Raw genomic sequence first — 114,850 nt, forward strand, 5'->3', positions numbered from 1 at the left:
GGAACGGCGTGGGCTGGTCTTTGCGGAGCCGGACGAGTTTTTCGTACACGTCAATCGCCTCCCGGTACGCCTCCTCCTCTCCCAGACGCTCGGCCCGAAGCTCATAGATTTGACCCAATCTGTTGCGGGTGGCGTCGTCGTAAGGGTTCAGCTGAATTGCCTCCTCGAAAGCCTCTTGGGCCCCGTTGAGGAGATCCCCCTGCAACTGCCTCAGTCGCGTGCTATCGAGGGCAGAGGCCTTTGTGACCTTCAGGTACTTTCGGAGTGAATCAGCTCCTCGGTTGTACGCCCGAATGGCCGCATTGCGCTTGTCCTGGCTGACGCTGTCGACGTTGGTCGTGTCATTTCCCATCTCCAGGTAGCTCCACAGCGAATCGCTGATCTGCACAAGGGACTGTCCCTCTTGCGCCCGCGCGCTAGCCTGCTGCTGTTTCTTCAGGGAGACAAAAGACCCGCTCGCCAGCGAGTCCGCCCGCTCGGCTGTACTCGAGTCCACCCCTGGGGGGACGTAGACGCTGGAGGCCGCCGAAGCTGAACGATCCGCGGCAGAGGTGGTCGCAGGGGTTGTCGTGGAGCCACTCGACCCACACCCAATCAGCAGAATCCCCAAAAGGCAGAAGTAAACCAGTCGATTCATAGATTCAAAAACCATCATGATTCTCATTGAACGTCTGTTTTGGCCTCTTCCCACCACGAGAGAAACACATCATAGAATCGCTGCGCTTCTTCCCCCCGGGGCTTGCCCTCAGATTGGACCCCGACAATCTTTCCGTTACTTCGTCTCACGGGCCCCGCCCGGAACTTCCGGCTCTGTTTCTGAAAGGAGCGGTCCACGAGGTACTGTGCACGCTCATTCTTGACCAGGACGATGTGAACCTCTTTGAGGCTTTCCTTGCACATCAGGTACAACTCGTACGTCTCCCCCCCTACCTTCACGGGGCGAAGCTTCGAAGACAAATAGTCAGACTGATAACTGACCAGTTGCTCTACACCGGTCGGCAGTCTGGCCGGATTGTTCTTCATCCACTGAATCAGCTTGTTCACCTCCAGGTTGCCATAGTCCTCCTGACTCACATCCTTCAGCGACACCTCTACCGACGACCCGCTTTCTCCCCCGGCCTGCCCTTTGCTCCCGGCAGCAACCTCTCCCCCTCCTCCAAGGTCATCTCCTGACGCGGCTCCTTGTCCCGACCCCGATCCGTCCGCGACCGCGATCCCCGCTCCGTCCGACCCGCTCGTCGCTTCTGCAGCGTCTCCGCTCGGGAGCGCATTCGTACTGGGATCCTCAAAGGTTTGAGCCCCCCCAGCCTCTCCCACCTTTTTCCGCTCTACCTCCACGGAGGAGTTTCCGCCCGAGGACTCGGACTGATCCGGGTTGCGGCTTGTCTCGTTTGGGGTTTGACTTGGGGACGGATCGACATTCAACCCTTCCGAGGACAGGTCCGGGGCTTCAACCCGCTCCGGGGCTTTCTCCGGCTCGGCCTGCTGCTCTGCCTCTTCCGGATTCTCCTGCTCTTCCGACTCGGATTCGCTGTTCGACTCCTGCTCGGGTTCCGGTTGAGAGTCCATCTCCAGGTCCGCAAACCGTTGCGGGTCGAGTTTCCGAAACTGCTCCTGTGGACTCGTGAGATCGGGCACACTGACGACCCCGACAAAAAGTGCAGCGATAGCCACTACACCAACCGTCGAGAGGGCCGCAATCCGGCGCTGCCGAGACGTGTCGTTACGGGGGTCAGGTGAAATCATGGGCTATAGCTGAAGGGGGGCTTTATTGATGTTCTTCGGAATCCCAAGCCGCTGACAAATGTCCAGGACATTGACGGTGTGTTGGACTGCCGATTCTTCGCTAGGCTCGATCAGCACGACAGCTCGTCGTCCCCGCTGTGAACTCTCCTTGTTTGCCCGGCCGAGGCAACGCTCTAACCCCGATTGCTCAACCTCGCTACACTCGACCTCTCCAGTCTTGCGGTTCATGACACTGTAGACCCCACCCTGGCCAACATTTACCCTCAAGATTGCAATCTCCTCCGTCTGCTCAGACTGTTGCTTCTGGTCATCTCCGGACATGTCGATGTGGGAAAACGTGCTTATGTCGCTTACCCATATAAACCCGAACAGTATTATTAACCCTATATCTATAAATCGTACCAAAAATCCTGTGTTTTGCATATCGCACGCACTGTGCCTTTCACTTGGTCTCGACCTCTATCGATTTTTGTAGGCCCAACTCGTCACAGAGAGCAGCAACCTGCATCAGGTACTGCATCGGAGCCCTGTGGCTGCTCCGTACGCGCACCTTCAAGGACGATCTTCCGAACTGGTCGATTTTTCCCTGCAGGAACTCCGTGAGCTCAGGGAGAGACTGGAGTGTTTGATTTCCCTCCCCCACCTGAATGGTCCCCTTCGTCTGAACACCTACGAAGAGGACACGCTTCTGCACAATGGGTTTGTCCGGGGTTTCTGTGCTCTCGGGAGGTTGTATGTCACTGGGTTCAATGCGGGAGACACTGATCATGCCGAAGAGCAAGATCAGAACGATGTCGACAAACCGAAGGATGTACCCTGACTGCCCCATGACAAACTATCTGTTGCCGTGCATATGTCTCTGATGAGAGACTCGTCTCCGAGAATCGAACCGTGGGGATATCCCTTCCCCTGGCAAGGCCAGTCGTCCAATTGCGACGGCATGCCCAAAGCAATCGACTATTGTTCAAGGGCCATGGCCTGAAACCCGACCTCTTCATCTCCGACAACCGCAGAGACTGTGTTTAGCCCTGGTGTCCCGCCGACCCAGAACTCTGCGGATGCTTCGCCAGATTCGTTAGTGGTCACTTCAATGGACTTCTCTCCATTCTCGAATTTGCCTTCCCCGGCGTTGACCTGAAATTGAACCGCATGGGTTGGTACGGGGTTGCCATGCTCGTCGAAGATTCTGACGCTCAGAGGTTTGGGAAGGGCCTCTCCGATTTCGGCGCCCTGGTTATTCCCACCCTGCTTGTATCGTTTTGGGGCGCCCGGGCGTGCACGGACCGAGAACTGGGTGGTCGTACCCGGAGCGTCCGCAGACGGAACGGCGGCCACGGCTTTGCAGGAGCCAGCCGTGTCGGGAAGATGCCAGTCAAAAGCCACACGTCCATTCTCGTTAGTTCGGCGGGTGACCTCCGACTGCCCATTCGCCAAATGACCGCTTCCCTCCGTAGCTTCGATCTGTACGGGCTCGTCAGCAACAGGCTCTCCATCTTCCGCGGTGAGTCTCAGGGTTACATCGGCAAGGGTCGAAACGACGGGGGCGGCCTCGGCTAGGTCTGCCACCTCAAGCTGCTTCGGAGACGGCTCAACGGCGGTGGCTGATGGAGCTGGATCCTCCGCCACCTGCTGCCCACGACTTGGCTCTCGGTCTGAACCGAAGGGTTCTTCAGTCGGGCTGAGGTCGGTGGTCTGCGCAGAAGAACGATTTCCGCCGGCCGGTTGCGGTTCGGGCGCGGATGCCTCGGTCATGCCTTTCGTCGCGGCGTGATCGGCCTCAGACACCTCTTCTCCATTCTGATTCAGCCCCAGCTCCAAGAGTCGAAAGCGAAGTTCATCGGCCTTGTCTTCAATCTGATCAAGACGATTGTCGAAAAAACTGTATACCTCCGTCGAGATCAGATTCAGGGTGATGCTCACGACGAGCCCGAGGAGGGTCGACACGAGCGCAACTCCCATTCCGGCAAGAACCCGCTGCTCGTCGTCGATTCCTCCTCCAGTAAACACCCGGAGGATGCCCCACACCGTCCCAAGCAGTCCCACGGCGCCAGCCGTATCCGCAAGGAAGTCAATGCGCTGTTTGAAGGTGCCAAATCGCTCTCTCTGAAACTGGATGAAGTTGGCAATCTCTTCGTGAAGCGTGGCCGCGTCGTTCGTCGTCTGAAAAACGTTCAGCATTGTCGCCTGCAGGTCGGCGAGCATGCTCTTCTTCTGGTTCGCGACCAGCATGGCGATGCGGTTCATCTCCATGCTTTCCAGAGACGCTTCTTCCAACTCCTGCGCAGCCCGACGGTCGCTGTACAGTTCGTATATTTTGGCGCTGATTAGAAACAGGCCGATCGCGAGTAGCCCGAAGATCGGGTATTGAAAGCCCCCAGCCTCTCCGATCAGGTCCCAGAGCAGGAATCCGTCGCTCGAGCCCAATCCGGTATCAGCGGCGGCCGACGCAGTATCCGCGGCCTGCTGAGCAAAAGTGCGAGTGGCCCCCCAGAAAATACTGCTTGTGAGCGCGAGAAGGATTCCCAATCGAAGTCTCGGGCAACGTGCACGGTGTTGGAGCATCAATGTGCAACCTCACTTGTCAATTCGAAGCTCAAGCGCATCTGCTGGATTTTCTAATCCTTCCGGACTCCCGGTCACCTCAATCGTGATCTTCCGAACGGTCTTCTGCACGGAGAATTCCTGCGGCTCTGATTGGTAGGACCCATCTGGCCCCTCCCATCCGAGCTGATATCTGTACACGCCCTGGTCCAAGGGGTCCCCCTCCTCGTCGTTCCACCCCCACTCAATCTGTCGTGTCGGACGGCCCGACCCATCGAAGCTCCTGATGACCTCGCCTGCCTCATTCTTGATCGTGAGCGTCCAGACGCCGTTCTCATCCGGCAGATAGGGATCAAGGAGGGTCAGCGTCGTGCGTTCAGGATTTAGGACCGACAGTGATTCCTCGCGGGGGAGCTCTTGGCGCTGCGGGGAAAATGCCTGCACGCTGTCGGTCGGACTCGTCACGCGCACCTGTCCACCCTGCAGTCCAGGTTTCGATTGCATACGGTTGTAGAGCCCATATGCTTTTACGCTGTCTTCATCTTTTTTCAGAATGTCGAGGGTCGACGGTGTTCCCTCTCTCACCCGACGACCCACCAGTGAAAGTGTTGAGTCGTACTCGGCCGAGAGAACATCCATCATCCTGATGTTCTCCGGGACGTCCTTCGTGGGTTGTCCCGCCCGTCGCCCCCGATCCGTCGAGATGTTATCGTCCAGGCGACCGAGCGCTTCACGAGAGACATTTTGGAGCGCCGCGTCGGGTACATCGATCTCTCGTTCGATGCGCTTCTCCAAGTGTTGCAGAATCTGGTGGCTCGACGCAACTTGGAGTCTCGGCTTCGGCGAGGAGTCCACCTCAGACCGGTCGGCCTCGAGCAACAAAGAGGGGGACGACGGCATCTCGGGGAGCTCTGGGGACCGCCCAAACTCGTAGAGGACCGTAAACTGGTGGGAGCCCGTCGACGGACCTCGCAAATCCGACGTGGGGACGTTGTACTGGTAGTTCACGCTCAAAGGCCCACCAACATGGAGTTGCCCCTCAATGCGACCGTTGTTGAACCCGGCATCGCTCCCGACTCGGATGTAAGATCCGTCTGTGGAGTAGGCCTCAAGGCCAAGACGTACGTCAAGTCCGTACTGGCCATTTGAGACTTCCGCCCGTGCGCGCACAGCATTGAATGCGTAGGACACCCCCCCAAAGATTTCCGGGTCCGCCCGAAACTCTTCATCCGGGTCAAGGGCCAGGTTCGGGCGGTTCAAGTTTCGTCCTCCGACGGCAAGGTTCAAGTTAGGCAGCGGCTTCGCGAAGAGGCCGACAGACCCTGTCAGTGTGGTTCGTCCGGTTCCCTGCTCGTCAAAGAGGGGATCATTGCGAGCCCCCTCGGTAAACTCAGAGCGATTGTACCCAAGATTGAGCGCCGAGACCCGAACGCCCGCGGATAAAAACCGGAAGAGACGTCCCGAGACGCTTGCGCCGAATGCCCGCTTCTTAAAGATGGGCGTGTCGACATACCGGACAGTTCCCCCAAACCCAATTCGATCGGCCACCAGAAAAGGCGTGGACCCCGCGAGGAACCCCTGACGGAGGGGCACGCCAGATTTATTGCTTATGCCGATGTGATGGGCCTTTACCCCGAGTGCGACTTGGGGACGATGGAACGAGATGGTGGCCGGGTTGCGGAGCGCCGACTTTGCATCATCAAGCCCCGTCGACGGCCCCGAGATAAAGCGCTGGGCGTGAGAGAGATTGACACCCCCGCCAAGAATGAGCAGTAGAGGGCACAGAATGATCCAGCGTTCGAATTCGACCTTCATTCTTTCACGGACGTGATTCTGATAGGTAGTGCTCTGATGTATTCTTTTCTCCCTGCTAGCGGGCGAGGGTCACTTGCCCTGAGGCTACGTCCTGTCCCCCATCTCGGACAACGTAGAGGTACACGCCCGGAGGTTGTTCTTCACCACTTTCGCTGGTGCCGTCCCACTTGACCTTTCCGCTCGTCACTTCACTGAGCGTGCGAATAAGACGCCCTTCGAACGTGTAGATTTCTACAGTCGGCTGGTCAAGTCCGAACTCGTTTACCAGAAACCCAACAGATTCATTCACTTCATCCCCGTTCGGCGTAAACGGATTGGGCTGGACCGGAAGTTGATCGGGCAACTCGACCGTAAGGTCAAGCACAGCCGTGTTGTTGTCTTCGCCTTGCTCGGTAATTTGAGCTTCACTGTCTACCTCACAAGTAATTTCCACAGGCCCTTCGCTGGAAAACTCTACACTGACGGACCGCGTCTCGCGGGTGCCTCCGACCTCGGGGTTGCTATTATCCGTTCTCGACTCCAGGACAGTCCCATCTTGACGAATCTGCCACTCGAACGAATCGTCGACCCGAGTGCCGCCCTGGTTGCTGTACCTGCACCGGACGCTCAAGGTATCGGAGACTCGAATTGGACTCGGGTCGTCCTCCTCCACGAAAACTTCCTCCGCAACAAGATCGGGGCGCGGCGGCCGCGAGGATCCCCTGAGCGTCACCTCCACAGTTTGCTGCTGGTCACAGTTTCTGCTCTCCAAAGTCACCCGGACGGTCTCTTCGTAGGATGCATTGGCTTCTGTTGGCGCAAACCGAACGGTCACCTGCTCCTGCCCACTTCCCAAAACCGTCGATGGAGAATTGACAACCTCGAACGGGGTGCCATCGAGCCCCCGAATCTCCTGAACGTCCGCGTCGTCGTTTCCTTGATTCTGAATGGTGAATGACTCGGTCGAGGAATTCCCTTCGATGACTTCCCCAAATTCACGAACCTCCGGGCTTGCCGATACTTCGATGCCCAGCCCAGTCCCACGGACCTGAATGGGAAGTTCCGTAGGCGGTGTCTCCCGTCCGCAGAACTGAGTTAACTCGTTTGCCCTCAAAACCAGTTGATCATTATAGTCTGTGATGCTTCGGGGCTCGAACGTAACCTCCACCACACGGATCTCACCGGGGCGAAGTGTGTCGGGGAGAGTGCCACTTGTGCTTCTCACGCCGAACCCCTCGGGAACCACCGAACTGTCAATCTCCACCCGATTCGGGCTCATGTTTTCGATCTGTATAGTCTCTGTACTGTCATTTCCAACACAGATTTCTTCAAAGTTGATTGAGCTAGGATCGAGCGTAACGGGTCCCGGACGCCCCCCCTGGTTAGTGAACAGATCGAGCGACGTCCCCCGCGGGTTGATAACTGTGAAATCCTGATCGCCGTCACGATCTACGTCAAAGTCTGTAATCCCAACGGGATCGTTGCTCCTGCCAGAGAAGGAAGAGGGAGTTCCGTATCCGTTGTTCGAACTGTTGGGAAGAAGCTGCAGGCTGTCGCTGGACCGGTACGTACTGAGCAGGTCTAGGTCATACACCCCTTCCTCTTGCGAGCGACCCGCATCCACGTCGGACAGCGCCATTCCGAGAGCAGGCCCGTTCGGGGTCGATGATAGCGTAGTCGGTGCGCGAAACCCGAAGGAGTCCGTAGGATCATTTTCGACAAGAACCATCTCATTCTGTCCCTGCCCACTGACGGTCAAGTCCATAAACCCGTCGCCGGTCTCAGGCCCATTGTTCCCGCTCACGTCGTTGGCAGATATGGACGCTGGGACAAACCCAACGTCGACAGAGTCACGCAGGGGAGCATTCTGAGGGAAATGTCCCTGCTCGTCATTCCCAAGCACGTCGATGCGCTCTTCCCCAGAACTCCCCACCAGCAAATCCAGGGCCCCGTCTCGATCAACATCTCGAGCCGTCAGGCTTGTCGGAGCTGCTCCCACAGGGTAGGACTCCTCGCTCTGAAAGGCTATGTTGTTGTCATTGTCTTGGTTGACATAAACCTCCACTTCATCTTCGCCAAAGGGCGCGACGGCGAGGTCCTGGGCCCCATCGCCGTCAAAGTCTCCAACAGCAACGTCTGTAGGACGAGACCCTGTCGAGATCTGGGGTCCCTTCTGAAACGTTCCTTCCTGATTCACGAGAACCGTCAGGTTATCCGAAAAGCTGCTGACCGCGACAAGGTCAGGCAGGCCATCATTGTTGAGATCACCTCCCGCCAAGGTCGTCGCCCCGGTCACTGAAACGGTTTGCGAATCCGACCCGTCAAGATCCGGCCCGTATAAGACTTGAACCTCCTCCGCTTCCTGGTTGACGAACGCCACGTCTGTCTGGAGATCATCAGGGCGATTTAAGTCGGCGGCGAAGGGCTCGGACGGAATTTCTACGGAGCCGAGCTTGGCAACTTGTTTTTCCTGGCCCTGTTGCCCGAAAGAAACGGAATTCTCGCGAGAAAACGTCCCCCTCCCGTACTCTGACCGAACCGTAAATTGCCAGACGTAGGGGGTACTGAGAGCACTGCTGACCCTCTCGTCGACCGTGACCGTCACGGTCTCTCCTGGTCGAAAGGGACAATCGGAGATGAACCGGATTGAATCCGATGTGACTTCGGTGGTCCCCTCGTGGCGGCCGAACCGGCTTCCAAACACGGTGAGCGTGTCCGAACCTTGAAGATCCCTCCTAACCGAACTGAGGGCAACGGCAACCGTGTCGGTCGCCCGGGCCACGACCGAGTTTTGTTCCGGCTCCACCCCCTGAACCCGCTGCTGAGCATATCCCGGTGTGGGCCAGAGTCCCATTGCTCCCAAGAACACCCCAACTGCAAAAGACAGAATGCAAAATCTGCGCATCACGAACTGACTATCGACTGTCTCCATCCGTTAGAGTTTTGAGCTGGTCGGTGTACTTTTGCGCTTCCTCGGTCCGATTCAGGTTTCGATAGGCAATAATCAAGCTTTGAAGTGCGTCTTCATCCTCCGGGGACCGTTGATGCAGGCGGAGGTACGTGTCCACCGCGTCCTGATGTTGGCTCAGGGAGAGGTAGGTGTCTCCAAGAAGGTGAAGAACCGCAGGATCGGGATTTTCGACGGCGGCAAGCCGCTCCAGCTGAGACCGCGCCTCGTCGTATGCACGGTTCTTGTGCAGGGCAAACGCAAAGTCTCGCCGCAATTCCTCCGACGGAGTCAGCTTCAGAGCTTGCTGGAACCGCTCACGCGCCGACGAGAACTGGTCCAGTTCCAGGTGGGCATACGCCAACCGCTTCACCACTTCCGGCCTGGTCTGCCGCGCCTCGTCGGAGTCGAGCTCCAATGCCCGTTGGGAGTACCGAACAGTTTCGGCGTAGGCTTCGCGCTGGAAGGCGAGAGCTGCTAGGTTATTGAGCGTCTCGGCGGTTGGCTCTAGCTCCAGTGCATCCGAATACGCCCGCTCTGCCTTCTGGGGCTGATCGGTCTGTACAAAGGTGTGCCCCAGCGCCTGGTGTGCAGGTGCACTGGACGGCAAAAGAAGTGTGGCGCTTTGATAATGCTGCGTTGCGGCACGGTGGGATCCAGACTCACTGGCCTCCCTTCCTTTCTGGAACTCTTCCCGCCCGTGCTTTTCTCGAAGAAAGTCGATTCGCTCTTCGAAACGGGGAGAAAGTTCTTTTGAGGTTTTTAGCGCCGCCACAGCGTCCTCGTACGCCCCCTGCCGCAGTTGAACACGGCCGAGCAAGAAATGAGCCTCCGCATTTTCCGGATTATTTCGGGTGGTTCGCTGGAGGAGTTGCGCTGCAGACTCGTAGTCTCGCGTCTGCTCATATTTGCTGATTCGGCGTGAGAGGTCACTTTCGCAGGCCAAGTTGATTCCTCCAAACGCAAGGAATACGCAGAGGAGAAGACACCTCAGAGCGTATGCGTGCATGTCAAAGCATTACATGCTTGTCTTTCGACAGTTGAACCATCCAACAATCGTCACGAAACCACCAGTCTGCAGAAGTAGAAATGTAAAGAAACGCTCAACAGAAGAGTGAACTTGGTGGAGTACAGTTTCTACACCTGTACGATGGCAGGATTTCGACACGACAACCTGCTGATTCGGACCAGATCTCCTTCGTGAAGAGAGTCGTCCCCGTCTGCGCCAGTCTCCCCCTTTGCCTACTCGTCTGGAGATCGGGGAACACGTTCCAAACCGGCAGACACGATAGACTCGACCATGTCTTCGGGCGACGAAGTGGCGTCCCAGCGAATTGACATCAAGTCATCACGGTGCGCATAGACCCAGTGCGAGAGCAGCCGAATCTCGGTCGCGTCCCGCTTGGAGAACGTCTCGGGCGGGTCGGCCTCCGCGTCGAAGACCGACCGGCAGCGCTCCAGAAGATGGGTTCGCTCGTCCGGCGACAGCGGCACCGTACACGCGACCGATTCCTCAAACCGCCCGAAGCGCACCAGCACCACGTCCACGCGACCCGCCCGGTCGGGGGCCTGGTGCACGAGGGCTGCGTTGTGCTGCCGCACCGGTGCCGCCGCCACACGCTGCTTCTCCAGAATGCGCTCCAGTTGCTCCATCGTGTCCCGGAGCTCGGCGGCCTTCTCAAAGTCGAGATCATCGGACGCCCGTTGCATCCGGTTCTGCATCGTGTCGAGCACGCTCTGATCCTGTCCGGTGAGAAAGGCCCGCACGCGCTCCACGACCGTGGCGTACGCCTCCGGATCCTCCATCTCACACGGCACGGTGCACCGGTCCATGTCGGCATAGAGGCACCGCTGGCCCAGGTGCAGGCGTTCGTCGTCGCACTCGCGCAGCTGAAAGAACCGGCCGACCACATCGACCACCATCTCCGCCTGCTCGGTGTTGCGCACCGGGCCGTAGTACTCGGCCCCGTCCGCCTCCAGCCGACGGGTCCACGACACCGTCGGGTACTCGTGGCCCGTATCCAGCCGGATGAAGGGCCGGTTGTAGTAGCGGCGCTGTGCGCGGTTGTACCGGGGCTTCTCCGCCTTGATGCGCCGCGATTCCAGGAGGATCGCCTCCAGTTCGGTCGCGGTCGTTGTCCAGTCTACCGACCGCACCTTTTGAAGCATTTTCCGCTTGCGGGCGCCGCTCGATTCGACCGCCGTAAAGTGGCTGCGGAGGCGGTCGGGCAGGCGCTTGGCCTTGCCGATGTAGAGCGGCGTTCCCGAACGGTTCTTCATCACGTAGACGCCCGGTTCGTCCGGAACGTCTGGAAGGACCTCGTCCCGAATGGACTCAATGTGCCCCGGCACCTCCCGCACCGTCTGGTAGCTCTTGTGCTGAAAGCGCAGCAGGGCCTCGACGGTCTCGACCTCATGCTCGAAGGCCAGCTGACTCACGAACCGGCGCAGCACTACGCTCGTCGCCTCCGCGTCCCCGAGCGCCCGGTGTCGCCCCTCCACATCGATGTCGTAAAACTGCGCGAGCCGGCTGAGGCCCTTCGAGTCGAGCCCCGGGAGCAGCCGCCGCGCCAGACGAACGGTGCAGAGCGTCTCGTTGGAAGGGGCCTCGTCCCCGATCCGCCGCGATTCCGCCTCCAGGAAAGACACGTCGAACGACGCGTTGTGCACCACGAGAATACCATCCCCCAGAAAGGCGTGATAATCCGGAAGCACCTCGTCGGCCGGCGGCGCCTCGAAGACCATGCCCGTCGTGATCCCGGTCATCTTCGTAATGCGCCCCGGGACAGACTGCTGGGGGTTGACGAGCTGCTGGAACCGGTCGACCACCGATCCATCCTGAACCTTCACCGCCCCGATCTCCATGATCCGATCATCGTCCGGCGTGGTGCCGGTCGTCTCCAGATCGGTCACCACGAACGTTGCGTCGGCAATGTCCATGCTATTGGGGTCGCTTCGGGGTCAGGTGTTCGCGCTTCGCCTCAAGACGGGGACGGGGCGACAGGCCATACTCGAAATCGTACAGCGCTGCCTCCCAGGATCCGTATTGCGGATTCGGGAGGACGATCCATCGGGTGCCCCAATATTTTCGAAAGGACCGGGCCTTCACACGGCGGGCCGGTACGCTTGTGTCCGCCTCCGCCACAAAATCCCCGAAGTTGTCGCCCACGAGAAGAAGAATTCGGTATCGATCGGCGACCCACTGGCGACGTGCTTTCTTCGAAGCCCAGCCTTCTTGTTCACCTTGAGTGAGCACGGCATCCAGGGCGTCATCCACCGGGAAATCAAGATTCGTCAAGTTGGTGCGCGTAGCCGGTTCCAGAGCGGCGTCCCGGTTGGTCAGGTAGATCACCTGCACGCCCTGGGCTGCGGCCGCCTGTGTGAAGGGGCGTGCCCCCGGCACCGCGGCGGCCTGTTCCTCCCGAACCCAAGTCGCCCAGGTCTCCGCCTCGTAGGCGGCGTCATCGCGAATGAGACGAGCCTGGTAGGGACTGTTGTTGAGCACAGTCTCGTCGACGTCAAGCACCACGGCAGGGGGCTTCTGACGATAGGCGTCGCGCCCCCGATTTGCCTGTTCAACCGAGGCGGTCCACAGGCTGTCGGCCAGCGCGCGCCGCATCATGATCGCCGCCACCCGGTACGCCTGCCGCGCCGTCCCTTCGTACTCCACCGCGGTCTGTGTCCAGAGCGTGCTGTTCAGGAGCGGGTTGCGGAGGGCTGCCAGCCGGGCCAGGCTGTCGGCCCGGGCCTGCAGCGACTCCACACGGGCCTGTAGGGCGGCGGTGTCCCCGGTCGACCCTCCGGACCGGAGGGTCTGACAACCGGTGAGAACCAGGACGAATGAGAGTATGAGCCATGCGACGCGTCGGGACACGAGACGGCGCAGTAAATTTGGAAGGCGGTGTTGCGATTTAGCCGTGACGGTCGGCAAAATGATCGGATGCAACATATCCGGAGCGCCTTCCAGGAGCAACCCCACCTTGACTTCTTCCGGTGTGGTTACACCATGATGGAGTTGGGCCGCCCGTCAAAGGAACGATGTGCCCGCTAAGAGGTGCATAACAGCGCGAAGTTCTCCCCGACCTTCTCGACGCTTTCTATGCCTGATCCCGACGACTTCCTGCAGTTTAGCAAGAGCATGACGTCGCTGCCCAGTAGCATCTTCCAGGGCGGCCTCGGCGACCAGCCGCAATCTGGGCTCGTCCCCAAGGTTGTGGAACAGACCACTCGCGGCGAGCGGGCCTACGACATCTTCAGCCGCCTACTGAAGGAGCGGATCGTGTTCATCGGCACGCCGATCAACGATCAAATTGCCAACCTGACAGTGGCCCAGCTTCTCTACCTGGAGAGCGAAGGGTCCAGCCAGCCGATCAACATCTACATCAACTCTCCGGGCGGCGTTATCTACAGCGGCCTGGGCGTGTACGACACCATGCAGTACGTGGAGGCGCCCATCTCCACGACGTGTGTCGGCCTGGCCGCGTCGATGGGATCGGTGCTGCTTGCCGGCGGCGAAGACGGTCAGCGGGCCTGTCTTCCCAACTCCCGTGTGATGATGCACCAGCCGATGGGGGGAACCGAAGGGCAGGCCTCCGACATCGAGATTCAGGCGAAGGAGATGGCCTGGCTCAAGAATCGCCTGTACCAGATCTTGTCCTTCCACACCGACAAGGACATCGATCAGATCGAGGAAGACGCGGATCGGAATCACTGGTTAAGTGCCGAGGAGGCACGGGACTATGGGCTCGTCGATAAGGTTATGAATGAGGACAACCTCGACGCCCTGAAGTCCATCCACACCAACGGAGAAGCCAGCGGCGCCGACGAGTCAGACGAGGAGTAGCCCCCTCATACCGTTCGGCCCAATGCCCATCTCCGGCTGTCGCCGGGGATGGGCTTTTTTGTTTAGCCCCCTGGCTCGTCCCGGATGTCCCTCGCTACGGCTTTTCGGTCTCCGTAAAGACCGATACGTTTTCGTCGTTGATGTACCGCTGGTTCGCCTCCAGAAAATTCAGCTGGGAGTGGCGGTGCGACCGCGTAGCAGAGTAAACAGCCCCCACCACTCCCCCGACCACCAGCCCCGCACTGTAGGCGCTCGTCCAGAGCCCCCAGAGGTACTGCACGAGGTACACACCCAGTGCCCCCATCACGAGCCCTATGACCGTGTATTTCAGCACTGGAAGAAAACTCGTCAGGACGTCCCGTCGCCACAGGAGCCAGGCTCGAGGGGCGCGCCTGCCTAAGCACCGGAAGGCCCCCTGGCCCGTGACGAGCCAGGCGACGATTCCGACCCCACAGCCGATGGCAAAAATGCCGGCGCCCTCGAGCTCATTCAACAGCACGGCTCGATCGAAAGGGAGCCACTCCAATACTCCCGTAAGAACGATCGCCACCTCGCTGCTCGAGGCCCCGAGCCACATCGTGAAGGCGACCCCCGCGCCCACCCCAATTACCCCGTATGCGATGCGAGTACTGTATTTCATTCGAGGACGGGGCGGCGGCGTTGAGGCTGCATTTTGAGCGTGTAAGGGACAATGTTATTTCTTTCTGAGCGCAAAAACCAGACCAGGTTTGGATCGATGAGCGCGGCCTCGTCCCAGTGGCCCCCACGCGTGAGAAGTACAATGTCTCCCCAACGGAGTTTGTCCTCCAGACCCTCCACAGCAGCTAATCGGGACCCGTCCTTGAAACTCGCTCAGCACCAATCAGGAGGTAGGCACACACAGACCGACCACCTGAAGTGTCAGGGCCCCTCAACTCATACCGCTCTTATTCGCCGCCGCAGCTCTCGCCTCCCCGGCCCCTTCGTCATCATCACGGACGCCTCATCCTCGGGGGCGTTTCCCAGAGGGGCGCGTCCAGAATGGGAGAGGGTTCGGCCCCGGAATCATCACGGCGAGGCAGCAGTCTCGTCGCCAGCCACATCGCCCTGGACCTGTAACTGATAGGAGGCCCCTGCCCGGTCGAGGGTCGGCGCAGCGCAGAGAAGGGTGTAGGGGGCATCCCTCTCCAGCACCTGTACCCGAAGCACAACGGGCGTGCCGTCCGTCTCCAGGTCGCTGAACCGATTGGACAGGAACTGATCGTTGAAACGGGCTTGCGCCTGGACGCTACCTCCCTCGGCGACGAGATGACCCGTGGTGAACCCGTGGAGGGGACGAAAGGCCCCATCTCGGTCCTGTCGTCGCCACTGGACATTTGTGAGAAGGTATTCGCCGTCGGGGAGCGTGCTCATGGTCGGAGAAGATTGCTGGAAGGACGAGGAAAAACTGTTGCTCTGGGTCCGCGTGCTTCTCACAGGTGTTGAGGAGCACTACTGCTCGGACTACTGTCCGTAAATTCGGACGGTCCTACGTCGGGTGCTTTTGAAAGTTGCGAGGCCCACCACGGATCCAAGCGCCGAGCAGACCATTGCCGGACCGGTCGCGCGGTTTCCACTCTCTCTTCTTTTCCGACGGTCCACCTCCTCGTTTCTTCAAGGCCAGCGTTCTTCTCCCATGTCTGATCTCCTTCCGTGGTTTGAACAACTGTCGCCCGTTCTTCAGTCGCTGCTGGCCGGGGGATTTACCTGGGGGGTCACCGCGGTCGGGGCGTCTCTGGTCTTTTTCACCCGACGCGTGAACCAGCGCCTCCTCGACGCGATGATGGGATTCGCGGCCGGCGTCATGATTGCCGCCAGCTTCTGGTCTCTGCTCGCCCCGTCCATCGACATGGCCGCGGCGCAGGGCATCACGGAGTGGGTGCCCCCGACAATTGGATTCCTGTTGGGCGGCGTGTTTCTTCGCCTGTCCGACGCGCTCCTCCCCCACCTTCACCCTGGGGCGCGGCGGGCCGACGCCGAGGGCCCCTCCACGTCGTGGCGCCGGGCCACCCTCCTGGTCCTCGCCATCACGCTGCACAACATTCCCGAGGGGCTCGCCGTGGGCGTGACGTTCGGGGCCGCCGCCATCGAACTGGAGGTCGCAACCGGAGCAACGCTCGCAGGGGCCCTCGCACTGGCCCTGGGGATCGGGCTGCAGAATTTTCCCGAGGGGATCGCCGTCGCCATGCCCCTGCGGGGAGAGGGCCTCTCACGGGGTCGGAGCTTCTGGTACGGACAGCTGTCCGGCATCGTCGAACCGCTCTCCGCCGTGGCGGGGGCCCTCGCGGTCGTGAGCATCCGACCTCTTCTCCCCTATGCCCTGTCCTTCGCCGCCGGCGCCATGATCTACGTTGTGGTCGAGGAGCTCATTCCCGAGTCGCAGCGCCACGACAACACCGACCTCGCCACCCTCGGGGTCATGGGCGGCTTTGCGGTCATGATGGTACTGGACGTCGCCCTCGGCTAGCAAAATTCTCGGCCCCGTCCGTGGGCCTCGTACTTCGTTGCTTCTCAAAACGCTCGATGTGTCCATGTCCCCACGCCTGCCCTCCGGCGTTCTCGCCGCCGGCCTCACCCCGTTCCACGCGGACCAGTCCCTCGCTCACGACTCGTTTGCCGCCCACACGCAATGGCTTCTCGATCACGGCTGCGACGCGGTGCTGCTGTTCGGCACCACGGGCGAGGGGCTCTCGCTGTCGGTCTCCGAGCGTTTGGCGGGCCTCGACGCCGTATTGGCGTCGGGAATCCCGGCTCGCCGATTGCTGGTCGGGACGGGGGCCTCGGCACTCCCCGACGCCGTCGAGCTGACCCGCAAAGCGACTCAGGAGGGGGCCGGGGGCGTCCTCGTGCTTCCGCCCGTCCACTTTCGCCAGGTCTCGCCCGAGGGGCTTTTCCGCTTCTACGATCGCCTCATTCAGGCCGTCGGCGACCCCGGTCTGCAGCTCTATTTTTACCATTTTCCCGAGCTATCGGGGGTCCCGATCCCGTTCTCCGTCATTGAAGAGCTGCGGGGCGCCTACCCCGACCAGATCGCCGGCGTCAAAGATTCGAGCGGCGAGTGGGACCACACGGAGGCCCTCTGCCGCCACTTTTCGGACCTACAGGTCTTTTCCGGAACCGAGCGCCTGCTGCTGCGCGTCCTGGAGGCCGGGGGCGCCGGATGCATCTCCGCCACGGCCAACGTGACGGCCGCCCTGGCCGCCAAGGTGCTTCGTCGGTGGCGGGAGAACGAGGCCCCTGGGTCCGTGCAGGACACACTGAGCACGTTCCGAACCGCGTTTGCCTCGCTGCCCACCATTCCGGCCCTCAAGTTTCTGCTGTCTCGGCGCCTCGACGCACCCGACTGGGCCACGGTGCGACCGCCACTCGCCCCGCTCGCCGACACGGAGCGGAAGGCCGTGGAGGATATTGCCGACCGGCTCGAAGAAGAGGTGCACCTGCCGGGCTCGGGTGCACAGCCTACATGACCTACGGCGTACGATTCCCGTCGTTGGGCGACACGACCTGTCCGTCCGGCGTGATTCGCTCGTCAGCGGCCGGCTTTTGAGTAGGGAATCGACTGACCGATGCGTCGGGGTTTCGGTCCCTTGGGACGTAGTGCACGTGGTCGCCGTGCGGGATTTTCTCGAAGCGCTGTCCCCGGTACGGGTTCACGACCTCCCGCATTATCACCACGAAAAATACGAGGAAGAGCCCCGCTGCCACCCATCTGCGCCAGGAACGCGAGGACGGTGCGGACTCGGACGAGTCGTCGGCCATGGGGGTTGGACAATCGTTCGTAGATACCGCGGCGGTTCTTTAAGTGCTACTCAAGCCGGGGAAGCGTAATGCCTTGTTGGTTTTGATATTTTCCCTGCTTCTCCTCATACGACACCTCCGGCGTCTCGCCACGCAAGAAGACCACCTGCGCGATGCCTTCCTCCGCGTATACCTTGGCCGGAAGGGGCGTGCCGTTCCCAATTTCGATGGTCACGTGTCCTTCCCAGCCGGGCTCCAGCGGGGTCACGTTGACGATGATGCCGGAGCGCGCGTATGTGGACTTTCCGAGCACGAGCCCCAGCGTGTCCGACGGCATTCGAAAATACTCGATCGAGCGGCCAAGGACGTAGGAGTTGGGCGGGATCAGGATGTGGTCGTCCGCCTCGTGCTCGACCAGGGCCCGCTCGTCGATCCGCTTCGGGTCCACCACGCTGTTGTGGACGTTTGGGGTGAAGACGCGGAATTCACCTGCCACCCGCATGTCGTAGCCGAAGGAGCTAAGCCCGTAGCTCACCACGTCCTCCCGCACTTGCTCGTCGACGAACGGGTCAATCATGTCGTGCTCGGTTGCCAGGGTGCGGATGTGGTGGTCGGGGAGGATCATGGACGTAGCGGGTCGTGAGAAGAGCGTCGGGGGAGAATTAAAGGTACCCGTGAGGAGTAACGAAGGTCAACCGGCCCTCAACCTTGGCCTGCGGTTACGTCGACGGCCGGCCCTCTGGGTGGGACGTGCGGCCCTTGGCGAGAATGCGCCGGGCTTCCGGGCCGTAGTTGAACACGAGGTCCGCCGCGGACATCCCGGGCTCGAAGTCTTCAAAGTTTTGTCGGTAGGTGGGATGGTCGTATTCAATCACGTGTGACGTGGTGTCTTCGGGCAAAGACTCGGGGGCGTGCCTGGACGGCGTGAGCACCGTTTCTGCGTCCAGTGACCGGGCCACGCCGGAAACCCTATCGGGCGTTCCATCCAGGGCTGATGCCCGCGTGATGGGGGTCTGCAGACCGAACAGCTCCGCCAGCAGCTCGACGGACCGGCTGGCACAAGGGCTGAGGCGCTCCCAGGTCCGCTCAAAGAAGGGACGAAACGAGGCCTCGAAGTAATCGAAGTACATTGTCGTGCGGTAGTTGTAGAGGAACGACCGCCAGTGTTTTTCCCGCCACCGGCCGCCGGTCTTAAGCTCGACCTCTCGCACGGGTGCCCCGTCCCGGTTCCCAAACACGGGAACTGTGATCCAGTGCCACCCCTGGGGGCTTCGAAGTTTGCTACGGTTCTGGAACGATTGCCGACGGTATGGGAACGTGTTGCCCAGAACAAAGTGATCCACCCGCTGAATTATCGCCATGTATTCCAGTCGGGGAAAATACTCCGGTGGTTGCACGGCGATCATGACCCGCGGTGTCGCGTTGAGGCTCTGGCTCGCCAATTCTGACGTGCCATCTGGGGGGGATGGTCCCCGGTCCCTACAGACTTCGTCGGCCTTTCTGCTCCCCGGCGCGTGATGTCGCGGGGACTGCCACTGTGTCCGATGCCATCTGCGTGCTCGTCCCTGTCGTCCCACCAATTTGACCAACCGCTTCTTCATGTCGAACTCGGACCCCTCCCCCCCCACCTTGGAGGGCAACTACGACCTCCTCTTCCGATTCGCGTTTTGGTTGTTTGTCGGTGCCATCTCGTTCAGCGTGGCGGGCATGTTGCTGCTTCGCCTTGTACCCTCCTCGATGGCATTCTTCGGGCCCGTCTACACGAAGCTTGTGAAGACGCCCACCTGGACGTTTATGACCCTGCTGGCGTTGCTGCCGCTACTGATGTACGGCCCCTCCCTGGGCTGGAAGAAGATAAGCCTGATCGCCGCCTGGGGGTGCATTATCGGCGGCGCAAGTGAACTGATCGGCACCACCGGGTGGTTGAATGTAGGGGGCGTTGCCCTTCCGTTTGGGGAGTATCAGTACACGCAGTGGCTCGGCCCCAAGATTGCCGGGCACGTGCCGTATTTCATTCCGCCATCCTGGTTTGCGATGTCGATCGTCTCCCTCGACCTTGCCCGCCGCGTTACCCCCCGGCGGGCCGGATCGCTCTTGCTGGGGACGCTTTTTATGGTGCTCTGGGATGTCTCCCTGGACCCGGCGATGAATCAGGCATTCCCCTTCTGGGAATACGGGGTCGACGGAATGTTCTTCGGAATGCCCCTCTCCAACTGGGTCGGGTGGGCCGGGGTCACGTTCGTGATTCTCCTCGGCTACGAGTACATTGGCAAAGGAGCCTCCATTCAGAATGAATGGGCACCGTGGGTGTACGCCCTGAACTGCATTTTTCCGCTCTCAATCTGCCTACTCCGAGACGTGTACCTGCCGGCCCTGATCGGCGGTCTCGCGACCCTGGTGCCCTTCCTCCTGCTGTGGCGCTACAATCCGGATTCGCTGGAGCGGGCCGTGTCGCTCTTCCGGGGGTAGTCGCACCCGCTGTCGTCTCGTCACCCAGGACGCCTCATGTCAACCCTCTCCCTCGACACCCGTACCGACGAAGATGAGTGGATCTGGGAGTCATTCCGGTACCACTCCCGCACCTTCTCCCTGGCGGCGTACCTCCTGCCGCGCTCCGTGCAGATGTCCGTCGCCACCCTCTACCTCTACTGCCGCCGGGTCGACTCGATCGCCGACCAGCGCGTGCTGGAGGTGGGGCGCGAGCGGGCCCTGCAGGAAGTGAAGCAGGTGCGGGACCGGCTGGACGAGACCCTGGCGGGCCGTCCGCCCTCCGAGACGGTGCTGTGGCGTCGCCTCGCGGAGGTCCACGAGCAATCGTCTCTCCCTCGAGGTCCGATGTACGAACTCATCGAAGGGGCCCTCTGGGACCTGGAAGGGCGTCCGGTCGTCTCGAAGTCCGACTTGATCGAGTACTCGAACCTCGTTGGGGGGAGCGTGGGGGCCATGATGCTTCCTTTTCTCGCCGACCCGGAGCGACACGACGAGTTGGAGCCGACGGCCCGGAAGCTCGGCATTGCGATGCAGATCACCAACATCGTGCGAGACGTCGGGGAGGACATCGAGGAGCTGGACCGGGTGTACCTTCCTGAACGCTGGCTCGACGAGCATGACGTGTCGGTGGAGGCCCTCCGCAACGCCCGGGTCCCCGACGGGTACCCCGAACTGTTGGAGGCAGCCATGGAGGCGGCCGAGCAGCGGTACGTGGACAGCTTCGAGGGGGTGGCGGCGCTTCCGTTCCGCAGCCGATACGGCATCCGGGCCGCCGCCCGGATGTACCGGGAAATCATGAACGAGGTGCGCGCGAATGACTATGACAATCTTGGTCGGCGAGCGTACGTATCTTTTCGCCGGAAGCTCTTCCTCCTCCTCTACGACGGCTACGAACGCCGCAAGCATCGCCTGACCCCGGACGCGCTCTGAGTGGCCTCTGAACTGCTCCTTTTCCCGTGGCTCTTGTTCGTCGGCTCGTAGCGACCCTCCTGCGGTGGGACCTTCACCGAGCGTTCCGGCGCGTGCAGTGGGTGGGCCCCGAGCCGTCCGCCCTGCCCGACGGCCCCGTCATCGCGTACGCCAACCACCACCACTTCTACGACGGGCACCTCGCATGGCTGCTGTTCCGCCGGTACCTAGAGCGCCCCCCGACCCTCTGGATGGCCGAGTGGGATCGGTTTCCCTTCTTCGCCGCCGTGGGCGCGCAGCCGTTCCCACCCGACGATCCCGCCCGCCGCGCCGCGACGGTCCGCCGCACCGCCCGCCGGTTTCGGGCCCGCCCCCGCACCGTTCTCGTGTACTATCCGGGGGGCACCCTCCATCGGCCTGAAGACGGAATCCAAGACTTTAGCGCCGACGCGGTAGCCCGCCTGGCCCGGCTCTACCCGACAGCCACATGGTGGCCCTACGCCGTACACGTGACCTGGCGGAACGAAGCCACCCCGACAGCTCTTCTCACCGGCGGTTCTCCCCACGAGGCCGACGGGCAGGAGCACGCCCGGCTTCAGCAGCTCTGGCGCCGCCTCCAGACGCCGCAGGACCGGCCCTCGACAACCCTTCTCCGCGGCTACCGAAGTGCGGAGGAGTGGTGGGACTTCTCCTTTGCGTCTTCCTTCTTCGAGCGCTACTTGTAGCGTCTCCATGGTCGTTCTTCTCGTACTCGCCATGCTCTCGACCCCATTCGCCGAGGCAACCCAGACGGCCTATGCCCAGGAGGACGCTGATCGCCTCCGCACCCTCTTTGAGCAGGCATCCTCTCGGGCCGATAGCTTCCTCGTGCGGTACCGGTTGTATCCCCTCACCGAGGAGGCCTCCATTCTCGACGATCTGCCCTCGTCCCTTTCGGAAGGAACCGCACGGGAGTATGCGTTGCTCTCGGGGCTCTGGGCGTACCGCGCCGGGGAAGCGTCGATCTTCTCCGCGGTGACGTACGGCCGGCGGTCCACGAACCTACTGGAGGAGGCCAAAGCCCAGGCCCCCGACGCGCCCTTTGTGCTGCTGGTAGAGGGCCAGTCCCTCCTCTTCCGTCCCTCCATCGCCGGCAAAGACCCGGACGGCGCGGCGCGGCGGTTTGCCCGGCTGGCCGAAATCGTCGCGACGAAAGAGGGGAGCGCCATCACCGAAACCGAGGCGCACATGTGGCAGTGGCTCGCTCTTCGGGAGGCGGACCGGCCCGACGAGGCCCAGCCCCTCTACGACCGGCTGGCCAGCCAAGACCTCCCTTCGCTCTACCGGCAGTTTCTGGAATCGCCCCCCGACGTGTAGTCGACCCGTCCGCCTGTTGGCACCCCCACCCTTATGACAGCTGAGCTCGTTCCCCTGGTTCTGATTCTGCCCCTGGCGTTCGTTCACGCTGGGCTCTGGGGAATTCTACTGTTGAACCTTGCCTACCTGCGGCGTGCCCCCTCAGGTACGGCCGAGCCGCCCCCGTCGCTCTCGGTCTGCATTCCGGCCCGCAACGAGGCCGACAACCTGCGGCGACTGCTGCCCACCCTCGAGAACCAGGACTACCCCGACCTGGAGATTTTCGTCTGGGATGATGGCTCAGAGGACGACACGTGGGCGGTGCTCTCCGCCGCCGAGAGTGATCGCCTCACGCCGCTTCGGGGGGAGGACCCGCCGCCCGGATGGGTGGGCAAGGTGCACGCACTGCATCAATGCACGCGTCAGGCCTCGGGCAAGTGCTACCTGTTCCTGGACGCCGACGCGGAGTTGCGTCGGCCCGATGCGCTTCGCCAGTTGGTCGCCCGGCACCGGGGCAGCCAGACCCGAGTGTCGTCCGGATTCCCGCGGCTCCGGGGAGCCGCCCTGCTTCTCGTCAGCCTCGTCCCCCACGCGCTTCTCACCAGCCTGCCCTGGCCCCTCGTGCCTCGGACCCAGCTACCAGAGCTCAGCGCCCTCAACGGGCAATGCTGGCTGGTGGACCGGGACGTGTACCAGCGCCACGAGCCCCACGCGCAAGTAAAGGATGCGGTGCTCGAAGATGTCGCCATCGGGCGCTATCTGAAGCGGATGGGCCATCCCCCCACGCTCCTCGACGTGCAGGACCTCGTGGCCGTGCACATGTACGACGGATTTATGGAGTCCTGGCGTGGATTCCGAAAAAATGCGTACCTGTTGCTCGGCGGCACCCCCCTTCGCTTCACACTCATGTACGGAGGGTTTCTTCTGAGCTGGCTGGTCGCCCCGCTCCTTTCAATCTGGTTTCTCGTGTCCCTGTACGGGCTCAAGTTGGTTACCGACCGATCCAGCGGCATGCCCATCCACATCACTGTCCTCGCCCCCCTCTCCTATCTTCTCGGGTTGATTCTGCAGTTCGACTCGGCCGTGCACCACTGGAGCGACGACGTGCGGTGGAAGGGCCGCTCCGTCCCAAGCTCCGCCCGAGAAGAGGCCCCCACAGCCCCGACGGATCGGTAGACAGGCAGTCGATTGAACATTACGTTCGTGGTGTGATCGGCCTCTCTCCTCAATTCCTATTTCCGCTATGCGCCTCGGCCTGGTCTTTTCGCTGATTCTCGCCATCTTTGCCGTTGTCTTCGCGCTGCAGAACCCGCAGACGATGGACGTCAATCTCCTCTTCTTCCAGACCCAGGGATCCACCGCCCTCATCTTAATCCTTACCTTCGGGTTTGGCGTGCTGGTGGGCCTTCTAAGCACCCTCCCCAAGCAGCTGCGCACCCGTCGCAAGTTGAACGAGCTCCGGCAAGAGCAGGAAGGCCCGACGTCCAGCTCGCCAGTGGAACCGCCGACCTCGTCTCCTGAAAGCCCGCGGCCCGGCGGAACGGAGTCGGACGCCGAGTAGCGCCGCGGATGATCCGTCGTTCGTCTTCCAGCCCCCATCGCCCTGTGCTACGACGCCCCCCGCCGCTTTCCCCCGGTGCGCCCATCGCGGTCGTGGCGCCGGCCAGTCCGCCCCGTTCCGCGGACACCTACCAGGCCGGCCTGGACCGTCTCCGGACCACCTACGACGTGCGACAGACCTGGACGCCCGGCTCGGAACGAGGCTATCTTGCCGCTCCGGATGCCGAGCGCGTCGCTGCGCTTCATCGTGCCATCGAAGACCCGGAGATTCGTGCGGTCATTTGCGTCCGGGGCGGGTACGGGTGCCTCCGCCTCCTCCCCAAGATCAACTGGGACCTTGCCCGTCGGCACCCCACCCTAATAGTGGGCTATAGCGACGTGACGGCCCTCCACCTCGCGTTCTACGAAAAGGCAGGCTGGCCCGGCCTCTCCGGCCCCGTGGTCACCGAATGGGCTCAGGCCGACGACGCCACCCTCGCCTCGTTTCGAGGCTGGGCCGCGGGGGAGACGCCCAGCTTCGTGGAAGCCTTCGGCGACCCCTTGGCTCCCCGTACGTCCGGAACGGCGTCCGGGCCACTTCTCGGCGGCAACATGGCGGTCCTGACGCGCCTTCTGGGGACCCCCTTCGCCCCTGACTTCGAGGGGGCCGTGCTCGTGCTCGAAGAGGTTGCCGAGGCCCCGTATCGGGTGGACCGCATGCTCACGCACCTCCAGCAGACCGGCGTTCTGGACGCCGTGGGCGGCGTCGTCCTCGGGACCTTCACGACGGGATCCCTGAATCCCGATACGCCCACACGCCCCCTCGAGGAGGTGTTTCGGGACCACCTGGCCGACCGGCCCTATCCCGTCGCGAAGGGCCTTCCGTACGGCCACCATCTGCCCCGTTGCTCCCTCCCGCTTGGCATTCCCGTGCGCCTCCACGCCACGTCAGCCCACGCTACGCTCACCGCCGAAGCCCCCCTCACAGATCTGTAACCCGATGGGAACGAGGACGGAACACAGGGGCACGGAATCGGAACTTCCGGCGTACCCGCCCGAACAATGGGAACCATATTAGAAAAGTGTCACCTGAAACGCCGCTGCCGCTTCCGGCCGTGGCGTTCCTTTTTTGGCAGGTGTGGCACGTTTGCACTCGCGCATCCCTGTACCAATGGACCCCAGCAGCATGGCTGACGACGAGACCGTTTACATGACCGAGGAGGGCCTTGAGGAACTGAAGGAGGAGCTCCACCAGCTCAAAACGGAGGAGCGTTCCCGCATCGCCGACGAAATTGCCGAGGCCCGTGCGAAGGGCGATCTGTCCGAAAACGCCGAGTACGACGCCGCCAAGGAAGAGCAGGGCAAACTAGAGTCCCGCATCAAGCAAATTGAGGACACCATCGCGCGGGCTCGCATCGTGGACGAGTCTACCGTCGACGACAGCAAGGCCTACATTCTGTCCGACGTGACCGTCGAGAACCTGGATACCGGCGACGAACAGACGTTCACACTCGTCTCCGAAGAGGAGGCCAACATTTCCGAAAACAAGATCTCGGTGGATAGTCCCATTGGGGAGGGCCTGCTGGCCCAGGAAGAGGGCGACGAGGTCTCGATCGACGTGCCGGCCGGCACCGTAAACTTCGAGATCAAAGACATCTCCCGGTAGGTCCGCCTCGCCGGTTCTCCCGAGTGTCGATTCCCTGCTTATGTCCCCCATCGATCTTCGGAGCGACACCATCACGCGCCCCTCAGAGGGCATGCGAACGGCCATGTACGAGGCCGAGGTCGGCGACGACGTCTACGGCGAGGACCCGACCGTAAACCAACTGCAGGAGCGCGTGGCGGATCGGCTGGGGAAAGAGGCGGCCCTGTTTGTCCCGTCCGGCACGATGGCGAATCAGATCTGCCTCCACGTCCTCACCAGCCCGGGCGAAGAAGTGATTCTCGAGCGTGGGAGCCACGTCTTCAACTACGAGACCGGGGCCGCCGGTCTTCTCTCGGGCGTCCAGCTGCACCCTCTCCCGGGCGACCGGGGCCGACTCGCCCCCTCTCAGGTGAAGGCCGCCGTGCGCCCCGAAGCCGACGTGATGCCCCGGACACGGGTCCTATCGATCGAGAATACCGCCAACAAGGCAGGCGGGGTCGTATACTCGCTGGAACGGATTCAGGCCCTCGCGGCAGTCGCCCGCGAGCATGACCTTGCAGTGCACCTGGACGGAGCCCGGCTCTGGAACGCGGCCGCGGCCCTCGACGTGACGGAGGCGCAGCTGGCCGCCCCCGCTGACGTCACCTGGGTTGCCCTGTCGAAGGGGCTGGGCGCACCGGTGGGTTCGGTCGTGGCCGGGTCGGCGCCGCTCATCGACGACGCCCGCCGGACGCGGAAGCAGTTTGGGGGCGGCATGCGGCAGGCCGGCATCCTCGCCGCGGCCGGCCTTTATGCAATCGATCACCACCGCCCCGACCTGGCCCAGGACCACGAAAAGGCCCGGCGGCTCGCGGACGGGATCGCCGAGTGCCCCCCGTTCTCCATTGACCCCGCGACCGTGGACACCAACATCGTGATGTTTGGGGTCCCGGACGACACCGCCGACGCGGTCGTAGAGCACCTCCGCGAACAGGGCGTTCTGGTCAAGGCCTTCGGACCGTCCACCATTCGGGCGACCACACACCGAGACGTCTCCATGGAGGCCATCGAGCGGGCGGTAGACATCCTCCACGCCTACGCCGAGCAAGCGCCAGTGACTGCCCCCTGAGGCTTTCGTCTTAGGGCACGACCCAGGTGGCCTCCGTCTCGTCCGTCGTGTATTCGAATCGGGCGCGGTAGTGACCGTCCGGATGGAGATGCAGCCACTCCACGCGGTCGATCACCGTCCGGATGGCGGCGAAGTACTGGCGGCCACTCGCCACATCCTCTTCGGTGATCGGGTCGGTTTTTGCCTCCGGGCGGAGCTTGTCCTCGGGGGCGTCGATGGACGTGCCGGGCGCCGTGGGGCGAGGGTAGACGGACAGGGACCCAGGGGACTGGGACTCCCAGAGGGCCGTGGCCACCTCGTCATCCGTGTGAACGGTGGCCGTCCCGTGCAGGCGAATCTGCTCCAGGGACTCCGTGTCCCACGCGTGCCACGCGATCTGGTCGTTCTCGCGGAGGGCCTCCACCTTCCGCGACCGGCGATCCGAGTGAAACTGGAGCTCGCGCGTGTCGGCGCCTGCGGCGCGGAGCACCACCGTGCGGAGGTCCGGCGTCTTCTCGTGGACGGTGCCAAACGTGAGCTGGCGGTACGGGTGGCCCGGGTCCTCAGCGGCCATCTCAAGGTCGTCCCAGACGTGGGTGTGAACGGCGTCGAGATCAGTGTACCGGGGAACGGACATCGTGGAAAACTGGGTTGATGCAACGAGTCAGGTGTAGTCGGTGCGTCGGTCAGAAGCTTCATTCGGGCCGCTCGACCGAGACGCTCAGGGGGTCCAGCCCCGTCGCGGAAGCGTGCAGCCGATCGCCCTCCTGCACGGGGCCGACCCCGGATGGGGTGCCGGTGTACAACAGGTCGCCCGGCGACAGGGTAAAAATTTGCGAGCAGTAGTGCACGAGTTCCCGCACCGGAAAGATCTGGTGTCGGGTGCTGGCCTCCTGACGCGTCTCGTCGTTCACCGTCAGTTGTAGGGTCAGGTCCTGGACATCCCCCACGGCCTCCACAGGCTGGATGGGACCGAGCGGCGCGAAGGTATCGAACCCCTTCGCCACCGACCAGGGATGACGCCGCTCTTTGGCCTCCGCCTGCAGGTCACGCGCCGTCATGTCAAGCCCCACGGCGTAGCCGGCAACGTGATCGAGCGCCGCCGATCGGGCTATCCCTTTTCCCTTCCGCCCGACGACCGCCACCAGTTCGACTTCGTGGTGTACGTCCCGGGACTGCGAGGGTAACTGCACCGCCGCCCCCGACCGGATGAGGGCCGACGGCGGCTTCAGAAACACCATCGGCTCGTCGGGGACATCCCGGTCCATTTCGGCGGCGTGGTCGGCGTAGTTGCGACCGATGCAGAGAACCTTGCCGACGGACACCGGCGCGGAATGGGTGGGAAGAGGGATCTTCATGCGAAACGGAAGGGGGCGTGAATGATGATCGGGAACGGATGGGCGGACGCTGCGTGGCTAAGCCTCGGCATTCACTCGAAATCCGGTCACTCTCGCGTCGGTATCCAACCCGGCGCTCCAAAGCAGAGACGCCTTATGTACGCAGTTGTTGACGTCAAGGACAAGCAGTTCAAAGTTCAAGAGGGCGACACCTTGTATGTCCCCTACCATTCGGACGCGACCGCCGGTCAAGAATTGACCCTGGACCGGGTGCTTCTCGTGTCCGACGGCGACGGGGATGTCACCCTCGGGACGCCGGCCGTTGAGGACGTTACCGCCACGGCCCGTGTGCTGGAGCACGTAAAGGGCGACAAGGTCATCGTGTTCAAGAAGAAACGGCGCAAACGGTATCGCGTTAAGAAAGGACACCGGCAGCAGTATACCCAGATTGAGATTGAATCGTTAAACGTAAACGGCACCGCGTCCTCCGACGACGAAGAGGAGTCTGCCGAGACGTCAGAGGCGGAGACCAATGCGGAATCGGACGCCGAGCCGGCCGAGGCGTAACGCTTCTCTCTCCCCTGCACTAGATTTGTTGAACCAACCCCCACGAGGTTGTCATGGCACATAAGAAAGCCATGGGGTCTACGGAAAACACCCGTGACTCCAATCCCAGCTATCTTGGCGTAAAGTCGTACGGTGGCGAGCACGTGCACGCGGGCAGCATCATTGTCCGTCAGCGCGGCACCAAGTTTCACCCCGGCCACAATGTGGGCCGCGGCAGCGACGACACGCTATTTGCGAAGGACCACGGCGTTGTCAAGTTCGCCCGGAGCGGCGGCGACCGCAAGTACGTCCACGTGGTTCCGGAAGAGGCGTAGCCTCTTCTGCCATTCTGCCCCGCAAGAAGCTCCTCTCGCCCTTGTGCGGCAGGAGCTTTTTGCATTTGAGGCTAGTGTTTCTGCCCCGCTATGTCTATTCCGCCCATTCCCTCCGCGTACCGCTTCCCCGACGAGCCCAACGTGGTGGAGCTCCGGTCCTTCACCCACGGCCTTCAGCCCGAGCGGGTACCCCACATGATGGAGCAATTCACGGAGGACTGGCGTCAGCGAGGGGTGGACGCCTGGAACGAGGTCCCCAACCACTGGCGCCCCGACGCGGAGGACACGGTCGGCTGGTGGACCCTGCCGACCTACCTCGGCGATGAATTTGTCGCTCCCCTGCTGGGCGCGCCACCGAAAACCTGCATTCTGCAGCCGAGCGTGCACTGGACGGTTCAGTGCCTCCTCTCCAGCCCCGAAGTGGCCACCCGCGGTCGCGAGGTCCTCGTCCCCGAGACCGCCTTCCCCTCCGTCCTGCACAGCGTGCAGCGGTGGAGTGACCTCCGCGATCTCGACCCGCACGTCGTTTCCTCCACCGACGCGCACCGCGTCGACCAGACGGCCTTGCTCAATGCCATCGGCCCCGACACCGCCCTCGTGGCCCTCAGCCACGTCGGGTTCACGACCGGCGCCTGCCTCCCGGATTCATTTCTGCGATCGGTCGCGGAGCGTGCACGACGGCACGACGCGCTGTTTCTACTGGACGGCTACCACGCCGCCGCCACCCGCCCAATCGACGTGGCCCATCTCGGCTGCGACCTCTACGTCGGGGGCCTTTTGAAGGAAGCGTCTGGCTCGGCGGGGAATACGTTCGTGTATCTGCGGGACGGACTGGAGCTGACCCCGCGGCTCACCGGCTGGTTCGGAAACGCGGCCCCCTTCGAGTTTCGGCCCGAGCCGACCCCACACCCTGACGTGCGCCGGCGGTTTCTGGGCGGGACGACGCCCGTAGCCCCCATGTACCACGCCGTAGAGGGCGTTCGGCTGCTGCTCGACCTGGGCCTGGACGCCGTGCGCGACCACTCGCTCACCCTGACCGACCGCGCCATCGAGCGGGCCGATGCCCTCGACGTGCCCCTGCGCTCTCCCCGTGCCCCCGACGAGCGGAGCGCAATGGTGCTTCTGGAGGTACCGGAGGCCGAGCGCCTTGCGGCCCACCTCAAGCAGCATCACGTCTACACCGACAGTCGTCGCAACGAGGTCCTCCGCATGGCCCCCTTCGTCTGGAACACCAAGGACGAGATCGACCGGGCCTTCGACTTGCTCGGGGACGCTTTGGAGGCGGGCGCCTACCGCTCCCGCTCCGTAGACGCGGCCGGTCCGGTCACGTAGGGCTCGGCGCCGTCCCGGCCTCCACCGCCGCGTCGCCCGTCGCCCCGGTGCGGGGATCAATGCGGAAAAATGAGACCAGGGCGCGGAAGAGCTCCTCATGCCGGCGCGCCATCAGGGCCGGCTGCTCGACGAAGTGCTCAACGGCCACGGCGAAGAACTCCGACGGGGCCTCCGCCCCGTATGGCCGCAGCACCGACCGCCCCTGCCGGATCCGACGCATCTCCTCCCGCACCAGCGCCTGCCAGTCGGGGGCCGACCCCGGATCGACAAGGGAGGGCACGCCGTCCGCCCCTTCGTTGTCGAAATCGAAGAGGTGGGCCAGCTCGTGCAACACCACGTTGTTTCCGTCGCCCGGGTGCGCCCAACTGCGCCGCACCGCGGCGACCGTCAGGATGATGGGCCCCTGCTGATGGGCCATGCCGTCGTAGCTGGCCGTGATGTTATCGTGGTAGGTCTCGTCGAACCGCTCCGGATAGAACAGCACCGACCGACTCCCCGGCAGCTCCCAGGAGGGCCGTCCGTGCAGCAGCGTCGCGATGCCCGCGGCGACGCTGAGTCGCAGCGTATCGGTCACCGCCACCCCCTGGACGCCCTCAAAAGAATATTCGTCTAGGGCAAACTGCACGTCGCGCCCAAATCGGGCACGGCCGGCCGCGTCCAGTTTTCGGTACAGGGGGACTCGCTCTCGAAGCCACTGGCCGTGCTCGGGACCGAGGTCCGTCTGGGCCACTCGCCAGCGCCGCCAGGGACGACGAAGCCCCACTGCTAGCACCATGACCGCCGGGACGAGGCCCAGGGCGGGCCCCATCGGGGTCGCCTCGTGCCCGACCACCGCGCCCCCACCGCCAAGGATCAGGGCCAGAAGCCCCGTCGTGATCATGGAGGAGCGTCGGACGATGCGCATGGGGACGAGAGCGCCGGCGGGCACTGGGCGGCTCTTTAAGACTTACGGTGTGTGCGAAGAATCAATGTAACGCGTCACCAGGGGCGGTGTGCCTCGAGGCCGGCGGTTCGTCTTGCCCTCTGCCCCGCACTGATTCGGTTCCCAACGCGAACAATCTGTTACAGGGCAAGGTACAGTGCAGGAGTCTCTGGTCTTCTGATCAGAACCGGTTTGCGGAACACTTCTTCCTCACCAATACCCTCACGTCTCCATGGGCGCGATGAACAAGCTCCGGCAGAACACCGGGGTGATTCTCTGGATTCTTGTCCTTTCATTCGGCATCATCTGGACCCTTCAGGATTCCGATGTCTTTTCGGCCATGAACCAGACGAACCGGAACGTGGCCACCGTCAACGGCAATCCGATTCAGAATGAGGACTACCAGCGCATTCTCAAACGCCAGCGCCAGCGGTTCCGGCAACAGCTGGGCGGCGACATGAATCCCCAGATGGAGAGCCGCGTGCGGGAGCAGGCCTACAACCAGGTCATCAACCAGGAGCTGCTGCAACAAGAAATGAAGCAGCTGGGCATCTCGGTGACCGATTCGGAGGTGGAGGCAATGGTATTCGGCGAGAACCCGCACCCCATCATCCGCCAGCAGTTCGCGGACTCGACCGGGCAGATCAACCGTCAGTTGCTGCAGAACATGGCGTCCAATCCGGAGGCCCGCTCCCAGTGGATCAAGCTTGAGGAATACCTGGGGCGGCAGCGGCGCCAACAGAAGATGAACTCTCTCGTGCAGTCCACGATTCAGGTGTCGGAGACGGACATCAAAGACTACTACCGCCGCCAGAATTCTTCTGCCTCGGCCCAGTACGTGGCCCTTCGCTACGCCCGCGTCTCAGGCGACTCGATCACGGTCACCGAGTCGGACCTCCGCAACTACTACGACAACAACCGTGAGGAGTACAAGCGCGAGAAGACGGTCACGTTGCAGTACGCAACGACGTCGAAGGAGGCCACGGCGGAGGACTCGTCAGGGATCTCCAGCGACCTGGCCAGTCTGCGGTCGGACTTCGCGACGACCGAGAATGACTCCCTCTTCCTGCTCAACAACGCTTCGGACCAGGACTTCTCGGGCACGTACCGCACCCCGGACCAGATGAATGCCCGCGTTGCCGACTCGGTCTACACGTCCCCCGAGCCCGGACGCATTGTTGGGCCCGTCTTCGGGGGCGGCCAGGCCCACCTCCTCAAGATCCGAGACACGCGCCCGGCCGAGGATGATTTCCTTCATGCCCGACACATTCTCCTGAAAACCGACCAGGCGGACCCTGAGGTGACCGGTCGGTTGCAGGCAATCCGGGACAGCATTGAAACGGGCGCTGCCTCGTTTACGGAGATGGCCCGCCGGTACTCGGACGATGGGTCGGCGTCGGACGGGGGCGACCTCGGTTGGTTTGCCCGCGGCAGCATGGTGGACGCATTTGAGGACGCCGCCTTTGGGGCCGAGCCGGGGACCCTCATCGGCCCCGTCCGGTCCGAGTTCGGCTACCACCTCATTCGGGTCGAGGCCCGTGCCACGCAGGCCATTCAGGTCGCCGACCTGGCCTACAACTTGAGCCCGAGTCGGGCTACCCTCTCCGACAAAGAGAGCATGCTGGGGGATCTCGCCTACTTCGCCGAGGAGGACGGGGCCTTTCGCGAGGAGGCCGAGCGCCTGGGTCTGACCGTGGAGGAGGTGCAGGTGGAGACCGACCAGTCCTCCGTCCCCGGCATCGGCCAGAGCTCCGCCCTGTCCCAATTCCTGGAGTCCGCCTCCGACGGCGCGATCAGCGACGTCATTGAGCTGAGTGACAAGTTTGTGGTCGCCGAGGTGACGAACGTCACCCCTGAGGGCTACCGCTCGTTCAGCGAGGTCAAGTCGCAGATCCGTCCGCAGGTGGAGCTTCAGAAGAAGCGTGAAGTGCAGACGCGGCGCATGGAGCGGGCCCTTGCCCAGAACGCCTTCGATGCCCTGCCGGATGTCCTCGGCACGGAGCTTCGCACGCAGTCCGAGATCACCTATTCCACCAGCACCGTGCCCGGACTCGGCCAGGAGCCGCAGTTCGTCGGTGCGGTCTTTGGGCTCGACGAGGGCGAAACGTCCGACGTAGTGGCGGGCAACAACGCAGCCTTCATTGTGCAGACCACTCAGAAGACCACTCCGCCTCCACTGACGGATCAAAAGCGCCAGCAGTTGCGCCAGCAGTTGCTCAAGCAGCGTCGCCAGCAGGTATTTTCCGACTGGATCGCGGCCCTCAAAGAAGATGCCTCCATCGAGGACAACCGCACCCAGCTGCGGTAGGCCCTGCGGGGAGCCCGGAGGGCAGAGCAGTTACGCCTCATCTTCCGGGCGCTCGATGTGCCCGTCAAATACCGAGACGGCCGGGCCCTGGAGGTACAACGTTCCCTCTTCAGTCCGGCCCACGGAGAGTTTGCCGCCCGGCGTGTTGACCTGCAGGGTAACATCGGGATCAGTCTTTAGGAGACGGCCGGCAGTTTCTGCCGCGGCCAGCACCCCGGTGCCACAGGATGGCGTCTCGGCCTCCACTCCCTTTTCGTAGGTGCGGAGCCCAAGGTCCTCCTCATGCCCCAGCTCCACGAAATTAACATTGGCCCCGGCGGGGGCGAGGCTGGGATCGCGGCGGAGCCGACGCCCCCACCTTGAGACCGGCACGGCCTCGAGGTCGTCCACCACGGCCACCAGATGCTCGGTGCCCGCGTGGGCGAAGCAAAGCGTCTCAACGGCCTGTGGCACCGATCGCTCAAGCACCACCCCGGCCCGGAAGTCCGTAACGTCCGGGACGAAGAGGCGCACACCCGCCGGCTCCTCCCCCGATGCCGCAGTGGCCCGGTACAGTCCCGCGTCGGTATCGAACGCCAGCGGATCATTTTGAAATCCGACGCGTCGGGCGAACCGAAAGAGGCATCGTGCGCCGTTTCCACACATGGTCGCACGCGACCCATCGGCGTTCACGTAGTGCATCCGATAGTCGGCTGTCGAGGTCTCCGGGGCATCGAGGGCCAGAAGCCCGTCCGCCCCCACTCCATAGCGACGCGGGCACCAGGCCGCCGCACAAGCCGACAGTTCGTCCGGACTGAGCTGGGGGGACCGGTTGTCGAAGACGATGAAGTCGTTCCCCGTCCCGTGCATCTTCGTAAACGAAACCATTCAACTACGCGTCTCGGTCATGTGTAGCTCGTGACCTCCAATTTCCCCTCGGCACGATTGCGGTCGCCCCCCGTAAACCCCGTAAATCCACTCGCACTCTGCGCTCATCACCCCCCTGACCCCGTTGCCCGAAAAACAACTGAGCATTGACGGTGCCGATCCACTCCTGCTGTTCGGCTTCAACGACATTCACCTCCGAAAGATCGAGGACGCGTTCCCGGAGACCCAGATCACGGCTCGGGGCTCGGAGATTCACCTTGAGGGCGAGCCGGAGGCGCTGGAAAAGGTCGAGCGGGTCTTCAGCGAGATGATGACGCTCCTCGAGCGCAACGAGCACCTCACCGAAGAGGATGTCGACACGGTCCTGTCTCTGTTCGATACGGACGGCGCGACCGCCTCAGCCCCGACGGCAGACCCCGGCCAGCGCGACCTGATCCTCACCACTCCCGACGGTGAGATCATTAAGCCCCGCTCCGCCAACCAGGAGCGCCTCGTCCAGTCGGCCGCGACCAACGACGTGGTGTTCGCCATCGGGCCCGCCGGTACCGGGAAGACGTACCTGGCCGTGGCACTGGCCGTTGCCGCCCTCAACAACCACGAGGTGGACAAGATCGTCCTCTCCCGCCCCGCCGTGGAGGCCGGGGAAGAGCTCGGGTTTCTGCCGGGCGACTTCTACGAGAAGGTGGCGCCGTACCTCCGCCCTCTCTACGATGCCCTCGGGGAGATGATGCCCCGCGACGAGCTGGCCGAGTCGCTAGAGCAGGACCGTGTGGAGGTGGTCCCCCTGGCCTACATGCGAGGCCGGACGCTGAAGTCCTCGTTCGTCATCCTCGACGAGGCGCAGAACGCCACCACGAGTCAGATGAAGATGTTTCTGACCCGGCTTGGGCCCCACAGCCGGGCCGTCGTAACGGGTGACATCACGCAGACCGACCTTCAAGACCGGAACGCAAGTGGCCTCATCCAGGTGCAGCACATCCTCAAGGGCGTTGACGGGATCGAGTTTGTCTACCTGGAGCGCGAGGACGTGGAGCGGCACCGCCTGGTGCGTGACATCATCGCCGCCTACAAGGAGCACAATGAATAACCCGGGGACGGACGCGAGCAGAGGGAGGCGCAGCGTACGGGCCAGGCCCCTCGTTCGGACCGCCCCCGCATCGTGGCAACGAGCCGTCAGTCGTATTCGAAGAACCCCTCCCCCGTCTTTCGGCCTAGTTGACCGGCCGTCACTTTGCGACGGAGGAGCGGACACGGGCGGTACTTGTCGTCCCCAAGCTCTTCGTGGAGCACCTCCAGGATGTTCAGGCACACGTCCAGCCCAATGAAGTCCGCCAGCGTGAGTGGGCCCATCGGGTGATTCATCCCCAGCTCCATCACCGTGTCGATGTCTTCGGGGTCGGCCACCCCCTCCATGACGCAGAAGACCGCCTCGTTGATCATGGGCATGAGGATGCGGTTCGACACGAAGCCCGGATAGTCTTCCACCTCCACTGGGTTTTTGTCGAGGTCTTCCGCGACGCCGGCCACTGTCTCGAACGTGGCGTCACTCGTGCGCTGTCCCCGCACCACCTCGACGAGTGTCATCACCGGCACAGGGTTGAAGAAATGCATCCCGGTGACCTGGTCGGGCCGGTCGGTCTGATCGGCAATCCAGGTGATCGAGATGGACGACGTGTTGGAGGCAAGGATCGCGTCGGTGGGCGCATGCTCGTCGAGTGTGCCAAAGACGTCCGACTTAATCTCCTGCGCCTCCGGCACGGCCTCGACGACCAGATCGGCGGACGCTACGCCCTTGGACGTGTCGGGCGTAAACGAGAGACGGTCAAGGGCCGCGGCCTTGTCCTCCGGTGTAATCGCGTCGTTCTCGACCTGGCGCGACAGGTTTCCCTCAATCGTCGATCGGGCGTCCTCGAGAAGGGATTCATCGAGGTCAATGAGGGTCGCGTCGTAGCCGTGACGGGCGAAGACATGGGCGATGCCGTTGCCCATGGTGCCGGCCCCCACGACCGCGGTGGTATGCACGGACATGCTGAGGCGAAGAGTTTGTGAGTGTGTCAGTACGCGACGATAACCTAGGCCTGCGGCTCCACTGTGTCGAGCCCGTTGGGACGAATTTCAGGTAGGAATCGGCCCCGGGGCCACCTCACCTTTCGGGGTTCTCCACAAAATGAGCACAAAGCTTCAATTGCAATAACGGATATCACCGCCACCCGTATCCAGATGCAATCTCTGGGGCACTTCCGCCGAGAACTGCGAAGCACTGGAGGTGCGTGATCCCGCCCCACGCAACAGAACCCAGGAATAATCCCCTACGACTGCGGCCCGTCGGCGATGAGGACATCCTCCATGCCGTCCGGCGCGAGGCCTCCGTCCGTCTCTTTCGCGACGTCGAGGGTTCGCGTTTTCGTCACGTCGTTATTCTCATCGACGTGAACCACGCGTGGATGATGCTCGCGGGCCTCGGAGGGGGTGAGCTTGGCGTACGCGATTACAATCACTTCGTCGCCCAGGGCTGCGAGCCGGGCCGCTGGGCCGTTCAGGCACACCGTGCGCTCGCCCGTCTCCCCCGGAATTGTGTAGGTCTCGAGCCGGCTTCCATTGTTTACATTGACCACCTGTACCTTCTCGTAGGGCAGCATGCCGGCGGCGTCCAACAGCTCTTCATCGATGGTAATCGACCCCTCGTAGTACAGGTCGGCCTCGGTGACGTGAAGCCGGTGGAGCTTTGCCCTGAGCATCGAAAGGTCCATGGGGGAAGAGGAATTGCACAAGAAGCACGGCGCCCGGGCCCTACGCCTGGGCCGGCGGCACCTGCACGAAGGTGTTGTCGATAAGGCGCGTCTCGCCAAAGAAAACTGCCACGGCGGCCAGTACCTCCTGCCCGGGCACGAGGTGATCGACGGGCTGGAGGGTGTGGGCGTCCACGACCTCCGCGTACTGCACGTCCGCGTCGGGCGCCGCTGCGAGCTTATTTTCCATCGCTCCAACAACACCTTCCGCCGCCTGTTCCCCCCCTTCGACCGCCTCTTCGGCGGCGGTTACGGCCTCGTACAGCACCGTCGCCTGGTTCCGCTCCTCGGGATTGAGGTACTCGTTCCGGGACGACTGCGCGAGGCCGTCGGGCTCCCGCACGGTCGGCACGCCCACAATCTCGATGTCGAGGAGCAGGTCTTCCACGAGGCGCCGGAGGATGACGTACTGCTGCGCGTCCTTGCGGCCAAAGACCGCCATGTCGGGCTTACAGGCGTGGAAGAGCTTGGTTACGACGGTGGTCACCCCACGAAAATGCCCTTCCCGATACGCCCCGCAAAGGTGCTCGTCGAGCCGATCCACGTCGACCCACGCAAGGGGGCCAGGCAGGGCCTCGTCGTCGGCGTAGGGGTACATCTCTTCGACCGACGGGGCGAACATCGCGTCCACGTCGAGCGCCTCCAGCGTTTCCCGGTCGCCCTCCAGGTCGCGCGGATAGTCGTCGTAGTCTTCACCCGGTCCAAATTGGGTAGGATTGACGAAGACGGAGACGGTCACGTGATCGGCCTCTGTCAGGGCCCGGCGCACGAGGGCCAGGTGTCCCTCGTGCAGGGCCCCCAGGGTCGGCACGAGGGCGAGGGTTTGTCCCTCGACCCGGGCCGCGTCGGCCTGAGCCTGCATGGCGTCAACGCTACGAAGCAGTTCCATTGGCGGGCGCGTCGGGTTGGTGCACGAGACTGCAAACAGATGCCGCACGGAGCTACGGGGCCACGTCCATCTAGTTCGTGCCCTCGGGTCTGACGGCCCCCACCGCCCCCGGTGGCCCGGAGCAGTGTCCCCAACGATCGGTACCCCTTCGCACACCGCATTACACCAGACGATACGTTTCACGTCTCATGGCCCAGTCCATCGACGCCGTTCTCGAGGAGCTTGACCAGATCCTGGCCGAGGCCCGTCGGCAGCGGAGTCGTCTCGGCTACTTTGCGGCCCTCTACCGAGACGTCACGGCCCGCGTGCAGGACGCCATTGAGGCGGGGAATTTTGACGACGGGACCCGGATGGAGCGCCTGGATGTCCGTTTTGCACGCCACTACCTCGATGCCTTAGAGGCGCACAATTCAGGAGGCGACCCGCCCCGAGCATGGACCCACACGTTCGAGGCCGCATCTCGGTGGCGCCCCCTCGTGCTTCATCACCTCCTGCTCGGCATGAACGCACACATTAATCTTGATCTCGGCATCGCCGCCGTGGAAGTGACCACCGAAGAGACCCTCCCCGACTTGAAGGGCGACTTCGACCGGATTAACCGAATCCTGGGGGACATGATCGAAACGACCCAGACCCGAATCGCAGACGTCTCGCCGTGGATCGGCGTTCTCGATCGGCTTGGGGGGCGAGCCGACGAGGTGATTAGCAACTTTTGCCTCGTTCAGGCACGGAACGACGCGTGGGACTTCGCTGCGAGCCTAGCGGCGCTTGACGCCGAGGCGCAGGCCCGTGCGATCGAGACCAAGGATGAGGAGACGGCCCGGCGTACGGCAGACATTCTCCGACCGGGCGGCCCATGGATTGTCCCGGCCCTCCTATGGGTTCGACTGTGGGAGACGGCTTCCGTCCCAACGATCCTGTCAACCCTCTCGCGCACGAGCCCGGCGGTGTGATGCTGAGAACCCCACACGAGAGTCAAACATGGAGGCCAGGCGAAAGCCGTCCGCGGCGATGCGGAGCCAGGAGCGCGCTTCCTAGAAAGCAAAAGCCGGTACCGGGGGTGGGACTCGAACCCACACGGGCCACAAGGCCCAACGGATTTTCGTACCACTCCAATTTTCATTGGTGGGTGCGTGGTCTGGACTTTCTCTTCACCGTGTCCGGCCGGACGTAGGTGCTGCCCGTCAAGTCTCTGCACCTTCCCGCGGTCGGGCTTGGCTCAGGATTACCAGTCGAAAGGCTTCCCTGACTTTGAGCAGGTCTACATGGGGCGTTTCCACCCCAGCACTCATTCAATAAGTCCGTTGCGTCTACCAATTCCGCCACCCCGGCGATTTGGAGCTTCTAGTATAAGCACTCGCCGGGATGTGGTTCGCCGACACCGGCACCTCCCACCTGCGGCTTCCGCCCAATGCATTCAGCCCCCCGGTTGTGAACCCGTCGGCCTCGATACGGCAGACGCTTCAGGATCCGCGTCCGGAGAAAACTCGAGTTCGGGGGTGGGCGTACTAACTTATTGAATCCAGTACTCAGGAATTCTGCAACGCGCATTGGACAGGCGCTCTGCTGAACCCCGCTCCTTACGATACCGTCACGTTCCGTCGATCACAACGTTGCTCCAGATCAATTTGGCGCGTCGCCAATAGTGTGACTGTTATACTGACCAGTTTCTCTTAGCGGGTCTTCTGCCCCACCCTCACAGCCCGAGCCGATGCCGAAACGCGGTGATGGAGCCCTCAGTGACCAATCGACGACAGCCTCTCAGACCGGGGCGTCCTCTCCAGACCGATCGTTAGACGAGCAGGCTGTCGAGGCGTTTGAGATCGTCCAGCGGCGTGTTGACCGGGACGTGAGCCCCGAGCGCCTTCGCGGATTCTTGCAGGTGAAGACGGTTACCCCGGATACCATCCTCGGTCTCCTGGCCGACTATGGGCGCGCCCGTGGCCTGGTCATGAAGCCCCGGGCCCTTTCCCCCTCCGATGTGCTCAAGGCGGCGGCCCCCGGCGATTTGGTGCTCATGCCGGATCGGAATCTCGGGGTGGTGGAGGAGACCCGCACCAGCGTCCTCTCCGTACGCAGCTTTGGGCGGGATGAGGTGCAACGTGTAGGCCCGGACGCTTTGACAGGACCCGACGGGGCGGTGTCTCTTCTCCACATCGAGGGGGAGACGCCTCATTTTCTCAACAGCGAACGGCGGTCCTCGTCGGGTTCGGACGTCCGCTCCGCAGAATACATCCACGACCCGCACGACCACCGTGAGAACATCCAGGAGACCTTCGCCAGTCTCCTCAGCCTGCTGGGCGACGAGGACAAGGACCTCGTCACGGTAGCGGTCTACGCCGCCATGGTGGCGATCTTCTCGCTCACGGTTCCTCTTGCGTCGCAGGGCATCATCGACTCGGTGTCGCTGGGCACGTTCACCAATCAGATCGTGGTGCTTTGCTTCGCGATCACCGTGGGGCTGTTGCTCTACGGGGGCTTCGACATTCTGAAGTACTACACGGTGGACATGCTTCAGCGTCGCCTCTTTGCCTCCACGTCCATGGAGATGGCCTACCGACTGCCCCTCATGAAACGGTCGGAGCTAGAGGGGGAGTACGGACCGGCCCTGGTCAACCGGTTCTTCGACGTGGTCTCGATGCAGAAGAGCCTGTCGAAGATTCTTCTGGACGGGATGGTGTACGCACTCATCGCGCTGGTGAGCCTCATCCTGCTCACGGTGTACAGCTCCTTTTTCCTGATTGTGGGCCTGATGGCCGTCTTATTTACCCCGGTACTCATTTGGGGGCTGGGCCGAAGGGGCCTGCGAACAAGCATCGAACAGTCGAGCTTCAAGTACGCCACGGCCCACTGGTTGGAAGACCTCGCCCGGTGCCAGCAAAGCTTCAAGCTGAACGGGTCCCCGTCATATGTGCACGCCCGCACCGACCGGCTCGCCTCCGACTACGTCCGGGCCCGCGGCAACCACTTCCGAATTTTTGGGCGTCAGCTTGCGGCCGCGGCGGCCTTCCGGGCCATCATCGTGGGTCTCGCCCTCGGGATTGGCGGGTACCTGGTCACGCAGGGCGACATCACGCTTGGCCAGTTCGTTGCGGCGGAGCTTCTGATCGTCTACCTCACCAACAACGGCTTCAGCCTGGTTCAGCTTTTCGCGTCCGGGTATGACCTGCTGACGGCGATCAGCAAGATCCTGCACGTCACCGAAAAGCCCCTGGAGGAGGTCGGCGGCGAGGAGGTACCCCCCGAATCCGGCCCCGCCTCGCTTCGCTTGCGCAACGTCACCGTCGGGTACGAGGACGCCTCGCCGGCACTCAGCGAGGTCTCGTTCGACGTAGCGCCGGGCGAACACCTGTGCATCGTTGGGAACAGTGGGGCCGGAAAGACAACTCTCACGCAGGCCCTCGTGCGAATGCATGATCTCGATCAGGGTCAGATCATGTTCGACGGGCACGACATCGCCCGCCTCGATCCGCAGGCGTACCGGAGCGTCGTGGGCCTGGCCCTGTCCAATGATGAATTGTTCAAGGGCACGGTGGAGGAAAACATCACCATGGGCCGCTCGCTGAGCTACGCGGACGTGGAGCAGGCCCTCCATCTGTCGTGCCTTGAGGATGCCATTCTGGAGCTTCCCGACGGACTGCAGACCCCCATCACGTCTGCGGGCCTCGCACTTCCGCAGGGAATGGTCCGGCGCATTATGATCGCGCGGGCGGTGATCGGGGAGCCTCGGCTGCTGATTCTGGACGAGCCGTTGAACGGCATCGAGGACCCGGTGAAGAAGACCCTGGCCGACCGGCTGTACGATCACGACGCGTGGACCATCGTCTCCGCGGCCGACGACAACCCGACGGCCGTGCGCCGGGCCGATCAGGTTCTTGTGCTGGAGCAGGGAGAGATCGTGTGGCGGGGCGCAGCGGATCAGCTGAGCAACGAGTCCGATGACTTCCTCCGGCGGCACTTTTCCCGCTTCGTTTCGACAATACAGGACGACGGGGTCCCGTCCTGAGCGGCCCGTTTTGCCCCCCCTTCCCATTCCCTGCCCAAACTGGGGCGGAACAACATAATTCATCTCTTCCTTCCGGCCCAAACGCTTGCCCAATATGAGCGCTGACCGTCCCGACTCGGACTCCTCTCCGGATGCACTGCCTCCTGCATGGGAACGGCAATGGCTGCAGCCAACGGCTAAGATGGACGCGCCCACGAACCTGGGGCGCACGAGTGCCCTCGAGGCGGCCCAGTCCCCCGCAATCACGCGCTCGATTCTCGTCGTCTCGGCGTTTTTTCTCGTCGCCCTGGGGGTGGCGCTGACATTCATTCCGTGGCGCCAGACGGTCTCCGGCAGCGGTGAGGTGACGGCGTACGCCCCGGAGGCCCGTCCCCGAACCGTTGAGTCCCGGATCTCGGGCCGCGTCACCGACTGGCACGTCGTCGAGGGGGACGAGGTGGCGGAAGGGGACACCATTGCGGTGTTGGGGGATCTGGGCTCCTCCTACCTAGACGACCAGTTTGCGGACCGGGTGGCCGAACAGCGGACCAACAAACTCAATGGACTGCGCCTGGAGGTGGAGCAGGCCCGCCAGAAACTTGCCCAGGCCCGCCAGAAACGACGGTCCGCCGAGGCAAAGGTTGAAAACGCCGCCCTGGGCATATCGACGGCCCGCACCCGGCTCGCCCGCATCGAGGACCTGCAGAGCGACGGCATCTCGTCCGTCCGGGACCTGGAGACCGCCCGGCTCAAATTTCGGAAGGCACGGACCGACTCGGTCGCCGCCGCGGCGGACCTGGCCGCGGCACGCCGGGCCGTTGAGTCGGCTCGCCTCAACGTGGACCGGAAGGAGCAGAAGCTGGGGGCTCAGCAGGCTGCGCTCAGCCGCAAGGTTGACAATGCCCGGGAGCGCGCGTCCAACGCCGTGGTCCGTGCGCCCATCGGCGGAACAGTGTCCAGCATCAACCGCGTGGGGCCGGGCCAGACGGTCAAGAAAGGGACCTCCCTCGCAACGGTCGCCCCCGAGACGGACGACCGGGCCGCGGAGCTCTTTGTGAGCAGCATCGGCGCCTCCCTCGTCGAGCCGGGCCGGCAGGTCCAACTGCAATTCTCCGGGTTCCCTGCCCTCCAGTTTTCGGGGCTGCCCGACGTCTCCACCGGTACCTTCAGGGGAACCGTCCGCTTCATCGATCCCATCGGAGATGGGTCCGGCCGCTTCCGGATGCTGGTCGTCCCGGACACGACCACAGACGACTCCAGCTGGCCCAGTCCTGAATACCTCCGTCAGGGCGCGCCGGCAAAGGGGGCCGTACTGCTGTCCAACGTGTCGCTCGGGTACGAAATCTGGCGCCGCATGAACGGCCTCCCCCCGCAGCTCTCCACGCAACAAGGGGCGGCCTCGGCGAAGTAGACCGCCGGAAGCACCCCGACTGCCTCGCACATCCCAACTCCCCCCAACCCGGATGACCGTTCGCGCTCTGGTCCTCATTCTCGCGTTCGCCCCGATTGGGGCGGTGGCTCAGGACCCCGGCATGCCGGCACGAGGCAACGACACGAACGCCGCCCTCCCCTGCGCGTCGGCGGACGACTGCCCGGTGCTCACCCTGGATGACGTGCGTCGCCGAGTGCTGGCGACCAGTCCGGCCGCCCGGGCCAATCGGTTGGCAGACGACCGGGCGGCGGCGCGAATCTTGGACGCCCGGGGCGGTTTCGAACCGTCGCTCGTGTCCGGCTACGAGTACAAGACGCAGGACGGGAAGGACAAACTGAACGTGCTACGAAGCGGGGTCAACTGGCCCCTGAACCTGCCAGCGAGCCCAACCCTCAAGTTCGACTATCGCCGGGGGCTCGGCTCCAGCATCGATCCGTCGGTGAAAACCTCCCGGGTGGGCGAGACGCGCTTTGGCCTCTCGTTCGCTCCGCTCGGGGGATTTCGGACCGACAAGTCTCGGGCCGCACTCGACAAGGCCCGGCTGGCCCCCCGACGGGCCGACGCCCTGCAGGCCAGAAAGCGAAACCTGTTGCTGTTGAAGGCCTCTCGGGCCTTCTGGGACTGGGTGAAGGCCCGCCAGACCCTGGAGGTGAGCCGCGGGCTGCTTCAGCTGGCCGAGCGGCGCCAGACCCTGGTCACAAAAGAAGCACGGGCCGGCGAAATTCCGGCGGTTGACAGCATCGACGCGGCCCGGACGACCGCCAGCCGCCAGGCAACGCTGGAGAAGGCGCGACGGACTGCGCGCGAGAAGCGCATCAAGCTCGCCACGTTTCTGTGGGACGAAGACGGCTCCCCGGCGTCGTTCCGGTACGCGCCCCCGGACTTGGACATGCCCGCCCCCGTCGACACCACCCAGCAGTCGGATGCCGTGGAGAGGGCCCTTACGCGCCGCCCCATGTTGCGGGTGATGGACCTCAAGCGCCAAAAGACCGAAATCGAGCAGCGACTGGCCCAGGAGCAGCTCCGTCCCAAGGTCAAACTTGAGGCCCAGGCCGTATCGTACACGGACAGCCCGTTGAACATTTCGGATGTCAAGGTAGGCTTCGAGGTGGACCAGCCGTTCTTTTTCCGGGGCCGACGCAGCGACGTGCAGGAAACCGAAATTGCGCTGCGCGACCTTGAACTGAAGCGGGATGCCGCCAGGCGGACAGTGCGGGCGGATGTGGAGTCGGCCCTCGCCGCTCTGACGCAGTCTCACCGCCGGGCTCGGTCGGCGCAGCGCAACGAGCAGCTCGCCGAGCAGCTCCGACGAGCAGAGCAGCGCCGCTTCGAGCAAGGACAGGGCACCCTATTTGTGCTCAACAAGCGGGAGCAGTCCCTGGCGAAGGCACGGAAGCAGTTCATCGCCGCCAAGATTAGCACCCTGAAGGCCCGCGCGACCTACCAGTGGGCCACCGGCACCATCGGAGACCCGTACGTTGACAGTGGCCTGCAAAATGAGCAGAAGGACTCCGTGCGAGAATAGCCTCTTCCTGCTCTCCCCCGAAAGGCACATCCCCCGAACGAAGGCTGCTCCACGCAGCCGATACGAAAATCCTCTTCTCATACAGCCAATGTTATGACGCTCGCCTTCATTAGTCTTATAGCCATCACACTTGGAATCGTACTCGTCTTTGGCCTCGGCTTTGGCGCCATGTACGTCCTGTGGACACTGCTTCAGCCCCCCGAGACTCCAGATGACTCCGAGGAGAATTGAGAATACAGGCGGGCCTCTTCTGCCCACGTAGACCCTACTGGAAGACCGCCTTCCGTCCAAAAACCGAAACCACGGGAGCGGCGCAGTTCGGATCCCCGGCCGTATACTATGTAAATACGAGGTCTTCCTGAGCGCTTTTTTAGGTTTCACCGCCGCCATCGTTATCGGTGTCGTCACAGAGGACGGCGGGGTCACGCTGGGTCTCCTCGTAGGTGATGGTCCGACCCTTCGGAAACGTAATGTCCATCGTCTGCTCGTCCACCCGCTCCACCATCCACTCGGTTCCTTGCCGAAATTGGATCTTGTCGTTCTCGTACTGAACGGAGGAGGGATACATCATGCAATTCCCTTCCTCCCCCACACGCCACGTTTCGATCCACTGGTCTTCAATGCGGAGATAGACTGTGTACTTCTCTCCCTCCCGCTGAAAGTCGTGCTTCAGCGTCTGGGCCTCGGCAGTCGGCACCGTAGCAAATGCGAACAGGGCAGCGTAGAGGAGGCACTGGAGAAACCGGGTCACGATACGAAGCTGTGTGTCGGGAGGTGAGGATCGGCGGGGTTCCGTGTCGCGGTTCCGATGCACCAAGACGTGTTCTTGACGAATGCCGTCTCGGAAGATTCTGACAAACTGGATTGGAAGAACGGTTTGTGCCTCTGAAGAACCGCGACTGTAGGCTTTGTGTAGTAGTTAGGAGCACGTCGCGCCAGCAAAATTGCTCCGTCGTATCAACGGCCGAACGTAATAGAATTGGAAGCCCTGGTCTAAATCGGAAATCGCGAAGATCTGAGACATCTCTAGACCCCGATTTGTACCCGAGGATCTGAGTTCACGTACTGTATGGGAATCCCGTAGGGCTCCGTGGCGGAAAACAATCGCGCCTCACTCTCCCTGTTTTCCTCGCCCTTCCTTCTTCTAAGGGGTAGTAAGCTGTCTCGAAGTCAATCGCGTCGACCCATAAGAGAAGAAGCCCCCACGAAGGAGACGATCTGGGGGGCTTTAAGCCTTGCGGAAACGACGCACGACAGGGGACTTGGAATGAAGCTCTGCGGTTTCAGTGATCGGGGCCACAATGCCGTTTCGGACGATTCGCCTCCTTTCATCGTGCTCCCCTCCTCCGATGCGTCAGACGATCTAACCCGTCGCCACGGCCGTGACCATTGTGATGTGCCTTCCCTTAGGCCATCCGCATGGACTTCGGCAAGAGCGCCTCAGACAACACAGACGAAGATCACCAGGTATTGCTACTTTGCCGCGGAGCCCAGATGGAAGAACTCCTGCTTACTGTATACAAAAGGGATCAAGAAGAGAGGACTTCTACGTCCGCGGAAGAAGTAGACCCGAAAAGCAGTCAGTCTTCTTCGGACTGGACGTGAAGCTCGTGCCGCTCCGTATCTACCTCAATGCCGGGGTCGTCGACCGACGCGAGGGCCGATTCCAGGTCCAGATCGGGACGGGGAAGCCCCGCCACCACGAGCGTCCAGAAGTCGGCGTCGTAGCTTCGAGGATCAATGGCCGCGGCGCCGGTCGTGATGTCAACCTGTAGTGCCAACCGGAGGGCCCCGGTCTCGGCGTCTCGGTAGGTCGTCGTAAAAAGATGCTCCTCGCTACGGGTCGTCTCTACCCGGAGGTCGTCTCCCTCCTCGGAGGTCACGAGGCTCTCTCCCACGGCGATCTCAGTCGGTTCGTCGGGCATGCGGCAGCGGGTATTTTGGGGGAGTGTATTGGTTTAAAACGTAAGCACCAGCCGGTTCGACCGAAAGGTCGCCCCGCGCTCGTCTCTGGTCCAAAACGGAACCTCCCCCCGTTTTCATCGATTCCCACCGGTCCAATTTGTCAATTCCGCCCCCCGGCCTATGCCCCTACCTGACTCCGCCCTCGATCCGCTTCGCCGCCGGGCGCGTGAGCTTCTCCCCCGCGCCCACGTGCCATTTTCCGATGCCTCTGCGGCGGCTGTACTCCTTCTGGACGACGGCAACTGGATTCCAGGGGTCCGCCTGGAGAGCGCCTCCTACTCCCTTACCATTCCGGCACTGCTCAATGCCTACACCACGGCCGTCGCCCTCGGTCGCGAAACGTCGATCGCGGCCTTTGTGCTCTCACGCCCCTTTCGCCGAGAAGAAGCCCTCTACGTTGAGGACTTGCCCCAGGGCCCCTTCAAGCCGGCCGCCGATGACGCCTGGATTCGAGGCGCGGGACAAAACAGCACGCTGCCCACTGTGCAGTCTCCAGTCCCCCCAGGCCTCGACGTCTCCATCGACGAGACAGAGGACGGCGTTCAGGCGGTCCGCCACGTGTCGCAGCGGGCCCATGTGCCGTCCTCCGGCTACCCCGTGGGGGCCATTCTTGATACCCAAGAAGGCCCCTTCGTGCCGGGCGTCAACGTAGAGCACCCGGACTGGGCCCGGATCCTCTGTGCCGAGCGGAATGCCCTGGGGACCCTGCAGTCGTACGCGCTTCCGTCGCCGCGTCACCTCTACCTCACGTGCGAGGACGACGCTAACGGCACGCCGTGTGGGGCCTGCCGGCAGCTCCTCGCGGAACTCGCTCCCGAAGCGACGCTTTGGATGGATCGACACGGTGCCCCCCCCGAGCGCTCCAGCGTGTCGGCCCTGCTACCGGGTTCGTTCCAGGGTCGAGCCCTGCTCGGCGCCTCATAAGGCCCTGCAAAGACCCCACCCCGCCCGAATGTCCTCGACACCACGGCAGGCCCGCAACTGAGACGCGCCTGCTCCTCATCGGTCGGGCTGCTGAATGACTCCTTCTCAGCGAACCGCCCCCAACGCCCCGCCGGCCCCGTGCGACCAGCTCCCCCACTGTTCACCGGTCCGTCGGTGGAATCTTCGCTCCGGTCGGCGATTCACGCGAGTAGTTCTGCATGACCCTATACGTTTTTCTCTTCTTCGCCGGCCTGCTGCTGCTTTATCTGGGTGCCGAGGGCCTCATTCAGGGCGCCTCCAGCATTGCCCTCCAGTACGGGATCCGCCCCGTCGTCTTGGGACTGACGGTGGTCGCCCTCGGAACGTCGATGCCGGAGTATCTGGTCAACGTGTTTGCGCTGATATCGGGGGAGTCCCCGCTCGCCATCGGCAACATTATCGGGTCTAACATTAGCAACGTGGCCCTCATCCTTGGGGCGTGTGCCATGGTGCTGCCCCTCGCCGTCGCGCCCGATGTGTTACGACGCGAGTACCCCGTGATGCTCGGCGTGATGGTGCTTTTTTACCTCTGCGCCCTCGACGGCGTCATCGGTGCCAGGGACGGCATTGCGATGGTGATCCTACTCTCCGGGCTCGCCGCCTACGTGTTCTACGACGCCCACCAGACCACAAAGGGCACGGTCCTCGAAAGCATGGAGGGTGAACTCGACTCCGCCGATCCCGAGCTCTCAACCGTGGCCAAGACGGTTTACGTGACTGGCGGCATGGGGGGACTCACGCTCGGGGCGCATCTGATGGTCGAAAACGCCTTAGCGATCTCGGATGTCCTGAACATCGACCACGTTGTGATCGGCCTGACGGTGGTGGCGATTGGCACGAGCCTGCCCGAGTTGGCGGCCTCCATGGTGGGCACCTTGAAGAAGGAGGTCGACATGACCGTGGGCAACGTGATTGGGAGCAATCTCTTAAATGTGTTGTTCGTGGTGGGGACGCTGGCCATCGCCGAGCCCATCACGGTCGATCCAGAGACAATCCGCCTGCACTTTCCCGTCATGCTGGGATTTTGTGCCCTGGTGGTGCCCCTAACCTGGTGGGATCAAAAGATTACTCGGGTGGAAGGGGCATTCATGGTGATTGCCTTTCTGGCGTTCATGGTGTTTCTGTATGTGTGAGTCGCCTGCGTCCGCCCTCGGAGAGGTCTTCCCTTCGGGCCTCCTGTCTGGACTCCCGGTGCGAACGGCCCGGCTCCCTCCCGTTCTGGCCGTCACGATCTGCTTGTGCGCGTTCTGCATCGTGCAGCCGGCCGGGGGGACTCCCGCCGACAGCGCGTCCGCGGAGAAGTACTGGATCCTTCTCACGGACCGGCCCTCCGAGCCCTCTTCTATCAGTGATACGTCTTCGGCCCGTCCGGTCGCGCCGGCGTTTCTGAACCGCCTCCGTGCCCTCAACGTGCGGCCTCTTGTCCGGAGCCGCTGGCTCCACGCCGTCTCCGCTCGGCTCTCGCCCGACACCCGTGCTGCGGTGGCGGCGCTTCCCTTTGTTCGGGAAACACGGCGGGTGGGCTCGCTCCGCCCCCAGGGCTCATTCTCGGAACCGACCGGTCCACCCCCACCCGATTTGGGGGCTGCGGCCGAGCCGTTGTCCCGCATCAACGCCCTCCCCCCGCTGGCCCGCGGCCTGAACGGACACGGCGTAGACGTGGGCTTCCTGGACGCGAGCTACGCCGGCCTTCGCCACCCCGTATTTTCGCACCTGCGCGCCAACGATCGGCTCGGGGGGCTACGGAACGTCACGGCTGGGCAGCAAGGAGGCACCCACGGCGCCAGCGTCGTGTCCGTGGCCGCCGGCTACGATCCCGGCTCGCTCGTGGGGCCGGCCCATGGGGCGACGATTTGGGGAGCGACGACGGAGTTTACCCAGTACGAGCGCAACGTGGAGGAGGACAACTTCGTAGCGGGCCTGGAGTGGCTTACCCGCCGCGGGGCAGACGTGGTAAACGCCTCAATCGGGTACACCCGTTTCGATGAGGGCCAGCGCAGCTACGGGCCCGAGGACCTGGACGGAGACACGGCCCTCACCACGCGAGCAGTCGACCAGGCCGCCCGGCGCGGCGTGACGGTAGTGGTCAGCGCCGGCAACAGCGGCTGCGGCACGCCGGCCAACTGCTGGTACTACGTCAACACGCCCGCCGACGCCGACTCGGCCATCGCGGTGGGCGCCATTGCCCCGGACTCGTCGGTGGCGTCTTTCAGCGCCCGCGGCCCGACCGCGGACGGTCGCCGCAAGCCGGACGTGGTGGTGCAGGGCGAGAAGGTGCCCGCCGCGTGGGAGAACGACCAGTACGCCCAGGTCGGTGGCACCTCCTTCGCCAGCCCCCAGGTGACCGGCATCGTCGCCCAAATGCTGCAGGTGAACCCCGCGCTGGGCCCAATCGAAGTCCGGCGGCTCCTGCGACAGACGGCCTCGCAGGCCCACGCCCCCGACACCACCCGCGGCTGGGGCATCGTGGACGCCGAGGCCGCCGTCCGACACGCCGAGTGGCAGGCACGCCGCACGGCGCCCCGCACCCTTCAGGCATCGACGCCAGACCCCGCTCTAGACGCCCCTTCACTCGTCGTTCCGGTATCTGCTCCGGCCCATACGACGACGATTCGGATCTCCCTCCGTACCGCACTCGGGCAAAGGGTGCGCCGCATCGAACGGGCGGGGCACCCCGGTCCCAACCGGCTTACGATCAACGTGGACGGCCTCCCGTCCGGCCTGTACCGGTACGTGGTAACGACGGACCGGGGCCACCGGGCCGCAGGGCGCGTCACAATTTCAAAGTAACCTCTCCGTCGGTATGGCGTTCTCGTTTGGGTACTCGCCCTGGCTGCTCCTCCTCTGCGTGGCGGTGGCGGGGGGCCTCACGTACTGGACCTACCGGGCGACCGTCCCTTCACTCAGTGCAGGGTGGCGCCTTTTGCTGGGCGGCCTCCGCTTTCTCGCCCTAGCCCTCATCTGCTTCCTGCTGTTTGAGCCCGTCCTGCAACAGTTTCAGTCGACCGAGCGCCCGCCGGTTCTGGCCGTCCTCCTCGACGACAGCCAGAGCATGCAGGTGGTGGCGAACGGGGACACTTCTGCCGCCCGCCCCAGCGCGGCCCGAAGCTCTGTGCGGCCAGTCGTGGACGCTTTTCAGGACGAGGCCATGCCGGGGACGACGCGCTTCTTCCGGATCGGGGACGGGGCGCCGCGGGGCCTCTCCGGATCGGTCCTCGACTCGCTCCGCTTCGACGACGCCCGCACAGACCTCGCGAACGGCCTCCAAGCGGCACCCGAGGAGTTGCGGAGTGAAAATCTGGGCGGCATCGTGCTCGTCTCTGATGGGCAGTACAACACAGGGCAAAATCCCCTGCGCGTGGCCGACCGGTCTCCGGTTCCTGTGCACACCGTCACCGTTGGCGACACCACCCGACAGCGCGATCTGCGCATCCAGAGCGTTACGACGAATGAGCGAGCCTACCTCAATTCGTCGGTGCCCGTCCGCGTTACCCTCAGCGCCACCGAGGGACCCGGCCAGCCGGTTTCCGTCACCCTCGAACAGGCCGGTCGCACGCTCGACCAACGCCAGGTGCGCCTGCCGAGCGGCACCGGAGAGGCGTCGGTGGATCTCACCTTTGAGCCCAAGCAGGCGGGTCGCCGACAGTTGACCGTGCGGGTCCCTCAGCTCTCCGGCGAAGTGACGACCCGCAACAACGCGCAGTCGGTATCGCTGCGGGTTCTGGAAAGCAAACGGCAGGTGCTGGTCCTCGGCGCGGCGCCCTCCCCCAACGTGAGCGCCCTCCGCCGCGTCTACGACCAGACCGCCGACACAGAGGTCACGACCCGCATCCCAACCCCTGAAGGGTCCTTCCTGGAGGGCCCCCTGCCGGACGACCTGTCGTCCTTCGATGTCGTAGTCCTCGCCGGCTTTCCGAGCACCTCCGTGCCCGACGACATAACGCAGCGCGTCGCCACGCTCGTGGACGATGGCACCCCTGCCCTCTTCTTTCTCGACCGCCAGACGGACCTATCCGCCTGGACTGAGCACTTCGACGCGGTATTGCCCGCCCGCCCCGATGCACCAATCTCATCGTTTTCGGAGGCCTCTTTCAGGGTCGTGGAGAGCGCCCGGCAACATCCTGTCTTTCGCATCGAGGACGCCGAAGGGGCGTTGTTTGAGCGGCTCCCGCCCCTTCAGATTCCCACGTCTGCGTGGACGCCCACGCCGGACGCTCAGGTGCTGGGCACCGCCGCCACGACATCCGCTCCCCTTCTGGTTCTTCGTCGCCGCGCGGGCCTGCGTACCGCCGTCCTTCTCGGAAGCGGGGTGTGGCGGTGGGCGCTTCTGCCGTCGGAGCTTCGGGCGGCCGATCCGCTCTGGCCCGGCCTGGCCTCCAACCTGCTTCGGTGGGCCAGCACCGAGGCGGACGATTCGCCGGTGCGCGTCCGCCCCACCGCCTCCACCTTCGGGGGCACCGACGCTGCCTCCTTCACCGGCCGGGTATACGACGAGAGCATGCAGCCGGTGTCGGAGGCCACGGTGGACGTAACGGTCACGGACTCCACCGGCACCGAATACCCCTACACCATGGACCCGGCCGGGCAGGGCCGGTACACACTCGACATCGGGACGCTGCCGGAGGGCACCTACCAGTACGACGCCCAAGCCCGGCTCGGCGAAGCCAATTTGGGGACGGACCAGGGGACATTCTCTGTGGCCCCCCTCCGGATTGAGTACCAGTCGCCTCGCGCCGACGCCGTGCTCATGCGTCAACTGGCCAGCCGGTCGGGCGGAGCGTCCTACACGCCCCAGACGGTCGACCGGTTGCCAGAAAAGCTGTCCGGCCAGGCCTCTTTTTCCAACGAGGTCGTCCAGCAGTCTTCAGAAGCCGAACTGTGGCGCACGTCGCTCTTCCTGATCGCCATTCTCGCCCTGCTGGCCAGCGAGTGGACGCTGCGAAAATTCTTCGGACTCACGTGATGACCCATGGCCGCCGAATCTCTCGGGGGATCGCTTCGTTGGTTCATTCTGGCCACCCCGAATTACCGGGGTGAGCTGATCGTCAGCGTCGCATACGAATCTACCACCTCCGAATGCTCTCCTCCGTCTCGCCCGTTGATCGCTCCCACCTCCCCGACCCCGTCGCCGACGTTGCCGACGAGGCGCAGTCTCTGGCCCAGGTCCTGGTGGGCGTGCGGCGCTACCTGCACCAGCACCCCGAGGTGGGAATGGAGGAGCACAACACATCCCGCTTCATTCGGGAAACGCTTGAGGGGTACGGGCTCGACGTGCATGGCCCGATCGCCGGCACCGGGCTGTATGTCGATATCGAGGGCGAAGCCCCAGGCGGGGCCGTAGGCTACCGGGCCGACATCGACGCCCTGCCCACGCAGGATCAGAAGCAAGTGCCCTACCGCTCACAGACCCCCGGCGTCGCCCACCTCTGCGGGCACGACGCCCACACGGCCATCGCCATCGGGGTTGCCCTGGTGCTCCACAACAACCGTGATCGACTACAGGGGCGGGCCCGCGTCTTTTTTCAGCCCAACGAGGAAGGTCTCCCCAGCGGAGCGCCCCTCATGATCCGAGGGGGGGTCCTGGAAGGGCTCGACGCCGTGTACGCGGTGCACGTCGACCCGACCTTAGAGGTGGGACGCTACGGCCTCATCACCGGTCCCGTGACGGCCTCCTCCGACCGATTCGAGGTCCGGATTCGGCAGGAAGGGACCGGCCATTCGGCCCGTCCCCACGAGGGTGCCGATACCGTATGGATCGCCTCGCAGCTGATGAATCAGTTTTACCAGCTGTCTGGACGCATCACCGACGCCCGCACCCCGAGCGTCCTGACCGTCACCATGCTGGACGGCAGTGAGGCCCACAACGTGATCCCCGAACAGGCCTCTCTCGGAGGCACCCTGCGGACTGTCTCCCGAGACGATCGCGAGACGATCCGTGCCTACATGCACCAGACCGCCGACCGGATGGAGGCGCTCCATAGTGCACATGTGGAGTTGGATTTTGAGGACGGGTCTCCCCCCGTGATCAACGACGAGGACGCCATCGCGAACGTGGAGGACACCATCCGGGAGACGTTCGGGGAGGAGGCGATTCACCAGATCTCAGAGTCGAGCATGGGCGGCGAGGACTTCGCCCACTACCTGAAGCACGTCTCTGGCGGCTTCATTCGGGTTGGCACGGCGTCCGGCCCGGAAACCAGCTATCCCCTGCATCACCACCGGTTCGACCTCGACGAGACGCCCCTCGCCCCCACCTCTCGCCTGATGGCACGGGTGCTTCTGAACCACCTGGACCAGGAGACATCGGGGGACACCTCCACCGGCCCCGATCTGACGTCGACGGACAACGGGACTCCTGAAGTGACCCATTAACCCCCATTCCAGTAGGGCATGCACCTCCGTGGTGTGCCCGTCGGACTACGCTTCACTGGTGGGAGACCCGAAGAGACGTCTCCCCCTTGTATGGGCTCCGTGTTTTGTGTTGACTCCGTATTTGTGTTGACTCCGCATAGGACCGAGCCGAGGGGACCACAGGGTACAGGGCGGTATTTTGCACTGATGCAGTCGGCCTGTTGACGTTCGTTCAGACTTGACCAGAAGTCGCCCTTTTGTTATTTTATATTCAAATGTTTGAACAGACAATTCCTAGTCTCCGGTCTGGATCCCCGTGGATCCATGCGTCTGCTTTCGTGGAGCGTCGTACTTCTTCTCTTAGGGGGCGGGACTGTCTTCTCCCCCCGATCCGTCGCCGCACAGCCGGCGCCCGGAGATGTAGTGATCAACGAGGTTTTATACGCCCCGTCGCCCTCGACCAATGAGTTTGTCGAGTTCTATAACCGGTCTGGAGGCCCCATTGCACTTGAAGAGCTTGCTTTCGCGGACGCCAACCAGTCGTACGAACCGGTAGCGGCGACCGACACGATGCTGAGTGACGGAGCCCATGTCGTCCTGGTGCGGGACCCGGAGGCCTTCACGGCGGCGTTCTCGAGCGCGACGTTCCTGACACCGGACGAGTGGCCAGCGCTCAACAATGGGGGCGATACGGTCTACCTCCGTCACACCCCCTCCAGCACCTCTCTCGACTCGGTGCCGTACGATCCCTCGTGGGGCGGTCGTGACGGCCGGTCCCTGGAACGGATCGATCCGGGTGGGCCGTCCGACACCGATACGAACTTTGCGTCGTCGGACGCTACGTCCGGGGCCACCCCCGGCACCCAGAACAGCGTCTACGCTCCGGACGAGACGCCCCCGTCCCCCGTCCGTGTCGTTCCCTCTCAGACCGGCGACTCGGTAACGGTCGTCTTCTCGGAGCCGGTCGCCTCCACCAGCGTCTCTCCCGAGGCGTTCCGGTTCGACTCGGCCGACGCCCCCTCCATCGTGGCGACCCGGATCGACGACGGCAGCCCGGCACAGGTCCGCTGTGCACTGGCAAACCCCCTCTCCACCGGCGAGTACCGCCTCGTCGCCACTGGCATATCCGACCCACGGGGCAACGTGCAGACCGAAGACACCGTCTCGTTCTCCTACGTCGTCGCCACCCCGCCCACCCTCGGCGACATCGTTGTGTCCGAGATCATGTACGCCCCCTCCCTGGCCTCCAACGAATTCATCGAGGTGTACAACCGGTCGGACAAGGTCCTCGATCTGGGTGCCCTCCACTACGCGGACGACGAGCGAGACTTTGCGCCGGCCGCCCCTCCGCTCACCCCTTTCCACCCCGGCCAGTACGCCGTGCTCGTGCGCGACGAGGAGGCGTTTGAGGAGACATATCCGTCTGTGAAATTCACTGCCCCAGAGGGATGGGATGCCCTCAACAACGGCGGAGATACGGTCATTCTGCGCCACGCTCCGTCCAGTACCCAGATCGATTCAGTGCCGTACGCCCCATCGTGGGGGGGTAGTGGCGGCCGGTCGCTGGAACGGATCGACCCGCGCGGGTCCTCGGACAAAGCATCGAACTTTGCGTCGTCAGCGGCCCCGAATGGAGCGACACCCGGCGCACAGAACAGCCGCTTCGCCCCCGACACCATGCCCCCACAACCCACCTTCGCCGAGCAGGTGGACTCTTTGGGCGCTGCGGTCGTCTTCGGCGAGCCGGTCCGCAGCGCAAGCATTCGCCCGGAGCGCTTTCAGTTTGAGGACGTGACGGTCACGCAAACGCAGGTCCAGGCCGACAGCATCGTGCGCCTGTCCCTCTCGGATCGCCCGACCGCCGAGGCCGTGGTCGTCACCGGCGTGCAGGACCAAGTGGGCAATCGCCTGGATCGGGCCTCCCTGCCGTTCGCCCGGCGTCCCACCCCCGGCACCCTGGTTCTAAACGAGCTCATGTTCGATCCCCTGGCGGACGACTTCGACGACCGGCCCAACCAGGTGGAGTACGTGGAGCTGCGCAACCTCGCCGACCATTCCCTGACGCTCACTGGACTCGCGCTCACCGACCGCCCCACCGAGGACGGGACGGCAGACACGCTCCGGGTCGGGCGGCACCGCGGCCTTGCCCCCGGTGGATTCGCCGTAGTGGCTGCCGCTCCGAGGGACACCGTGCAGCCCCGGTCGTCCCAACTCGCCGCCGCGTTTCCGGACGCGCCGCTGCTCTCAGATTCTGTCACCTTTCTCCCGGTCCAGAGCGCCTCCCTCAGCCTCCGCAACGACGGGGACCGAGTTCGGGTGCACCGCCGCGACACTGCGGTCGTTGCGGACGTAACCTACTCTCCGGACTGGCACGCCGCCGGCCTCGCAGACCCGAAGGGCACCGCGCTCGAGCGGATCAGCCCAACTGCCGAGGCCAGTGCCGCCGACAACTGGACGAGCAGCACGGCGTCCGCAGGAGGCACGCCCGGTGCGCCGAACGACGTGTCGCTGGCCCCGCCCGACGATGCCCCGAACGCCCCGGGCCTTGCCATCCACCCCAGTCCATTCTCCATTGAGCGAGACGGAGCGACGCGCATCCAGTACACCCTGCCCGACCGCCCGAGCCTCGTTCGGGTGCGCATTTATGATGCGCGGGGCCGCCGCGTGCGCACCCTTGAAGAAGCGCGCCTCGCCGGCCGTAGCGGCGAACTGGTCTGGAACGGCCGCGACGACGAGGGCGATCGGGTCCGGATCGGTCCCTACGTGGTGCTGCTCGAGGCCGTACAGGCCGATGGCGGCACCACCACCGAACTCAAAGAGACAGTTGTGATGGCCCGTCCCCTGAACTGATTCGACGCGGATGGCTCTTGCACACAGGCGGGGCTACGCGCGCTCGAAAAGCGCCCCTTCGATCGTGAGACCGGGCCCGAAGGCCATGGCCACGCCCCGCTCCGGAGGGGCCCCGTCGCCCCGCGCCGCCTGCTCAAAGATGCGCTTCAGAACGAACAGAATGGTCGGGGAGCTCATGTTACCGTAGCGCCGAAGCACCTCCAGGCTCGGCTGAACGTCGCTGGGCGTGAGACCGAGCACGTCCTGGGCCCGCTCCACCACGGCCCGTCCTCCGGGATGAACGGCCCAGAAGTCCATCTCGGCGGGCGTCCGGCCGTTGGCCCCGAGGAGGCTCTCGACATAGCCCGGCAGGTGGTCGGCGATCACGTCCGGCACCCGTGAGGAAAGCCCCATCAGGAATCCCGTGTTGCCGATCGCCCAGGTCATGTCCTCCATCGAGTCGTCATCAAGTTGGCTCTGGCCGTCGACATAGGTCATCCGGCCGCGGGCTTCCCGGTCCGACCGCCCTGATAGAACCGTGGCCGCCGCGCCGTCGGAGAAGAGCGAGTTGACGACAACGGTCTCCAGGGTGTCGTCGATTTGGAAGTGAAGCGTGCAGAGCTCCGTGCACACCACCAGCACCCGGGCATCGGGCTCACTTTGACAAAAGCTGTGGGCCACCCGAAGCGCGTTGAACGCCGCGTAGCACCCCATGAAGCCGATGAAGGTTCGCTCCGTGTCGGCTGGCAGGCCGAGCCGCTTGACAAGCTCAACGTCGAGCCCCGGGGCGAAGAAGCCGGTGCAGCTAACGGCCACCACGTGCGTAATCTCGTCCGCCTCCGTGTCAGCCCCGTCGAGGGCCCGGCCGGCTACGTCCTCCGCCAGCGGGATGGCGGCCTCCCGATACTTTTCGTTGCGCTCGCGGGTGGACGGGGCCGGGTCAAGCGACCAGTTCTCCGGAAAGAAGGTGAAGGCCTCCGGATCGTCTTCCCCGTAGTCGGCCACACACGAGTACCGGTAGTCGATGGCCGACTGCCGGTAGAGCGCCGGGAGACGTGCCCGTAGCCGTGCCGGCAGGCGATCGATCTGCTGCATGAACTCGGCCGTCTCCGGCTGCGGCGTGCGCTCGGAGGGGTTGCCGGTAGCAATCGATTCGACGACGGTGTGCATGCAGGACCTGGCGCTTCGAAAAAGAAAGAGAACCCATCTCCGGTTTATCACACGCGCAACTCGGACAGGAGTTGGCAGCGTCCCGCTACAACTGGACCACGTACGGCCCACGGGGGAGCTATGCATTGACCGCCCCACGTCGGCGATAACTCCAACCCGACCCATCTTCAAACGCGGGGCCGCTGCTTCGAACGTCGCTTTCGCGACCCGACTGGCCCCAGCCCAGCCCGTCGCAGACGCCGCTCCACGAGGCGAAAGAATGCCTCACGCTCCGACGCCCGCACCACCGCTTGCTCGTGCGCCTCCGACAACGCGAGTGGATATCCTTCTCCCTTGTGGCACTCCTGGAGGACCGTGGCGTGAACATGCTTCAGGAGCGTCGGCTCCTCGGCGACCCAGCGCGGCACCTCCACGCGCCCGATCTCGCCCCCGTCCGCCCCGGGCACATTCACATAGAAAAAGGAGATGTCCGTCCCGGTCGGGTACTCGCCCTGCACGTGGGAGGCCGACCCAAAGACGGCCGACCGCTCTCCGGGATCAAGCACCATGTTCACAACGTGCCGGTCGAGCACCCCGTCCAGGCGGGGCTCAGGCGGGACGTCTGAGCCAACCGGCGGCGCGGCCTCCAAATCGCCCCCTACGAACCGAAGCAGGTTCACGACCTCGGTGCTCGCCGGCATGCTCACGTAGGACGCCAGGGCGAGGCCCGCGTCCCGGAAGCCCTCAAGGTGCTCCGTGTACCGGGCGATCAGCTCGTCTTCGAGCGCGTCGTGGTCCATGCCCCGAACCATCCACCGGATGAGGGTGCCGTCAGCCAGGGCCACGAGGGGTCGGTCCGCCACACGGGCCGTGGTCGCGGCGTCGAGAAGGGACTCCAGTTCCAGTTCATCGCGGAGCGCCGAGACCAGTTCGGTGGTGATCGTCTCGATGCGCGCGTCAAAGCGGCCGTCCACTCCCTCACGGAACTGCAGGCTCGGAACCGCGTCGAGGTGCGCGTCTTCGGTAGTGCCGTACTGGAACGCGACCTGACTCACATTTAGCAGAAAGAAGGGCGGCTCCACGTGGCGATCCGGATAAATTTGCGAGCCGTCGGTCGCCACCACCGTAATGGGCGACGGGCGCTCCGGGAAAGCGTGCACGGCGGCGGGCGGCTCTCGCATCTGGGCCACGAGACGACGGGGCTGCGCCGTGGACACGGCCTCCCGGACGTCTTGCCAGTGGGTGTGGCAGACCCGAAGCAGGGCCTCAGCCCGATCCCGCTGCTCAGCCCGCCGGCTCCTCCGGTCGGTCTGGTGCTGCGCAAAATCGTCGAGTTGGTCCTGGAGCCGTCGAAGATCAAGCATATCAGCAGGGGATCCAGTGCGGACACTTCGAGATTCTCCCGGACGCGCCGGATATTGCGGACGCGCCGTGCGGGGCGCTCAACGTCAGTCTTTCGATGCAACCCTCTTTCGCCGCCATGGCCGATCGAACCACGCGCGAAACGCTTGGCCTCGTCGTGGACGTGGTGATGATGGCCCTCATCGTCGCCAACCTCACCCTCCTCATTGTGGATTGGGGCTTCGCCAGCCCGGTCGTCCAGACGCAAATGGAGAACTACGTCCCGGCGCTATACACCTGGTACGACCAGACGATCCACCAGCACTTTTTGCTGTATGACCTCGCGTTCGTCTCGATCTTCGTGGTCGAGATTCTCGTACGCTGGGGCCTCGCCATTCATCGACAGCGCTATCACCGCTGGTTCTTTTATCCGTTTGTGCACTGGTACGATGTGCTCGGCTGCATTCCGGTCGGGTCGCTGCGCTCGCTACGCCTGCTGCGGCTCGTCGCCATGATCCCAAAGCTGCAGCGGACCGGTCTGGTCGACCTCCGGGAGACATATCTCTACAGGACGTTCGAGAAGTACCGCGACATCGTCCTGGAGGAGATCAGCGACCGCGTGACGGTCCGCATCATCGAGGGCCTGCAGCAGGAGGTCCGGACAAGCCAGGAGGTGACCACCCGCATCGGGCGTGAGGTGATTGCCCCCCAGCGCGAGGCCCTGATCGAGGCGGTAACACACCGCCTGCAGGAGGCCACGGCGGTCGCCTACGAGGAACAGCAGGACGACTTCCACGAGTATCTCGACGGAGTCATCGAGGACGCCGTGCAGCGGAACCGCGAGATTGGCACTCTCGCCGCCCTGCCGGGGGTGGGGCGCCCCGTCGCCTCCCTCCTCGAGAATGCCATCAGCGACATTGTATTCAACGTGGTGGACCGGATGGTGACCGACGTGTGCTCGTTCGACAACGACCAGGCGATCACGCACGTCACCTCCATCTCGGCGGACGCGCTGATGAGCCCGAAGTACGATCGCCGCCTGAACCAACTCGCTCAGTCCGTTGTGCTTCAGTCCCTGGACGTCATCAAGGACCACGTTCAGGTCCGTCGCTGGAAGGACGTGGAGTCCCTCGCTACATCCGCCGAATAAACCCGTCCACCGTGGCTGGCTTGTACATTCACGTGCCGTTCCGGACGGCTCCCCGCCCCTACGACGACGCGTACACCGTGGTCGACCCGTCCCGCGATGCGTCCGTCCTGGCGACCGCGCTGGCTCGTGAGATTGAGCAGTACACCGACTCGGTCCTCGGGGACGCGCCAATCCGAAGCCTCTACGTGGGTGGGGGGCGCCCCTCGCTCTGCCGCCCTGCGGCCCTGCTCCCTCTTGCTCGTGCCCTCGGTCGGGTTCTGGAGCCGGCCGTCCTCGACGAGGTAACCGTGGAGCTACACCCGGCCGACACCTCTCCGGACGATCTGTCCGCCCTTCGCCGCGCAGGCGTGACCCGGCTGAGCATCGAAGGACTGTCGTTCGTCGAGGAGGACCTAGCCGCTGTCGGGGCCCCCCACAGCTCCGACGACCTCGTTCGCAGCGTTCATCAAGTTCGTCGGGCCGGGTTCAGGCAGTTCTCCGTGGATCTCCTGTTCGGCGGCGCAGGCCAGTCGCGAGCTGGATGGAAGGCGAGCCTGCAGCGGGCCGTCTCGCTGGGCGTCCCGCACCTCACGCTCCACGAGCTGGAAGCGGGCGACCCGGATACGCGCGCCGACCAGTTGGCCTTCGCCCTCACCTTTCTCCGGGCCAAGGGCTACGCCCCCTACGAACTCACTCATTTCGCCCGGCCGGGCCACCGATCAACCCACCAGCAGCACGTCTACGCCTACGGGTCTGTTCTAGGGATCGGCCCCGGTGCGGAGAGCTTCTGGGCGCCCGATTCCTCTGGGTCCTCGGTGGCGCAGCGGTGGTCGAACGTCGCGGACTTGACGACGTACGTGGGGCAGCTTCAGGCCGATGTCTTGCCTGTGGCCCACGACGAAACGCTGGGGGCATCGGCCCTCGCCCGCGAGTACATTCTTCTTCGCGTCCGCACGCAGGCGGGACTGGACCTGAGCACCCTTGCCGACCGGTATGGCCTTCGCCTTCGGGACCAGACGGCCGGTACGCTTCGGCGTCTCCGGGAAAACCGGCTCATCCACGACGAGCCGGGCCGCGTTCGCCTGACAGATCGCGGCCGCCTTCTCGCCGACGCCATCACGCACCGGCTGCTTCGTGAAGTGTAGCGCGGGCGACCCGAGGCGGGCGCCGACGGCCCGTTCTCCCACGTGCCGCGCCCCGAAGCTATCGCACGCCCGCACAAGTTCCCTACCCGTTCTCTCAATGCCCAAGGTTCGCCCCGCGAAGACGGACGCCGACCTGGACGCCGCCCGTCGCCTCTTTCGGGCGTACGTCGACGGGCTGGACTTCGACCTCGACTTCCAAGACTTTGAGGCGGAGATGGAGGCTCTACCCGGCCCGTACGCCCCGCCGAACGGAGCCATTCTGCTGGCGGACATGCGCGGGGAGCCCGTGGGGGTTGTGGCCGTCCGGCCACTCGATGAGGAGGACGTCTGCGAGATGAAACGCCTGTACGTAGTGCCGGCACATCGAGGGCAGGGGATCGGGCGGGCACTGGCGTCGGCGATCATCGAGAAGGCCCGGACGCTGGGCTACAGTACGATGCGGCTCGACACGGTGGCCTCCATGTCCGCTGCGCGCCGCCTCTACCGGTCCCTTGCGTTCGAGGAGCGAGACGCGTACTATCACAATCCACATCCGAATGCCGTATACATGGAACGCTCCCTCTAATTTCTTTTTCCCGTTTCTGGACATGCGACCCGCGTCCCTCTTCGTTCTCCTTACCCTCGGCCCGTTCATCCTCGCCGGCTGTGCGAGCGACAGTGCCGACCCTTCTACGGAGGAAGGGTTTGAGGTTGAAGGCTCCCTGGCGTTTCTCACCCCCGGCGGTGATACCCTTCGGGCCATCGACGTGGACATCGCCGACACCGACGCTGAGCGCAAGCGTGGGCTGATGCGACAGCGCTCGCTTGGCTACGATCGAGGCATGCTGTTCATCTTCGACTCGGTGGACGAGGGTGGGATGTGGATGAAAAACACGCCTCTTCCCCTCGACATCGTGTTCGTGGCCCCCGACTCGCAGGTGATCAACATCGCCCGCCGCACCACGCCCTTCTCAGAGAAATCCATCGAGCCGACCGCCCCCCGGAACTTCGTGGTCGAAGTCCGCGCCGGATTCGCCGACCGTTTCGACCTCACCGATAGCACCCGCGTCCGGTGGAGCCGGGCCGAATGACTGGGCAGTTCTCACTTCCACGTGCCATCTCCTGTCTCCATGCGCCGTCCCCTCGGATTTACACTTCTGGTCCTCCCCCTACTTCTGATTGGGCTTGCCTGTCAAAACCCCGACAGCGCCGGGTCGGCGGAGGCCGACACGACCGACGCCATTCCGTTCACGAAGGAGGGGCGTCTCACCTTCCTCCAGAACGGCGACTCGACGGTGACGATCGACCTTGAGATTGCCGACACGGACTCGGCGCGGGAGCGGGGCATGATGCAACGCACGGGCTTCCCCAACGACCGGAGCGGGATGCTCTTCCCTTTCGAGGAGGAGCAACCACAGAGCTTTTGGATGTCAAACACGCCCGTTGCGCTCGACATCCTCTTTGCCGACGCGGACTCGCAGATCGTCAGCATCGCCAAATACACCACGCCGTTCTCGACTGAGCGCTACCGCTCCGGCGACCCGGCGCAGTACGTGGTGGAGGTCCCCGCCGGCTTTGCGGACTCGCACGGGATTTTAGAGGGAGACCGCATCCGGTGGCGACGAGTGGAGTAGGGCCGGACGACATGTTGCCCGGATCGGCAAGAGCGTCGCGGGCCGTCCGGGCATGGCGGGTCAATCCGGACGCACGTATAGCGATTCGGCCCCGTCCCGGTACGCGCGGCTGATCGCGAAGGTGTCTGCCCTGACGCCCCACTGCGCACCGTTCAGGTACTCGCCGTAGGTCGTCTCCCGCTTGAGCCCCCCGTTGCGGTATACCTCGACGGTGTCGCGGGCCGTGAAGATGACTGTCTCGGTCTCCCCTGTGGAACTCGGGGTCGATACGTCACGGTCCCCAAAACAGCAGACCGTGCGCTTCCACGCCCATTCCCCGCGCAGGGCCGTGGTGTCCGGCGTAAATCGGGAGAAGTCCACCCACTCGGGGGTCAAGGATGACTCTTCAGTCCCGACGACCGAACAGCCCAGCCCCAGCACGAGCGTACACACCAGCACGGAGACAGCAGAGACACGTCGCATGCAAATCAGGGCATTTTCGACTCGAAGACGCGGGCATTGGGCGCGGATTCTCCGCAAATCCGTTCACCTTACGTACACGTGCCCCGACGCTGTACAACCACCCTGAATCGTTCAGTTTCGGTCAGGCCGTTCCCGCCCCCCCAGCTACACCCCAAACGACTCGCCGCACGCACACTCTCGGGAGGCCTGAGGGTTGGAGAAATGAAAACCGTCCCCGTTCAGTCCGTGCGTGAAGTCGAGCTCCGAACCATCAAGATAGAGTCGGGTCTTCTTGTCGAATACCACCGGCACACCGTTGTGCTCTTCGACCTCGTCGTCGTCCTTGACGGTCGTTTCCCACCCGAGGTCATACGTCAGCCCGGAGCAGCCGCCCGGCACCACCGCCACGCGGAGGAATGTCTCCCCTAGATTTACCTCCTCGTTCGACGCGACCGACTCAATCTGATCGAGGGCCCGGTCAGTAATCGAAATGGTCATATCGAGAGCAAAACGAGTCCAGGTACAACGGACCTTTCCGTACTGCAGGCCCAAATTGAAAGTTTCTCTTTTCCTGTTCCTCCTCCCTGTCCCGCCCCCGAGCCGTCCGTCGCGTCGATCCCGTGCTACGTCCCATCATCCCCGACGCCAACTTCTCATAAAGATGTAACGGCCTGTGCGCGCGGAGGAACGACCCGGAAGCCCCCCTGTTGTAACCGCACGTTGACACAGTGAGAGCAGCGTAAACATCGGTTTACACTCGGGTTCGACGCCCCGCCCGATAAATCGGTGCCACCATCCGCATCGGATCACGCACGATACGCCAAAGGACTGTTTATGAGCACGTCTGAGACAGAGTACCTAAAGGGCAAGGCCAGTGAGGACTACAAGCACGGCTTCTACACCGACATCGAGGCAGAAACGGCACCTGATGGCTTCACCGAGGATGTCGTTCGCTACATTTCGCAGCGCAAAGACGAGCCGCAGTGGCTTCGGGACTGGCGGCTGAAGGCCTTCCGTCACGCCCGCAACCGCCTCGACAACGGCGAAACCATCGACTGGGCTCACCTCGACTACGAGGCCCCCAAGTTCGACGAGATCAGCTACTTCTCCGCCCCGAAGGAGACGGCTAGCTACGACAGCCTCGACGAGGTGCCGGACGAGATCCTGGAGACGTTCGAGCGCCTCGGCATTCCGCTGCAGGAGCAGAAGGCCCTCACCGGCGTGGCCGTCGACGCCGTGATGGACAGCGTCTCCGTAGCCACCACCTTCAAGGACAAGTTGGAGGAGAAGGGCGTTATCTTTAAGTCCTTCGGCGAGGCAGCCAAGGAGCACCCGGAGATCGTGCGGGAGTACATGGGCACGGTCATTCCGTACACCGACAACCTGTACGCCGCGATCAACTCGGCGGTCTTCAGCGACGGATCGTTCGTGTACGTGCCAGAGGGCGTGACCTGCCCGATGGAGCTTTCCACCTACTTCCGCATCAACGAGGCGGGCACCGGCCAGTTTGAGCGCACGCTCATCGTTGCCGAGCCCGGCGCATACGTGAGCTACCTGGAGGGCTGCACCGCCCCGATGCGCAAGGAGAACCAGCTTCACGCGGCAGTCGTCGAGCTCGTCGCCCACGAGGACGCGGAGATCAAGTACTCCACGATCCAGAACTGGTACCCGGGCGACCCGGACACTGGTGAGGGCGGCGTCTACAACCTGGTCACGAAGCGTGGCCTCTGCAAGGGCGATAACTCCAAGATCAGCTGGACGCAGCTGGAGACCGGTTCGGCCGTGACGCAGAAGTACCCGTCCGTCATCCTGGCCGGAGACGATTCAGTCGGCGAGTTTTACTCAGTCGCCTTTACCAAGGGGCACCAGCAGGCCGACACGGGCACGAAGATGCAGCACATCGGCAAGAACACGAAAAGCACCATCATCTCGAAGGGGATTTCGGCCGACGTGGCGGACAACAGCTATCGCGGTCAGGTGAAGGTGAGCAAGAACGCCGACAACGCCCGCAACTTCTCACAGTGCGACTCGATGCTGCTCGGGCCGGACTGCGGGGCGCACACCTACCCGTACATCGAGAGCAACAACCCCTCGGCGCAGATTGAGCACGAGGCGACCACCTCGAAGGTAGGTGAGGACCAAATGTTCTATTGTCACCAGCGCGGCCTCGGCGAAGAGGAGGCGTTGAAGCTGATCGTGAACGGCTTCTGTCAGGAAGTCCTTCAGGAGCTTCCCATGGAGTTCGCCGTGGAGGCGAAGGAGCTTCTCGACATCGAGCTGGAAGGCAGCGTTGGATAACCATTCGAGCAGGAGCCCACGGGGGCGTGCGACGGACAATTCCGTCCACGCTCCCGTCCTACTTCTGCCCTGGCCTCGAGGAAGAGGCGTTTTGCCCCGAAGACGATACTCGTTTCGCACTGCACCACTCACACACGGATACGATATGGCACTTTTAGAAATTGAAAACCTACACGTCGGCGTCGAGGACGAAGACATTCACATTCTCAAGGGCGTGGACCTGACCCTCGACACGGGCGATATGCATGCCATCATGGGCCCCAACGGGTCTGGCAAGAGCACGCTCGCTTCCGTCCTCGCCGGGCGCGAGGAGTACGAGGTCCTGGACGGAAGCATTCGCTACGACGGCGATGACCTTCTGGAGCTGGAGCCCGAGGAGCGGGCCGAAGAAGGAATCTTCCTCGCCTTTCAGTACCCGGTAGAGCTTCCCGGCGTAAGCATGACCAATTTCCTGAAGGAGGCCGTCAACTCTGTCCGGGAGGCGCGCGGTGAGGACGAGCTTTCCTCCACCGAATTCCTCCAGCAGATGCGCGATCGGGCCGACATGCTGGGCCTTGACGCCGACCTCACGAAGCGGTCGGTCAACGAGGGCTTTTCGGGGGGCGAGAAGAAGCGGAATGAGATCTTCCAGCTCGCGATGCTGGAGCCGCGCCTCGCCATTCTCGACGAGACCGATTCCGGGCTCGACATTGACGCGCTTCAGAGCGTGGCCAATGGCGTCAACAAGCTCCGCGACGGGGACCGCGGCTTTCTCGTGATTACCCACTACGAGCGCATCCTGCAGTACATCGTTCCCGACCGCGTGCACGTCATGATGGACGGCCAGGTCGCACGCTCCGGCGACAAGGACCTCGCCAAGACGTTGGAGGAGCAGGGCTACGAGTGGATCCGCGAAGAGGTTGCTGCCACCGCGTAGCGGCCCCCTGCGCCCCGGGTGCGTTGACGCCCTCGGGGCCATTCCGGCCACTTGCACCTCCTCGATTCTGTCCTTCAATCCACCGCTCCACCATGACCACTGCCCTTGACACCGACGTTCGTCCCGAAGACCGATTTATTTCGGCCTTCGAGGTGAACCACGGCCAGGCCATCAACGGAACGAATGCCTCAATCGCCCAGCAGCGCGAAGACGCGATCGAGCGCTTCGCCGAGCTTGGCATCCCGACCAATGAGCTGGAGGCCTGGAAGTACACGAACATCGCGAAGACCATCGACCGGCCCTACACCCTCTCGCTATCGCCGGAGGGCCCGTCGCTCGACCCGAGCGACATCGCGCCATTCACGATTGACGAGATGGACGCCCATCGCGTCGTGCTCGTGAACGGCCACGTCGACGAGTCACTTTCCGACATCGGCGACCTGCCATCGGGCGTCGTCCTGAGCAGCCTCGCCGAGGCCGGTGAGGAGCATCCCGATGTCGTAGAGGAGCACTACGGCCAGTACGCTGACTTCGAGGACGAGGCCCTGACGGCCCTCAACACGGCATTTGTCCAGGACGGGGCGTTCGTCTACGTCCCCTCCGGCACGATCGTCGAGAAGCCCATCTTCTTCCTCCACATCACGGCCGGCTCAGAGCCTCTCTTTCTGCAGCCGCGTCACCTGTTCGTGGTCGAGGACGGGGCCATCGCCAAGGTCGTTGAGGCTCAGCACTCCGTTACCGATGCTCAGACGTTCACGAACACGGTGAGCGAGGCCTTCGTCGGCGAGCGAGCCAACCTGGAGCACTATCTTGTGCAGGACGAAGGGTCGAACGCTTCGCAGGTCCACACCCGTGCCGGCCAGCAGAAGGACGACAGCGTGTACTCGACCAACACCATCACCTTCAGTGGAGAGGTGGTCCGTAACAACGCCACGGTCGAGGTCGACGGCTCCTTCTGCGAGTCAAACCTCTATGGTCTCTGCATCGGCAAGGACGAGACGCACGTGGACAACCACACGCAGATGAACCACGTGCAGCCGGATTGCAGCAGCAACGAGCTCTACAAGCACGTGCTCAACGACGAGTCGACCGCCGTCTTTAACGGCAAAGTGCTGGTCACCCGTGGCTCTCAGCGGATTGACGCCTACCAGCAGAACGATACGATCGTCCTGACCACCGACGCGAACATTTACACGAAGCCGGAGCTTGAAATCTACGCGGACGATGTGGTGTGCAGCCACGGCGCAACCACCGGCCAAGTGGACGAAGAGGGCGTCTTCTACCTCCGCTCGCGCGGCCTTTCCGAGCGTCGGGCCCACATCTTGATGCTACAGGCCTTCACCGACGAGGTGCTGAGCGAGTACAAGATTGACGGCCTGCGCAACTACATCACGGACAAGATCCGGCACCGCTTCGGCAGCTACTTCGAGTAGCCCCACGGAGGGAAAGACGTGTGAGGGCATCCTTATCAATCACACGCCCACACGTTACTTCTACATCTTCCCCAATCTATCATGCCCGCCACTACGCACCCGACTTCCGAGACGGCCTCGCTTGACGTAGAGGCGCTCCGTGCGGACTTTCCCGCGCTTGAGCAGGACGTGTACGAGGACACGCCCCTCGCCTACCTCGACAACGCGGCCACCTCGCAGAAGCCAACCCCGGTGATCGAACGGCTGGACGAGTTCTACCGCGAGGAAAACAGCAACGTACACCGGGGCGTCCATCGGCTCAGCCAGGACGCCACCGAGTCGTACGAGTCGGCCCGCAAGTCACTGGCGCGCTTCCTCAACGCGCCGGACCCCGACCAGATTATCTTCACGCGGGGCACGACCGAGGGGCTCAACCTCGTCTCCTCCACCTTTGGCCGCATGGCCGTCGAGGAGGGCGACGAGATTCTCCTCACGGAGATGGAGCACCACTCCAACATCGTCCCCTGGCAGATGCTGGCCGAGCAGGTGGGGGCCTCGATTGAGGTGCTTCCGGTTACGGACCGCGGCGAGCTTCGGATGGACCTGCTTCCGGAGATGCTCACCGACGACACGGCGCTCGTCGCCATCAGTCACGTCTCCAACACGTTGGGCACCATCAACCCGATGGAGGACTTCATCGACGTGGCCCACGCTGAGGGCGTACCCGTCGTCGTGGACGGGGCGCAGTCTGCCCCGCACATGCCGGTTGATGTGCAGGCGCTCGATGCGGACTTCTTCGTGTTCTCGGGCCACAAGGTGTTCGGGCCTACGGGCATCGGCGTCCTGTACGGGAAGCGGGACCACCTCGAGGCGATGCCTCCCTACCAGGGCGGCGGGGACATGATCGATCAGGTCTCGTTTGACGGGTCGACCTACGACGGACTGCCCCACAAGTTTGAGGCCGGTACGCCGAACATTGCCGATGCGGTCGGACTCGGCACCGCCGTCGAGTACATTATGAATATGGATTGGGACGCGGTGCGGACCCACGAAGACGACGTGCTCCGCTACGCCACCGAGCAGGTGGACAACATCGAGGGCACCCAGATCGTGGGCACTGCATCCGAGAAGACGAGCGTCCTCTCGTTCGTCTTCGACGATATTCACCCGTATGACGCTGGAACAGTGCTCGACCGGGAAGGCGTTGCCGTGCGAACGGGCCACCACTGTACGCAGCCGCTCCTGGAGCGGTACGGCCTCCCCGGCACCATCCGTGCCTCGTTCGCGGCCTACAACACGCATGAGGACGTGGATCGGCTGGTCGACGGCCTCCAGAAGGTGCGGCACATGTTCGGGTAGCTCACGTCCCGGCAACTCCATCGCCGGTACCAACGTACACACTACATAGCACAGCGCGTTTTGCACCAACCCTGTTCGCCCTCATGCCCGCTACGGACACAGTCTCGGATCGCGCGCAGCAGATCGTCGATGAGTTCTCGCTCTTCGACGACTGGATGAGCCGATACGAGTATCTCATCGAGCTCGGCGACGACATTCCGCTGCTCGAGGAGGACAAGAAGACCGATGACAATTACGTTCACGGCTGCCAGTCAGACGTCTGGATCGAGACCGAGCTCGACGAGGCGGATCGAGCCCTGTGCGTGCAGGGAGACAGCAACGCGAAGATCACCAAGGGACTGGCTGCGCTCATCATTCGCGTGATCGACGAGCAGCCTCCCGAGGCTGTCGCGAACGCCGACTTCGACTTTCTCGACGACATCGGCCTCCACGAGCACTTGAGCTCGCAGCGGAATAACGGCCTCAAGGCCATGATTGAAACCGTTCAGGAGCGCGCCCGCGAGACGTAGGCCCGCGACACAGAGTTGGTCGCATCCGCGCTTGGTGCCCTGTCCCTTGTGTTTGTGTAGACGCGTCATCCACTCTTTCCAACACCCCACAGATTTATGAGTCCTTCAGGTGCAATGCCCGGCGGGATGGGCGGCATGGGCGGTATGCCCGGCGGCGGAGGAGGCGGAGGGGCCGCCGACATCCCCGAGGAGAAAGAACAGTCCGACATCGAACTTCCGGAAACCATTCCGGATCACGTTCAGGACACGCCGGACGACGACCTTTACCAGCGGGTTGTAGAGTCACTCCGCGAGATTTATGACCCGGAGATTCCGGTCAACATCTATGACCTTGGGCTGATCTACCACCTCGACATGGGGGAGGACAGCCATGTGGACGTGTTGATGACCCTCACGGCGCCGAATTGCCCGGCCGCAGGCGTCCTGCCCGGCCAGGCGGAGGATGCGGTGCGCGAGACAGAAGGCGTCGAGAGCGTCAATCTCGAAATGACCTTCGAGCCGCCCTTCGCTCCGCAGATGATGTCCGAAGAGGCCCGCCTTGAGCTCGGCTTCATGTAATCGATGCCGAGCGTCGGATCTCCGGCCTTGAATCCAGGCTGGTCTTCGATTCGGCGCTCACAACCCGTCCCGACCGATGGATCACGCACGCACCATTGCGATGGCCACCACCCTTCTCGCCGACGGGCGGACGGGAGACGTGGCCGACATGGTGGAGCCGTTGCTCGATCCCGTAACAGCCCCGGCCGCCAGCACGGGGCAGATTCTGCTCCGGGGACTGTTGGCCCGTGTCGAAGTGACTCGCCGTGACCGCCCGGAGCGGGCGCTCGAACTGCTGCCCACAGTCGAGGAGGTGTCGGACTCCTGCACGTGTGTGCGAGCCGACGTGGCGCTCTGGCGCGGCTGGGCCCATGTGCGCCGTTCCGAGTCGGTGGACGAGGCGACCCGGGGCCTGCACCTGCTGAAGGAGGGGCGCGAGCTTTTTGCCTCGATCTGCGACCCCGTCGGCCGCTGCTGGGCGCTTTTGGGGCAGGCAGCGGCCTACAGTGCCCTTGACGAGCACGGCCTCCTGCACCGTGTGCTCGACGACGCCTCAGGCCTCCTTGATCGCCTTCAAGACACCCAGGCGGCGGAGTGGCTCGACGAGCTTCGCCGCCGGTCTCCCTCGGCGAATCCCAAACACGACGGGGCTCGGTCGGGCGCTACGGCAGATCCGACGACGGTCGTGGACGGGTTCGTGGCGGAGAGCCGCGAGATGCAGGCCGTAGCCGAAACGATTCGGAAAATTCAACCGAGCCGGAGCCCCGTTCTCATTACCGGAGAAGGCGGCGCCGGGAAGCGCCTCGTGGCGCGCACGATCCACGCCACCAGCACCCGAGCCGATGGTCCCTTAGAGTACGTTTCGTGCGATCCGACGCAGGCCGGTGCGTCTCTCAGCGCACAGCTGTTCGGCGCCGAAGCAAACGCGGGGGCAGACGGGTCGTCCCAGACTGGGGCCGTGCAGGCCGCCGACGGAGGAACCCTCATCGTCGGGGACATTGACGCCCTCCCTCGTCCCCTGCAGTCCTCGCTGCTCGATCTCCTCGACGGGCAAGCCTCTCCCCTGGCAGAAACGGCCGACGGCGACCCGCTGGACGTTCGCGTCCTCGCCACAACGACCGCTGACCTCGACGCCCGCGTGGAGGAGGGCCGCTTCCGGCCGGCGCTGCGCAATCGGCTGCGCGTAATTTCGCTCCACGTTCCCCCCCTCCGGGAGCGACGCCCCGACATCCCCCTCCTCGTCCGCCACTTCCTAAATCAGATGCGCCCAGAGGGCTCGTCCCTGGTCTCCATCACGCACCCGGCCATGGAGGCCCTGCTCCGCTACAACTGGCCGGGCAACGTGCGGCAACTACGCAACGAGATCGAACGGGCGCTGGTGCACGTGCAGAGCGAACCGGCCCCGACGATCACGCTCGACATGCTTCTCGACACGATTGTCGAAAATGCTCGAGAGCGGACGGCGGCGCACACGTCTCGGGACACCTCGGACGCCATTCTGGAGCCCGACCGAACCCTCAACGACGTACTCTCCCGCACCGAAAAGGCTGTCATCGAACGAGTGCTCCGCGCCTGTGACGGTCAGGTGACGGCCTCGGCGGACGTGCTGGGCCTGACCCGGCAGGGGCTCTACAAGAAAATGAAGCGGCTCGGCATCGACGCTTCCGCCTTCCAGCCGACCTCGGAGCCAACTCCCGCGTCCTGACCGACGATTGTTCTCGCAACCTCTTCCGCGCCATGCCTGCCGATTCTTCTCCTTCCGAAGCGGATCCCCCAACCGCCGTGGACGTCCAACTCGACCACGCCTCCGTCATGACGACGGACCTCGACGCGGCCGTTTCGTTCTACGTCGACCTCATCGGGCTGTCGCTGCGCACCGTGGAGGACGACCCTGTGCGCGACGGCCGCCGGCGCGCCCTGCTCACCGACGACCGCGGGCGGGACGTCGTTGAGCTAATCGAAATGGAAGAGATGAAACACCCCACGGTGCCGGGACGGGGCGGCATCCATCACCTCGGCTTCTCCCTTCCCTCCCGCGAGTGGCATTCGCTGCGCTCTCGTCTCGACGCGGCCGGCCATCCCTACGAGGAAGTTAAGGGCCGGCTTTTCGCCCGGGATGCCGACGGGCTGGTGCTCGAGATCGAAAAGGGATAGGGCCCCGCCGGGCTCTCAACTCAGTCACGCCCAACTCACTCGTCGTCCGGCTCTCGCCCTGGGGTGCGGACGCTGTCTGTGAGTTCATTCTCGTCGTCGGGGCGGATTTCTACTCCCTTTCGCTCCAGGAGACTGCCACACATCTCAACCGCCTCCACGAGCCCCTCCGTCAGGTTGCTGTTTTGGATCCCGCGCTGGATGCGGGCGACCACGTCTGCCCAATCGTCCGGCTCCACCTGCTGGTTGATGCCGGCGTCCCCGAGCACCTCGATCCGGTGCTCTCGGAGGGAGACGAAAAGCAGAATGCCGGTTCGGTCTCGCGTGTCGAACACCTCCTCCTCGACGAACGCCTGCATGGCCCGGCGGTGCACGGTCTCGTCGAGGCGGTCGCTCCCCACTAGCAATCGCTGCAAGGGATAGACGTATCGCGTGAGGACGCCCCCCACCGTTCCGGCCACGAGAACCGACAACGCCACGCCCCACGGGGCAAAGAGCCACCCGAGGCCCCACCCATCGTAAAACTGAAGCGTGAGCAGCACCCCCGTGAGGACGAGGAGCGTGGCCGCGCCAATCCCCCGCCACACGGCCACTTCGTAGTCGTCACTCCGTGGCACCACCACCGGCACAATCTCGCCGGCCGTCCGCTCCTCCGCGCGACCCACCGCGTCCCGAATGCGGTCCTGATCGAGGCCGTCAATCATCGTGTCCATGGTCCACTGCGAAGCTTAAAAACGGATAAGCGGAAGTCCGGGCACGGGACGCGGCTTTTGCAAGACCTCTATTCCCCCACAGGTTCTGTGACGAATCCACTTATCCCTACGGAGCCCCAGCGCCTCCCGATCCGGACGGCGCCTCAGAGGAAGATTGCTGCCGTTGTTTCTCAATGATCTTGAGGGCCTGCTCGGCCTGTCGCGTGAACGGGGACCCTTCCTCGGCAAATTCCTTTACCTGCTCGAACTCCGTCGTCGCCTGGTCCAGCCGGTTAATCTGCAGGAGCGCGAGCCCCTTCTGGAACCGGGCCGGGACGAACGTCGAGTCGTCGTCGAGCACTGCGTTGATCGCTTGGATGCCCCGCATTGGGCGGTTCGTCAGCAGATAGGCTTCCCCCATCCGGGTCCGGGCGTCCAGGTCCTCGGGACGTTGGTCCACCACCGCCTGGTAGGCCCGGGCTGCGTGCCGGGCCACTTCAAGGACCTGCTGCCGCTGTCCCTCCCCCTGCAGCTGTTGCATCCAGCGGTACAGCAGGTCGGCGGCGCGACGCTGAGCGTCGGCAGCGCCGGTGGCATCCGCAATGTCGTCCTGCACCACGGCCGCCCGTCCCGGCTGTCCCACCCCAATCAGGAGATTGACCAGCTCCGCCTGTGCCTGTCGTTTGTCCGTCCCCGACGCTTGCTCGATCGCAGCCTCTAGCGAGTCGATCTGTCCAGCCATCGCTCCCCCGACCGACGACGTGCCCGCTTCTTCGAGGAGGGTTTGAAGGTCCGTCAGCTCGTCTCCTCCCCCCGTCCCCCCGGACTGCATGGGCGGCGATCCGCCGGCTGCGCCGGAGGCGGACGCCTCATTCCCGGCGGGACTTGACGGCGCCCCTTCGGCCTCGTCCCCACCCCACTCGTATTGCGCACTCCACTGCGTCGCGAAGAAGAGGCCAACCACGAGCACGAGTGCCCCGCCCACGAGCATCGCGATTTGCCGGCCCATCGCGCGTTCCGCATCTTTTGAGGAGACCGGGACCTCCGGGTCGGGGGCTTCCTCGCCCGTCCCGTCGGAGGCGCTCGTAGGGAGATCCGCCGTGACCGGACGCGTTCCCTCAGGGGCGTCCGTCCCAGAAAGATCCTGAAGCTCTTCGCCGCACTGGCTGCAGTACCGCGCACCCGGCGGGTTTTCCCACCCACACTGGTTGCAGAAGACGGATGGGCTGGCGTCCGGCTCGGCATCGGTACTGTCGGAACCGGACGAGGCCTCTTGGGGCCGACCGGGGTCGGGCTCGGCCCCCTCTGCCTCAGACGCATCTGCGTCGGCCTCCGTGCCCGACTCATCGACAGCGGTTCCGCACAGATCGCAGCGATCGGACGAGGCCGGCACGCGTGCACCGCACGACGGACAGGGGCGGGTGGTATCGGACATGATCGCTGAAAGACAGTGGTGAAACCCAACACGATGACACAGCTTCGGGACTACGCCTCGTCGGCCTTGTGCGCCGCGTCTACGGCCTCACTCAGCTTGTCCGACGGACGAAACACCGGCTTGTACCGGTCCTCGATCTCGACTGGCTCGTTGGTCTGGGGGTTGCGCCCGGTCCGGGGGGCTCGGTGCTGAACCTCAAACACCCCAAACTCGCGGAGCTCAATGCGCCTGCCCTCCTTCATCGCCCCGCGCACCGCCGTCATGAAGCCCTCCACGACTGCCCGCGTCTCGATTTTTGTGAGGCCGGTCCCATCGGCAATTTGGTCGATGAGGTCTGCTTTGGTCATGGACATGGGAAAACCGGAAGCGGGTCAATAAAAGACGAACATGTGGAGCTGCCCGAACGCCCCCACCGAATTCATGATTCGGAAAGCCCCGAGAATATCGGCGTCTTCCATTCTCCCGTCGAGAAACATTCGGGGTTCTGGGGCGAACGATAGTGCCGGCACCAAAACCCAGAGTCTTCGCCTTCTTCGGACCGACGTCTTCTCCCGATGCGCGCCCGTCTCTCTGTTCTCCTCCTTTTTCTCTTGTGCAGCCCCGCCTTGGCCCTCGCACAGTCGCCGAGCCACTGGCAACAGCACGTCGACTACGAGATGGACATTCGCCTCAACCCGGAGACCCATCAGGTCGACGGCCGTCAGCGACTGACCTACACCAACAACTCGCCGGACACGCTCCGCACGGTCTACTACCACCTGTACTTCAATGCCTTTCAGCCGCAGTCGATGATGGCGGAGCGCAATCGGCATCTCCCCGACCCCGACGGGCGCACAGTGCCGCGCATCTTCAACCTGACGCCGGACGAGCAGGGGCGGCAGACGGTGGAGTCCCTTACCCAGGACGGCACGCCCGTCTCCTACGAGGTGAACGATACGGTTCTGCGAGTGGATCTCGCCGCCCCGATCCCGCCCGGCACGTCCACCACCTTCGTCATGGACTACCGCTCGCAGGTGCCCCTTCAGACACGCCGGAGCGGACGGGACAGCCGCGGGGACGACATCGACTATACCATGACGCAGTGGTATCCCAAGATGGCGGAGTACGACGAGCGGGGCTGGCACGCCAACTACTACGTTAACCGCGAGTACTATGCGCCGTACGGCGAGTTCGACGTAGAGATCACCCTTCCCGCCGAGTATACGATTGGCGCCACCGGCGTTCTCCAAAACCCCGAAGAGGTCGGGCACGGCTACGACATTGACGGCAACGGCTCGTGGCGCCCATCGGACGGCCTGCCGGAAACGGATACGCTCACCTGGCACTTTCGGGCCGAAGACGTCCACAACTTCGCCTGGTCGGCCGACCCCGATTACATTCACGACAAGGTGACGGCGGACGGCACCACGCACCACATCCTTTACAAGCCCGGGGTTGCTGAGCAGTGGCGCCCGCTGCGAACCAACATGCCCGACATCACGGCGTTCTTCAGCGACGAGTACGGCGACTACCCGTACCCGCAGATGACCGTGGCACAGGGCGGGGACGGCGGCATGGAGTACCCGATGTTTACGGTCGTGAGCAGCTACGACGGGCCCGAGTTTGAGGCGAAGAGCAGTTACCGGTCTATTCTCGGCACCACGGTCCACGAGTTTGCCCACATGTGGTACTACTCGGCCCTGGGCAGCAACGAGGCCGACTACGCCTGGATGGACGAGGGCTTCACGAGCTACGCCACGACCGAGGGGATGGCCCACCTCGCGGGGCGACCTGCGAACCACACTGGGGCCCGCCAGAGCGTCGTCACGATGCAGAAGCTGGGGATCGCCGAGCCGTTCAGCACCCCGGCCGACTGGTTCTCGACCAATGCCGCGTACGGCATCACCTCGTACCCCGGCGGACAGATGCTTGTGGACATGATGGGCTACGTCATTGGGGACGCGCAGCGCGACCAATGGCTGAGGCGCTACTTCCGCGAGCGGGGCGGAATGCACCCTGACCCGTTCGACCTGGAGCTGTTTGCCGAGCAGGAGAGCGGCCTCATGCTCGACTGGTATTTCCAGCAGGTGACCGAATCGACCCGTACGGTCGACGACGCGATCGTGGGCCTCAGCCAGGAGCGGGCGGGCGACAGTGTGGCGGTGGACCTAACCCTAGAGCGGAAGGGCTCTCTTCGCCTGCCGCAGGACGTGAAGCTCACCCTGGCCGACGGCTCGACGCAGTGGCTCAATGTGCCCCTGGCGTCGATGCACGGGCATAAGCCAGTCCCGGACGACTGGATCGTGACGGAGCCCTGGCCCTGGGTCGCTCTGGAAAAAACGGTGTCGGTGACGGTCGACAGTCGCGTTGAGAAGGCGGTAGTCGATCCGAACGGAGAGACGCCGGATGTCAACCGACTCAACAACTCCACGACCCTGCCGCTCCGGACGCACGTCCTCCGTGCCCCACAGCCGAGCTGGTCGCACTACGAGCTCGGCGTGCGGCCGCTGGCCGGATATGCCCATGACTTCGGGTTTGGCGGCGGCGTGCAGGTCCGTGGCCAGTACTTTCGGGGCGAGCGCCGGCTCCGCGGGACAGTGACCCTCTGGCCCGAGGTGCTGTTCTCAGGGGGAGACGAACCGACGCTTCAGAACTCTGATTTGCCTCGCCCAGGTCCATTTCTTCCCTCTGATAACGGTACAGGGACCTGGTTCGACGGCCTCGACTACGAATTTCGCTACGAGCACCCGGTCGACCCGTTCGGGGCTCGCGCCACGGTGGAACTTTCGGCAGCGAAGCACCTCGGTGTATTCGAAAATCGGCTTTCACTTCGGCTTCCCCTTTCATCCCCGCTTGCCGATCAATCTGAGCGGCTTCGCCTCTCCGCGGTGCATCAGTTGAATTTAAGTGATCGCGCCTTCGGGCTTTCACGAACCCCTTATAACGAGGTCCGAGATCCTAGTGGAAATGTACTGGGCACTCGGGACCAGATTTTCAATCCCTGGGGCCAGTCACAGGCTCTTTTCGCTCAGCTCAACTACACTAGAGCGCGGGATGGCAACCGCATCTCGGCCGTCACGGAACTCGGAGGCACCCTTCGCGCCTTCGACAGCGACACATCTCCGGCGGGGTCCTTCGATCAGGCCTCCCGGATCGGCCTCACTGCCCAGAAGACGGCGGAACTCGGTTTATTCACCGGCCGAGCAAACCTTCAGTTCGGTCTCGGCGCCAGCAATCTCCTCCCCCATAAACAATTCGTTCTTGGGGGACAATCTCTCGAAAACCAGTGGCGCAGCGACACGTACCGGCAGGCGAGTGCAGCCTTCGAGCAGCCCGTGTCAGATGCCCACCTCGTCGGCTTCGGGTCGTCGGGACCGGTCGCGTATCTCCGTGCCGCCAACGGGCGTCTCGGCCTCAGTGGCGAAAACATCACGGCCGGTCGGCTCTCGCTCGGTGGCACTCCGTTCCCCACCGTGAACGCCCTCTCGCCCCTGCGCCTCTCTGCCTTCTCGGGCATCGGCACGACGTGGAACGAGGGCGCGTTCCTCTCTGGATTTGCCGCGGACGACCTGAAGGCCGACGCCGGAATCGGCGCCCGCTACAGCATCTCCGAGATTCCCCACCTCGACCGGTGGACCGCCCAGTCCGATTTCCTACAGGGTCTGGACGTGGTGGCCAAGTTCCCACTTTGGGCCAGTGACCCGGGCCTCATTGAGGGCAGCACCGGCGAGTTCGACTTCCGCTGGCTGATTGGCATCGAGTTGTAGGCGCTACTCGCCCCCACCGTCCTGCTCCCGCATCTCGCGCTGGCGCATCGGCATGGCGTCGATGGTGTCGAAGATGGAGCGGGCGGTGACCGGCTCGGGATCTCGGCGCTTCTCGGTGCCGTCCTTGCCGACGAGCACAACCCGGAACGCGTCCTCCGGCACGTCGAACCGGTCGCGCAGTCGCCGGGCCGCGGCCTCCGTCAGCGGCTGCGGATCGGCGGCGGGGGCAGCCCGCTGCGTGCCCTTGCTCGGGCCCATCACGGTCAGTATCAGAAGGTCCCGCTCCCGAAACCCCGGGTCGTGCTCCTCGAACGCGGCCTCCTGCTCGGCCCGCGCCCCACTGGCGTCGGACGGCGCAAACACGAACAGCAGCCGGTGCTCCCACTGATGGTCCTCGAGACGAACATCGATCGTGTCGGCAGGGGTGCCCATGACCGGCAGGGGAAGCACTAGGACGATGCAGGCGAAGAGGACCGTTCGCATTGAGCAACGGTGTCGATGTTGGAGGGCGCTATCCGTCCTCCTGTCTCCAGGGCCAATGCCCGAACGTCGGAACGGAAGCAGAAGGAGTGTCCGATCAAGAATCAGTGGACTGGGGTCGGTTCGGGGCGGCTTCCGCCTGTTCTGTGTCCGGTTTCTCGAAGCGGGAGGCGGCAAACAAGTCGAGGGCCTCGGGCTCCTCATCCGCCCACACCAGATCCGCCATCAGGCGGCCCATTCGGAAGCCGTATCCCATGCCGTGCCCCGTAAACCCGGTGGCAAAGACGCCTTCCGGGTGCTCTGGCACCCGCCCCACCACGGGCCGTCCGTCCGGCGAGAAGCCCATCGTTCCGCTCCAACGCTGCTCAATGCCGAGCGACTGACTCCACGGGAAGTGGGTATGGAGGTACCGTTCGATCGTGGCCTGCACCGCCGGCGTCGTCGCGTCGCGGCTCGTCTCCTCGGCCTCACGATGCGCGTGCCGGCCGCCCCCCACGAGCACGCGCCCATCGTCCCGCTGCCGCACGTAAAACCCGCCGCGGTGGGAGTAGACCGGCACCGGAATCTGCACTGAATCGGCGGGGGCGGTCGCCAGCATCTGCGCCCGCACCGAGCGCACGACGGACGACGCTTCGGGGACGAGCTCCGGAAGCGCGGGGCCGAGGGCGAAGACCACCTTGGGCGCCCGAAAGTGCCGGTCGGGGGTCTCCAACACGGCCCCGGACCCGCGCCAGCGCACGTGTCCGACCGGATGCTGCGTGTGTACGTCGGCGCCGCTCTCTGCAGCCACATGTTGGACGAGGTGGAGCGGGTTTACCGCGGCCCCCGTGGTTACAAAGAGGCTTCCGTGGAACCCCGAGGCCCCGATCCGATCGTTGGTCTCCTCCGCGTCGAGGTGGACGGCGGGCGCACCCGCTGCACGCAGGTGAGGCAGGCTCGCCCGCAGCCGCTCGTCCTCCTCCGCAGTGCCGGCCGCGACGAGAGCACCGTCGGCCCGCCACGAAAACGCAGTCCCACGCAGTTCCGCCGCGAGGAGATCGCGGTTCTCCCGTGTGAACTGCCACAGCCGACGGGCCGTCCGCTTGCCGTAGCGCTCCACGTCCGTGCGGTAGTCGGCGTGCGTGCCCTGCAGGACAAATCCTGCATTCCGCCCGCTCGCCTCGGCGCCCAGCGCCCGCGCTTCGAGCAGGGCGACATCCAGCGATGGGGCGCGGCGGCTCAGCCAGTAAGCCGTCGAGCATCCGACAATGCCCCCGCCCACGACGATCACGTCGTAGGCCGTTTCTCGCTTCTGGTGCGCCTGCTGCCAGATGGAGACCGTCATGCTGTTGGGGGCTACAACCAGAGAGGAAAACCTACGACGCCGCGCCTTCTCGGAAGCTTGGCTCTACCGTACGGGGAAAACGCCCGCTCGATTCAGACGGCCCCACATGCTTATTCGCTTCCTTGCACATCTACGAGAATGCGGCCCTGCACATCGCCCGAAAGAAGGGCTCGGCTGGCCTCTGGAATGTCGCCAAGCGAAATCGTCCGGGCGTGGATGCGGCCAAAGTGCGCGTCGGTGAGCAGGTCCGCGAGCCGGCGCCAGGCCGCTCGACGACGGTCGCCAGGGCAGGTGTTGGAGTCGATGCCGAGCAGGTTCACGCCCCGCAGAATAAACGGGAGGACCGTCGTGCGCAGTTCATGCCCCCCCGCATTCCCAAATGACGCCACGCTGCCGTGCCGCTTCAATTGCGCGATGAGCGTCGCGAGGGTATCCCCCCCCACCGCATCGATCGCTCCCGCCCACCGCCCCGATTCCATCGGCCGGGACGGGCCCTCCTCCAGGGCATGACGATGCACAATTCGATCGGCCCCCAGGGATCGAAGATACTCGTGCGCCGTCTCGCTCCCCGTGGAGGCGACGACTTCATGTCCGAGGGCGTCCAGCAGCGCAACGGCGATGCTCCCGGCTCCGCCCGACGCCCCCGTCACGACGACCTCTCCCGCTCCCGGAGATACGTCATGCTCGCCGAGTGCCATCACCGAAAGCATCGCGGTAAAGCCAGCCGTCCCAATAATCATGGCCTGGGCCGGGGACAGCCCATCGGGAAGCGGGACGAGCTTGCGACCGGCCACTCGGGCTTCTTGGCTGTAGCCGCCCCAGTCGACCTCGCCCAACTGCCAGCCAGTCCCGATGACGCGATCTCCTTCCTCGAATGCCTCGTGGGCAGTGTCGAGGACGCGTCCGACCAAGTCGATGCCCGGCACGATGGGGTAGTCTCCGCGAATGACCTGCCCACTGCCCGTCACGGCCAGTCCGTCTTTGTAGTTGAGGCTCGAGTACAAGATCTCTAGGCGCACTTCCTCCGATTCGGCCCTCGGGAGGTCATTGGTATGGAGCCGCCGGACCTGGGCCTGAATCTTCCCCTCTGCATCGTCAAGTACAAGCGCCGAAAACATAAGAACTCAAGACTGACTCGGATGAGCAATGGTTGCGCCCCATGCCACACTAAGCAGTCCAGTTTGATTCAACCATCCAGAATCGTTCTCGCAGAAAGCAATTGGCCGCGGACGGAATCACTTTACGCATTATTCGTGTAAAGGAACAGTGTACGACACAACTCAGCCACCATGATCGTCATGGACACAATCTCGGACGTTGCCCTCGACGCCTATCCCATCCGTTGTCTGGTCGGGCTGGTAGCCAGTCTCTCCCTCGTGATTGCACTGGTTCACCTCCCCCTCCAGCGCTCGTCGTCACAGGTGGGATGGACGACCAATTCGTCCGCCGATCGAATTCTGCTCAGTGACGTGGTGCCGGAGGAGCCCACCGACGCGGGCACAGAAGACGTCTCTGATCGGGCACCCCCGCCAACCAACGCCACTCCATCGTCCGACGCTGCCTCGGAGGCCGCGTCCACCTCGGAGACGGTGGAAGACGACTCGGGATCCAGGCCGTCGGATTCGAATGCCGACCGGACCAAAGAGATAAAGTACGCGAGCACGCTCGATGTCACGGACCACACACCCCGGATCGTGGGGGGCAAGGGCAGTTTGTACCTCAACATCAGTTATCCGAAAGAAGCACGCGCACAGGGCATTGAGGGCCGCTTGGAGCTTGAGTTTCTCGTCGAGCCCGACGGAAGCGTGACGAACATTGACGTAGCGGAGTCCCTCCATCCCCTGTGTGACTCTGCCGCCGTGGATGGCGTCCGATCCGTCGATTTTATTCCGGCGAGGGTGGACGGGACCCCTGTTCCAATCCGACTGCGTCTCCCCGTTCGGTTCAAGATGTCTACCCCCGCGACCGCGGCCCAGGCTTCCCCAGGTTCGCCGTGACTCGCAGGACGCACCCGAAACGTTTGTCCAGCGAAAAAGTACCGCCGATCCCAGCTGGTGAAAGCGCTTCCAAAATCATCCACTCACAATTCTTTTGCTTACCATGGCCAACCCGACCGCTGCCCCAAACGCCGATGTTGAAACCCCCGAAGATTTTCTTCCGCTCAACGGCACCGATTACGTCGAGTTTTACGTTGGCAATGCCAAGCAGGCCGCCCACTTTTACGCCCACCTGTTCGGGTTTCAGATTCAGGGCTACCTAGGCCCGGAGACCGGGCACGAAGACAAGGTGAGCTACCTTCTAACGCAGAACGACATCCGGTTCGTGCTGACGTCTGCCCTTGGGCCGGACTCCCCAATTGGCGAGCACGTCCGCGAGCACGGGGACGGGGTGAAGGACATCGCACTCGAGGTTGATGATGCGACTGCCTCATTCGAGGAGACGACGAAGCGCGGGGCCCCGCCCGTTCAGGAACCTATGGTGCACGAGGACGAGCACGGCCGCGTGGTGACCGCCACGATCGCCACCTACGGCGATACCGTGCATACCTTCGTCGAGCGGGCGGACTACGACGGCCCCTTCCTCCCCGGCTTCGAGCGGTGGGAGAATGAATTCTGGACCCCACCTTCCCCGTCGGGACTGCAGTACGTGGACCACTGTGTGGGCAACGTCCACGAGGGGGACATGGATACGTACGTGGAGTACTACGCCCAAACAATGGGCTTCTTCAACATGCTCCACTTCACCGACCAGGACATCTCGACCGAGTACTCGGCCCTCATGTCGAAGGTGATGGCCAACGGGGACGAGAAGATTAAATTCCCGATCAACGAACCCGCCGAGGGCAAAAAGAAGAGCCAGATTGAGGAGTACCTCGAATTCTACCGGGGAGCTGGCGTGCAGCACGTCGCGCTCGCGTCCGATGACATCATTACGACCGTGCATGAGCTTCGTCGCCGCGGCGTCGAGTTTCTGCACGTTCCGGACACCTACTACGACCGGGAGGTCCTCACCGAGCGCGTGGGCTCCATCGACGAATCCATCGACGACCTTGAGGAGCTCGGCATCCTCGTAGACCGCGACCCGGATGGCTACCTCCTTCAGATCTTTACCAAGCCGGTCCAGGACCGCCCCACGGTCTTCTTCGAAATCATCCAGCGGGAGGGCGCCCGCTCATTCGGGGCTGGCAACTTCAAGGCTCTGTTCAAGGCAATGGAGCGGGAACAGGAGCGTCGAGGCAATTTGTAGGTGCATCTCACTCTTCGATGTAGGGGGCTCCAGGCACCTCCTGCCGCATCAGGTTTTCGCACGAGTCGACCCTGAGTCTCGTCCGCCGGATCTCCTTCATTGGGGACGATTCGGACCGAAAATTACAGGGGGGAACCGTTAGCGCCGCAAAGCCGCGCCTCTTTAAATTTTCCCGGCATCGGCTTGCGTTCTGAACGACTGTGGTCTACGTTGTGCAGGCGTCGATCCAAGCCTCCGCCGGCGCCGCTTCTCTGTCGCCGCTAACGCACGGTCCTCTCCTCATCTATGGTTCCGTCCGCCTCCGACGCTTGGCGCACTGCGCTTCGCGACCTTCGCGAGACGCTCCCGGAGCGAACGGTTCAGAACTGGCTGGATCCCATCCGTCCCCTCAATCTGTCTACGGATGAGGGGTCCCCCACGCTGACCCTACAGGTCCCCACGCCCTTCGGCATTCAGTACCTTCGCAGCCGGTTTCAGCGGTCCATCCGACAGGCCGTGGGCGAGGCGGTCGGGGAGCCCACGGACGTGACCTATCAGGTGGCCCCGGAAGAGGAGCGCCCCGACGAAATCTCCGCGGACCCCGACGCATCGGAGCCCTCCCCCAACGATTCGGATGCGTCTTCGTCCTCGCCGCCCCAGGACCGACCGTCGTCCGCCCCATCCAACGACCAGAACGGGCGTTCCTCCACACCTCCTCGTCCGTCGGGGTCGGTTTCGACCTCTACCCCGGCCGGGCAAGAAGCGGTCAACCCGTCTTCTCCGGATGCTCCGCCCTCAGGAGGGGCTTCGTCCCCCAGCCGGCAGCCCTCCTCCCCGTCGCCCAACACCACAGATGCACCAGGTAACACCCGCACAGAGGACTCCTCGCCTCCTTCCCCGCCTCAGACCGAGGCAGGGTCCCCGGACGAGCGATCAGCCCTTTACGAGCAGGCCAAGCAACACCTCCGTCCAGAGTACACGTTCGACGAGTTCGTAGAGGGCGACGGCAATCGTCTGGCCCGGAGTGCCGCTTTCGCCGTGGCGCAGGAGCCCGGCAGCACCAATTACAACCCGCTCCTGGTGTATGGCGGCGTGGGCCTCGGAAAAACACACCTAGCGCAGGCCGTGGCCAATTACGCCCTGGAGCACAACACCGCCGAACGGGTGTTGTACGTCTCCAGCGACCGCTTCACGAGCCAGTTCGTGCAGTCGGTCCGCGAGAACCGGATCGCGGCGTTCTCGAGCTACTACCGACAGGCTGATCTGCTCATCGTCGACGACGTCCAGTTCTTTGGGGAGAAGGAAAAGACCCAGGAGGAGTTCTTCCACATCTTCAACGACCTCCACCAAAACGGAAAGCAGATCTTTCTCTGTGCCGACCGTCCCCCGGCAGAGATTCCCGGCATCGAGGAGCGGCTTCTCTCTCGCTTCCAGTGGGGCCTGAGCGCCGACATTCAGCGCCCGGACCTTGAGACCCGGATCGCGATCCTCCAGCGCAAGGCCGCCCGTCAGGACATCGCCGTATCGCCCGACGTGCTGGAGCTGATCGCCCAGCGCATCGACTCCAACGTGCGCCAACTCGAAGGAGCTTTGACCCGCCTCACGGCCCTCGTCCAGCTCGACGGCCGAAAGCTCGACCTCGATACGGCCCGCCACTTCCTGCGCGAGCACACCGACGAAGGGGCCGACGCCCTCAATGCGGACGACATCATCGAGCAGGTTGCCGAGTACTTTCGTCTTGAGAAGGGTGATCTGCTCTCTCGGTCCCGCAAGCAAACCGTGGCACAGGCGCGCCAGATCGCCATGTACCTCTGCCGCGAGCTGACCGACGAGTCGTACGACCACATTGGCTCTCGATTCGGCGGGCGCGACCACTCTACCGTGATCCACGCCTACCGAAAGATCGAGGAGAACCTGGAGTCCGACACTGAGTTGCAGGACGATATTTCGTCTCTGCAGTCCAATCTTCAGGATCGGTCGCTGTCTTCGAGTCTTTAGCGGCGAGGCCCGTTCCGGCCCATGTCTACCCTTGATACTCAGTCCATTCACGCCGGCGAGCCGGATCCGCGGATTGAGGGGGCCGTGTCGATGCCGGTTTTCCAGACGGCCACCTATACCCACGACGACCCGGACGACGAGCCCCGCTACGTCCGGTATAACAATTCGCCGAACCACGAGGCCCTCCACGACAAGCTTGCGGCCCTCACCCAGACGGAGAGTGCCCTCGTCACGGCGAGTGGAATGGCCGCCATTTCGTCCGCCCTCCTGAGTGTGCTTGAGACGGGCGATCACCTCGTCGCTCCACGCAGCCTGTACGGCGGGACTCTTGCCCTGCTCGACGACCTGCTTCCGCAGTTCGGGATCGCCCACACCCTCGTCGCCGAGGACACCCCCGAGGCGTGGGCGGCGGCCCTGCAGCCAAACACCAAGGTACTCTACGCGGAATCAATCACCAACCCGCGCCTTGAGGTTCTGGACCTCACAGGAATGGTCGACTTCGCCGAGGAGCACGCCCTCACGACCGTCATCGACAACACGTTCGCCTCCCCCGTCAACCTTCGTCCTGCCTCTTTGGGGTTCGACGTAGTCCTTCACTCTGCCACCAAGTACCTCGGGGGCCACTCGGATTTGGCTGCGGGCGTGGTGGCCGGGGCGTCGGAGCACCTGGGAGACGTGCACCAGACGACAAAGCTGCTCGGGGGCATGTTGGATCCACGCGCCTGTGGCCTTCTGCACCGGAGCCTCAAAACCATCGGGGTACGGGTGCGCAAGCAAAACGCGACGGCCCGGGCGCTCGCCTCGGCACTGGCAGATCACGACGGCGTCGAACGGGTGCACCATCCCAGTCTTCCGTCGCACGCCCACCACGATCGCGCCCGAACACTGCTTGATGGGTTTGGGGGCATGGTGGGCCTCGAACTAGCCCCACAGACTGATGTCGACCCGTTCTTCGACGCACTCTCCCTCCCCCTTCGTGCGCCGAGCCTTGGCGGCGTTGAGACGCTCGTGTCACAGCCCGTGCACACGTCCCACAAGAACGTGGATCCGGCGGTGCGCCAGGCCATGGGCATCACCGATCGGTTTGTGCGCGTGTCCGTGGGGCTTGAGGGACCCGACGACCTCACGGAGGACTTTACCGCGGCGCTCGACGCCGGTCTAGACGGGTAAGACGTCATTTCTTTTCTTCTCTCCCTCCTCCCCGTATGTCTCGGCCCGTCGTACTCGTGCTTTCGCTGCTGTTCACGCTCGGGCTCGGGGGCACCGCCCTCGTCCAGTCCGACAGTACCCCGGAGGCGGCGCCGGATCGCGAGCGGGGAGCCGGGCCCTACGATCGGCTCGTGATCCGGGGCGCCACGCTCATCGACGGCACGGGGGCCCCGCCGCGTGGCCCGGTCGATATCGTCGTGCAGGGGGACAGTATTGCCCAGATTGTGGCTGTGGGCGCCCCCGACGGCCCCATCAACGAAGAGGCACGCCCCGAGGCGGGCAACCGCGAACTGGATGCTTCCGGGATGCACGTCCTGCCCGGATTCGTGGACCTGCATGCCCACCTCGGCGGCACGGCACAGAGCACGCCTGCCGAGTACGTTCTCAAGCTATGGATGGCCCACGGCGTGACGACGGCCCGCGAGGTGGCCGCCGGCAACGGGCTCGGCTGGACCCTTCGTCACCGAAAGCGGAGCGCGGCCAACGAAATTACGGCCCCTCGATTGGTCGTTCACCCTGCGCTCGGGACCGACCGGGAAGCGCCGATCACGACGCCCCAACAGGCCCGCGCCTGGGTCCAGCGCATGGCGGAGGCCGGTGCCGACGGCCTGAAGTTCTTCGAAGCGCCGCCCGACGTGCTGAAGGCGGCCCTCCAGGAGGCCGACGCACAGGGGCTCCGCACGGCCATGCACCATGCCCAGCCGGGCACCCCGCAGTACGACGTACTGGACACCGCGACCTGGGGCCTAACCACCGGCGAGCACTTTTACGGCTACCCGGAGGCCCTCTACACCGACCGCTCCATCCAGGACTATCCCCCCGAGTACAACTACCAGGACGAGGAGGACCGCTTCGCCTACGCAGGGCGGATGTGGCAGCAGGCCGCGGCCCCGGGCAGCCGGCGATGGACCCAGGTGCTCGATTCCCTGCGTGCCCTCGACTTTACGATGGTCCCGACCTTCGGGATTTACGAGGCCAACCGCGACCTCATGCGCGGCCGCCGTGCCGAGTGGCACGACACCTACACACTTCCGTCGCTGTGGGACTTCTTCCATCCCAGTTTTGAAAACCACGGCTCCTACCACTACTTCTGGTCCACCGCCGACGAGGCGGCCTGGGACACCCACTTCGACCGCTGGATGCAGTTCGTACAGGCGCACAAGAATCGCGGCGGACGGGTCGGCGTCGGAAGCGACTCCGGCTACATCTTCAAGCTCTACGGCTTCGGGTACGTGCGGGAGCTGGAGCTGCTGCAGGAGGCCGGATTCGAGCCACTGGAGGTCATTCGCTCCGCGACGCTCGAGGGCGCACAGGCGCTCGGCCAGGCCGACGAGATTGGGTCGGTAGAGGTCGGCAAGCAGGCCGACCTGGTGCTCGTCGACGAAAATCCACTGGCGAACCTGAAGGTGCTCTACGGCACCGGCGCCCTCCGTTTCAACAAAGAAACCCGCAGCCTGGAGCGGGCCGGCGGGGTCGACTACACAATCAAAGACGGGATCGTTTTCGAGGCCGAGCGGCTGCTCCAAGACGTGGAGCAAATGGTGCGCACGGCGAAGGAGGCGGCCGGCATGGCCCCGGATGCCAACCTAGAGCTTACTCAATAGCAGATTTGGAGGGACAGCAGGCAGTCTCGGCAAGGGGCTGTCCGACCATGCCACGTGGCATGGATGGACTGGTCTCGACGCGTCTGCGGGGGAAGCGAGAGAAGCCCTCACGCCGATGAGGGCCCCTCTCCCACCGCAGCGTTCTGTTGTCAACTCGGTCAGCCAGACTCCGGAATGACCTGAATGTCCAGGGTCGCTTCGATTCCGTAGCCCAGGTCAATGGACGCCGTGTAGGCCCCCACGAACCGGATTTCCTCGTCGAGATCGATGTCTCGCCGGTCGATGTCAAAGCCGCGGTTGGAGAGCTCCACCGCGATCTGCTGGGTCGTGACGGTGCCAAAGATGCGGTTGTCCTCTCCCACCTTTGCCGTAAAGACCACCTGCATGTCTTCGAGCTCACTCTTGAGCTCTTCGACTTGCTCTTGCTTGGCGGCCTCCTTGCGGGCCTGCTGCTTCTGCTCGTCGCGGAGCTGGCGAATGGCCCCATCGGTGGCCACCCGCGCGAGCCCCTGGGGGATCAAGTAGTTGCGGCCATATCCGTCGGCCACCTCGTGGACTTCGCCTTGTTCACCAAGGTGATCCACGTCGTTGAGGAGAATAATCTGCATGATGCAATCGAATCAGTCGGAAATGGTGGAGACAGTTCGTCCGGGTTCGTTACCGAACCGACTCGGACACATACGGCATGAGGGAAAGGTGTCGGGCACGCTTAACCGCCTTTGTAATCTGGCGCTGCACGCGGGCGGGCACCCCCGTCACGCGGCGCGGCAAAATCTTGCCCTGGTTGTTGATGAACTGCTCCAGGAACTCGGTGTCCTTGTAGTCCACATATTCGAGGTGTTCGTAGTCGACGTCGTTTTGATCAGCCATGGGTCATCGAAAGCTTGAATTCGAGAAACTCGGGAAGGCAAAGAGTTGGAGACGTCACTCCTCGTCGGACTCCTCCGCCGCTTCTTCTTCGGCGGCTTCCTGCGCGCGGCGCTTCTTGCGCTGTTCGTAGTGGCGCTTCATCTTCGCGTCCATGCGCAGGGTGAGGTAGCGCAGCACGTCGTCATTGATGTCCAGTTCCCGCTCAAGGCGCGGAACGAGTTCGCCCGGAGCCTGGAAATACATGTTCACGTAGTAGCCGCTGCGCTTGCGGTCGATCTCGTAGGCGAGGCGCTGGTTGCCCCACTCGTCGACCTCAAGCACGTCGCCGTCGTTGCTCTCGATGAGGTGGTTCACCTTGCGGACGATGTCGTCCACCTGGTTTTGCTTAACGACCCCACTGATGACGTACGTAAGTTCGTACTGATACTTTTGTGCCATGTCGTGTACTTGGGTCCCTATGGGATGAAATTGAATCATGCCCCTCGTAGAACGCCGACGGCTGTCGGTGTGCAGAGGAGCAGGGAAAATCACAGTTGGTATATACGACCGTCTCTCGAGGAGGTCGCACAGACGCCTTGAAAACAGGGTGAGAATTCTGCGGTGCGGAGGGGCCGATCACCGAGTGATCCCCCCGGCCCTCTTTTTGCGTCAGGTTTGAGTGTGCAGGTTGCGGGCCCCGCAGTGCCCATCTTGCTGCGGGACGACCGACAAAACGTGCGGTCCACACGCCCCGCCTGCTTACAGATTCGCCAACTTCTCCGCGTGCTCCTCGGCACGCAGGGCGCCGATAATCGGGTCGATTTCTCCGTCCATTATGGGCTGGAGGGAGTGGTTTTTCTGTCCCCCCTCCAATCGATGGTCGGTCACACGGTCCTGAGGGAAATTGTAGGTCCGAATCTTCGCCGACCGGTCTCCGCTCCCGACCATGGACCGACGCGCCTCCTCTCGTTCGGCCCGCTGTTCCTCCCGCTTCTTCTCGTAGACCCGGGACCGCAGGACGCGCATCGCTTTCGACCGGTTTTTGTGCTGGCTCTTCTCGTCCTGGCAGGACACCTCCACGCCCGACGGCGCGTGTTTGATGCGCACAGCCGAGTCGGTCGTGTTTACGGACTGCCCGCCGGGGCCGGTCGCCTTGAACGTCTCGATGGTGAGATCGCTCGGGTTGATGTCCACGTCTACCTCTTCGGCCTCCGGCAGGACCGCCACCGTGGCCGCAGACGTGTGGATGCGGCCGCTCGACTCGGTCTCGGGCACACGCTGCACCCGGTGCACACCCGCCTCGTACTTGAGCGTCCCGTACACGTCCTCCCCCTTCACGGCAAAGATGACCTCTCGAAACCCCCCCTGTGTGCCCGGGGACGCATCGATGAGTTCATAGGCCCATCCCTGCTGCTTTGCGTACTGCGTGTACAGACGAAACAGGTCGCCGGCGAAGAGAGATGCCTCGTCCCCGCCGGCCCCAGCCCGGATTTCCACGATGGCATTCTTCTCCTCCTCCGGGTCTTTCGGGATGAGCTTCTGCTTCAGGTCCTCCTCCACCGCCGGAAGCTTCGTTTCGAGCTGCTCGAGCTCTTCCCTTGCCAGGGCCTCCATCTCTCCACTCTCGTCCCGAATCATCCCTTCGAGCTCTTCCCGCTCGTCCAGAAGCCGCTCATAGCGGTCGATGGCCTCCACGACCTCCTCGAGTCGACTGTGCTCCTGCCCTAGCTCTCGCATCCGATCCGGATCGTTCGCCACCTCCGGATCTGCCATGAGGCTCTCGACCTCTTCAAAACGATGCTTGACCTTGTCGAGCTTTTCGCGTTCGATCATGGAGGGGGAAGATTGGACCAGGTTACCGCGGCATGCTCTACGGGAGCAAGAGCGGCGAGTTCGTCCAGCACAGCGCGCCCACTGTCGCGCGAACCTCACTGACTAGAGCAGTGGAGCCCAAATCCCTACCCTAGACCACAGTGAAGCTCATTCTATCTCTTCCCGTGAGGCGAGCATAGGTTTACATTAGGGGCTGGGATCCCTCCCCGGTGCCCTGGTGCGAACTTCTGCTGTGCAGTCGCAGGGGTTACTGCCGGGAACAGTTGGCGCGCCCGCTGGATGCTGATCACTCCACTGTCACGCTCTTCGCAAGGTTGCGGGGCTGATCAACGTGGCATCCCCGCAGCACCGCGATGTGGTACGACAAGAGCTGAAGGGGAATTACGGTGAGGAGTGGCGAGAGAAACTCCTTGGTCTGCGGAATCTCCACGACCGCCTCGCAGAGGCTCTCAAGTTCTGCGTCCTTGTCGTCGGTGATGGCGATAACCGATCCCTCGCGGGCGGCCACCTCTTCGATGTTGGAGAGCACCTTGTCGTAGGTGCTGTCCTTCATCGCCATAAAGACCACCGGCATGGAGCGGTCGATGAGGGCAATGGGCCCGTGCTTCATTTCGGCCGCCGGGTAGCCCTCCGCGTGGATGTAGGAGATCTCTTTGAGCTTGAGGGCCCCCTCCAACGCCACTGGGAAGTTGTAGCCGCGGCCCAGGTACAGGAAGTTGGACGCGTACCGGTAGGTATGGGCCATGGACTCAAGTGCCCCATTGCTGGCGTCCAGGACGCGGCGCACCTTGTCGGGCACCCCCGCCAGGGCGCGGATATTGTCGGCCAGCTCCGCCTTCGACAGTGTGCGCCCCTCCGCCAGCTTCAAGGCAATCATCGAGAGCACAGTCACCTGCGCGGTGAAGGCCTTTGTGGACGCGACGCCAATCTCGGGCCCGGCGTGTAGGTACACCCCCGCGTCCGTCTCTCGCGCAATGGTCGATCCCACGACATTGCAAATGCCGAAGCACGGGATGTTCTTGCTGTGCGCCTCCCGCACCGCCGCGAGGGTATCGGCCGTCTCCCCGCTCTGTGAAATAACAAGCACCACGTCGCCCTCTCGCAGCACAGGATCCCGGTACCGGAACTCACTCGCATACTCAACCTCCACCGGGACGCGGGACGCCGACTCGATGAGGTACTCGCCCACCAGGCCCGCATGCCAGGAGGTCCCGCACGCCGCAATGACGATGCGATCGGCCTCCCGAAGCTGATCCCAGTGCCCGTGGAGCCCCCCCAGATGAATCTGATTATCTTCGGGCCGCACTCGGCCCCGCATGGCGTCCTCCAGGGCGTCGGGCTGCTCCATGATTTCCTTCAGCATGAAGTGGTCATACCCTCCCTTCTCAATCTCCCCAAGCGACCATTCGAGCTCGTGCACCTCTTTTTTCAGGGGCTCGTTTTCGATGGTCGTCACCTCGTAGCCGGAATGCCGAAGCGTGGCCATCTCCCCGTCCTCCAGGTACACCACCTGTCGAGTGTGCTCCACGAGCGGGGCAGCGTCAGACCCCACAAAGTACTCGTCGTCCCCAACCCCCAGGATGAGGGGACTTCCGTTGCGGGCAGCGATGAGAAAGTCCGGATCTTCCCGCGACACGACCGCGATGCCGTACGCGCCCACCACCTGGGTGAGCGCCTGCCGCACCGCCTCCGGAAGCGATAGGTCTGTGGCCCGCTTCACCTCCTCAATTAGCTTCACGAGCACCTCCGTGTCCGTCTCGCTCTGAAAGGCATAGCCTTTTTCCTCAAGTTGCTCTTTGATGGCCCCATGGTTTTCGATAATCCCGTTGTGCACCAGAGCGAAGGCGCCGTCGGAGCTGACGTGAGGGTGTGCATTGACGTCGTTCGGGGCCCCGTGGGTGGCCCAGCGGGTGTGCCCAATGCCGGTCGTTCCGGACACGGCCCCGTTCAGACTGCTCCGGAGATCATCGACCTTCCCTTGTTGTTTCTGAACATGCAGGCCCGCGTCGTCGACCGTTGCAAGGCCGGCTGAGTCGTATCCGCGATATTCGAGGCGCTTGAGGCCGGTAAGCAGAAGGTCTTCGGCCTCTTGGCTCCCAATGTATCCGACAATTCCGCACATAAACGTCCGATTGGATTAATGTGGCGAGAGAGATAAAAAAACACGCCGCGGTACAAATCCGCCCTCTCGACTACAGCGGCTAGGGATGTTCTGAACAACAAAAACCCGACCAGGAAGGATTGAACCGACTAATACCGCTCCAGCGAAAATTTCTCTCCCAAGTATCGCTTGCGCACTTCGGGATCGGCCGCGAGCTCTTCCGCGGTGCCGTGCTTCAAGATTTGCCCTTCGTATAGTAAATAGGCACGATCCGTGATTGCAAGGGTCTCGTGCACATTGTGGTCCGTGATGAGCACTCCGATGCCGCGCTCCTGAAGGCCCGCGACGATGCCCTGAATGTCCTCGACGGCAATCGGGTCGACCCCCGCGAACGGCTCGTCGAGCAAAAAGAACCGGGGGCGAGTCGACAGGGCCCGCGCAATCTCGGTGCGGCGGCGCTCACCTCCAGACAGTTCGTATCCCTTCGAGTCACGCACCCGCTCCAGGCCAAACTCCTGGATGAGCGACTCCACCCGGGCGGTGCGGTCCGCGTCGCTCATCGACTGGAATTCCAGGACCGCATGCAGGTTGTCCTCCACCGTGAGCTCCCGAAAGACGGAGGTCTCTTGCGCCAGGTACCCCACTCCGCGTCGGGCCCGCTTGTACATCGGGAGGCGTGTAATGTCGTCGTCATCCAGGTGGATGGAGCCCGCGTTCGGCCGGATCATGCCCACGATCATGTGGAAGGTCGTCGTCTTGCCGGCCCCATTCGGGCCCAGAAGCCCAACGATCTCGCCCTGATTCACTTCAAGGCTCACGTCATCGACCACGGCCCGCTTGTCGTATCGCTTCGTGAGGTGGCGCGCCGCAAGCGTCGCCGGCTCGCCGGACACGTCTCGGTCCGCAAATGAGCCGTTGGGGGACGAGGCACTCATGAATCGGGATTGGGCATTGTGTTGAGGGTGTCTGACGGCAGGGGTGGTCGGAGGGAGTCGGACGGCGTTGCCGTGCCCCGGTCCGTGGAATCTGAGGAAGAGCGTTCGGGCGGCACATCCTGCCAGAAGTACGCGGGTGAGGACTCGGCGGGGGACTGCGGCCCGGACAGAATTTGGGTTGTCGAGTCGGCGCGGAGCCCCCAGGTCTCTCCGGCGCCCAGACGCGGCGGCCCGGCCACCGGGCGGTCGCGACGCGCGAGCCCTCGGCCGAGCCGACGACGCACCCGTGCATCCCGGAGAAGCTTGTCTTGGGTCGGACGTTGGTCTGGCGTCCATTGAAAGCCTTCCAGTTCAAAAGGGTCCGGAATGTTTTCACTGTTCCGGTAGTAGGTGGTCTGCGTCCCCCCAATGACACTCACCCGCTCGACGCTGCCGTCCACGAAACGCAGTTCGATGCGGTCACCGGAGGTCCGGGCCGCCCCGTTCAGCGAGTCGTTTTGGGCCGCCAGGAACCGGATGGCCCGGGCATTGGGACGGGCCCGGATGCGACGAAGGGTGCCCTCCCCGAAGAAGGCGGTAATGGTCTCGGCCTTGAGTTGCTGGATGCGGTCCAGCACCGAATCGCGCTGGGCCGCGAATCCAGAGCCGCGGACAAACACCGTGTCGGGACTCCGATTCCGGGCCCGGACCCGAATTGAGTCTCCCCACACCTGGCTGTCTTCGAACCACGTCATGGGGGATTGGAACAGGCGGGTCTCCTCAATCGGCAGGACGCTGTCGGCCCGCGCCGTTGGGGTTTCCCACCTCCGAGATGAGATTTCCGGAGGCTCACGGGGGCTTTGCCGGGCTGCAGGGCGGGGCCGACCGGAGGTGTCCGCCACGGCGGAGCGCGCCGACGTGTCGGGCGCGGGGCGGGATCGACCCCCAAGCGAGTCGGGCAGGGACGTTGGCTGTTCTTGAGGGAGGGCTGACAGCGAGGCCGCCCCTCCGTCCGTCCGAAGCGAACCCGGCCTGGCCCGCGGCGCTAGGGAGTCCGGCGGCGGGCGGGTCGTGTCGATGGGGGCCCTCCGACCAGCGAGGCTGTCGGGGGGAGTGCCGACGACGCGGTCATAGACTGCCGAGTCCGCAGTGGCGGCAAGGTCGGGCTGCCAAATGCGCACCGAATCCACTGCCACGAGCCGACGATGCGTGTCGGTGCGGAAGGCCTCCAGGCGACGGGCCCGGACCACCAGGGTGTCAGTCGCCGCCCCCGTTGAATCTTTCCGGATCCGTGCCAGAAGCGCGTTGCCCTCGACCCGACTGTACCGACGGGCCTCCCGGTTGTCCGCACGGTCCCCAAATAGATACGTTCGTGCCGTCGTGTCGGCGTCCGCTTCATCGTCCCCTCGCCGGTCAATGAAGACGTTTCCGTAGGCCACGGACCGATCGCGGTCGCGGTAGTACGTCAGTGAATCAGAGAGGAGCGTCGTCCCCGGCTCGGTGAGCCGCACACGCCCCCCGAACTCTGCACGCGCCTCGTCGGACCAGTACGTGCCGCGCTGGGCCCGGAGCACCCGGTTGCTGTCAACAAGCACAACGCTGTCGGGAAAGACCGAACGCTTCTCCGAGGCGTAGTACCGTGCACTGTCCGCCCGGACGTTCACCTCCCCATTCGTCAGCCGAACGTTGCCGTGGGCATAGCCGACTTCGGTAGCACGGTCGTACCGCACCGTATCGGCCCGGAGGGTGTCTCCCCGCTCGTAGATCACCACATTGTCGGTGAACAGGATGTCGCTGCGAGAGAGGTACCGCCGGGCGTAGTCCGACCGCAAGCGCGTGGTGTCCTGCCGGACGAAGACGTTTCCGAACAGGTCCTGCACACGCTCTTCGTCCCGCGAGAGTGTGCTCAGGGAGTCGGCGCTGACGAGGGCCCGAGAACGGTCACTCGTGTCGGACGCCGGAGGAGCCGGTGTGGGCGGCACCGCTCCCCCCGTCGGCAACGAGTCTAGCTCCGCCGGCTCCACGCCGGTCGGGGCCGCACGGGACGTATCGTCTTCCACCTGCGCCCAGACCTCCGCTCCACCGCCCACCCAGACAATTCCAATCGCTGCCATCAGCAGGGCGCGCCCCAGGAAGCGACACATCCGATGGGTGGAGGATCCAATCATACGCACAACGCCGGGCCCCGCAGGAAAGAACAGTCTTTTCGAAAAAGCATGGCCCACACCGAGGCCCCAAACTGGGGTTCCTACGAAGACAAGGGAGTCCGTAAAGCCCCGTGTCAGAACTTCATGCTACTGCTGCTCATCTGTGTCGTCGCCCTCGTTGACATCCACCTCCGCCGAGAAGCGTCCAAGCTGGTACGTTTCAAGATCCTCATCTGCCACGAGCCCGTCTCCTTGAACCACCTCCGAGGGGGTACGGATGCGCACGAACCGGCGGGTACGGATCGTCCGGTCGGCCTGGTGCCACGTGAGGTGCTCACTCTCGAGTCGTTTGTCGTCTTCGGTGGTCACAACCACATTCCGGTACGCGTCCAGTACGCCCTTCTGGTCCTGAAAGACCAAGCTATCGGCCGTGACGGTGGCCGAAGAGTCGCCTTCTTCGTCAAAAAGGTACACCCGGACCCTCGTCGTATCATTCATCGAGCGCCAGACCGAGTAGGTGCTGTCGTCGGCCTGATACTGCTCCATCCGACGGGCCTGGAGAACCGCTCGGGGTCGTCCCTTCTCTGACATGTCGAACTCAGCGTCCCAGCTGACGTGCTTGGGCGTCGGTCCCGCCGTGCCGTTCTTCTGGCCCGTTCCCCCCGACCGAGGTCGATGCTCGCAGCCGCCGGCCAGCAGCCCCCCTCCCACGATTGCGCAAAGCAACAACCTCATCACAGAGTATCGATTCCAACATGATTGAGCCACGATTCCCTATTTTTTTCAATTTAATCTGCTTCTTACACGGAACGGATTACAAATTCCACTGATACTGTGCTGATGTAGATCCGTCCAAAAAGACCTGTGCAGCAACATCTCCTAGTAGAGTCCTGGTAGAGTAGAGTCCTAATAGAGAAGGCTCTATCTTTTAAAGGATGGTGGCGGTCCTCGGTGCGCCATTTCGCAGTCCAACCCCTACCGTTATGCTGGCACCGATTTTGCTTCTTAAACCTACGGGGTTGCCCTCGTGCACTCTCACTCTCATCACCCCGAGCACCCCCGGAGTCCCACGCTGCGCTTCTGCGGCACATATTCTCTTCACTCCTCTCCGTCTAGACGACTCGTTTCACCATCATGAGCTTTGACGCCGAGACCGCCTCCTCCGAAACCGTCATCATCCACGTCGGGGAAGCCCTTGACTTTCGGAACGCAGACGATTTCAAAGAGACGTTTCAGGAGCACGTCGACGAAGGAGTTCGACAATTTATTCTTGACTTTTCCAACACAGAGGTACTCGACTCCACCGGCCTCGGGTCCATCTTTTCCCTCTACCGGGCCATCTCGCCAGACGACGGGAAGGTCGCCTTCGCGGACGTGTCGGAGCCGGTTCAGGTGGTGGTCCAGTTGACCCGAACGTACAAGGTCTTCCGCCAATTTCCGTCCGTGGAGGACGCACGTGAGGCATTTGCAGAATAGTCGATCGCTCGAACCGGGCTTCTGCATCGACGGCGGCCTGCCTTGTTGGACTCAGATCCGGTCTCATGGACCCTTTTACGAAGAAGTACACGGACCTCGATCGGGCAATCGATGAGGTACGCACCCTTTCTGACGATTGGCCAGCCTCTCAGCAGGACGGCACGATCGACGACGAAACTCTTCACTGCACGTGCCTCGTGCTCCACGAATGGATTGCCAATCTCCACCAACACGCCTGCTTCCAGAACAGCGCCCCGATGATCGAAATCCGGCTGACCTGTGACGCCCAACAGGTGACCTGCTCGGTACTTGACAACTCGGACGGCTTCGACCTCGACTCCTATCTCCCAGCCGACGATGAAGACCCGGAGGCCTTCCCCGAGCGCGGCATGGGCCTCCGGATCATCAAGGCGTGCACCGGCAAGCTTGCGTACTCGCCGACGGAGGACGGCCTTCACCGCTTCGAATTTCTTATCCCCTCCGACCACGATCCATGGCTGAACACACTATTCTAGTTGTCGAGGATGACAGCACGGTTCGGGAGCTTCTGAAGTACCGCCTCGGCAAGCACTACGAGGTCTACACGGCCACAAATGGTGAGGAGGCCCTGGATCAGATTGAGGACACCATCCCCGACCTCATCATTTCGGACATCATGATGCCGAAGATGGACGGCTTCGCGCTGCAGTCGGCCCTCCAAACCGACAAGAATACGCGCGTCATTCCGTTCATTTTCCTCACGGCCCGGGCCGACGAGGAGGCCCGTCAGCAGGGCGAGCGGAAGGGAGTGGACGACTATATCACGAAGCCCTTCGACATGGAAACGTTGCTCTCCCGCGTGGAGCGCCTCCTGGAACGCATTGATATGTTCCAGACCCAGCTCGATGCGGAGATCGGGCGCGACTTTTCCAACCGCCTGCTTCCGGACGAAACGCCGGACATTGACGGTTACGAGCTCGACTTCTACAGCGAGTCCCGCGAGCAGGGCGGCGGCGACCTCTTCGACTGGACGGAGACAGACGAGGGCACCTATTTCCTCACGATTGGGGACGTGATGGGCAAGGGCCTCCGGGCTAAATTCTACGCCTTTAGCTTCCTGAGCTACGTGCGGGGCACCCTCCACACCTTATTGGAGGAGTCCACCTCCCCGGCCGCACTGATGGGCGAGCTGAATGACATGCTCCTCAACGACGATGTGCTGGAGGACACGTTCGCGACGTTTCTGCTTCTTCACTGGGACCCTCACGCTCACACCATCACGTACGCGAATGCGGGCCACTGCCGCCCCGTCCTGGTGGGCCCAGACGGGGCCAAAATTCATGAACACAGCGACTTGATTTTGGGGCTGGAGGAGGACGTGACGTTTTCGGAGGTCTCGCTGGACCTCGCCCCGAGCACTGCCCTGGTGTCCTACACCGACGGCCTTACGGAGCAGCGCACCCAGGACGGCGGAATGTTGGGGGAGGACGGTGTTCGAGACCTCGCCGTGGAAGCCTACAACGACGACGCCCCTATTCAGGCCCTGTTGGACGGGGTTCTGTCCCGAAGTGCCTCCGACAGCTTTGAGAACGACCTCCTCGTCGTCTGGCTGGAACACCTGGCCGACTAGCCCCCCTAACTCGGCATGCTGGGCCTCTCCCTTCTCTTAAAGCGCCGCTAGGCTGCCTCCACAGACGGCTCCTGCTTCACTTCCCCCCGGCGTGCCCGATACTCGGGCTCCAAAAGGGCGTACAGGCCCTTGTCCCAGTAGCGCCCGTCTCGGCGTAGGTGGTCCCGCGCCGTCCCCTCCCTGGTGAAGCCCATTCCCTCAATCAGGTCCCGCCATGCCGTGTGGTACTCAAAGGTTTCTGCACTCACGCGGTGCAGATCTATCTGGTTGAAGCAGTACGAAAGCAGTATCTCAAACGAGGCGCGGCCGTAGCCACGGCCCCAGTAGTCTCGGTCCCCGATCGTAATACCGACCTTCGCGTGGTGGCTGTGGGGGCTAATGCGCGTCGCGTAGGCGACCCCAATGAGCGTTTCGTCTTCTAAGGCATGGATCTCGAACGTCCGATTCGAGGGGGTTGGCTCTTCGCACATGCGCTCGAACCGATCCTTGAACGCCCCGAAGGATTCCTCCTCGTGCGGGACCTCGCTATCGAGGCGGTTCAATTCCGGGTCGTTGTTCCAGCGGAAGTGCGTGTGGATGTTTTCCATTCGGAGCGGCGTAAACTTGACTCGCTCTCCGCGCAGCGGCGTCACGTCAGGGACAGGAAGGGGTGTATCCATTTCGGAAGCGCTTCCAAATTCATGAGGTATCGAAGAGCGGTGCCCGTCGACTGTTGATGCTCCCCAAGAAAACGAGCAGGATCGCCGAATGCAACAGTCCTGCATCGTTTCGCAGAAGCAATCCCAATCTTCCGGGCGCCAGGCACCGGTTCTTCTACTCCTTTCGGGCTCGTTGACACAGGGCCTCATGATCCACCTTCAACTGGCCATCCACTGCGGCCTCGGGAAGGGGATAGATCACATCTGGAAGTTTGAATTTAGGGAGGGACATCGACAGGGCCTGTCGCCACGCCTCCGGCCGCAGGGGGCCACGTGCCCGGACAAAGGCCACTGGTCGGTGCCCATACGCCTCGTGGGGGACCGCCACGACCACCGCCCGCTCGATGTCGTCGGCCTGCTCAAGGGCCGACTCAATCTCTTCGGGCTGGATGTTCTCCCCCCCTGAGACGAACTGCCGATCGACGCGTCCCTGCACGTGAAGGCGTCCCTGCGCGTCGAAGGTCCCCACATCCCCCGTCGGGTACCAGCCGTCTTCTCGTGGATCTTGAATGGTATTTCCTTCAATCACGCCTACGCATAGGGAAGACCCCGCGACAAGAATCTGGCCGTCTTCTGCAATCCGCAGGCGACGGTGCGGGAGACGACGTCCGGCAGTCTGCAGGTCCGTAAACGAGGCCCCGGAGGACGTCGTGGTGATCTGCGATGCCATCTCTGTGGAGCCGTAGCTGGTATGGAGGGGCCACCCCCGGTCGGATCCTTGGCGCAGGAGTCCCGACGGGGTGGGGCCGCCCCCCACGAGGACCGCACGCACCCGCCCCGGCGCTCGCCCCTGTCGGGCATCCAGAAGACGACGGAGCTGGGTCGCCACGAGGGAGAGGTGGGTCCCCCCGGTCGTGCCCAAGGCCTCCGACACGGACGCCTCCCGTCCCGGCACCGCCACGGCGGCTCCGGCCAGCGCACACCGAACGAGGATGGCCAGCCCTCCAACGTGATACAGCGGCAGCGAGAGCAGCCACCGATCCCCGGCCTGGAGGGGCATGTTGGCGTTTGCCCCCTTTGCATTGTACAGGTGATTCGCCCACGAGTGGAGGATGGCGGTCGGACGGCCCGTGCTGCCAGACGTGAAGAGGATGGTTGCCCGGCGATCGATCGGTCGCGACGTCGACGCAGAATTGTCTCCGGCGGCCTGGACCACGAGCGACTCCGGCGGCACCCCTTCCGCCCCACCGCCTCCTTCGTTCAGTGCGTCGGGGTTCCGCGTAATCAGACCGCGCGCTCGGAGCCGATTCGTAGCACGCCAGGCCTCCGCGTCCGGGAGACGCGTACTGATCGGGACGGCCACGGCCCCCTCACGCCACAGCGCCCACAGCAGCACCACGGGCGCTGGCCCTCGCGGCAGGCGCAGTGCGACTCGCGCCCCGTCGGCCCACCCCCGCTCCCGCAGCTGTCGCCCGGTGGCCGCCACCGCTGTGTCGAGCTCCGCATACGTCCACCGTCGGGCAGGCGTCCAGAGCGCCAGGGCGTCAGGGCGCGCCTGGGCGTGACGGTGAATGGGACACGGAGCATGGGGGCCGGCAGCCATGAGGTGCGGATCAGGCGGAGAATCGTTCGACGAGGTCAAGCCGATCTCGTGCGATGCGGGACGTCGAGGGGGTTACGACAGAGGGCACATCTACACTCGGCCCCCCAAGTGGAAGTGGAGGGGCGTACACGTCGGCCGCAAGGCGGTCGTACGTGGAAAGGCCCACGGGCACCTCCGGCCCGGACGCTGCCAGCGCCACGAGCATCTGGATTCCGACGCCGGACTCGTAGGAGGCGCTGAGGACGGGAGTTGCGCCTGTTTCTCGCGCGGCGCGTCCCCATTCTCGTGTGTGCCGCAGGCCCCCGAGGAGCGTCGGCTTGAGGACAACGGCCGACACGTCCGGCAGGTCTCGCATGATGGGGGGCGCTGCTTCCCGGGTCGTCTCGTCGAGCGCGACGGGGAGATCCGTCCTCTCAACCAAATCGCCTAGGGAGGCCGGGTCGGCGAGGGGTTCCTCCACGTAGGCAATGTCTAGGTCGTCGGTCCCTTCCGCGAAGGTGACGGCCTCCGCAAGCGACCAGGCCCGGTTTGCGTCGGCACGGACAGACACGGAAGCGTCGAGGGCCTCCCGAATCGCTCGGACGCGTGCAGCATCCTCTTCGACGCCCTCCGCCCCCACCTTCACCTTGATGGCCTGGTAGCCCTCCTCCTGCCGCCGAACGGCCTGTGCCGGTCCATTTGCCCCTGAGCGCGGAAGCAGGGCATTCAGCGCCACAGTTTGTCGCGGCGTCCCCATCATCTCCGGGACAGACGTCTCGTGGATCGCAGCGGCAGCGGACACCACGGCACTCTCCACCGCAAACCGGAAGGACGACGGGGCGTCCGCCCCGAACGGGAGTTCCTGCAGCGTGGCGTCGAGTCCTGCCTGGGCGTCGAAGAGAGACGTGCCCGTCCAGCGAGGGAGTGCGGTGCGGGCGTGCTCTTCGACGTCCGCCACCGTTTCGTCGCTGAAGCCCGGCAGCGGCGCGGCGTCGCCCCAACCGACGGGGCCCTGTTCCGTTGCCAGCCACACGAGCACGCCCCGGCGCCGGGTCACCTCCTCGTTTCCCAGTCGCAGCGGCGCGGTGAGCGGAAGCTCGTACCTGTACAGAGCGCTTTCCGAAATCGTCACGGACATGGGGACATCAGAGATTCCAGCCAACAGCGAACAGGAGGGCCCAGAGCATCAGGAGTCGGCCGGTCGCCCCGAGCAACGGGTTCAGCTTCTCCGGATCCGTCGTTTCGGACATTCTCCGGATGGGCCCGAAGGTCAGGGGGATCAGCCCGAGGGGCAGGGCCGCCCACGGGTGAGGCCTCGTGCCGAGCACACCCGTCGCCAGAAGCCCCGCGAGCAAAAGGGCCCCGACCATGCAGCCCCCGTACGCGGCGATCCCAAACCGCCGCCCAAAACGCACGACGAGCGTCCGCTTGCCGGCCCGACGGTCCTCCGCTACGTCCCGGACGTTGTTTACCAACAGAATTGCGATCGAAAGCAGCCCCGGCCCGGCCCCGGCGACGAGCACCTCCGGGGGCAGCGACAATGCCTGCACGTAGTAGGTGCCTCCCACCGCCACGGGTCCGAAGAATACGAACACAAATATGTCGGCCAGCCCGAGGGCCGCGAGCGAGTACCGGCCCGCGGTGTACCAGATGGCTGCCCCAATCGACGCCACGCCCACGGCAAAGATGGGCCATCCTCCCCGCACAATCAGGTAAAGGCCGGTCGTCACAGCGAGACCGAAGACCAGAATCGTGGCCCGTCGCATTGTCTGAGGAGCTACGAGCCCGGCCTGCGTCACCCGAAGCGGCCCCACTCGATCTTGGGTGTCCGCCCCCTGCACGTAATCGGCGTAGTCGTTGTGGTAGTTCACCCCAACCTGGATGAGCATCGCCCCGGCAAGGGCCAGGGCCGCCGAGAGGAGGTGCCACGCGTCGGCCTCAACAGCCATCCCCGTCCCTACGAGCACAGGGGCAACGGCCGCCCCGAGCGTTTTGGGACGGGCCGCCCACAGCCAGACGCGGGCCTGGCTTACTTCCTGGGCGTCCGTCGAGTCATCCATGGTTAGTTGAGGCGTTACAGCAAAAAAACTGGCACTGAGGTTAGCTTTCGTCTCAACGCTCTGGCGGATGAAGACGATCCGCTTCCTCCTCATGGGTGAGGCACCGTGGGGTTGGAAAATTTCGTCTCTTCGCGGGGCGACGCGTTGGCATTCGACCCTGACGGGGACTACGTTGCATCCTGCATTCTACTGCAACAGTCTTTCATACCTCCATGTCGTCTCGCCGTACATTTCTCCGCCGATGCGGCCTTGCCCTTGCCGCCTCTCCGGCACTCTCTTCCCTTCCTACCTGGCTCTCCTCGGCGGACGGCTTTGAGTCTCTCCGGGGCGGGATCGGGACCTTTACCCAACGTGGAGGCACCATTGGATGGATCGCCACCGACGACGGACTCGCGGTCGTAGACACTCAGTCTCCAAACTCGGCGCCCGACTGCTGGAGTGGCCTTCGCGATCGGTCACAGGGCCCCCTTTCCCTGGTCATCAACACGCACCATCACGGCGACCACGTCGGTGGCAACGGCGTTTTCGCACAGCACACCGACCGCCTCGTGGCACACGCCAACGTGCCGGATCTGATGCGCGCCAGTGCCGAAGACGGAGCAGCCGACGACAAGACGTACCCGACGGAGACATTCGAGGAGACGTGGTCCGAGACCCTCGGGGACGAGACGATTCGGCTTCGCTACCGCGGCCCAGCCCACACAGGGGGCGACGCAATCGTCGTCTTCGAGAACGCGAACATCGTCCACGTGGGCGACTTGGTCTTCAACCGGGCCTATCCCTTTATCGATGTCGGTGGGGGGGCAGACTCGCAGGGCTGGATTGACAGTCTCGAGACCATCCACGACGCCCTCGACGACGATACGATCGTCATTCACGGCCACGGCAACCCGGAATTTGGCGTCACCGGCGGGCGCGAGGACCTTCTGGTGATGCGCGACTTTCTCTCGGCGCTCAATGAGTACGTTACCCAGCAGCGCCAGGCCGGGGCGTCCCTGAACGAAATGAAGCAGACGGAGATGCTGGACGGTTTCGAGGCCTTCAACTTCGACTGGGCGTTGTCACTGGCCGACTGCATCGAGGCCGTCTACCGGGAGCAGACGGCGGGGTGACGAGCAGTACCGCCGAAAGAGGGACGTGCCGTTGACACGTAGCACGGCACTCGGGATCCGTCCGAGACTACCCGTCCGATACGGCACGCTCGACGGATGCCTCCAGGCGATCGTGCACCTGCCGATTCACCGTGCGGTCGGTCTGCACCTCGATGAGGGCCGCCCCTCCAGACCGACAGGCCTGAGCGTAGGCGCTGCGGAAGGCCGACGGGGAGTCCGGGCGATGATAGGGCAGACCGAACAGGGCCGCTGCGTGCTCGAAGTCCTGGCCGTGGGGCGTCGTAAAGTACGGATCAAACTCGTCGTGCTCGCGGATGGGCAGGAAATGAAAAATGCCCCCGCCATCGTTGTTGACAACGATCGCCACGACGGGCCGATCTTGAAGAAGGGCCAGCCCATTTAGGTCGTGCCAGAGGGCGAGGTCTCCAATCAGGAGCGTCACCGGACCGTCACGCCCTTCGGCGACCCCCGCCGCGGTCGCCACGGTCCCATCGATGCCACTTGCGCCCCGGTTGGCGTAGGCCGGTCCACCCGCCCCGACGGGGGCAGCGTGGCGGTTGAGGTCCCGCACCGGCATGCTGCTGGCCGCCACGAGCGCGTGCTCCGACGGCATCTCTTCCGTAAGAAGGGTGGCCACGAGCGGGTCGGTGAGCGTATCTGAATCCTGTATGTGGGCCTGCACAACGGCCCCGGCGCGCTCGCTCGCACTGGCCCATTCGTCGCGCCACGTCGTGCCCCTCACGCCACCCTCAAGCCGCGCAATCAGCGCGTCGGCCGCCGTGGGAACGGCCGCCTCCACGTGGTGCGTCACCCGGTGGTCCGGATCGATGCGGGTGGGAGCAGGGCGCACGACGGCCCAGACCTCCGGGGCGCTGTCACGGAGGAAGAGACGGAGCCGCTTCGACGCAAAACGCCCCCCGACCTGCAGGACGGCCGTCGGCGGATGGGACTCTCGGAAGGCCTCTGACGTCAGCACAAGGTCTCCGTACGGCACCCGTTCCGGCCCTTCCTTCCCACCCCGCCGGAGACGAGACGTAAGGTCGGGAACGAGCGGCCAGCCGAGGTGCGTGGCCAGCCGATGGCTCGCGTCGGCCGCCGCGGCCGAGTCGAGCCGCCCCGCCACCACGAGCCCGTACGCGGTGCCGCTCATCTTTTTGGCCAGCGCATCGACCTCGGGACCAGGCGGGGTGGGATTGGGAGTTGGGTAGTGCGTATACGGCTCGGTGTCCGTCGCCCACTCTTCAACGGCGGTCGGAACGGCGACCGACGCCTCCGTCTCCACTGGCTCCAGCGGCTTCCGAAACATACAGTTCAGATGCACTGGCCCTGGGGGCGCACGCAGGGTCCGGTGCAGGGCCTGGTCGGCCGTCGTTAAGACGTACGCAGGGTCAACCTCGTTAGACGGCGGGGGGACGTCGGCCTGCCACCGCACGTAGTCCCCGAAGATCTTCACCTGATCAATCGTCTGGTTGGCCCCCGTATCGCGTAGCTCCGGCGGGCGGTCGGCCGTGAGGAGAAGCATCGGCACGCCGTCAACCGAGGCCTCCACCGCGGCGGGCAGGCCATTCGCGACGGCGGTTCCGGACGTGGTGACCCAGGCGGCGGGTCTCTGCGTCGCGCGCCCCACGCCCAGCGCCGCAAATGCAGCCCCCCGTTCGTCCACGTGCAGCACCGATTCGGCCTCCGGGTGGCGCGCGATGGCAACCGTGAGTGGCGTAGAGCGGGATCCCGGCGCAACGAAGAAGGTGCCCACGCCACTCCGTACGAGTTCCTCCACGAGGAGCTGCGTCCACAGGTAGGTGGGATTGGGCGCGTCGAGGACGGACCAGGATTGATGGGCCACGGGGCCGCTCAGTTGGTCAGAAGGATTACCGGGAGGCCATCTGGGGATCGCTCACGCCCATGATGGCGGCAAAGTCGCCGATCTTCTGCTCGATCTCCTCCCACTCCCGGTCCGGTGCCGACCCCTCGACAATTCCCGCCCCCGAAAACAGGGCAATCTTCGTCTCTTCCACGAGTCCCGCCCGCAGCCCCACCGCGAACTCCGCGGCGTCGCGCCCCACCCACCCGACGGGCCCCGCATACCACCCCCGGTCGAACGGCTCTCGGGCACGAATCGCCGCCACGGCGTCGTCGGTCGGCACGCCGCCCACCGCCGGGGTGGGGTGAAGCGCCTCCAGCACGTCCGTCGTCCCCGCGTCGGGCCGGAGCCTACCGGTGATGCGGGCGTGGAGATGACGCCCACGCGCCAAGGCCAACTCCCCCCTCTTCTTCGGGACGCGGACCGTACTGCAGACTCGGTCCAGATCGTCCCGGATGGCGTCCCGAACGAACGCGTGCTCGCGACGCTCCTTCGGGCTCTGCAGGAGCTCGTCCCGGAGCCGAGCGTCCTCCGCCGTTGTCTCCCCCCGGGGCCGCGTGCCGGCCACCGCCTCACTGATAACGGTCCGGCCGTCCCGTCGAAACAGGCGCTCCGGGGAGGCCCCGACGAACGCCGCCCCGTTTGCCGGGCGCACCGCAAAGTGGTAGCATCCCGGCGTCGCGGGCTCCAGGTGACTCAGCACCAGGAGTGGGTCCATCGATGCACCGAGCGAAAGGGCCACACGACGGGCGAGCACAACCTTACTGAGGGCACCCTCCCCAATGGCATCAAGCGCCCAGCGCACCATTTCGGTCCACTCTTCGTGCTCCGGTACGTCCTGCCGCTGGTAGGGCCGGGGCAGGGCCGTGTGTTCGCTGGGGACAGGAAGGGCCACCGCGCTCAACGCGTCTATGATCTCGTCTACACGGTCGGCATCTCGGGGAAGCACCAGGGTGCAGACCAGGCGCAGCGCACCGTCCGCCTCCACCAGCTCAAACCGAGGTAGGACGAAGCGATACGTCCCAAACGGTGCCCAGCGACGATCGGGGTGATTCTGGGCCGTGGGCTGCCCGGCGTCGAACCGTACCCCCCCGTAGTACCGAACCCCGGGATCTGCCCCGTCTAGGCGCTTGTCCAGGACGCCACCAAGGGCCTCGTAGTCGACGGGGGCCGAACTGCTCGACACCACGTCCGCGGCGCCGCACGCGGCAACCGTGCGGTCTTCGTCTCGCCCCGACCAGTACAGGGCCTCGGCGGACGACCGGGCCCGCACCCAGTCAATGGGCCGCATGGGCCCCGGGACCGGCACGCCCACGCGAACCGTCCGGGCGGCGGACGACCGAGCCGCGTCGCGGATCCGGTCCGCCAGGGCCGCCCGAACGCCGTCGGCCCCGTCGATGTCACGAATGACGGTGGGATCGAGATCGAGCATGGGGTGTGCGTGAGAAAACGGGTCGCGGGTGAATGGGAACGAGGGGCATGGCCCCTTCGCCGTGTCCCTCGAAGCGTGGCGGGTGGGCTATGCAGGGACTGAGGCGCTGTCCCCCGGAAGGTGGGCCGTGCAGTTGAGTCGCTCGGCCCGCGCCCGTCCCTCCTCGTAGACCACGTGGTTGACGCAGGTGTTGGAATGATCGAGATCGGGCATGTGCTCCAGCCCGTACGCATCGAGGAGGGTCGCGAGCAGAACGCGCAGGTACCGGCCGTGCGTCACGACGAGGGCCGTCCCCCCAGCCTCTCGCGCAAGGATGTGCCGGAGCGCCCGGCGCGCCCGCCCCTGCACCTCCCGGATGGACTCGCCGCCCTCCGGGCCGCGGTCGTATGCCCCATCGCGCCAGGCCGATTTTAGGGCGTCGACCGACGCGTCCCGCTCTCGGGACGGAGCCTCTCCTTCGTAGACGCCCCAATCCATCTCGCCCAGGTCTCGCAGGTGCGTGCGAGAGAGCGGCTCGTGGTCCGCCGCGAGGATGTCGGCGGTCTGCGTGGCCCGCCGAAGTGTGCTGGCATACAGCGCATCGACGTCCGCCGACGCGAACCGGCGGGCCAGCGCTCGGGCCTGCTCGCGGCCGGTCGCGTTCAGCGTGCTGTCGATGCCACCGCCCTGCATGATGCCACGCCGGTTGTATTCGGTTTCGCCGTGTCGAACCAGGTAGAGGCTCGTCGGCGCATCCACAGGGACTGATCGAAAGCCGTTACTCATACAACAAACTACGAGGACGTGTAGGAAGAAGCCGGAATCCACCAACGCCTGGACGCTCGCCTACGGATCGTTCGCATCCGAGGCTTGGTGGTTGTTCAGGTTGTCGAGAATGTCTTTGGTGATGTCGTTCACCTGCGGCACGGACAGGCGGTGCTTGAGGGCCACCCGGACGATCAATCCCCGGAGCACCTGGTCGGCTACTGGCAGGGGATAGAGCGCTCGGCGCAACGGACGCACAATGTACCCGATCGCCCATTCCAGCACCCCCCACCGAAGGAGCACAAACCCCAGGAGGCCGGCCCCGAGTGCCCCGTACATCTCCGCGGCCGCAATGGCACTCATCGCCGCTACGTAGTAAAGAGCCTGCGCGAGCACATGGTCGAGCGTCGACACGGCCCGTACCGCCAGAAGGCTCGGGAGAGACGGGCTCAGCAGGGCCCACGCGAGAAACAATGCAAGCGCTCCTCCCACCGCCCACTCCAGGGGAAGCCCCCAGAGCATCAACGGCAGCGCCCAGACCGTTGCGGTCTGAGCAGAGTCGACCCAAGTGTCCGCCCAGCGGAGCAACTGCTCCAGTGACACATGGTCGAGCACCGTTCCGGCGTATTCTTCCACGTCCGTCTCCGTGACATGGTACCACCGTCCCCCTTCCGTGAGAAGACCATAGGGGGTGTCAATGTAAGGCGTGGAGGACCCCTCCATTCAGAGCGTAATGAGCCGGGATTTACGTTCTACGAAGCAATGGTGGGTTTTGCAACCGAAAAGACCGTACAGGGGCCGGGGGGTGCAGTTTCAACTCAAACTGAAAGTTGAAGGACTTTCCCGCCTGGCAGGACCGGTCCCGTCACGGACACCCAAGACGCACGAAGAATGAGGTGCCTATCCCCCCTCTGGTTGGAGGACGAGTTTGTCGCCCACCCGTATTCGAAACTGGGGCGCCTTCACACCCGCGGCCTGCAGGGCCGGCCGAAGCATTTTCTCCAGGGCGCGTGCAGTATTCACGCGCGGCTGCGTGGCGGAGGCTAGACGACGCTCCGCCTGCTCTCGGAAGGCGGCCGTCACGGTCCCCAACGCTTGCCTACGGACGGCCTCCGTCATGTCGGACGGCAGGACCCGCGTCCATCCACGCGCCTGAGACCGCACCTCCAATTGGCCAACGTCCGGCTCCACGCTGTGGACGGTGAGCGGCGGCAGGGCGACGCCCACCGGTCCCTTGTCTTCCACCGCAATCATCGATGCGTCGAGCGTTTGCACGTCGAAGCCGTACGATACCGTCCCAGGCACCCGAACCCGCGTCTCCGACCCGCCCTGCAGGAGCGGGAGAGCACTCGGCTGGGTCTGTCGCAGCAGGTACGTCAGCCACGAGGGCGTGAGGTACCGCGCCGAGTCCACCCGTACCGTCACCCGTATGTTCAGGGTGCCCGTGACAAGAAAAGAGGCCGGGGCTTCGTCCTGAATCGTCGTGAGGACGGTCTTCTGTACCGTCGCGTCCGACGGGCCGCGTTCCCAGAGCAGAACCCCCACCAGAAGGAGGCCCACAATCACACCGCCCCCAATGGCGGCGCGCATGGTTGCGGTCATAGTCGGTGACAGAAAATGCCGAGGAGACGTCGAGCAGGGAGGCACATCACAGCCCAAGCAGCACGAGAGCGACGCAGGCCAGCGCAAGGCCGATTCGATTTGGGCGCGAGAGCCGCTCCCCCCAAACGGTCACCCCAAGCAGGGCCGCAAAGACCATGATGGCAATGTTGTTTGCCGGGAAGACGAATGGCCCCGGAAGGACCTGGATGGCACGGAGCAGAAACTCGAGCGAAGCGTAGTTCGCGATGCCGAGCAGGATCCCCCACCCAACGGTCGGAAGCGTGGGCCACTCCCCATTCCGAAGCCCCTGACGCACGACGATGACGGCCCCCACGAGGAAGGCGACCCCGAACGCCAAGAGCAGAAACAACACGCGGCTGTTCTCGGCCCCAAAGCCTTCCTCGAACGTCTTCATCAGCACGTCGACGGCGCCCCCAAAGCAAAAGGTCAGGGCGAGAACCCCCGCGGCGAACCAGTCGATGCGGGAGAAGACCGAGCGCGGCGCGGCCGCCGTCTCGTCCGTGGGCGGCGTTCCGGCCGGAACGGGCTCGGGGGTCGACCGCCGGTGGGCCAGCAAGAAAAATGCTCCCATGGCCAGGACCATTCCAACACCCTGCGCCAGGGTCGGCACCTCCCCCCAAACTCCCCACGATGCCAGGAAAGGCACGACGACGGATACCCGCATGACCCCAACTGCAAGCGACATTCCCGCCACCTCCGTGGCCCACGCCAGCACGAAGAATCCCGCAATCAGCACGCCTCCCGTTCCTGCGCCGAGTGCCATCATCTCCCCGGAGAGTGTGAGTCCCTGGTCGACTTCCCGGCCCCCCAGGCGCTGAAGCCCCACCGCTACGGCCACGGCCGCGGCGTAATTCACGGTCAGGAGGGCCGTCCGGTCCAGCCGCTGCCGACCGGCATGTTTGAAGATCATGCCGATGGCGACACTGCTCGCCACGGCAAAGACCAGAAAGATCATCAGGCAGACTCAAGGCGTGCATTCAAGACTCACGGCTGTCCCCGAGACAGCGCGTTCCTCATTTTCCTCCTCGCCGTGCGCTAGCTTTCAGAGACAAAGGTGTAGTAGCGCAGCCGCGACGGAATGGGTTCCGAGTCACGGATGTATAGGTCGGAGGGGACGTGCACACGTGGCGTGACGTATCCGGTCGTGTCGGAGCGAATTTGGTCGTACGAGACGGTGGCGAAGAATCCCGGGGCACGACGCGCTTTGAACATGTCGCGAAACAGGACCCGATACCGAATCCGAATCGTGGAGGGCTGGAGCGACACGAGGTCTTGACCGGACGGGACACCGGTCACGTCCACCGCTACCTCTCGCTTTTCCGTTACAAACCGCCCCGCTCGCGCCGTCACCCGGACCGACTGTGGCTGCGCGTCCACGAGCCGGCGAAGCGTATCGGCCAGGGGGACCTCCACCTCGACGGTATCCTGGAGGTTCTCGATGGTGCGCGCCGTGGTCGGCCACGCGTTCGCCCCCTCAACTACTGACTCCGCCCCCTCTATTTCCACCGAGTCGGGCACAAGGTCCGGGTCGCCGATCAACTCATAGTCGGACGCGAGATCAACCTCCACACGACTTTGGACCGGCACCTTTCGGGTCCGACGAGGCTCCAAGGCCATGTCGAACGAGGCGGGCGTGACGGCATCGATTTGGAGCGATGTTCCCTGCGGCAGGGTCACCTCGTCGGCCACATCGACTCGACTCGTGGTGGCATTCACCTCTACGATGGGGGGATTGTAGAGCAGGCGGAGAAGCTCGAGCCCTCGGCCCTGCACCTGCACCTGCACGTGTGTCGGGGGCACCTCCGCAAGGGCCTGTCCCGCGGGGGTTTCCACGACCTCGACCGGCAGCCGGACGGTCTGTGTGCGCTGCTCCCCGAGGGTCAGCGACAGCCACAGGACGCAAGAGAGCAGGACGCACACCGTCAGGGCCATGCCGCGCTGCGGGTCTCCATCCCGTCGGGGCTCGTCGCCCGGAGAAAAGAGGGGACGCAGCCAATCCCAGAACACCGCGCCTTGGGAATCGGAGTTGGGGGCCACAAGGCTTAATCAATGTCTGTCTGGAGTGAAAAGCGACGGGTTCTCTCACGGCAGGGGCTCAACTTCGTTTCGCTTCGCTCCCACCGAGGATAATCAAGAGCATGTCGGGTTTCATCCTGCTTGCAGAGAGGGAGAGCGCACATTTGCGTGGGTCTCCCGGCGAGTTCTGAGCGCCTCCGTACCGGCCTTTGCCCCGTCGACCTGACGGCCGTCCATCTCCGGCATATTCTTCTGGGGAAGGCCGAATCTTTCTTGCCTGCAGGAGGCACCGGCCCGAGGCGCTCCCTCAGTCCTCGACCCACACAGTTTTGATGTTCACGAACTCACGAATCCCGTGGTGCGACAGCTCGCGGCCGTAGCCGCTGTCTTTAATGCCCCCGAACGGAACGCGAGGGTCGCTCTTCGTCATCTCGTTCACGAAGACACACCCGACCTCTAGGCTGCGGGCCATTTGCTCTCCCCTGTCGAGGTCCTGGGTGAAAATGCTTCCCCCGAGCCCGAACCGAGTGTCGTTGGCAAGGGCCACGGCGTGCTCGGCGTCGTCGGCCGCGATGATGGACGCCACGGGGCCAAAGATCTCTTCGTCGAAGGCCACTGTGCCGGGGGCCACGTCGGTGAGGACGGTCGGGGCGTAAAAGAACCCGTCGCGCTCGAGCGTGTGTCCTCCCGTGATAGCCACGGCCCCTTCTCCAATGGCCCGCTCCACCTGGTCGTGCACCGTGTCGCGCAGATCGCCGCGCGCCATCGGCCCGACGTCCGTCTCCTGGTCTTTTGGGACGCCGACAGTGAGGGCCTCCACATGCTCGACCAGCCGCTCTCGGAAGTCGTCGAGCACGGCCCGCTCCACGATGAAGCGTTTTGCGGCGATGCAGCTCTGACCATTGTTCTGCATGCGCGCCGTGCACCCCACGGAGGCGGCCGCCGCCAGGTCGGCGTCGGCACAGACGATGAACGGATCGGAGCCGCCAAGCTCCAGTACCGTCGGCTTGATCTGGGCCGCCGCCTGCTGGGCAACCGCCGCCCCGGCCGGCACGCTTCCGGTGAGTGTGGCGCCCCGGACGCGGTGATCTTCCAGAACGGTCCCGACAGTCTCTTCGTCGACGCGCAGCACCTGCAGCTCGTGATCCGCAAATCCGGCCTCCTGCAGCAGCTCCGCGATCGCCTCGGCGCACCCCGTTACGTTCGGCGCGTGCTTCAGCAGGACCACGTTGCCGGCCATGAGGGTGGGTGCGCTAAACCGAAACGCCTGCCAGAATGGGAAATTCCACGGCATGACGGCCAGAATGGGCCCGAGGGGCTCGTGGGAGACATAGCTTTTCTGCGCAGGTGTCTCCACCGCCCGGTCGGCCAAGAAGTCGGCGCCGTGCTCCGCGTAGTACCGACAGACCCACGCACACTTCTCGGCTTCGCCCTGCGCCTGCGTGAGGGGCTTTCCCATCTCCTCGGTCATGAGGGCCCCAAGCGCAGGGGCTTTGTCTTCGAGAAGGTCGGCGGCCCGCTCGAGCCGTGCGGCCCGCTCGTCGAACGAGCGGCGCCGGTTCACGTCGAAGGCCGATGCGGCTCGCTCGAGCCGGCGCTCGACCTCTTGGCCAGTGTGCACCGCGTACCGTTCGATCTCTTGTTCGGTCGTGGGATTTACAGAGACAAGTGGCATAGCCCGAGAGATGTGATGGGACAGGACGTGACACCGAATTCCACGACCGTTCATCGAGCGGTGGTCCGGCGGTCGTTCGTTTCTTCTTCGACAATTCCGGATCGTCTTCGTCGATTCAATAGATCCCAGCGAAGTCCCCTACGTAGGTGCACTCCTTTATCTCTCTCGCAATTCTTGTCCCAGCGGCGCATGAGTCAATCCCTTCCCCCCGGCGTACAGGTCAACGCAGCCGCAGTCGAACGGCTCGTGGGGGGGCCGGTCGACGATCTCTCTCACTACCGGCGGGCCCTCACTCACCGATCGTTGCTCCGCGTTCATCCGGAGCGCACGTTCGAGTCGAACGAGCGGCTTGAGTTTCTGGGGGACGCTCTCCTTGATGTGTTCGTGGGGGAGGTGCTCTACGAGCGCTTTCCGGAGAAGGACGAGGGCGCGCTCACCCGACTTCGGGCCCGACTCGT

General features: G+C 63.9%; 105 protein-coding genes and 1 pseudogene (2 of these 106 cut by a window edge). 51 read left to right on the forward strand and 55 right to left on the reverse strand.

All coding sequences use genetic code 11. The annotated features are described in order from the left end of the window. The 11 genes and pseudogenes from OJB03_RS07990 to OJB03_RS08035 all read right to left on the reverse strand — a co-directional run. A protein-coding gene (locus OJB03_RS07990; RefSeq protein ID WP_263786387.1) for a hypothetical protein crosses the window boundary here: on the reverse strand, window positions 1-637 show its beginning. 893 nt of this gene lie to the left of the window's left edge; the window shows 637 of its 1,530 coding nt (coding positions 1-637); it begins with the start codon at window positions 635-637; its stop codon lies off the left edge, out of view. Between the two features lie 23 nt (window positions 638-660). After that, complete coding sequence (locus OJB03_RS07995; RefSeq protein WP_263786388.1) at window positions 661-1,746, reverse strand: hypothetical protein; 1,086 nt, start codon at window positions 1,744-1,746, stop codon at window positions 661-663. A gap of 3 nt (window positions 1,747-1,749) precedes the next feature. Then, the gene (locus OJB03_RS08000) at window positions 1,750-2,169 is read right to left on the reverse strand and encodes an ExbD/TolR family protein (RefSeq protein WP_263786389.1); all 420 of its coding nucleotides are present in this window, start codon (window positions 2,167-2,169) and stop codon (window positions 1,750-1,752) included. Window positions 2,170-2,188: 19 nt separating this feature from the next. Beyond that, window positions 2,189-2,575: an ExbD/TolR family protein gene (locus tag OJB03_RS08005; protein WP_263786390.1), complete on the reverse strand. Its 387-nt coding sequence runs from the start codon at window positions 2,573-2,575 to the stop codon at window positions 2,189-2,191. Window positions 2,576-2,703: 128 nt separating this feature from the next. Continuing rightward, entirely contained in the window at window positions 2,704-4,170 is a 1,467-nt protein-coding gene (locus OJB03_RS08010; RefSeq protein WP_263786391.1) for a MotA/TolQ/ExbB proton channel family protein, read from the reverse strand. Between the two features lie 150 nt (window positions 4,171-4,320). Beyond that, window positions 4,321-6,102, reverse strand: coding sequence for a type IX secretion system membrane protein PorP/SprF (locus OJB03_RS08015; RefSeq protein ID WP_263786392.1), 1,782 nt, complete (start codon window positions 6,100-6,102; stop codon window positions 4,321-4,323). Between the two features lie 55 nt (window positions 6,103-6,157). Next, entirely contained in the window at window positions 6,158-8,935 is a 2,778-nt protein-coding gene (locus OJB03_RS08020) for an FG-GAP-like repeat-containing protein (RefSeq protein WP_263786393.1), read from the reverse strand. Between the two features lie 61 nt (window positions 8,936-8,996). Further along, complete coding sequence (locus OJB03_RS08025; RefSeq protein WP_263786394.1) at window positions 8,997-9,638, reverse strand: tetratricopeptide repeat protein; 642 nt, start codon at window positions 9,636-9,638, stop codon at window positions 8,997-8,999. Window positions 9,639-9,779: 141 nt separating this feature from the next. Next, window positions 9,780-10,037, reverse strand: a pseudogene (locus OJB03_RS15765) (tetratricopeptide repeat protein); the annotation flags it as partial. A 233-nt stretch (window positions 10,038-10,270) separates the two neighbouring features. Further along, complete coding sequence (locus OJB03_RS08030; RefSeq protein WP_263786395.1) at window positions 10,271-11,968, reverse strand: DEDD exonuclease domain-containing protein; 1,698 nt, start codon at window positions 11,966-11,968, stop codon at window positions 10,271-10,273. Between the two features lies 1 nt (window position 11,969). Further along, window positions 11,970-12,902 carry a 5'-nucleotidase, lipoprotein e(P4) family gene (locus tag OJB03_RS08035; RefSeq protein WP_263786396.1) on the reverse strand — a complete coding sequence of 311 codons (933 nt, stop codon included), beginning with the start codon at window positions 12,900-12,902 and terminating at the stop codon, window positions 11,970-11,972. 225 nt (window positions 12,903-13,127) lie between these two features. On the opposite strand from OJB03_RS08035, the gene OJB03_RS08040 reads away from it, so the two are divergent. Next, a complete protein-coding gene (locus OJB03_RS08040; protein ID WP_272507228.1) occupies window positions 13,128-13,871 on the forward strand; it encodes an ATP-dependent Clp protease proteolytic subunit in 744 nt (247 codons plus the stop codon). Between the two features lie 94 nt (window positions 13,872-13,965). Here OJB03_RS08040 and OJB03_RS08045 read toward each other — a convergent pair whose 3' ends face one another. Then, window positions 13,966-14,511, reverse strand: coding sequence for a hypothetical protein (locus OJB03_RS08045; protein ID WP_263786397.1), 546 nt, complete (start codon window positions 14,509-14,511; stop codon window positions 13,966-13,968). A 407-nt stretch (window positions 14,512-14,918) separates the two neighbouring features. Continuing rightward, window positions 14,919-15,263, reverse strand: coding sequence for a hypothetical protein (locus OJB03_RS08050; protein WP_263786398.1), 345 nt, complete (start codon window positions 15,261-15,263; stop codon window positions 14,919-14,921). Window positions 15,264-15,525: 262 nt separating this feature from the next. Between OJB03_RS08050 and OJB03_RS08055 the strand changes: the two genes are divergently transcribed. Next, on the forward strand, window positions 15,526-16,356 hold the full coding sequence (locus OJB03_RS08055; protein WP_263786399.1) for a ZIP family metal transporter: 831 nt from the start codon (window positions 15,526-15,528) through the stop codon (window positions 16,354-16,356). Window positions 16,357-16,420: 64 nt separating this feature from the next. Then, window positions 16,421-17,356, forward strand: coding sequence for a dihydrodipicolinate synthase family protein (locus tag OJB03_RS08060; RefSeq protein ID WP_263786400.1), 936 nt, complete (start codon window positions 16,421-16,423; stop codon window positions 17,354-17,356). Window position 17,357: 1 nt separating this feature from the next. On the opposite strand, the gene OJB03_RS08065 is transcribed toward OJB03_RS08060, so the two are convergent. The 3 genes from OJB03_RS08065 to OJB03_RS08075 form a co-directional block, all read right to left on the reverse strand. Beyond that, window positions 17,358-17,648: a hypothetical protein gene (locus OJB03_RS08065; RefSeq protein WP_263786401.1), complete on the reverse strand. Its 291-nt coding sequence runs from the start codon at window positions 17,646-17,648 to the stop codon at window positions 17,358-17,360. Window positions 17,649-17,694: 46 nt separating this feature from the next. Next, entirely contained in the window at window positions 17,695-18,252 is a 558-nt protein-coding gene (gene dcd / locus OJB03_RS08070; protein ID WP_263786402.1) for a dCTP deaminase, read from the reverse strand. Window positions 18,253-18,346: 94 nt separating this feature from the next. After that, a complete protein-coding gene (locus OJB03_RS08075; protein ID WP_341482950.1) occupies window positions 18,347-19,228 on the reverse strand; it encodes a WbqC family protein in 882 nt (293 codons plus the stop codon). Here OJB03_RS08075 and cruF point away from each other — a divergent pair. The 9 genes from cruF to OJB03_RS08120 all read left to right on the forward strand — a co-directional run bounded on the left by cruF (window position 19,227) and on the right by OJB03_RS08120 (window position 26,653). Next, window positions 19,227-20,096, forward strand: a complete 870-nt coding sequence (gene cruF / locus OJB03_RS08080) for a bisanhydrobacterioruberin hydratase CruF (protein WP_263786404.1) — start codon at window positions 19,227-19,229, stop codon at window positions 20,094-20,096. The two genes, OJB03_RS08075 and cruF, sit on opposite strands and share 2 nt — an antisense overlap. A 36-nt stretch (window positions 20,097-20,132) precedes the next feature. Further along, window positions 20,133-21,047, forward strand: a complete 915-nt coding sequence (locus OJB03_RS08085; protein WP_263786405.1) for a phytoene/squalene synthase family protein — start codon at window positions 20,133-20,135, stop codon at window positions 21,045-21,047. A 26-nt stretch (window positions 21,048-21,073) separates the two neighbouring features. Then, complete coding sequence (locus OJB03_RS08090) at window positions 21,074-21,751, forward strand: acyltransferase (RefSeq protein ID WP_263786406.1); 678 nt, start codon at window positions 21,074-21,076, stop codon at window positions 21,749-21,751. 7 nt (window positions 21,752-21,758) lie between these two features. After that, a complete protein-coding gene (locus tag OJB03_RS08095; RefSeq protein ID WP_263786407.1) occupies window positions 21,759-22,382 on the forward strand; it encodes a hypothetical protein in 624 nt (207 codons plus the stop codon). Window positions 22,383-22,415: 33 nt separating this feature from the next. Then, window positions 22,416-23,537 carry a glycosyltransferase gene (locus tag OJB03_RS08100; protein WP_263786408.1) on the forward strand — a complete coding sequence of 374 codons (1,122 nt, stop codon included), beginning with the start codon at window positions 22,416-22,418 and terminating at the stop codon, window positions 23,535-23,537. Window positions 23,538-23,604: 67 nt separating this feature from the next. After that, window positions 23,605-23,922 carry a LapA family protein gene (locus tag OJB03_RS08105; protein WP_263786409.1) on the forward strand — a complete coding sequence of 106 codons (318 nt, stop codon included), beginning with the start codon at window positions 23,605-23,607 and terminating at the stop codon, window positions 23,920-23,922. Between the two features lie 44 nt (window positions 23,923-23,966). Further along, the gene (locus OJB03_RS08110) at window positions 23,967-24,896 is read left to right on the forward strand and encodes a S66 peptidase family protein (RefSeq protein ID WP_263786410.1); all 930 of its coding nucleotides are present in this window, start codon (window positions 23,967-23,969) and stop codon (window positions 24,894-24,896) included. 190 nt (window positions 24,897-25,086) lie between these two features. Beyond that, window positions 25,087-25,566, forward strand: coding sequence for a transcription elongation factor GreA (gene greA, locus OJB03_RS08115; protein ID WP_263786411.1), 480 nt, complete (start codon window positions 25,087-25,089; stop codon window positions 25,564-25,566). A 40-nt stretch (window positions 25,567-25,606) separates the two neighbouring features. Further along, complete coding sequence (locus OJB03_RS08120) at window positions 25,607-26,653, forward strand: threonine aldolase family protein (protein WP_263786412.1); 1,047 nt, start codon at window positions 25,607-25,609, stop codon at window positions 26,651-26,653. Between the two features lie 10 nt (window positions 26,654-26,663). Here OJB03_RS08120 and OJB03_RS08125 read toward each other — a convergent pair whose 3' ends face one another. Together OJB03_RS08125 and OJB03_RS08130 are read right to left on the reverse strand one after the other, a co-directional pair. Next, entirely contained in the window at window positions 26,664-27,269 is a 606-nt protein-coding gene (locus tag OJB03_RS08125; protein WP_263786413.1) for a pyridoxamine 5'-phosphate oxidase family protein, read from the reverse strand. Between the two features lie 58 nt (window positions 27,270-27,327). Further along, the gene (locus OJB03_RS08130; protein WP_263786414.1) at window positions 27,328-27,990 is read right to left on the reverse strand and encodes a fumarylacetoacetate hydrolase family protein; all 663 of its coding nucleotides are present in this window, start codon (window positions 27,988-27,990) and stop codon (window positions 27,328-27,330) included. 135 nt (window positions 27,991-28,125) lie between these two features. On the opposite strand from OJB03_RS08130, the gene rplU reads away from it, so the two are divergent. The 3 genes from rplU (at window position 28,126) to OJB03_RS08145 (ending at window position 30,182) form a co-directional block, all read left to right on the forward strand. Then, window positions 28,126-28,536: a 50S ribosomal protein L21 gene (gene rplU / locus OJB03_RS08135; RefSeq protein ID WP_263786415.1), complete on the forward strand. Its 411-nt coding sequence runs from the start codon at window positions 28,126-28,128 to the stop codon at window positions 28,534-28,536. 53 nt (window positions 28,537-28,589) lie between these two features. Continuing rightward, the gene (gene rpmA / locus OJB03_RS08140) at window positions 28,590-28,850 is read left to right on the forward strand and encodes a 50S ribosomal protein L27 (RefSeq protein ID WP_011404169.1); all 261 of its coding nucleotides are present in this window, start codon (window positions 28,590-28,592) and stop codon (window positions 28,848-28,850) included. 90 nt (window positions 28,851-28,940) lie between these two features. After that, a complete protein-coding gene (locus OJB03_RS08145; RefSeq protein WP_263786419.1) occupies window positions 28,941-30,182 on the forward strand; it encodes an aminotransferase class V-fold PLP-dependent enzyme in 1,242 nt (413 codons plus the stop codon). Here OJB03_RS08145 and OJB03_RS08150 read toward each other — a convergent pair. Beyond that, the gene (locus tag OJB03_RS08150) at window positions 30,175-31,086 is read right to left on the reverse strand and encodes a M90 family metallopeptidase (protein WP_263786421.1); all 912 of its coding nucleotides are present in this window, start codon (window positions 31,084-31,086) and stop codon (window positions 30,175-30,177) included. The two genes, OJB03_RS08145 and OJB03_RS08150, sit on opposite strands and share 8 nt — an antisense overlap. A 250-nt stretch (window positions 31,087-31,336) precedes the next feature. Here OJB03_RS08150 and OJB03_RS08155 point away from each other — a divergent pair, with 250 nt between their 5' ends. Beyond that, on the forward strand, window positions 31,337-33,412 hold the full coding sequence (locus OJB03_RS08155) for a peptidyl-prolyl cis-trans isomerase (RefSeq protein WP_263786422.1): 2,076 nt from the start codon (window positions 31,337-31,339) through the stop codon (window positions 33,410-33,412). 30 nt (window positions 33,413-33,442) lie between these two features. Here OJB03_RS08155 and dapF read toward each other — a convergent pair whose 3' ends face one another. Continuing rightward, entirely contained in the window at window positions 33,443-34,279 is an 837-nt protein-coding gene (gene dapF, locus OJB03_RS08160; RefSeq protein WP_263786423.1) for a diaminopimelate epimerase, read from the reverse strand. 124 nt (window positions 34,280-34,403) lie between these two features. Between dapF and OJB03_RS08165 the strand changes: the two genes are divergently transcribed. Next, on the forward strand, window positions 34,404-35,366 hold the full coding sequence (locus OJB03_RS08165; RefSeq protein WP_263786424.1) for a PhoH family protein: 963 nt from the start codon (window positions 34,404-34,406) through the stop codon (window positions 35,364-35,366). A gap of 86 nt (window positions 35,367-35,452) precedes the next feature. Here OJB03_RS08165 and OJB03_RS08170 read toward each other — a convergent pair whose 3' ends face one another. From OJB03_RS08170 to panC, 3 genes are all read right to left on the reverse strand, one after another. Beyond that, complete coding sequence (locus OJB03_RS08170; protein WP_263786425.1) at window positions 35,453-36,307, reverse strand: 3-hydroxyacyl-CoA dehydrogenase family protein; 855 nt, start codon at window positions 36,305-36,307, stop codon at window positions 35,453-35,455. A gap of 281 nt (window positions 36,308-36,588) precedes the next feature. Next, the gene (panD, locus tag OJB03_RS08175) at window positions 36,589-37,029 is read right to left on the reverse strand and encodes an aspartate 1-decarboxylase (RefSeq protein WP_263786426.1); all 441 of its coding nucleotides are present in this window, start codon (window positions 37,027-37,029) and stop codon (window positions 36,589-36,591) included. 40 nt (window positions 37,030-37,069) lie between these two features. Next, the gene (gene panC, locus OJB03_RS08180) at window positions 37,070-37,957 is read right to left on the reverse strand and encodes a pantoate--beta-alanine ligase (RefSeq protein ID WP_263786427.1); all 888 of its coding nucleotides are present in this window, start codon (window positions 37,955-37,957) and stop codon (window positions 37,070-37,072) included. 188 nt (window positions 37,958-38,145) lie between these two features. On the opposite strand from panC, the gene OJB03_RS08185 reads away from it, so the two are divergent. The 4 genes from OJB03_RS08185 to OJB03_RS08200 all read left to right on the forward strand — a co-directional run bounded on the left by OJB03_RS08185 (window position 38,146) and on the right by OJB03_RS08200 (window position 44,899). Next, complete coding sequence (locus OJB03_RS08185) at window positions 38,146-38,910, forward strand: DUF5995 family protein (RefSeq protein WP_263786428.1); 765 nt, start codon at window positions 38,146-38,148, stop codon at window positions 38,908-38,910. Window positions 38,911-39,668: 758 nt separating this feature from the next. Then, window positions 39,669-41,963, forward strand: coding sequence for a peptidase domain-containing ABC transporter (locus OJB03_RS08190; RefSeq protein ID WP_263786429.1), 2,295 nt, complete (start codon window positions 39,669-39,671; stop codon window positions 41,961-41,963). Between the two features lie 94 nt (window positions 41,964-42,057). Then, entirely contained in the window at window positions 42,058-43,353 is a 1,296-nt protein-coding gene (locus OJB03_RS08195; RefSeq protein ID WP_263786430.1) for an HlyD family secretion protein, read from the forward strand. A gap of 52 nt (window positions 43,354-43,405) precedes the next feature. Continuing rightward, complete coding sequence (locus tag OJB03_RS08200) at window positions 43,406-44,899, forward strand: TolC family protein (RefSeq protein WP_263786431.1); 1,494 nt, start codon at window positions 43,406-43,408, stop codon at window positions 44,897-44,899. A gap of 370 nt (window positions 44,900-45,269) precedes the next feature. Here the strand turns inward: OJB03_RS08200 and OJB03_RS08205 are convergent, their stop codons facing one another. Both OJB03_RS08205 and OJB03_RS08210 read right to left on the reverse strand, forming a co-directional pair. Continuing rightward, on the reverse strand, window positions 45,270-45,650 hold the full coding sequence (locus OJB03_RS08205) for a hypothetical protein (protein WP_263786432.1): 381 nt from the start codon (window positions 45,648-45,650) through the stop codon (window positions 45,270-45,272). A gap of 829 nt (window positions 45,651-46,479) precedes the next feature. Beyond that, entirely contained in the window at window positions 46,480-46,824 is a 345-nt protein-coding gene (locus OJB03_RS08210) for a hypothetical protein (RefSeq protein WP_263786433.1), read from the reverse strand. 160 nt (window positions 46,825-46,984) lie between these two features. On the opposite strand from OJB03_RS08210, the gene OJB03_RS08215 reads away from it, so the two are divergent. From OJB03_RS08215 to OJB03_RS08240, 6 genes are all read left to right on the forward strand, one after another. Continuing rightward, on the forward strand, window positions 46,985-47,788 hold the full coding sequence (locus OJB03_RS08215) for a cytidine deaminase (protein ID WP_263786434.1): 804 nt from the start codon (window positions 46,985-46,987) through the stop codon (window positions 47,786-47,788). 218 nt (window positions 47,789-48,006) lie between these two features. Further along, window positions 48,007-48,960: a calcium/sodium antiporter gene (locus tag OJB03_RS08220; protein ID WP_263786435.1), complete on the forward strand. Its 954-nt coding sequence runs from the start codon at window positions 48,007-48,009 to the stop codon at window positions 48,958-48,960. Then, window positions 48,953-50,617, forward strand: coding sequence for a S8 family serine peptidase (locus OJB03_RS08225; RefSeq protein WP_263786436.1), 1,665 nt, complete (start codon window positions 48,953-48,955; stop codon window positions 50,615-50,617). The genes OJB03_RS08220 and OJB03_RS08225 overlap by 8 nt, the downstream gene beginning before the upstream one ends. A 13-nt stretch (window positions 50,618-50,630) precedes the next feature. Further along, window positions 50,631-52,790, forward strand: coding sequence for a vWA domain-containing protein (locus OJB03_RS08230; protein ID WP_263786437.1), 2,160 nt, complete (start codon window positions 50,631-50,633; stop codon window positions 52,788-52,790). Between the two features lie 113 nt (window positions 52,791-52,903). Next, on the forward strand, window positions 52,904-54,199 hold the full coding sequence (locus OJB03_RS08235) for a M20 family metallopeptidase (RefSeq protein WP_263786438.1): 1,296 nt from the start codon (window positions 52,904-52,906) through the stop codon (window positions 54,197-54,199). 303 nt (window positions 54,200-54,502) lie between these two features. After that, a complete protein-coding gene (locus OJB03_RS08240; protein ID WP_263786439.1) occupies window positions 54,503-57,028 on the forward strand; it encodes a lamin tail domain-containing protein in 2,526 nt (841 codons plus the stop codon). Between the two features lie 33 nt (window positions 57,029-57,061). Here OJB03_RS08240 and OJB03_RS08245 read toward each other — a convergent pair whose 3' ends face one another. Both OJB03_RS08245 and OJB03_RS08250 read right to left on the reverse strand, forming a co-directional pair. Further along, window positions 57,062-58,177: a type III polyketide synthase gene (locus OJB03_RS08245; protein ID WP_263786440.1), complete on the reverse strand. Its 1,116-nt coding sequence runs from the start codon at window positions 58,175-58,177 to the stop codon at window positions 57,062-57,064. Between the two features lie 167 nt (window positions 58,178-58,344). Then, window positions 58,345-59,520 carry a DNA double-strand break repair nuclease NurA gene (locus tag OJB03_RS08250; protein WP_263786441.1) on the reverse strand — a complete coding sequence of 392 codons (1,176 nt, stop codon included), beginning with the start codon at window positions 59,518-59,520 and terminating at the stop codon, window positions 58,345-58,347. Window positions 59,521-59,636: 116 nt separating this feature from the next. Here OJB03_RS08250 and OJB03_RS08255 point away from each other — a divergent pair, with 116 nt between their 5' ends. From OJB03_RS08255 to OJB03_RS08275, 5 genes are all read left to right on the forward strand, one after another. Beyond that, a complete protein-coding gene (locus OJB03_RS08255; RefSeq protein ID WP_263786442.1) occupies window positions 59,637-60,647 on the forward strand; it encodes a hypothetical protein in 1,011 nt (336 codons plus the stop codon). Between the two features lie 11 nt (window positions 60,648-60,658). Continuing rightward, the gene (locus OJB03_RS08260; RefSeq protein ID WP_263786443.1) at window positions 60,659-61,771 is read left to right on the forward strand and encodes a coproporphyrinogen-III oxidase family protein; all 1,113 of its coding nucleotides are present in this window, start codon (window positions 60,659-60,661) and stop codon (window positions 61,769-61,771) included. A gap of 97 nt (window positions 61,772-61,868) precedes the next feature. Beyond that, window positions 61,869-62,336: a GNAT family N-acetyltransferase gene (locus tag OJB03_RS08265; protein ID WP_263786444.1), complete on the forward strand. Its 468-nt coding sequence runs from the start codon at window positions 61,869-61,871 to the stop codon at window positions 62,334-62,336. 22 nt (window positions 62,337-62,358) lie between these two features. Further along, the gene (locus tag OJB03_RS08270; protein ID WP_263786445.1) at window positions 62,359-62,841 is read left to right on the forward strand and encodes a DUF192 domain-containing protein; all 483 of its coding nucleotides are present in this window, start codon (window positions 62,359-62,361) and stop codon (window positions 62,839-62,841) included. 39 nt (window positions 62,842-62,880) lie between these two features. Continuing rightward, window positions 62,881-63,384: a DUF192 domain-containing protein gene (locus OJB03_RS08275; protein WP_263786446.1), complete on the forward strand. Its 504-nt coding sequence runs from the start codon at window positions 62,881-62,883 to the stop codon at window positions 63,382-63,384. 60 nt (window positions 63,385-63,444) lie between these two features. Here the strand turns inward: OJB03_RS08275 and OJB03_RS08280 are convergent, their stop codons facing one another. Both OJB03_RS08280 and OJB03_RS08285 read right to left on the reverse strand, forming a co-directional pair. Next, window positions 63,445-63,846: a hypothetical protein gene (locus OJB03_RS08280; protein ID WP_263786447.1), complete on the reverse strand. Its 402-nt coding sequence runs from the start codon at window positions 63,844-63,846 to the stop codon at window positions 63,445-63,447. A 144-nt stretch (window positions 63,847-63,990) separates the two neighbouring features. Then, complete coding sequence (locus OJB03_RS08285; RefSeq protein WP_263786448.1) at window positions 63,991-64,323, reverse strand: HesB/IscA family protein; 333 nt, start codon at window positions 64,321-64,323, stop codon at window positions 63,991-63,993. Window positions 64,324-64,659: 336 nt separating this feature from the next. Between OJB03_RS08285 and sufB the strand changes: the two genes are divergently transcribed. The 8 genes from sufB (at window position 64,660) to OJB03_RS08325 (ending at window position 73,010) form a co-directional block, all read left to right on the forward strand. Beyond that, window positions 64,660-66,123, forward strand: coding sequence for a Fe-S cluster assembly protein SufB (gene sufB, locus OJB03_RS08290; protein ID WP_263786449.1), 1,464 nt, complete (start codon window positions 64,660-64,662; stop codon window positions 66,121-66,123). A 145-nt stretch (window positions 66,124-66,268) separates the two neighbouring features. Further along, a complete protein-coding gene (sufC, locus tag OJB03_RS08295; RefSeq protein ID WP_263786450.1) occupies window positions 66,269-67,039 on the forward strand; it encodes a Fe-S cluster assembly ATPase SufC in 771 nt (256 codons plus the stop codon). Between the two features lie 92 nt (window positions 67,040-67,131). Continuing rightward, on the forward strand, window positions 67,132-68,472 hold the full coding sequence (gene sufD, locus OJB03_RS08300; RefSeq protein ID WP_263786452.1) for a Fe-S cluster assembly protein SufD: 1,341 nt from the start codon (window positions 67,132-67,134) through the stop codon (window positions 68,470-68,472). An 81-nt stretch (window positions 68,473-68,553) separates the two neighbouring features. After that, window positions 68,554-69,810 (forward strand): cysteine desulfurase, encoded by a 1,257-nt coding sequence (locus OJB03_RS08305; RefSeq protein ID WP_263786453.1) that lies wholly within the window; start codon window positions 68,554-68,556, stop codon window positions 69,808-69,810. An 83-nt stretch (window positions 69,811-69,893) separates the two neighbouring features. Beyond that, the gene (locus OJB03_RS08310; protein ID WP_263786454.1) at window positions 69,894-70,319 is read left to right on the forward strand and encodes a SufE family protein; all 426 of its coding nucleotides are present in this window, start codon (window positions 69,894-69,896) and stop codon (window positions 70,317-70,319) included. A gap of 144 nt (window positions 70,320-70,463) precedes the next feature. Next, on the forward strand, window positions 70,464-70,877 hold the full coding sequence (locus OJB03_RS08315) for an SUF system Fe-S cluster assembly protein (protein ID WP_423816372.1): 414 nt from the start codon (window positions 70,464-70,466) through the stop codon (window positions 70,875-70,877). 76 nt (window positions 70,878-70,953) lie between these two features. Beyond that, a complete protein-coding gene (locus tag OJB03_RS08320; protein WP_263786456.1) occupies window positions 70,954-72,561 on the forward strand; it encodes a sigma 54-interacting transcriptional regulator in 1,608 nt (535 codons plus the stop codon). Between the two features lie 32 nt (window positions 72,562-72,593). Then, window positions 72,594-73,010, forward strand: coding sequence for a VOC family protein (locus OJB03_RS08325; protein ID WP_263786457.1), 417 nt, complete (start codon window positions 72,594-72,596; stop codon window positions 73,008-73,010). Window positions 73,011-73,045: 35 nt separating this feature from the next. On the opposite strand, the gene OJB03_RS08330 is transcribed toward OJB03_RS08325, so the two are convergent. From OJB03_RS08330 to OJB03_RS08340, 3 genes are all read right to left on the reverse strand, one after another. Continuing rightward, window positions 73,046-73,720, reverse strand: a complete 675-nt coding sequence (locus OJB03_RS08330) for a TPM domain-containing protein (RefSeq protein ID WP_263786459.1) — start codon at window positions 73,718-73,720, stop codon at window positions 73,046-73,048. 106 nt (window positions 73,721-73,826) lie between these two features. Further along, entirely contained in the window at window positions 73,827-75,134 is a 1,308-nt protein-coding gene (locus tag OJB03_RS08335) for a zinc ribbon domain-containing protein (RefSeq protein ID WP_263786460.1), read from the reverse strand. A gap of 50 nt (window positions 75,135-75,184) precedes the next feature. After that, window positions 75,185-75,487, reverse strand: a complete 303-nt coding sequence (locus OJB03_RS08340) for an HU family DNA-binding protein (protein ID WP_263786461.1) — start codon at window positions 75,485-75,487, stop codon at window positions 75,185-75,187. Between the two features lie 201 nt (window positions 75,488-75,688). Here OJB03_RS08340 and OJB03_RS08345 point away from each other — a divergent pair, with 201 nt between their 5' ends. Continuing rightward, window positions 75,689-78,880, forward strand: a complete 3,192-nt coding sequence (locus tag OJB03_RS08345; protein ID WP_263786462.1) for a M1 family metallopeptidase — start codon at window positions 75,689-75,691, stop codon at window positions 78,878-78,880. 3 nt (window positions 78,881-78,883) lie between these two features. Here OJB03_RS08345 and OJB03_RS08350 read toward each other — a convergent pair whose 3' ends face one another. The 3 genes from OJB03_RS08350 to OJB03_RS08360 all read right to left on the reverse strand — a co-directional run bounded on the left by OJB03_RS08350 (window position 78,884) and on the right by OJB03_RS08360 (window position 81,802). Continuing rightward, entirely contained in the window at window positions 78,884-79,363 is a 480-nt protein-coding gene (locus tag OJB03_RS08350) for a DUF4174 domain-containing protein (protein WP_263786463.1), read from the reverse strand. Window positions 79,364-79,457: 94 nt separating this feature from the next. Further along, complete coding sequence (locus tag OJB03_RS08355; RefSeq protein ID WP_263786464.1) at window positions 79,458-80,684, reverse strand: NAD(P)/FAD-dependent oxidoreductase; 1,227 nt, start codon at window positions 80,682-80,684, stop codon at window positions 79,458-79,460. A gap of 110 nt (window positions 80,685-80,794) precedes the next feature. Continuing rightward, on the reverse strand, window positions 80,795-81,802 hold the full coding sequence (locus OJB03_RS08360; protein ID WP_263786465.1) for an MDR family oxidoreductase: 1,008 nt from the start codon (window positions 81,800-81,802) through the stop codon (window positions 80,795-80,797). A 171-nt stretch (window positions 81,803-81,973) separates the two neighbouring features. On the opposite strand from OJB03_RS08360, the gene OJB03_RS08365 reads away from it, so the two are divergent. From OJB03_RS08365 to OJB03_RS08385, 5 genes are all read left to right on the forward strand, one after another. Beyond that, window positions 81,974-82,681, forward strand: a complete 708-nt coding sequence (locus OJB03_RS08365) for an energy transducer TonB (RefSeq protein ID WP_263786466.1) — start codon at window positions 81,974-81,976, stop codon at window positions 82,679-82,681. A gap of 103 nt (window positions 82,682-82,784) precedes the next feature. Further along, the gene (hppD, locus tag OJB03_RS08370) at window positions 82,785-83,930 is read left to right on the forward strand and encodes a 4-hydroxyphenylpyruvate dioxygenase (protein WP_263786467.1); all 1,146 of its coding nucleotides are present in this window, start codon (window positions 82,785-82,787) and stop codon (window positions 83,928-83,930) included. A 285-nt stretch (window positions 83,931-84,215) separates the two neighbouring features. Next, on the forward strand, window positions 84,216-85,907 hold the full coding sequence (gene dnaA, locus OJB03_RS08375; protein WP_263786468.1) for a chromosomal replication initiator protein DnaA: 1,692 nt from the start codon (window positions 84,216-84,218) through the stop codon (window positions 85,905-85,907). A 21-nt stretch (window positions 85,908-85,928) separates the two neighbouring features. Next, window positions 85,929-87,077: a trans-sulfuration enzyme family protein gene (locus OJB03_RS08380; protein ID WP_263786469.1), complete on the forward strand. Its 1,149-nt coding sequence runs from the start codon at window positions 85,929-85,931 to the stop codon at window positions 87,075-87,077. Window positions 87,078-87,112: 35 nt separating this feature from the next. Further along, window positions 87,113-88,720: an amidohydrolase family protein gene (locus tag OJB03_RS08385; protein ID WP_263786470.1), complete on the forward strand. Its 1,608-nt coding sequence runs from the start codon at window positions 87,113-87,115 to the stop codon at window positions 88,718-88,720. A 158-nt stretch (window positions 88,721-88,878) separates the two neighbouring features. On the opposite strand, the gene rplI is transcribed toward OJB03_RS08385, so the two are convergent. From rplI to lptC, 8 genes are all read right to left on the reverse strand, one after another. Next, on the reverse strand, window positions 88,879-89,328 hold the full coding sequence (gene rplI, locus OJB03_RS08390; protein ID WP_263786471.1) for a 50S ribosomal protein L9: 450 nt from the start codon (window positions 89,326-89,328) through the stop codon (window positions 88,879-88,881). A gap of 49 nt (window positions 89,329-89,377) precedes the next feature. Further along, window positions 89,378-89,590, reverse strand: a complete 213-nt coding sequence (gene rpsR, locus OJB03_RS08395) for a 30S ribosomal protein S18 (protein ID WP_103021020.1) — start codon at window positions 89,588-89,590, stop codon at window positions 89,378-89,380. Between the two features lie 54 nt (window positions 89,591-89,644). Then, the gene (rpsF, locus tag OJB03_RS08400) at window positions 89,645-90,028 is read right to left on the reverse strand and encodes a 30S ribosomal protein S6 (protein ID WP_263786472.1); all 384 of its coding nucleotides are present in this window, start codon (window positions 90,026-90,028) and stop codon (window positions 89,645-89,647) included. A 300-nt stretch (window positions 90,029-90,328) separates the two neighbouring features. After that, window positions 90,329-91,402 carry a peptide chain release factor 1 gene (prfA, locus tag OJB03_RS08405; RefSeq protein ID WP_263786473.1) on the reverse strand — a complete coding sequence of 358 codons (1,074 nt, stop codon included), beginning with the start codon at window positions 91,400-91,402 and terminating at the stop codon, window positions 90,329-90,331. Window positions 91,403-91,688: 286 nt separating this feature from the next. Then, complete coding sequence (gene glmS, locus OJB03_RS08410) at window positions 91,689-93,524, reverse strand: glutamine--fructose-6-phosphate transaminase (isomerizing) (RefSeq protein ID WP_263786474.1); 1,836 nt, start codon at window positions 93,522-93,524, stop codon at window positions 91,689-91,691. 128 nt (window positions 93,525-93,652) lie between these two features. Further along, on the reverse strand, window positions 93,653-94,438 hold the full coding sequence (gene lptB / locus OJB03_RS08415) for an LPS export ABC transporter ATP-binding protein (RefSeq protein ID WP_263786475.1): 786 nt from the start codon (window positions 94,436-94,438) through the stop codon (window positions 93,653-93,655). Further along, window positions 94,435-96,585, reverse strand: a complete 2,151-nt coding sequence (locus tag OJB03_RS08420; RefSeq protein WP_263786476.1) for an OstA-like protein — start codon at window positions 96,583-96,585, stop codon at window positions 94,435-94,437. Before OJB03_RS08420 ends, lptB begins: the two co-directional genes overlap by 4 nt. 126 nt (window positions 96,586-96,711) lie before the next feature. Continuing rightward, window positions 96,712-97,299: an LPS export ABC transporter periplasmic protein LptC gene (gene lptC, locus OJB03_RS08425; RefSeq protein WP_263786477.1), complete on the reverse strand. Its 588-nt coding sequence runs from the start codon at window positions 97,297-97,299 to the stop codon at window positions 96,712-96,714. 399 nt (window positions 97,300-97,698) lie between these two features. On the opposite strand from lptC, the gene OJB03_RS08430 reads away from it, so the two are divergent. The 3 genes from OJB03_RS08430 to OJB03_RS08440 all read left to right on the forward strand — a co-directional run bounded on the left by OJB03_RS08430 (window position 97,699) and on the right by OJB03_RS08440 (window position 99,649). Next, window positions 97,699-98,040 carry an STAS domain-containing protein gene (locus OJB03_RS08430; protein WP_263786478.1) on the forward strand — a complete coding sequence of 114 codons (342 nt, stop codon included), beginning with the start codon at window positions 97,699-97,701 and terminating at the stop codon, window positions 98,038-98,040. Window positions 98,041-98,105: 65 nt separating this feature from the next. Continuing rightward, window positions 98,106-98,555 carry an ATP-binding protein gene (locus OJB03_RS08435; RefSeq protein ID WP_263786479.1) on the forward strand — a complete coding sequence of 150 codons (450 nt, stop codon included), beginning with the start codon at window positions 98,106-98,108 and terminating at the stop codon, window positions 98,553-98,555. Continuing rightward, on the forward strand, window positions 98,534-99,649 hold the full coding sequence (locus OJB03_RS08440; RefSeq protein WP_263786480.1) for a fused response regulator/phosphatase: 1,116 nt from the start codon (window positions 98,534-98,536) through the stop codon (window positions 99,647-99,649). Before OJB03_RS08435 ends, OJB03_RS08440 begins: the two co-directional genes overlap by 22 nt. 47 nt (window positions 99,650-99,696) lie before the next feature. Here the strand turns inward: OJB03_RS08440 and OJB03_RS08445 are convergent, their stop codons facing one another. From OJB03_RS08445 to OJB03_RS08460, 4 genes are all read right to left on the reverse strand, one after another. Continuing rightward, window positions 99,697-100,308 carry a GNAT family N-acetyltransferase gene (locus tag OJB03_RS08445; RefSeq protein WP_263786481.1) on the reverse strand — a complete coding sequence of 204 codons (612 nt, stop codon included), beginning with the start codon at window positions 100,306-100,308 and terminating at the stop codon, window positions 99,697-99,699. A 154-nt stretch (window positions 100,309-100,462) separates the two neighbouring features. Next, window positions 100,463-101,890, reverse strand: a complete 1,428-nt coding sequence (menE, locus tag OJB03_RS08450; protein WP_263786482.1) for an o-succinylbenzoate--CoA ligase — start codon at window positions 101,888-101,890, stop codon at window positions 100,463-100,465. A 10-nt stretch (window positions 101,891-101,900) separates the two neighbouring features. Further along, a complete protein-coding gene (menC, locus tag OJB03_RS08455) occupies window positions 101,901-103,007 on the reverse strand; it encodes an o-succinylbenzoate synthase (protein WP_263786483.1) in 1,107 nt (368 codons plus the stop codon). Window positions 103,008-103,014: 7 nt separating this feature from the next. Beyond that, window positions 103,015-103,929: a 1,4-dihydroxy-2-naphthoate polyprenyltransferase gene (locus OJB03_RS08460; RefSeq protein WP_263786485.1), complete on the reverse strand. Its 915-nt coding sequence runs from the start codon at window positions 103,927-103,929 to the stop codon at window positions 103,015-103,017. Between the two features lie 212 nt (window positions 103,930-104,141). Here OJB03_RS08460 and OJB03_RS08465 point away from each other — a divergent pair, with 212 nt between their 5' ends. Beyond that, entirely contained in the window at window positions 104,142-105,041 is a 900-nt protein-coding gene (locus OJB03_RS08465) for an MBL fold metallo-hydrolase (protein WP_263786487.1), read from the forward strand. 67 nt (window positions 105,042-105,108) lie between these two features. Here the strand turns inward: OJB03_RS08465 and menD are convergent, their stop codons facing one another. The 8 genes from menD to OJB03_RS08505 form a co-directional block, all read right to left on the reverse strand. Continuing rightward, window positions 105,109-106,884 (reverse strand): 2-succinyl-5-enolpyruvyl-6-hydroxy-3-cyclohexene-1-carboxylic-acid synthase, encoded by a 1,776-nt coding sequence (menD, locus tag OJB03_RS08470; protein WP_263786488.1) that lies wholly within the window; start codon window positions 106,882-106,884, stop codon window positions 105,109-105,111. Between the two features lie 25 nt (window positions 106,885-106,909). Then, window positions 106,910-108,334, reverse strand: coding sequence for an isochorismate synthase (locus OJB03_RS08475; protein ID WP_263786489.1), 1,425 nt, complete (start codon window positions 108,332-108,334; stop codon window positions 106,910-106,912). Window positions 108,335-108,421: 87 nt separating this feature from the next. Then, a complete protein-coding gene (locus OJB03_RS08480) occupies window positions 108,422-109,099 on the reverse strand; it encodes a histidine phosphatase family protein (protein ID WP_263786490.1) in 678 nt (225 codons plus the stop codon). Between the two features lie 60 nt (window positions 109,100-109,159). Next, complete coding sequence (locus tag OJB03_RS08485; RefSeq protein WP_263786491.1) at window positions 109,160-109,801, reverse strand: hypothetical protein; 642 nt, start codon at window positions 109,799-109,801, stop codon at window positions 109,160-109,162. A gap of 177 nt (window positions 109,802-109,978) precedes the next feature. Next, entirely contained in the window at window positions 109,979-110,680 is a 702-nt protein-coding gene (locus OJB03_RS08490) for a DUF4230 domain-containing protein (RefSeq protein ID WP_263786492.1), read from the reverse strand. Window positions 110,681-110,726: 46 nt separating this feature from the next. Then, window positions 110,727-111,656: a hypothetical protein gene (locus OJB03_RS08495; protein WP_263786493.1), complete on the reverse strand. Its 930-nt coding sequence runs from the start codon at window positions 111,654-111,656 to the stop codon at window positions 110,727-110,729. A gap of 80 nt (window positions 111,657-111,736) precedes the next feature. Beyond that, on the reverse strand, window positions 111,737-112,738 hold the full coding sequence (locus OJB03_RS08500; protein WP_263786494.1) for a YbbR-like domain-containing protein: 1,002 nt from the start codon (window positions 112,736-112,738) through the stop codon (window positions 111,737-111,739). A 286-nt stretch (window positions 112,739-113,024) separates the two neighbouring features. After that, window positions 113,025-114,392 (reverse strand): NAD-dependent succinate-semialdehyde dehydrogenase, encoded by a 1,368-nt coding sequence (locus OJB03_RS08505; protein WP_263786495.1) that lies wholly within the window; start codon window positions 114,390-114,392, stop codon window positions 113,025-113,027. Between the two features lie 189 nt (window positions 114,393-114,581). Between OJB03_RS08505 and rnc the strand changes: the two genes are divergently transcribed. Further along, a protein-coding gene (gene rnc / locus OJB03_RS08510) for a ribonuclease III (protein WP_263786496.1) crosses the window boundary here: on the forward strand, window positions 114,582-114,850 show its start. Its footprint extends 463 nt past the window's final position; the window shows 269 of its 732 coding nt (coding positions 1-269); it begins with the start codon at window positions 114,582-114,584; its stop codon lies off the right edge, out of view.

The sequence above is a fragment of the Salinibacter grassmerensis genome (assembly GCF_947077765.1).
Classification (GTDB): domain Bacteria; phylum Bacteroidota; class Rhodothermia; order Rhodothermales; family Salinibacteraceae; genus Salinibacter; species Salinibacter grassmerensis.

Coding starts and splice junctions, on each gene's coding strand:
- OJB03_RS07995 (WP_263786388.1), bottom strand. CDS start 1,746: ATGATTTCACCTGACCCCCGTAACGACACGTCTCGGCAGCGCCGGATT.
- OJB03_RS08000 (WP_263786389.1), bottom strand. CDS start 2,169: ATGCAAAACACAGGATTTTTGGTACGATTTATAGATATAGGGTTAATA.
- OJB03_RS08005 (WP_263786390.1), bottom strand. CDS start 2,575: ATGGGGCAGTCAGGGTACATCCTTCGGTTTGTCGACATCGTTCTGATC.
- OJB03_RS08015 (WP_263786392.1), bottom strand. CDS start 6,102: ATGAAGGTCGAATTCGAACGCTGGATCATTCTGTGCCCTCTACTGCTC.
- OJB03_RS08020 (WP_263786393.1), bottom strand. CDS start 8,935: ATGGGACTCTGGCCCACACCGGGATATGCTCAGCAGCGGGTTCAGGGG.
- OJB03_RS08030 (WP_263786395.1), bottom strand. CDS start 11,968: ATGGACATTGCCGACGCAACGTTCGTGGTGACCGATCTGGAGACGACC.
- OJB03_RS08040 (WP_272507228.1), top strand. CDS start 13,128: ATGCCTGATCCCGACGACTTCCTGCAGTTTAGCAAGAGCATGACGTCG.
- OJB03_RS08045 (WP_263786397.1), bottom strand. CDS start 14,511: ATGAAATACAGTACTCGCATCGCATACGGGGTAATTGGGGTGGGCGCG.
- OJB03_RS08050 (WP_263786398.1), bottom strand. CDS start 15,263: ATGAGCACGCTCCCCGACGGCGAATACCTTCTCACAAATGTCCAGTGG.
- OJB03_RS08055 (WP_263786399.1), top strand. CDS start 15,526: ATGTCTGATCTCCTTCCGTGGTTTGAACAACTGTCGCCCGTTCTTCAG.
- OJB03_RS08060 (WP_263786400.1), top strand. CDS start 16,421: ATGTCCCCACGCCTGCCCTCCGGCGTTCTCGCCGCCGGCCTCACCCCG.
- OJB03_RS08065 (WP_263786401.1), bottom strand. CDS start 17,648: ATGGCCGACGACTCGTCCGAGTCCGCACCGTCCTCGCGTTCCTGGCGC.
- dcd (WP_263786402.1), bottom strand. CDS start 18,252: ATGATCCTCCCCGACCACCACATCCGCACCCTGGCAACCGAGCACGAC.
- cruF (WP_263786404.1), top strand. CDS start 19,227: ATGTCGAACTCGGACCCCTCCCCCCCCACCTTGGAGGGCAACTACGAC.
- OJB03_RS08075 (WP_341482950.1), bottom strand. CDS start 19,228: ATGAAGAAGCGGTTGGTCAAATTGGTGGGACGACAGGGACGAGCACGC.
- OJB03_RS08085 (WP_263786405.1), top strand. CDS start 20,133: ATGTCAACCCTCTCCCTCGACACCCGTACCGACGAAGATGAGTGGATC.
- OJB03_RS08095 (WP_263786407.1), top strand. CDS start 21,759: ATGGTCGTTCTTCTCGTACTCGCCATGCTCTCGACCCCATTCGCCGAG.
- OJB03_RS08100 (WP_263786408.1), top strand. CDS start 22,416: ATGACAGCTGAGCTCGTTCCCCTGGTTCTGATTCTGCCCCTGGCGTTC.
- OJB03_RS08105 (WP_263786409.1), top strand. CDS start 23,605: ATGCGCCTCGGCCTGGTCTTTTCGCTGATTCTCGCCATCTTTGCCGTT.
- greA (WP_263786411.1), top strand. CDS start 25,087: ATGGCTGACGACGAGACCGTTTACATGACCGAGGAGGGCCTTGAGGAA.
- OJB03_RS08120 (WP_263786412.1), top strand. CDS start 25,607: ATGTCCCCCATCGATCTTCGGAGCGACACCATCACGCGCCCCTCAGAG.
- OJB03_RS08125 (WP_263786413.1), bottom strand. CDS start 27,269: ATGTCCGTTCCCCGGTACACTGATCTCGACGCCGTTCACACCCACGTC.
- OJB03_RS08130 (WP_263786414.1), bottom strand. CDS start 27,990: ATGAAGATCCCTCTTCCCACCCATTCCGCGCCGGTGTCCGTCGGCAAG.
- rplU (WP_263786415.1), top strand. CDS start 28,126: ATGTACGCAGTTGTTGACGTCAAGGACAAGCAGTTCAAAGTTCAAGAG.
- rpmA (WP_011404169.1), top strand. CDS start 28,590: ATGGCACATAAGAAAGCCATGGGGTCTACGGAAAACACCCGTGACTCC.
- OJB03_RS08145 (WP_263786419.1), top strand. CDS start 28,941: ATGTCTATTCCGCCCATTCCCTCCGCGTACCGCTTCCCCGACGAGCCC.
- OJB03_RS08150 (WP_263786421.1), bottom strand. CDS start 31,086: ATGCGCATCGTCCGACGCTCCTCCATGATCACGACGGGGCTTCTGGCC.
- OJB03_RS08155 (WP_263786422.1), top strand. CDS start 31,337: ATGGGCGCGATGAACAAGCTCCGGCAGAACACCGGGGTGATTCTCTGG.
- dapF (WP_263786423.1), bottom strand. CDS start 34,279: ATGGTTTCGTTTACGAAGATGCACGGGACGGGGAACGACTTCATCGTC.
- OJB03_RS08170 (WP_263786425.1), bottom strand. CDS start 36,307: ATGTCCGTGCATACCACCGCGGTCGTGGGGGCCGGCACCATGGGCAAC.
- panD (WP_263786426.1), bottom strand. CDS start 37,029: ATGGACCTTTCGATGCTCAGGGCAAAGCTCCACCGGCTTCACGTCACC.
- panC (WP_263786427.1), bottom strand. CDS start 37,957: ATGGAACTGCTTCGTAGCGTTGACGCCATGCAGGCTCAGGCCGACGCG.
- OJB03_RS08185 (WP_263786428.1), top strand. CDS start 38,146: ATGGCCCAGTCCATCGACGCCGTTCTCGAGGAGCTTGACCAGATCCTG.
- OJB03_RS08190 (WP_263786429.1), top strand. CDS start 39,669: ATGCCGAAACGCGGTGATGGAGCCCTCAGTGACCAATCGACGACAGCC.
- OJB03_RS08195 (WP_263786430.1), top strand. CDS start 42,058: ATGAGCGCTGACCGTCCCGACTCGGACTCCTCTCCGGATGCACTGCCT.
- OJB03_RS08200 (WP_263786431.1), top strand. CDS start 43,406: ATGACCGTTCGCGCTCTGGTCCTCATTCTCGCGTTCGCCCCGATTGGG.
- OJB03_RS08210 (WP_263786433.1), bottom strand. CDS start 46,824: ATGCCCGACGAACCGACTGAGATCGCCGTGGGAGAGAGCCTCGTGACC.
- OJB03_RS08215 (WP_263786434.1), top strand. CDS start 46,985: ATGCCCCTACCTGACTCCGCCCTCGATCCGCTTCGCCGCCGGGCGCGT.
- OJB03_RS08220 (WP_263786435.1), top strand. CDS start 48,007: ATGACCCTATACGTTTTTCTCTTCTTCGCCGGCCTGCTGCTGCTTTAT.
- OJB03_RS08225 (WP_263786436.1), top strand. CDS start 48,953: ATGTGTGAGTCGCCTGCGTCCGCCCTCGGAGAGGTCTTCCCTTCGGGC.
- OJB03_RS08230 (WP_263786437.1), top strand. CDS start 50,631: ATGGCGTTCTCGTTTGGGTACTCGCCCTGGCTGCTCCTCCTCTGCGTG.
- OJB03_RS08235 (WP_263786438.1), top strand. CDS start 52,904: ATGCTCTCCTCCGTCTCGCCCGTTGATCGCTCCCACCTCCCCGACCCC.
- OJB03_RS08240 (WP_263786439.1), top strand. CDS start 54,503: ATGCGTCTGCTTTCGTGGAGCGTCGTACTTCTTCTCTTAGGGGGCGGG.
- OJB03_RS08245 (WP_263786440.1), bottom strand. CDS start 58,177: ATGCACACCGTCGTCGAATCGATTGCTACCGGCAACCCCTCCGAGCGC.
- OJB03_RS08250 (WP_263786441.1), bottom strand. CDS start 59,520: ATGCTTGATCTTCGACGGCTCCAGGACCAACTCGACGATTTTGCGCAG.
- OJB03_RS08255 (WP_263786442.1), top strand. CDS start 59,637: ATGGCCGATCGAACCACGCGCGAAACGCTTGGCCTCGTCGTGGACGTG.
- OJB03_RS08265 (WP_263786444.1), top strand. CDS start 61,869: ATGCCCAAGGTTCGCCCCGCGAAGACGGACGCCGACCTGGACGCCGCC.
- OJB03_RS08270 (WP_263786445.1), top strand. CDS start 62,359: ATGCGACCCGCGTCCCTCTTCGTTCTCCTTACCCTCGGCCCGTTCATC.
- OJB03_RS08275 (WP_263786446.1), top strand. CDS start 62,881: ATGCGCCGTCCCCTCGGATTTACACTTCTGGTCCTCCCCCTACTTCTG.
- OJB03_RS08280 (WP_263786447.1), bottom strand. CDS start 63,846: ATGCGACGTGTCTCTGCTGTCTCCGTGCTGGTGTGTACGCTCGTGCTG.
- OJB03_RS08285 (WP_263786448.1), bottom strand. CDS start 64,323: ATGACCATTTCGATTACTGACCGGGCCCTCGATCAGATTGAGTCGGTC.
- sufB (WP_263786449.1), top strand. CDS start 64,660: ATGAGCACGTCTGAGACAGAGTACCTAAAGGGCAAGGCCAGTGAGGAC.
- sufC (WP_263786450.1), top strand. CDS start 66,269: ATGGCACTTTTAGAAATTGAAAACCTACACGTCGGCGTCGAGGACGAA.
- sufD (WP_263786452.1), top strand. CDS start 67,132: ATGACCACTGCCCTTGACACCGACGTTCGTCCCGAAGACCGATTTATT.
- OJB03_RS08305 (WP_263786453.1), top strand. CDS start 68,554: ATGCCCGCCACTACGCACCCGACTTCCGAGACGGCCTCGCTTGACGTA.
- OJB03_RS08310 (WP_263786454.1), top strand. CDS start 69,894: ATGCCCGCTACGGACACAGTCTCGGATCGCGCGCAGCAGATCGTCGAT.
- OJB03_RS08315 (WP_423816372.1), top strand. CDS start 70,464: ATGCCCGGCGGCGGAGGAGGCGGAGGGGCCGCCGACATCCCCGAGGAG.
- OJB03_RS08320 (WP_263786456.1), top strand. CDS start 70,954: ATGGATCACGCACGCACCATTGCGATGGCCACCACCCTTCTCGCCGAC.
- OJB03_RS08325 (WP_263786457.1), top strand. CDS start 72,594: ATGCCTGCCGATTCTTCTCCTTCCGAAGCGGATCCCCCAACCGCCGTG.
- OJB03_RS08330 (WP_263786459.1), bottom strand. CDS start 73,720: ATGGACACGATGATTGACGGCCTCGATCAGGACCGCATTCGGGACGCG.
- OJB03_RS08335 (WP_263786460.1), bottom strand. CDS start 75,134: ATGTCCGATACCACCCGCCCCTGTCCGTCGTGCGGTGCACGCGTGCCG.
- OJB03_RS08340 (WP_263786461.1), bottom strand. CDS start 75,487: ATGTCCATGACCAAAGCAGACCTCATCGACCAAATTGCCGATGGGACC.
- OJB03_RS08345 (WP_263786462.1), top strand. CDS start 75,689: ATGCGCGCCCGTCTCTCTGTTCTCCTCCTTTTTCTCTTGTGCAGCCCC.
- OJB03_RS08350 (WP_263786463.1), bottom strand. CDS start 79,363: ATGCGAACGGTCCTCTTCGCCTGCATCGTCCTAGTGCTTCCCCTGCCG.
- OJB03_RS08355 (WP_263786464.1), bottom strand. CDS start 80,684: ATGACGGTCTCCATCTGGCAGCAGGCGCACCAGAAGCGAGAAACGGCC.
- OJB03_RS08360 (WP_263786465.1), bottom strand. CDS start 81,802: ATGTTTTCGGCGCTTGTACTTGACGATGCAGAGGGGAAGATTCAGGCC.
- OJB03_RS08365 (WP_263786466.1), top strand. CDS start 81,974: ATGATCGTCATGGACACAATCTCGGACGTTGCCCTCGACGCCTATCCC.
- hppD (WP_263786467.1), top strand. CDS start 82,785: ATGGCCAACCCGACCGCTGCCCCAAACGCCGATGTTGAAACCCCCGAA.
- dnaA (WP_263786468.1), top strand. CDS start 84,216: ATGGTTCCGTCCGCCTCCGACGCTTGGCGCACTGCGCTTCGCGACCTT.
- OJB03_RS08380 (WP_263786469.1), top strand. CDS start 85,929: ATGTCTACCCTTGATACTCAGTCCATTCACGCCGGCGAGCCGGATCCG.
- OJB03_RS08385 (WP_263786470.1), top strand. CDS start 87,113: ATGTCTCGGCCCGTCGTACTCGTGCTTTCGCTGCTGTTCACGCTCGGG.
- rplI (WP_263786471.1), bottom strand. CDS start 89,328: ATGCAGATTATTCTCCTCAACGACGTGGATCACCTTGGTGAACAAGGC.
- rpsR (WP_103021020.1), bottom strand. CDS start 89,590: ATGGCTGATCAAAACGACGTCGACTACGAACACCTCGAATATGTGGAC.
- rpsF (WP_263786472.1), bottom strand. CDS start 90,028: ATGGCACAAAAGTATCAGTACGAACTTACGTACGTCATCAGTGGGGTC.
- prfA (WP_263786473.1), bottom strand. CDS start 91,402: ATGATCGAACGCGAAAAGCTCGACAAGGTCAAGCATCGTTTTGAAGAG.
- glmS (WP_263786474.1), bottom strand. CDS start 93,524: ATGTGCGGAATTGTCGGATACATTGGGAGCCAAGAGGCCGAAGACCTT.
- lptB (WP_263786475.1), bottom strand. CDS start 94,438: ATGAGTGCCTCGTCCCCCAACGGCTCATTTGCGGACCGAGACGTGTCC.
- OJB03_RS08420 (WP_263786476.1), bottom strand. CDS start 96,585: ATGATTGGATCCTCCACCCATCGGATGTGTCGCTTCCTGGGGCGCGCC.
- lptC (WP_263786477.1), bottom strand. CDS start 97,299: ATGAGGTTGTTGCTTTGCGCAATCGTGGGAGGGGGGCTGCTGGCCGGC.
- OJB03_RS08430 (WP_263786478.1), top strand. CDS start 97,699: ATGAGCTTTGACGCCGAGACCGCCTCCTCCGAAACCGTCATCATCCAC.
- OJB03_RS08435 (WP_263786479.1), top strand. CDS start 98,106: ATGGACCCTTTTACGAAGAAGTACACGGACCTCGATCGGGCAATCGAT.
- OJB03_RS08440 (WP_263786480.1), top strand. CDS start 98,534: ATGGCTGAACACACTATTCTAGTTGTCGAGGATGACAGCACGGTTCGG.
- OJB03_RS08445 (WP_263786481.1), bottom strand. CDS start 100,308: ATGGATACACCCCTTCCTGTCCCTGACGTGACGCCGCTGCGCGGAGAG.
- menE (WP_263786482.1), bottom strand. CDS start 101,890: ATGGCTGCCGGCCCCCATGCTCCGTGTCCCATTCACCGTCACGCCCAG.
- menC (WP_263786483.1), bottom strand. CDS start 103,007: ATGTCCGTGACGATTTCGGAAAGCGCTCTGTACAGGTACGAGCTTCCG.
- OJB03_RS08460 (WP_263786485.1), bottom strand. CDS start 103,929: ATGGATGACTCGACGGACGCCCAGGAAGTAAGCCAGGCCCGCGTCTGG.
- OJB03_RS08465 (WP_263786487.1), top strand. CDS start 104,142: ATGTCGTCTCGCCGTACATTTCTCCGCCGATGCGGCCTTGCCCTTGCC.
- OJB03_RS08475 (WP_263786489.1), bottom strand. CDS start 108,334: ATGCTCGATCTCGATCCCACCGTCATTCGTGACATCGACGGGGCCGAC.
- OJB03_RS08480 (WP_263786490.1), bottom strand. CDS start 109,099: ATGAGTAACGGCTTTCGATCAGTCCCTGTGGATGCGCCGACGAGCCTC.
- OJB03_RS08485 (WP_263786491.1), bottom strand. CDS start 109,801: ATGGAGGGGTCCTCCACGCCTTACATTGACACCCCCTATGGTCTTCTC.
- OJB03_RS08490 (WP_263786492.1), bottom strand. CDS start 110,680: ATGACCGCAACCATGCGCGCCGCCATTGGGGGCGGTGTGATTGTGGGC.
- OJB03_RS08495 (WP_263786493.1), bottom strand. CDS start 111,656: ATGATCTTTCTGGTCTTTGCCGTGGCGAGCAGTGTCGCCATCGGCATG.
- OJB03_RS08505 (WP_263786495.1), bottom strand. CDS start 114,392: ATGCCACTTGTCTCTGTAAATCCCACGACCGAACAAGAGATCGAACGG.